We start from the raw sequence: 115,343 nt of genomic DNA on the forward strand, positions 1-115,343 counted from the left end.
GCTCACGACCACTGCCGCACATTCAGGTTCCACTGGATCGGGTGTTCCACTGGATCGGGTGAAAAGGGATGTGCGCTCTGGCGTGGCGAGGTCCAGGCGGCTCAAAGTGGAGTGCAAGGGGGGCCCGTTGACCTGTCGTCAACGGGCCCGGCTGGTCGGCCAGAAGGGGCCATAGGGGATCGAGTCCGGGACGGCCTGGGAAGTGCCGGACCGGACGGGAGGAGGGGGCTCACGATGACAACGCATCAGACCACGTATGACGCGATGACATCGCCTCAGGTACAGCCCCCTCCGCCGTTCTGTTCATGGCGTCTGATCCGTCTTTCAGGGCGTCAGATCAGCGCCGTGGTCGGCGCCCTGATCCTTCGTCTCGTATCCCGGCACCCCGGCGGCACGAGCCAGCTCGATGTCGAGGGCCTCGCGCCGGATGCGCTGATCCATGTAGAGAAGGGCGGTCACCCCGGCGCTGATCGGGAAGGTGATGGTCGAGCTGATCACCCCGCCGATCCCGATGACAACCAGGAAGGTCCAGCCGACGGAGACCGCCTCGCCGGACAGCCAGTCCATCGCGTTGTCCCCACCCATCACCATGGCGGCCATGCTGGTCGGGATCTCCACGATGGCGCCGACGATGAAGACCAGGACGAGTGCCAGGAGCTGGACGCCGAAGACCCGCCACCACGCACCGCGCACCAGCTTGGCGGAGCGGCGCAGGGCGGCGATGATCCCCTGCTTCTCCAGCATCAGCGCGGGGGCGGCAAGGCTGAAGCGGATCCACAGCCAGGTGGCTGCGCCGGCTCCCGCGAGCCCTCCGAGCGCGGCGAGGGACGCGCCCTCGTTCTCCGCACCTGCGAGGGTGAGCAGCACCCCTGGGGCGATGCCCGCGGCCATCACGCCCGCGGCGATCACGGGGATCAGGAAGAGCAGTCCGCACAGCTGAAGGAGACGGGGACGGGCACCGCCCCATGCCTCGCTGATGGACACCGACCGCCCCAGCACGGCCCGCGCGGTGACCACGGTGAGCAGGGCCGTGGTGACGATCGTGCCGAGCACGCCGATCAGCAGGGTGACCGCACTGCCCCCCATGGCGCTGCCGACCGCGCGCATCGCCTCACTCAGCGTCGCGTCCGGGTTCTCGAGCACATCCGTGCTGGCGGAGGTGTTGCGGAACCAGAGTCCGGTGGCGGCGGTGATCAGCCCCTGGGTGACGATCGAGACCGCGAGCGAGACGCCGAGCATCGTGCGCCAGTGGGCGCGCATGGTGGCGATCGAGCCGTCGAGGATTTCGCTGACGCCCAGCGGACGCAGCGGGATCACCCCGGGGCGCGGTGCGGGCGGCGGTGTCCGCCAGCCGCTGCTGCCCCAGCCTCCGCCCTGGGGCGGGGCACCCCAGCCTACGCCGCCCTGGGGCCGTGCGGCAGGGGGCGGGGGCGGGGGAGTGGAGGCGCCGCCGGTGGAGGTGGTCCAGCGTTCGGCGGGCGGCTGTCGCCGGGACCATCCGGCGCCCCAGACGGGCTGCTCGGGCACCGGTTGCTCCGGCACCGGCCGGTCGGAGGGTTCGTCCTGCTGCCGAGTGCCGTGCTCCGGCTCGTCGGAAGGGGACGATCCGGGCGGGATCCGGCCCGGAGAGTCGTTCATCGTCGCTCCGTAGGTTGTTCGTCGGCCGGTCGCGGATGCGGCGACGGGCGGTTGCCAGCCATCGTGCCACGGTGCGTCACACCGCGTACCGGCCGCTGTGACTGGCTCAGCACTTCAATAGTCGGTGCCGCACAGGGCAGACTGGGCGGATGGCTGATCAGCATCCGGTATCCCCGGAAGGCTCTGCTTCTCCTGCTGCTTTCGCACTGCGCTGGGAGGAACCCCCGGAGGGGCCCGTACTGGTGCTCCTCGACCAGACGAGGCTTCCCGCCGAGGAGGTGGACCTGCTCTGCGCCGATGTTCCGGCGCTGGTCGAGGCGATCCGGTCACTGGCCGTACGCGGCGCCCCACTGCTGGGGATCGCGGGGGCGTACGGGGTCGCGCTGGCTGCCGCGCGTGGCTTCGATGTGGACGAGGCCGCCGACTCCCTCGCCCATGCCCGCCCCACCGCGGTCAACCTCGGATACGGCGTCCGCCGGGCCGCGGCCGCCTATCACGCGGCGGTCCGAAGCGGTGCGGAGGCAGAGCGGGCGGCCGCGGCCGCCCTGGCGGAGGCCCGTGCGCTGCACCGGGAGGACGCCGAGGCCAGTGAGCGGATGGCAGAGCACGGCCAGGCCCTGCTGCATGAGCTGCTGCCCGCCGGAGGCTTCCGGATCCTTACCCACTGCAACACCGGCTCGCTGGTCTCCGGGGGCGAGGGGACCGCCCTGGGCGTGGTCAAGCTGGTGCACCGGTCCGGTCAGCTGCGGCGGCTGTGGGTCGATGAGACCCGGCCGCTGTTGCAGGGGGCGCGTTTGACGGCGTACGAGGCGGCCCGGGAGGGCATGGCGTACACGCTGCTCAGCGATAACGCGGCGGGTTCGCTGTTCTCGGCGGGCGAGGTGGACGCGGTGGTGATCGGCGCGGACCGGATCGCCGCGGACGGCTCGGTGGCCAACAAGGTGGGGAGCTATCCGCTGGCCGTCCTGGCCCGCTACCACCATGTGCCCTTTGTGGTGGTGGCCCCGACCACCACCGTCGATCTGGACACTCCTGACGGCGCCGCGATCGAGGTCGAGCAGCGCCCTGGATACGAGGTGACAGACATCACAATTCCACATGTTCCGGGTGCCGGGTCCGAGGCGGGCGCCGGAGTGCCGGTCGCACCTCTGGGTACACAGGCCCACAATCCGGCCTTCGACGTCACGCCACCGGAGTTGGTGACGGCGATTGTCACCGAGGACGGCGTCGTTTCCCCGGTCACCGGGGACGGCATCGTGGAGCTGTGCGCCAGGTCACGATCGGGTAATGGGATGATGTCGATATGAAGGGACGCGTCCTTGTCGTCGACGACGACACCGCACTGGCAGAGATGCTTGGCATCGTGCTGCGCGGCGAAGGCTTTGAACCGTCGTTCGTGTCGGACGGTGACAAGGCTCTAGCCGCCTTCCGCGAGGCCAAGCCTGACCTGGTGCTGCTCGATCTGATGCTGCCCGGCCGGGACGGTATCGAGGTGTGCCGGCTGATCCGGGCCGAGTCCGGGGTGCCGATCGTCATGCTCACGGCCAAGAGCGACACGGTCGATGTGGTGGTCGGGCTGGAGTCCGGCGCGGATGACTACATCGTCAAGCCGTTCAAGCCGAAGGAGCTGGTGGCCCGGATCCGGGCGCGGCTGCGGCGCTCCGAGGAACCGGCGCCCGAGCAGCTGGCCATCGGCGATCTGGTGATCGATGTGGCCGGTCACTCGGTGAAGCGCGACGGCCAGTCGATAGCGCTGACACCGCTGGAGTTCGATCTGCTGGTGGCCCTGGCCCGTAAGCCGTGGCAGGTGTTCACCCGTGAGGTGCTGCTGGAGCAGGTGTGGGGCTATCGGCACGCCGCCGATACCCGTCTGGTGAATGTGCATGTGCAGCGACTGCGGTCGAAGGTCGAGAAGGACCCGGAGCGGCCGGAGATCGTGGTGACCGTGCGCGGGGTCGGTTACAAGGCCGGACCCAGCTGAGATGTCGGGTGGTGGTACGGCTCCGCAGTCCGGTGGATCGGGGGGCGGGGTTCCGGAGGGCGCCCGTGCCGGGCGTCCCGACCCGGCGGGTGAGATACCGCTGCTCCAAAGGTTGTGGAGCGGCGGGCATCTGCTGCCCGACGGGGCCTCCGGAGGGCCGGCCCACCCGTTGATCCGGTTGTTCGGGCGGTGGGTGCACCGTCCGCTGCTGCCCGCTGCCCGGCTGTGGCGGCGGAACATCCAGCTGCGCGTGGTCGCCACCACCCTGCTGATGTCCCTGGGCGTAGTGATCCTGCTGGGCTTGGTGGTCATCGGCCAGGTGCGCAACGGTCTGCTGGACGCCAAGCGGCATGCCGCGCAGGGTCAGGCCGCCGGTGGGTTCGAGGTGGCCGAGCAGATGGCCGACCGCGGCACCGATGCCCGGGGCCAGGACGGCGCCGGGGCCTCCGGCCGGGGTGCCCAGGATTCCGGTGCCTGGCTGAACGCACTGGTGGAGCAGCTCGCCAGTGGTGGCAAGGGCGCGTACTCCGTGATGGCGCTCAGCTCGGACTCGGGCGAGACGCCGTATGTGGCCAGCCGCGGTCCGCGCGCCTCCGGCGATGTCAGGCCGGACAGCGTCCCCGCCGATCTGCGCAGGCAGGTGGACGAGGGGACGGCGCCGTACGAGCGGTACGGAAAGATCGTGCACGCCGGGTCGGGCGAGGCCGAGCCCGCAGTGATCATCGGCAAGCGGCTGGACGACAACCACGGCGACGCGTACCAGCTGTACTACCTCTTCCCGTTCAGCCAGGAGGAGAAGTCGCTCAGCCTGGTGAAGGGCACGCTGGCCACGGCCGGGGTGTTCGTGGTGGTGCTGCTCGGCGCCATCGCCTGGGTGGTGGTCCGGCAGGTGGTCACACCGGTGCGGATGGCCGCCGGGATCTCGGAGCGGCTCGCGGCCGGGCTGCTTCAGGAGCGGATGAAGGTCACCGGCGAGGACGACATCGCCCGCCTCGGCGAGTCGTTCAACAAGATGGCGCAAAACCTCCAGCTCAAGATCCAGCAGCTGGAGGAGCTGTCCCGGATGCAGCGCCGCTTTGTCTCGGATGTCTCCCATGAGCTGCGCACCCCGCTGACCACGGTGCGGATGGCGGCCGATGTGATCCATGAGGCGCGTGAGGACTTTGATCCGGCCACCGCGCGCTCGGCGGAGCTGCTGCGCGGCCAGCTGGACCGGTTCGAATCACTGCTCGCCGATCTGCTGGAGATCAGCCGGTTCGACGCGGGCGCGGCGGCCCTGGAGGCCGAGCCGATCGATCTGCGTGATGTGGTGCACCGGGTGGTCGACGGGGCCGAGCCGCTCGCCGAGGCCAAGGGCACCCGGATCGTGGTGCGGGGCGCCGAGGCGCCGGTGGTTGTCGAGGCGGACGCCCGCCGGGTCGAGCGGGTGCTGCGCAATCTTGTGGTCAACGCCGTGGAGCACGGCGAGGGCCGGGATGTGGTGGTGCGGCTCGCGACGGCGAGCGGCGCGGTGGCGGTCGCGGTGCGGGACTACGGCGTCGGGCTCAAGCCCGGCGAGGCGACCCGGGTGTTCAACCGCTTCTGGCGGGCCGACCCGGCCCGTGCCCGTACCACCGGCGGCACCGGTCTCGGGCTGTCGATCGCGGTGGAGGACGCCCGGCTGCACGGCGGCTGGCTCCAGGCGTGGGGCGAGCCGGGCGGCGGCTCCCAGTTCCGGCTGACGCTGCCGCGCACCACCAGCGACACCCTGCGGGGCTCCCCGATCCCGTTGGAGCCCGAGGACTCCCGGCGCAACCGTCGCACGGATGACCCCGCTCCGGCGCGCCCGGCGGCGGAACGGCTGGTGTCGGTGCCCGCCCAGCCGCGTTCCGGGCTTCCCGCCGGTGAGCTGCCGCTGCCGCCCGTCGACGCCCCGGCGCCGTCCGCCGACCCGACGGCGCTGCCGGGGAGCGGCGCACGGGTGGTGCGCGGTGCGCAGGAGGGGTCGCAGGGCTCGTCGGCCGTCCGGCCGACGACACAGAACGAAGGGGAGGGCCGCCCTCGTGGGCGCTGACCGTGCCGACCACCACCGCTACCGCCGCCGCTGGGGCCTGAGCACGGCCACCTTGATCTCCTGTGGCGCGCTGGTGCTGACCGGCTGCGCCTCCATGCCGGACAGCGGGGATGTGCGGAAGGTCGACTCCTCGCCGCGCACCGACGTCGATTCGCAGGTCCGGGTGTACGGGGTGAGCCCGGGCAAGGGCGAGCAGCCCGCCGAGCTGGTCTCCGGCTTCCTGGAGGCCACCACGAGCGACGAGGAGAACTTCGCCACGGCGAAGGAGTACCTCACCAGGGGCGCCGCCAAGAACTGGGACCCGTTCGAGCGCACCACGGTGCTGGAGCAGGCGCCGGACGTACGGGTGGAGACCGACCCGGGCGACCGGGACGGCAGCGGCAAGACGGTGGTGCTGTCGGGCAAGCGGATCGCCAGCGTGGACGCCACGCACGCCTACAAGCCCGACGAGGCGCGTTACGAAGAGCGCATCCATCTCACGCGGAGCGGGTCGGAGTGGCGGATCGACGCGCCGCCGCCGGGGCTGGTGCTCGGTGAGTCCGACTTCGAGCGCATCTACCGCTCGGTCAACAAGTACTACTTCGCCGAACTGGGTCCGGACGCCGAGGACTCGCGGGTGGGGGACCACGTCCTGGTGGCCGATCCGGTCTATCTGCGGCGGCGTATCGACCCGGTCACCTCGACGGTGAAGGCGCTGCTGGACGGTCCGACCGGCTGGCTGGACCCGGTGGTCAGCACCTCCTTCCCGGGCGGTACGGCCCTCGCGCGGCGTGGCGAGAAGCTGTCGCTGGACGATTCCAGCGGGCTGAGGGTCCGGCTGAACGACCGGGCGGCGCACATCAGCCGGAGCCGCTGTGTGCGGATGGCGGCGCAGACGCTCTTCACGGTCCAGAATCTGGGCGAGGGATCGTCCGAGGTCAGCGCGGTGAAGCTGGAGCGGGAGAACGGCTCGGAGCTGTGCTCGCTGTCGAGCGACGCGGCGCGCGCCTATGCGCCGGACCGGGTCAACGGTCAGCCCCGCCAGCAGCAGTACTTCGTGGATGCCGAGCACCGGATGGTGCGGCTGTCCGACGACGAGAACCGGCCACGGACGGTGGCGGGCCCGTTCGGCGCCGATGACGCGGGGCTCGGATCGGTGGCGGTCTCCCGCGACGAGCGGGACGCCGCGGGGGTCACGGTGGATGGCCGGTCGCTGTATGTGACGGAGCTGGCGTCCGGTGCCGAGCGCGGCCGGGCCCGGCTGCACAGCCAGGGCGGCAGCGCGGAGCACGGGCTGACGGCGCCGAGCTGGGATGGTCTGGGCGGACTGTGGGTGGCCGACCGGGATCCCGAGCGGCCGAGGCTGCTGCGGCTGCGCGGGGGCACCGGCCCGGCGGACGAGGTCCGGCTGTCGAAGCTGGGCGGTGGCCGGATCACGGCGCTGCGGGTGTCCGCGGACGGTACCCGGATCGCCATGCTGGTCAAGCACGCCGGTCACACCACGCTGCGGCTGGGCCGGATCGAGCGGCGGGGCAGCGCGGACCACCCGAAGCTGTCGGTGCAGGGGGTGCACACGGTGGCGCCCAAGCTGGAGAACGTCGACACGGTCTCCTGGGCGGGTGACAGCCGCCTGGTGGTCGCGGGCCGGGAGTCGGCGGGTGTCCAGCAGCTCCAGTACGTGGAGACGGACGGCTCCCCGGCGGACGTGCCGGACGTGCCGGGTCCGAACGGGGTGGAGGCGATCACGGCCTCCGAGGACCAGACCCGGCCGCTCATCGCCGAGACCAGGGAGAACGGCATCGTCCGGCTGTTGCCGAACACCGACTGGAAGACGGTCGACGCGGACGGTACGGCTCCGGTCTACCCGGGCTAGCCAGGTGGCGGCGCGGGCCGGGAGAGCGGAGCGGGCCGGGCCCCGGAGCGGGCCCCTCCCGGCCCCTGAGCGGTTGCCGGGAGGGCCGGTCGCGCGGCCTACGGGTATCCGCGGCTAGCCGAGTCCACCGGGCGGGGGGGCCGGTTGTCCACATCTGCGCGGTTGTCCACAGGGGGTGGCGCACCGGCCCGGCCGCCGGGACAGTGGACCCATGCGGGGCTGGTGGCAGGAGTTGACCGACCTGGTGCTGCCGGCGGACTGTGCGGGATGCGGTCGGCCGGGCGGCACTCTGTGTGACCGATGCGGGGGTGTGCTGCGGAGATCCGGGCCGCGGCGGGTGGAGCCGAGCCCGGTGCCGCCGGGGCTGCCGGTGGTCCATGCGGCCGCCGAGTACGCGGACGAGGTCCGGGCGGTGCTGCTGGCGCACAAGGAGCGGGGTGTGCTGAGGCTGGCGGGGCCGCTGGGCGAGGCGCTGGCGGGCGCGGTGCGGACGGTGTGCTCCCGGGCGGGGAGACCCCTTCCGGGCAGACCGGTGCGGGCCAGACCGGCCAGGGGCCCTGAGGGGCCGCTGCTGCTGGTGCCGGTGCCGTCGGCACGGCGTGCGGTGGGTGCCCGGGGCCATGATCCGGCGCGGCGGATCGCGCTCGCGGCGGCCGGTGCGCTGCGCGCGGAGGGGTGCGCGGTGCGGGTCCCCTCGGTGCTGCGGCAGCGGCGCAGGATACGCGATCAGTCGGGGCTGGGCGCGCGGCAGCGCCGGATGAATGTGTCGGGCGCGCTGGGAGTGGTCCCCGGCGGTGGGCGGCTGCTGTCCACGGGCCCGGCCGTGCTGGTGGACGACCTGATGACTACCGGTGCCTCGCTCGCGGAGGCGGCGCGGGCGGTGTCGGCGGCAGATGGCCTGGTCGTCGGAGCGGCGGTGCTGGCGGCACCCCCCGATTGCACCAACCGGAACTGAATACGAAGCCGCATCGTTGCAGGTGGTGAGGACGGTAAAGCACCTGATCGGAGGTACGTGCCGGTAGGGGGTGCCGACATCCGTCCGGGCGAGCTATGTTCGGTTGTGAGGAATGGCTAGTGCTATGACTCACAAATCCGCTTGGCGCGTTTTGCCTGCATTCTCGTGAGCCGTGCATCAAATGGGGTGGAGTTGTCCCCCGTGGGAAGGAGGAGTCGAAACCGCCAAGTCGGTGGCTCCGGAAGACGCCGGAGCCTAGTGCACAAGGGATGAAGCTCCGGCTGAGCCCGGAGCCACCCGGGAACGGAGTTCTGCGTGGACATCGTCGTCAAGGGCCGGAAAACAGAGGTGCCCGAGCGGTTCCGGAAGCACGTGGCCGAGAAGCTGAAGCTGGACAAGATCCAGAAGCTCGACGGCAAGGTGATCAGCCTCGACGTCGAGGTGTCCAAAGAGCACAATCCGCGGCAAGCCGACCGCTCGGACCGGGTGGAGATCACCCTCCGCTCCCGTGGTCCGGTGATCCGGGCAGAGGCCGCGGCAGCCGATCCGTACGCAGCGCTGGATCTGGCCGCCGGCAAGCTGGAGGCACGGATGCGCAAGCAGCACGACAAGCGCCACACCCGCCGTGGCAACGGTCGCATCCCGGCCAGCGACGTGGCTGTGACCGTCCCCAACGCGGCGCGTATCAACGGGCATGGCGAGATCGCCGCCCAGCGCACGGCCGTGGACACCGTCCCCACCACCCGGATGGGCCCCCTCGAGGTGCAGGGTGAAGGCCCGCTGGTGGTCCGGGAGAAGACCCACGCCGCCGCCCCGATGACGCTTGACCAGGCTCTCTACGAGATGGAGCTGGTCGGGCACGATTTCTATCTGTTCGTCGACTCCGACACCAACCAGCCCAGCGTCGTCTACCGGCGGCATGGCTATGACTACGGGGTGATTCACCTTCAGCCGGAGGCGTTCGTCGGCGAGGAGCCCGGCGGCGCAGGTGGTGCCCTCGGAGGCTGACCGGCCCGGGGCGGAAGACATAACCGGCGGGATCGCGCGGCAGGAGCCGCGCGATCCCGCGCGACCGACAGCGGATGCCGCCGCATGACCCACGGCGGCATGACCCACCGGCGCGGAATCGAGCACACAGGACCAGCGGAATTGAGTGCAACGGCCCAGTAGTTACGTACCCATGGCTGTGCACACGCCACGGATTCAGCCACAGACGCATACGGGGGTGGACGATGTGATGCCCCGGAGCGCCAATGCGCCCCCCGGGGCTCCTCCGTGCGACCACGGCGGGACCACTCCGCCGCCCGGGCATGAAATCATGGCCCCTCGAACGGCCAACCGGCGTAGCGAGAGGACTGGTTGATGCCGTACCGCACCGAGCACCACAGAGTGCAGACCGCAAGGGCCATGGCCTTCAGGGGGAGGAACGATGGCGGACAGCTTCGGGCCCGTCTCCGACGACGGCGCTGATCACGGCATCGCCTCGGACAGGGACGAGCCGCGCGGCGAGCCCCGCAAGGAGCCGATTCGGGTCCTCGTAGTGGACGACCATGCCCTTTTCCGGCGTGGCTTGGAGATTGTCCTGGCCCAGGAGGAGGACATCCAGGTCGTCGGGGAGGCCGGGGACGGTGCCGAGGCGGTGGACAAGGCGGCGGATCTGCTGCCCGACATCGTTCTGATGGATGTGCGGATGCCCAAGCGGGGCGGGATCGAGGCCTGTACCTCCATCAAGGAGGTGGCTCCCAGCGCCAAGATCATCATGCTGACGATCAGTGATGAGGAGGCCGACCTCTACGACGCGATCAAGGCGGGAGCCACGGGCTATCTGCTCAAGGAGATCTCCACCGACGAGGTCTCCACCGCGATCCGGGCGGTCGCCGACGGCCAGTCGCAGATCAGCCCGTCCATGGCGGCCAAGCTGCTGACCGAGTTCAAGTCGATGATCCAGCGCACCGATGAGCGGCGGCTGGTGCCCGCGCCCCGGCTCACCGACCGTGAGCTGGAGGTGCTCAAGCTGGTTGCCACCGGGATGAACAACCGGGACATCGCCAAGGAGTTGTTCATCAGCGAGAACACAGTGAAGAACCATGTCCGCAACATCCTGGAGAAGCTTCAGCTGCACTCCAGGATGGAGGCCGTGGTCTATGCGATGCGGGAGAAGATCCTCGAGATCCGGTGAGCCGGCCCGCCCTGGGGGAGCGCCCCGGGGGAGCCGGACCTCCCCGGGCGGGGCGGTCAGCCGACCGCCGCCGTGAGAGGCGCGGCCAGCTCCGGGCGATCGACACGCTCGATCCGCACCGCGTCGCAGCCCACCCATCCGGCCGCCTCCCGCAGCGCCTCCGCCATCGGGGCCACCGCCTTCGGCGACTCCAGCGACACCTGCCGGGCGACCAGCGTCCGGCCCTCGCGCGCCGGGTCCACCCGGCCCACCAGCCGTCCGCCCGACAGCAGCGGCATGGCGAAATAGCCGTGGATCCGCTTGGGCCTCGGCACATACGCCTCCAGCCGGTGGCTGAAGCCGAAGATCCGCTCGGTGCGTGCCCGGTCCCATATGAGCGAGTCGAAGGGCGACAGCACAGTGGTGCGGTGCCGCCCGCGCGGCGTGGTGGCCAGTGCCTCCGGATCGGCCCAGGCCGCCTTCTCCCAGCCCGCCACCTCCACCGGCACCAGACCGGAGTCCGCGATCACCGCGTCCACCTGCTCGCCCTTGAGCCGGTGGTAATCGGCGATGTCCGCGCGCGTCCCCACTCCCAGGGACTGCCCGGCCAGCCGGACCAGCCGCCGCAGACACTCCGCGTCGTCCAGCTCGTCATGGAGCAGGGCGTCCGGCACGGCGCGCTCGGCCAGGTCGTACACCCGCTTCCAGACGCGGCGCTCGACACACACCACCTCGCCGAACATCAGCGCCCGCTCCACCGCGACCTTGGCCGCCGACCAGTCCCACCACGGGCCGCCGTTCTTGGCGCCGCCCAGCTCCGTCGCGGTCAGCGGGCCCTCCGCCCGCAGCCGCTTCACCACCATCTCGTAGGTCCCGTCCGGCAGCTCGTGGTTCCAGTGCGGACGGGTGCGGTAGGCACGGCGCCGGAACGCGAAATGCGGCCATTCCTCGATCGGCAGCACACAGGCGGCGTGCGACCAGTACTCGAAGGCATGGGCGCCGGTCCAGTACGCCGACTCGACGGCCGGGCGGCCGACCGCGCCCAGCCGTGCATAGGGGATCAGCTCATGCGAGCGGGCCAGCACCGAGATCGTGTCCAGCTGCACCGCGCCCAGATGGCGCAGCACACCGCGCACCCCGGCGCGCCGGTCGGGTGCGCCCAGCAGCCCCTGGGCGCGCAGCGCGATCCGGCGCGCCTCGTCGGCGGACAGGGCGATCTCGGGCTTGCGGTCCGTTACGGACCCGGGCGCGGGAGTGGTCATGCGCGTCACCGTAGTGGGCCCCACTGACAACGCCCCGGCTTGTGCGCGGCCGCCGCCCCTACCCCTGGAGCAACCAGCCGGAGAAGCCAGCCGGAGCAACCAGCCGGAGGAGTCAGACCGCCGACGGCTCGTCCGCCAATCCGCCCGCCGAACCATCCGCCGAACCATCCGCCGAACCGTCCGCCGAGCCGCCCGACGGCTCGCCCGACGCCTGGGCCGGGAGATGGGGGAGATAAGGGGTGGTCGACGGCAGGCCCCAGTCCGAGGGCAGCAGCGCGCCCCGCCACGCGTCCCGCCGCGTCCCCCGCTGCACGATCCGCGCCCGGTCCGTCCCCTCCATCCGGAAGCCCGCCGCGAGCGCGACCGCCCGCGAGCCCTCGTTCCCTGCCTCGGCGCACCACTCCAGGCGCTCCACCCCCAGCGCGGTGAACGCCCACTCGATCACCGCCCGCGCGGCCTCGCCGGTGTAGCCGCGCCGCCGGTGCTCCCGCACCGTCCAGTAGCCGAGCTCGGCCTGGTGCTCCGGGCCGTGCAGCCGCTCAAGCCGGATCAGCCCCATAGCCCCCACCAGCACGGCGTCACCCTTGGTGAGCACCGCGAAGTCATACGCGATACCGCCCCGCCAGTTCTCCGGAGCGGTCCGCGCGGTGAAGTCCTCCGCGTGCCCGCGTTCGTATGGGGAGGGCACCGGGGTCCAGCGCTGGATGTCGGGGTCCTGACAAGCGGCGAAGACCGCGTCGGTGTCGGAGGCCCGGAAGGGGCGCAGCACAAGGCGTTCGGTGGTGAGGGTGACAGGCTCCATCCAGCCGAGTCTGCGTTCCTCCCGTCACTCACCGCGAGCGGTTTTGGGGAATCGGGGCACCTGGAGCACGTCTCGAGCGTTGAACCGATGGGTGACACCTGGTCCTCGTGGTGACGGACCTCCCGGCGTGGCGGGGTCTGTCTTACGATGGCCGTTGCGGCGGGGCCTGCGCCCCTTGACAATGCCGCGACAGCGCACCCGACCGCCAGGCCCGACCGGCAAGGAGCCAGCCTACGTGTCCGTTCTCAACAAGCTCATGCGTGCAGGCGAAGGAAAGATCCTGCGCAAGCTGCACCGCATCGCGGACCAGGTCAATTCCATCGAAGAGGACTTCCTGTCCCTCTCCGACGCCGAGCTGCGCGCCCTCACCGACGAGTACAAGCAGCGGTTCGAGGACGGCGAAAGCCTCGACGACCTGATGCCGGAGGCGTTCGCCACGGTGCGTGAGGCCGCGAAGCGGGTGCTCGGCCAGCGCCACTACGACGTCCAGCTGATGGGCGGCGCCGCCCTCCACCTCGGCTATGTCGCCGAGATGCGCACCGGTGAGGGCAAGACCCTGGTCGGCACCCTCCCGACGTATCTGAACGCGCTGTCCGGCAAGGGCGTCCACCTGATCACGGTCAATGACTACCTGGCCGAGCGTGACTCCGAGTGGATGGGCCGGGTGCACAAGTTCCTCGGTCTGTCGGTCGGCTGCATCCTCGCCAACATGACCCCGGCGCAGCGCCGCGAGCAGTACCACTGCGACATCACCTACGGCACCAACAACGAGTTCGGCTTCGACTACCTGCGCGACAACATGGCGTGGTCGCAGGACGAGCTGGTGCAGCGCGGGCACAACTTCGCGGTCGTCGACGAGGTCGACTCCATCCTGGTGGACGAGGCCCGTACGCCGCTGATCATCTCTGGTCCGGCCGACCAGGCCACGAAGTGGTACGGCGACTTCGCCAAGCTGGTCACCCGGCTGGCCAAGGGCGAGGCGGCCAACCCGCAGAAGGGCCAGGAGGAGACCGGCGACTACGAGGTCGACGAGAAGAAGCGCACCGTCGGCATCCACGAGTCGGGCGTCACCAAGGTCGAGGACTGGCTGGGGATCGACAACCTCTACGAGTCCGTCAACACCCCACTGGTCGGCTACCTCAACAACGCCATCAAGGCCAAGGAGCTCTTCAAGAAGGACAAGGACTACGTCGTCATGGACGGCGAAGTCATGATCGTTGACGAGCACACCGGCCGTATCCTCGCGGGCCGCCGCTACAACGAGGGCATGCACCAGGCGATCGAGGCGAAGGAAGGGGTGGACATCAAGGACGAGAACCAGACCCTCGCCACCATCACCCTCCAGAACTTCTTCCGCCTCTACGACAAGCTCTCCGGCATGACCGGTACGGCCATGACCGAGGCCGCCGAGTTCCACCAGATCTACAAGCTGGGCGTGGTGCCGATCCCGACCCACCGCGATGTGGCCCGGATCGACCAGTCCGACCTCATCTACCGCACCGAGGTGGCCAAGTTCGACGCGGTCGTCGACGACATCGTCGAGAAGCACGAGAAGGGCCAGCCGGTCCTGGTCGGCACCACCTCCGTGGAGAAGTCCGAGTACCTTTCGCAGCAGCTCGCCAAGCGCGGTGTGCCGCACGAGGTGCTCAACGCCAAGCAGCACGACCGGGAGGCGACGATCGTCGCCCAGGCCGGCCGCAAGGGCGCCGTCACCGTCGCGACCAACATGGCGGGCCGCGGTACCGACATCAAGCTGGGCGGCAACCCGGACGACCTCGCCGAGGCCGAGCTGCGCCAGCGCGGTCTGGACCCGGTGGAGCACTCCGAGGAGTGGGCCGCCGCGCTGCCCGCCGCCCTGGAGAAGGCCGAGGCCGCGGTCAAGGCGGAGTTCGAGGAGGTCAAGGAGCTCGGCGGGCTGTATGTGCTGGGCACCGAGCGCCATGAGTCGCGCCGGATCGACAACCAGCTCCGCGGCCGCTCCGGCCGTCAGGGCGACCCCGGCGAGTCCCGCTTCTACCTCTCGCTCGGCGACGATCTGATGCGGCTGTTCAAGGCGCAGATGGTCGAGCGCGTGATGGCGATGGCCAATGTGCCGGACGACGTCCCGATCGAGAACAAGATGGTCACCCGTGCCATCGCCTCCGCCCAGTCCCAGGTCGAGCAGCAGAACTTCGAGACCCGTAAGAACGTTCTGAAGTACGACGAGGTCCTGAACCGGCAGCGCGAGGTCATCTACGGCGAGCGCCGCCGGGTGCTGGAGGGCGAAGACCTCCAGGAGCAGGTCGGCCACTTCATGGACGACACGATCGACGCCTACATCCAGGCGGAGACCGTCGAGGGCTTCGCGGAGGAGTGGGACCTCGACCGGCTGTGGGGCGCGTTCAAGCAGCTCTACCCGGTGAAGGTGAGCGTCGAGGAGCTGGAGGACGACGCGGGCGACCGCGCGGGGATCACCGCCGAGTTCATCGCCGAGGCCATCAGGGACGACATCAACGAGCAGTACGCCGCCCGTGAGGAGCAGCTCGGCTCCGAGATCATGCGTGAGCTGGAGCGGCGGGTCGTGCTGTCGGTCCTGGACCGCAAGTGGCGCGAGCACCTCTACGAGATGGACTACCTCCAGGAGGGCATCGGGCTGCGCGCGATGGCCCAGAAGGACCCGCTGGTCGAGTACCAGCGCGAGGGCTTCGACATGTTCCAGGCCATGATGGACGGGATCAAGGAGGAGTCCGTCGGCTATCTGTTCAACCTGGAGGTCCAGGTCGAGCAGCAGGTCGAGGAGGTCCCGGTGGAGGGCGAGGCGGCGCAGGCCGAGCTCGTCAAGGACGTCCAGGACGCGGTCCCGGCGGGCGCGGCCTCGGGCGCCCCGGCGCGTCCCGAGATCCGCGCGAAGGGCCTGGAGGCCCCGCAGCGTCCGGACCGGCTGCACTTCTCCGCCCCGACGGTGGACGGTGAAGGCGGCATCGTGGAGGGCGACTTCACCAATGGCGAGACGCCCCCGCCGCCGCGCTCCGAAGCCGACGGCCTGACCCGCGCCGAGCGCCGCAAGGCCAACAAGGGGCGCCGCCGCAAGAAGTGACGCGCGTGCGGATGTCATAAACGGTCGGCGGGCCGGGGCGAGAAGCCCCGGCCCGCCGTCGTATGCGGGGGCGGGCGCGGTGGAGCGTACGGCGTCCCCCTGCCCCTGCTGGCCGGGGCGTGCCGCCCGGGGCATGCGTACGGACGATCGGCGCTGGGCCCGCGCCGGTCGGCCGTGAACGGCCGGATCAGGCGCGGCCGGACGGGCGTGGTCGGGGGCCGGAATCGGGCGCGCCGGACGAGCTCAGACGGGGGTGGCCGGGCCGGGGCCGACGGGGCTGGGGACGCCCGGGCCGAGGTCGATGGCGGCGCAGCGCCAGCGGGCGTCGGCGCCGAGCTCCAGCCGGAAGGCGAGTGCGCTGAGCCGGTCACCGGAGGCGATCCGGGCGAACGCCTCGATCACCCCGTGCCGGGGCCGGTACTCCCCGCAGCGCTGAACGAAGGGCGCCGTGGCGCGGGCGTCGGCGGGACGCAGCGGGGCCCGCGGGGCCAGCTCGACGAGCAGGTCGTAGGCGGCGGGGAGGGTGTGCCCGAGGAGGGTGTGGACGGGGCGCCGGCCGCTGAGGGTGAGCAGCAGCTGATTGGCGAACCAGTAGCGGGGCAGCCGTTCCCGCTCACGGCGTTGCGCGGCGGCGGCCGCGGTGCGGGAGACGACGGCGGAGGCGCGGGGGCGGCGAGAGTCCCGCCGCCCCGGCGGCCCGCTCCGCCCCGCACCGCCGCCAACCCGCCGTCGCAGGCTCTCCTCGCCGACTCCGGTCTCGCGCATTGCCTCACCGCCGCTGTGCCGGGCCCGGTGGATACCGGGCAGTAGCTTTCTCGTCGGGTGTCTACTACCGACGCGTTTCCCTGCCCCGCAACGCGATGCCGGGGCCCGCGCGGAGGCCCCGGAACATCACCTATCCGGGCGACGCCCCCCACCGCACCCGTGTGCCACGCGGGACCCGGCGCCACTCCCGCCCGCCCCGGGCCCCCGGCGCGGTACCCCCAAAGGGGTACGCCCGGGGCGGTGGGCAGAAGGCCCCGAGGGCCGCCGTACGGCCTCTGGCGCCCCGGCCTCGGCGAGGTGCTCACCCTGCCCCTGTCCTGGGTATGGGCTGCGGGGGCTGCGCTCGCCGGCGAACGCGGCTGGTGGATGTGGGGCATGCCCCGGCCTGGTGTGGGTGCGCGCGTAACGGGGCCGCGGGTGTGGTCCCACGCGGCGCGTCAGGGCTTGGGGCGTCCACCGTGCGGTGTGGGCCTGCGCGTGCGGCGGCGCGGGGGCGATCCCATCCGCCCGGCTGGGCGTGGGGCATCCCGTACGGCGGCGAGGGGCGGGCGTCCCCTGCCCGCCCCTCGCCCCCGCAGCACGCATGGTCGGGGTTTGGGGCGGTCCGGAGGGGTGGGGCGAACGTATGCTGGCTGGACTCGACCGGTCACTCACGAAAGCGGCAGCCATGCGCGTTTACGTCCCCCTGACCCTCTCCGGTCTCGCCGAGGCGTACAAGGCGGGGGAACTGGGGCCCGGGCCGGTCACCGCCTACGCCGTCACCCCCGCCCTGCGCGAGTGGTACGTCTCCGACGACATCGAGGAGCTGGAGTACGCCGCCCTCAGCCGCGCCGCGCAGGCGTCGCTGCGCGCGCTCGCCGTCGACCGGCAGGCGCCCCGGCGGCGGGTCGTGGTGGCCGTGGACGTGCCCGACGGGCAGGCGGTCGCGGACCCGGACCGCGGGCTCGACCAGTCCTCGCTCGGCGAGGTGCGGATCGCCACCGCCGTACCGCTGGCCAAGGTCGCCGCGGTGCACATGGACGCCGACGACGCCCAGGCGGACATCACCGCCGCCGCCGAGGCCCTCGGCGCCGCGGACCTCGGAGACGACGACGCGCAGTTCACCGTGGACGGCGCGGAGGACCACGAGCTGCTCTGGTACGCCCGGCAGGAAATTCCCCATCTCATCGGCTGACCTCGCCCGGTACGGTCGTGGGATGGGGAAGAAGCATGTGACCCACATCGTGTGGGACTGGAACGGCACGCTGTATCACGACATCGACGCCGTGATCCTGGCGACGAACGCCTCCTTCGCGGAGGTCGGTCTGCCGCCGATCACCCTCGAGCGCTACCGAGAGCTGTACTGCGTGCCCGTTCCCCGCTTCTACGAGCGGCTGATGGGACGCCTGCCCACCGACGACGAGTGGGAGGTCATGGACGAGGCGTTCCACCGGCACTACTGGGCGTTCTCCGAGACCGCGGGGCTCGCGCTCGGCGCCCGGCAGCTGCTCGCCGAATGGCAGGAGGCGGGACTCACCCAGTCGCTGTGCTCCCTGGCCCCGCATGACCGCCTGATGCCCCTGGTGCGCACCCACGGCATCGAGCGCCACTTCATCCGGGTCGACGGCCGGATCGGGCAGAGCAACACCGGCAAGGCCGAGCAGATGGTGCGCCATCTCACCGCGCTCGAGGGGGTGCCCGCGTACCGCGTCGTGGTGATCGGGGACGCCCTGGACGACGCCGTGGCGGCCCGGCACGCGGGCGCTCACGCCGTGCTCTACACCGGCGGCTCCCACAGCCGGACCAGCCTCCAGGCGGCCGGGGTGCCGGTCGTGGACACCCTCGCCGAGGCCGTACGGGAGGCCGAGCTCCTCGCCGACGGGTGAGTTCAGGGTCCCGGGGGAGTCCGGGTCCGGGTGAGCCCGGTGGGGCCCCGGCGGCCCCGGAGGGCTCCCCGTCAGATCGTCGGCGACTTCACCCGCAGCACCGACAGAAACTCCCGCATCCACGCCGAGTGGTCCGGCCAGGCGCGCGAGGAGACCAGCGTGCCGTCCACCACGACCTCCGTGTCCTGGAACTCCGCGCCCGCCGCCTGCATGTCCAGCTCCAGGGCCGGGTACGCGGTGACCCGGCGGCCGCTGAGGCCGCCGACGGCCGACGTCAGCAGCGGACCGTGGCAGATCTGGGCCACCGGCTTGTCGGCGTCGAAGAACGCCTTGCAGATCTTGCGCAGCTCGGCGTCGTTGCGCAGGTACTCCGGGGCCCGGCCGCCCGGGATCACCAGAGCGATGTAGTCGCCCGGGTCGACCTCGGAGAAGGCCAGGTCGGCGGGGAAGCTGTAGCCCGGCTTCTCGGTGTAGGTGTCGAAGCCCTCCTCGAAGTCATGGACCACGAACCGCAGCGTCTTGCGGGCCGGGGCCGCGATATGGACCTCGTACCCCTCCTCGCGCAGCCGCTGGTACGGATAGAGCACCTCCAGCGACTCGGCCGCGTCACCGGTCACCAGCAGGATCTTCGCGGCCATGCCGCCCACCTCCACGTTTGCAGGCATATCTCCGTCCACGTCACGGTGCCCGGGTGGGGCCCCTTTGCCAAGGGGGCACGCCATGGGGCCGTGCGCCCCCTGCGTCGCTGTCCAATCCGTCAAACTTCCTGGCCGGGATTTGTACACGAACGGCTCATGACGAGCCCCTGGGGAGGAGCGATAGCCTTACCACGTGATCAGCGCGATAGTCCGTGAGGGCGATGGGGCCCTCGCCGCGAGCCCGGGGCGCCACCGGGCGCGAGCCGCCGCTGACCCGTGCCGCGTGGGGTCTTGGTCACTTACGGCCGAGTACGCCCCGGCCATCCCGCGATCCGGCATACCGTCGTCTGAGACCGGATTCACCGCGTCGCGGCGTCACGCCACCGCCATCAATGTCACGCAAAGGCGCGCGACAGGAGCCAGAGGACATGCAGACCAAGCTGGACGAAGCCAAGGCCGAGCTGCTCACGCGGGCCGCCCGGGTAGCTGAGAACAGCCCTGCCGGGGGGCAAACACCGGTTCAGGGCCCGGGCCCGGAGATCCTGAACGACTACCTCCAGCACTACTACCTGCACACGCCCCCGGAGGACCTCGCCGACCGGGACCCGGTCGACGTCTTCGGCGCGGCGCTCTCCCACTACCGGCTCGCCGAGTCGCGGCCGCAGGGCACGGCGAATGTCCGGGTGCACACCCCGACCGTCGAGGAGCACGGCTGGACGTGCAGCCACTCCGTCGTCGAGGTGGTCACCGACGACATGCCGTTCCTGGTCGACTCGGTCACCAATGAGCTCACCCGCCAGGGCCGCGGCATCCATGTCGTGATCCACCCGCAGGTGATCGTGCGCCGTGACATCACCGGCAAGCTGATCGAGCTGCTGGATGCCTCGTTCGAGCGCAAGCTCGGCCGGGAGCTGCCGCACGACGCGGTGGTGGAGTCCTGGATCCATGTCGAGACCGACCGCGAGACCGACCGCGGCGATCTGAAGCAGATCACCGCCGATCTGCTGCGTGTCCTGTCCGACGTCCGCGAGGCGGTCGAGGACTGGGAGAAGATGCGCGAGTGCGCGCTCCGCCTCGCCGAGGGCCTGCCGGTGGAGCCCAAGGCCGATGAGGTGCGCGAGCAGGAGGTCGAGGAGGCCCGTGAGCTGCTGCGCTGGCTCTCGGACGACCACTTCACCTTCATCGGCTACCGCGAGTACGAGCTGACGCAGGCGCCCACCGAGGCCGGCGGCGTGGAGGACGTGCTGAGCGCGGTGCCCGGCACCGGTCTCGGCATTCTGCGCTCGGACCCGACCCACAAGGACACCGACGAGAGCGCCCACGCCGGACCCGCCCCGGTGTCCCCGTCGTTCAACCGGTTGCCCGCCGACGCCCGTGCCAAGGCCCGTGAGCACAAGCTGCTGGTGCTCACCAAGGCCAACAGCCGCGCCACCGTCCACCGCCCGTCCTACCTCGACTACATCGGCGTGAAGAAGTTCGACGCCGAGGGCAATGTGATCGGCGAGCGCCGCTTCCTGGGTCTGTTCTCGTCCGCCGCGTACACCGAGTCGGTGCGCCGGGTCCCGGTGATCCGCCGCAAGGTCGACGAGGTGCTGGCGGGCGCGGGCTTCGCGCCCCACAGCCACGACGGCCGGGATCTGCTCCAGATCCTGGAGACCTACCCGCGCGACGAGCTGTTCCAGACCCCGGTCGACCAGCTGCGCTCCATCGTGACCAGCGTGCTCTACCTCCAGGAGCGCCGCAGGCTGCGGCTGTTCCTGCGGCAGGACGAGTACGGGCGCTACTACTCCGCCCTGGTCTATCTGCCGCGCGACCGCTTCACCACCGATGTGCGGCTGCGGCTGACCGACATCCTGCTGGAGGAGCTCAGCGGGCGCCCGCCGGTCGACTTCACCGCGCTGCACACAGAATCGGTTCTCTCCCGGCTGCACTTCGTGGTCCGGGTGCAGCCCGGCACCGAGCTGCCCGACCTCACCGACGCCGATGTCGAGCGCATCGAGAACCGGCTGGTCGACGCCGCCCGTTCCTGGGCCGACGGCTTCTCCGAGGCCCTGGTCTCGGAGGTCGGCGAGGAGCGCGCCGCCGAGCTGCTGCGCCGCTACCAGCACGCCTTCCCCGAGGGCTACAAGGCCGATCACACCCCGCGCGGCGCGGTGGCCGACCTCCAGCATGTGGAGCGGCTGACCGCCGAGGACAGCAAGCAGGACTTCGCGCTCAGCCTGTACGAGCCGGTCGGCGCCGCCCACGCCGAGCGCCGCTTCAAGATCTACCGGGCGGGCGGCCAGGTCTCGCTGTCGGCCGTGCTGCCGGTGCTCAACACCCTCGGTGTCGAGGTGGTCGACGAGCGCCCGTACGAGCTGCGCTGCGCGGACCGGACCACCGCCTGGATCTACGACTTCGGGCTGCGGCTGCCGCTGCGTGAGGGCGAGACCCTGGCCGACGACGCCCGTGAGCGCTTCCAGAACGCGTTCGCCGCGGTGTGGACCGGCCAGGCCGAGAGCGACGACTTCAACCAGCTGGTGCTGGGCGCCGGGCTGGACTGGCGGCAGGCCATGGTGCTGCGCGCGTACGCCAAGTACCTGCGGCAGGCGGGTTCCACCTTCAGCCAGGCGTACATGGAGGACACTCTCCGTAACAACGTCCACACCACCCGGCTGCTGGTCTCCCTGTTCGAGGCCCGGATGTCGCCCGAGCGGCAGCGGGCGGGCCTGGAGCTGACCGACGCCCTGCTGGAGGAGCTGGACGCGGCGCTGGACCAGGTGGCCTCGCTCGACGAGGACCGCATCCTGCGCTCGTTCCTCACCCTCATCAAGGCCACCCTGCGCACCAATCACTTCCAGCGGAACGGGCAGGGCACGCCGCACGACTACCTGTCCATCAAGCTGGACCCGCAGGCGGTGCCGGATCTGCCCGCGCCCCGCCCGGCGTTCGAGATCTGGGTCTACTCCCCGCGGGTGGAGGGTGTGCACCTGCGCTTCGGCAAGGTCGCGCGTGGTGGCCTGCGCTGGTCCGACCGGCGTGAGGACTTCCGCACCGAGATCCTGGGCCTGGTCAAGGCGCAGATGGTGAAGAACACGGTCATCGTGCCGGTGGGCGCCAAGGGCGGCTTCGTCGGCAAGCGGCTGCCGGACCCCTCCGTGGACCGGGACGCCTGGATGGCCGAGGGCATCGCGTGCTACAAGACCTTCATCTCCGGTCTGCTGGACATCACCGACAACCTGGTCGCCGGTGAGGTCGAGCCGCCGAAGGACGTCGTCCGCCACGACGGGGAGGACACCTACCTGGTCGTCGCCGCCGACAAGGGCACCGCGACCTTCTCCGACATCGCCAACGAGGTGGCCCAGGCGTACGGCTTCTGGCTGGGCGACGCCTTCGCCTCCGGCGGTTCGGCCGGTTACGACCACAAGGGCATGGGCATCACGGCCCGCGGCGCCTGGGAGTCGGTCAAGCGCCACTTCCGGGAGCTGGGCCACGACACCCAGACCGAGGACTTCACGGTCGTCGGCGTCGGCGACATGTCCGGCGATGTGTTCGGCAACGGCATGCTGCTCAGCGAGCACATCCGGCTGATCGCCGCCTTCGACCACCGGCACATCTTCCTCGACCCGGACCCGGACGCGGCCATCTCCTACGCCGAGCGCCGCCGGCTGTTCGAGCTGCCGCGCTCGTCCTGGGAGGACTACAACTCCGAGCTGCTCTCCGCGGGCGGCGGGATCCACCCCCGGTCGGCGAAGGCCATCCCGATCACCCCGCAGGTGCGGGCCGCCCTGGGCATCGAGTCGCGGGTCGCCAAGATGACCCCGGCCGATCTGATGAAGACCATCCTCAAGGCGCCGGTCGACCTGCTGTGGAACGGCGGTATCGGCACCTACGTCAAGTCGTCCACCGAGAGCAACGCCGAGGTCGGCGACAAGGGCAATGACGCGATCCGGGTGGACGGCCAGGATCTGCGGGTGAAGGTCGTCGGCGAGGGCGGCAACCTGGGGCTGACCCAGCTGGGCCGGATCGAGTTCGCGTCGAACGGCGGCAAGATCAACACCGATGCCATCGACAACAGCGCCGGTGTGGACACCTCCGACCACGAGGTGAACATCAAGATCCTGCTCAACGCGCTGGTCACCGAGGGCGATCTGACCCTCAAGCAGCGCAACAAGATCCTCGCCGAGATGACCGACGAGGTCGGCGCGCTGGTGCTGCGCAACAACTACGCGCAGAACGTGGCCCTGGCCAACTCCGTCACCCAGGCCCCCAGCCTGCTCCACGCCCATCAGCGGCTGATGCGCCGGCTGACCCGGGAGGGCCGGCTGGACCGGGCGCTGGAGTTCCTGCCCAGCGACCGTCAGATCCGGGAGCGGCTGTCCGCCGGGCGCGGGCTGACCCAGCCCGAACTGGCCGTACTGCTGGCCTACATCAAGATCACGGTGGCCGAGGAGCTGATCACCACCGGGCTCCCCGACGACCCGTACCTCCAGCGGCTGCTGCACGCCTACTTCCCGCAGGCGCTGCGGCGGCAGTTCCCCGAGCACATCGACGGACATGCGCTGCGCCGGGAGATCATCACCACGGTGCTGGTCAACGACACCGTCAACACCGCCGGTTCCACCTTCCTGCACCGGATGCGGGAGGAGACCGGGGCCTCCACCGAAGAGGTGGTGCGCGCCCAGACCGCGGCCCGCGCCATCTTCGAACTGGGCGAGATCTGGGACGAGGTCGAGTCGCTGGACACGGTGGTCGCGGCCGAGATCCAGACCCGGATGCGGCTGCACTCCCGCCGTCTGGTGGAGCGCGGCACCCGCTGGCTGCTCAACAACCGCCCGCAGCCGCTGGAGCTGGCCGAGACCATCGAGTTCTTCGGTGAGCGGGTGGCCGAGGTCCGGGCCCAGCTGCCCAAGCTGCTGCGCGGTGCGGACATCGAGTGGTACCAGCGGATCCTGGACGAGCTGACCGCCGCCGGGGTCCCGGAGGACCTGGCCACCCGGGTGGCCGGTTTCTCCTCCGCGTTCCCGACGCTGGACATCGTGGCCATCGCGGACCGCACCGGCAAGGAGCCGCTGTCGGTCGCCGAGGTCTACTACGACCTGGCCGACCGGCTGCGGATCACCCAGCTGATGGACCGGATCATCGAACTGCCGCGCGCCGACCGGTGGCAGTCCATGGCCCGGGTCTCCATCCGCGAGGACCTCTACGCCGCCCAGGCCGCCCTGACCGCCGATGTGCTGTCGGTGGGCAACGGCGGCTCCTCGCCCGAGCAGCGGTTCAAGGCGTGGGAGCAGAAGAACACGGCGATCCTCCAGCGGGCGCGCACCACCCTCGATGAGATCCAGGCGTCGGAGACCTTCGACCTGGCCAATCTCTCGGTCGCGATGCGCACCATGCGGACGCTGCTGCGCACCCACAGCTGACCGCGGCCTCCTGAAGACGGCCGTGCGGCCGCCTGCACGGCTCTGACGGATCCGACGCCCCCGGCGGGTTTTATGCCCGCCGGGGGCGTTCTTCACCCGCCTGGCCGCCCCTCCATCGACTTATCGGGCATACCCGGACGTACCACCCTAGGGTGGGCAGTCAGTGAGCGCTTCGCGCCTCGACCGCCTTCGCGTCCCGAGGAGCCCCATGCCCCGCTTCAGCATCGTCATCGCCGCCTACCGTGTGCAGGGTTATCTCAGCGCCTGTCTGGACTCCGTGCTGACGCAGCCGTTCCGCGATATCGAGGTGGTCGCGGTCGACGACCGCTCACCGGACCACTGCGGGGCGATCATCGACGCGTACGCGGCGCGCGACAGCCGGGTCGTCCCGGTGCACCAGGAGGTCAACGCCGGGCCCGGCCCCGCCCGTAACGCCGGTGTCGACCGGGCCACCGGCGACTATCTGCTCTTCCTGGACGGTGATGACACCCTCGCCCCCGGGACCCTCCAGGGGCTCGCCGACCGGCTCGCCCTCAACGAGGATCCGGACATCCTGTACTTCAACCATGTACGCACCTACTGGTCGGAGCGCAGGGAACCCAGCCTCTTCGGTGAACTGCTGGCCTCGGCGGGCACCGATGTCTTTTCCGTGTCCCAACGCCCCGCGTTCCTGCGGATCTTCGCGATGTCGTCCAACCGCGTCTATCGCCGCGCCTTTTACACCCACCACGGCTTCGCGTTCAGCGAGGGCATTTACGAGGACGCGCTGCTCTCGTACAAGACGATGCTGATGGCGCAGCGAATAGCCTGCGTGGATCTGGTCGGCCTGGAGTACCGGCAGCGGCGGGTGGGCGCCAGTACGGGAAGCCCCGGCGAGAAGCACTTCATCATCTTCCGGCAGTACGCCCGGCTCTTCGCGTTCCTCGAGGACAAACCGCGGCTCGAGCCCTTGCGTCCCTTCCTCTTCGAACGGGCCGTCTCGCATTTCCTGTTCTGTCTGGACCGCGCCTCCCGGGTGGCGGCGGCGGACCGGCCCCGCTTCTTCGACCATGCCGCCGAGTGGTACCGCACCCACGTCCCCGAGGGATTCACCCCGCCGGTCGAGAACCAATGGCGCTTCGAGGCGCTGGCCCACGGCTCGTTCCTCCGCTACCGGAAACACGAACTGTCGATCCGGGCGGCGGCCGGGGCGCGCAAGCTGCGGCGGATCGCCCGGCCGCCGGTGGCCAGACGGGCCAAGCAGACGCTGTACCGCATGCACCGGCAGCGGCCCGTGGACCCCAACCTCGCGGTCTACTCCGCCTATTGGGGCCGCGGGGTGCTGTGCAATCCGGGGGCGATCTACCACAAGGCCCGGGAGCTGGCCCCGCATATCCGCGGGGTGTGGGTGGTGAAGAAGTCGGCGATCGAGTCGCTTCCGGAGGGCGTGGACTACGTCATCTCCGGCACCCGGGACTTCTACCGGACCGTGGCCCGCGCCACGTACCTCGTCAACAACGTCAATTTCGCCAATGACGTGGTGAAGCGGCCGGGCACGGTGCATCTCCAGACCTTCCATGGAACGCCGTTGAAGTGTATGGGGCTGGACCAGCAGCGCTATCCCGCCGCGGCGGCCGGAATGAGCTTCGGCAATCTCCTCAAGCGCATTGACCGCTGGGACTTCGCGCTCTCCTCCAACCAGCATTCCAGCGAGGTGTGGGAGCGGGTCTACCCCGCCTCGTACCAGCTGCTGGAATACGGATATCCGCGCAACGACGTGTTCGTCTCCGCGACCGATGACGATATCCGGCGGATCCGCGCCGAGTTGGAGATCCCCCCGGGTCACACCACCGTCCTCTACGCGCCCACGCTGCGCGACTACCAGAAGGGCTTCACACCCCGGCTGGACCTGGAGCGGCTGAGCCGCGCCCTGGGCCCGGAGACAACACTCCTGGTGCGGGTCCACTACTCGTACCGGCCGCACGACGGCCTGAGGCGGCTCCAGGAGGCGGGGCTGGTGATCGATGTGTCGGCCCACCCGTCGATCGAGGAACTCTGCCTGGCGGCCGACGCGCTGATCACCGACTACTCCTCGGTGATGTTCGACTACGCCGTTCTGGACCGTCCCATCGTGATCTACGCGGACGACTGGGACATCTACCGGTCCACCCGCGGTGTCTACTTCGATCTGCTCTCGGGGCGCCCCGGTGAGACTCCGGGGGCCGTCGCCCGTACCGAGCGGGAGCTGACCGAGGTCTTCCGTGAAGGGCGCTGGTGCGACGCGGACGCGACCGCGCTGCGCGCCGCCTTCCGGGCACGCTTCTGCCCGTTCGACGACGGCCACGCGGCCGAGCGGGTGGTACGGGCCCTGATGCTCGCCCCCGACGGAACGGAGTCCCCCCAGCCACCCGTGCTCCGCACCCCGGCGCCGGTGCGGGCGCCCGGCGGTGCGGTCACGGTACGGCGCGGCACGGGGGCCCTTCCGGACCACACCACACAGCCGATCCAGCTGTCCCCCGACGACGACTGATCGACCCGTTCCCGTACCCCTGTCCCCGTACGTCCGGAGCCCGCCATGTCCGCTGAGTCCTCCGTCCGCGTCAGCGTCATCATCCCCGCCTACAACGCCATGCCGGAGCTGACCCGGTGCGTCACCTCCGCGAGGGAGCAGACCATCGGGCTCGACCGCCTGGAGATCATCGCGGTGAACGACGGCTCGACCGACGGCACGGCCGAGGAACTGGACCGGCTCGCCGCGGACTGCCCCGCGCTCCGCGTCATCCACCAGGAGAACTCCGGTGGCGCGGGCGGGCCGCGCAACACCGGACTGGACCATGCGCGGGGCGACTTCGTCTTCTTCCTCGACTCCGACGACTACCTGGGGCCGGACGCGCTGCGCCGCATGGTCGCCATGGCCGACGAGAACGGCACCGACATCGTCCTCGGCAGGATTGCCTCCGTGGGCGGACGTGCCGTACCCAGGGCCGTCTTCCAGCACAACCAGCCCCGCACCGACATCTTCTCCTCCCACGCCTATCTGACCCTGGGCCCGTGGAAACTGTTCCGGCGCTCCCTCATCGAACGGCTGCATCTGCGCTTCCCGCCCTACCGCAACTGCGAGGACAAGCCGTTCACCGCCGCCGCCTACCTCAACGCCTCCGGTATCTCCGTGGTCGCCGACTACGACTGCTACTACGTGCGCTACCGCGAGAACCGCAGCAACCTCACCCTCATCGCGGGCGATCTCGTCCACCGGATGGACGGCATCCGGCTGTGCTTCGAGACCGTGGCCCGCTATCTCGAACCGGGCCCGCGCCGGGACCAGATCATGCGCCGCCATGTGGAGTGGGAGCTGTGCGGGCCGCTGCGGGGTCTGCTTCCCCGCGAGAACGAGAAGGACGCGCGCGAGCGCTTCTTCCCCGAGTTCCGGCACTGGGCGCGGACCTGGGTGACCGACACCATCGTCCAGCGGATCGACGCGCCCGACCGGCTGCTGATCCACCTGCTGCGCGCCGACCGCTTCGAGGACGTACTGACCGTGGCGCGGAACGCCAAGCGGGACGCCCGGTGCGGGCACCTGATCGACAAGGGCCGGGTCTACTGGCTGCACCCCTTCTTCCGGGACCACACCGCCGATGTGCCCGATGCGTGTTTCGACATCACCGACCGGCTGCCGGTCCGCCACCACCTGGAGACGGCGCGGTGGCACGGCGGAGTGCTGCGGCTGACCGGTCACGCGTACATCGAGGACGTCGACGCCCTCGAACCGGCCACCGAAGTCGTGCTGCGCAAGTACCAGTCCGAGCGGCCCGAGGTGCGCGTGCCCACCACCCCGTGCCGCGCCGCCCGACCGCTGCCCGGGGAGGGGCGTTACGAACAGTCGGGCTTCAGCGCCGAGTTCGACCCGGCCACCGTCGACGACGGGGCGCCGCTCGAGCGCGGCCTGTGGAACATCTATCTGGACGTACGCGCCCAGGGCGTCAGCCGTACGGTGCGGTTCGGCAACAGCCGCGAGGACGGGGAGACCACCCACCCTCCGCGTCGGGAGCTGACCACACCGGAGGGCGAACCCCTGGTCGTGGTCCCGTACTTCACCCCGTACGGCAATGTCTCGCTCGACGTCGGCCAGGTCGCCCACCCCCTTGACGCCCCCTGCCAGGTGACCCGGACCGCCTGGCACCCGGTCCGGAAGAGCACCCTGGTCGTCGGTGGCCGACTGGCCGACGACGTGGCGCGGGACGGCCGGAGGCTGCGGCTGCGCGCCGAGAACGGAGCGGGCGCGGTACGCGAGATACCGGTGCGCTACGGACCGGGCGGCTCCCGCGACTTCACCGCCCGGCTGCCGGTCGGAAGGCTGGGCGAAGGCCGCTGGACCCTGGCGCTGATCATGGAGAGCCCCGATGGCGAGGGGCCGTACCGCACCGCGATCGTGCCCCGCTTCGGCCGGCTGGCCGGGACCCGCTGGTTCCGCTTCGGCCGCCCGTACTACGCCAAACCGGTGGCCCAGGGCCCGGCCGCGGCACTCGGTCTGGAGGTGGCCCCGGTCAAGGTCGCGACGGGCGTACGGCGGCGTCTGCGGCGCGGCTGGGCCCGCCTCACCGGGTGACCACGCTCCGCGGTCAGTGCCGCGAGGTGCCGTCATGCGTCTGCGGCTGCGTCGTGGCTGGTCGCGCCCACGCGGCGGAGCCGCACATCGACACAGCCCCGTGCCCCCAGGGTCCGTCTACGAAGGGGGCGTCCGGCCGCGAGCGGCGTCTGGTGCAGGGGGCACCTCCCAGCGGTAGCTGGGGGAGGATCGCAAGGCGGAGGATCGTCCTCGTACTGGGCGTACTCGGGCGACTCCGACAACGCGGCCGGGGGCACCTCCCAGCGGTAGCTGGGGGCGCCGTGCCAGGCGTCGGGAGCAGGGCGGCCCCTGTGAAGACGGGCCCTAGCGTCGCAGGCGGTTGCGTACGGCCGCGATCAGCCGCACCGGGGCCACCCGCAGCTCCAGGGTCAGTTCGCCGCGCCCCGTCAGCGGCTTGGCGTAGTACGGGCGCCCCCGGCGCAGCCAGCGGGCGCCGGGCAGCCGGGCGGGTGGCGGCACGGGCGCCGCGGGCGGCGGGCCGTCGCCGCCGGAACCGAGGAGCGCCAGCGTCACCGTCCACCGGCCCCGGCTCAGCTCGCGCACCGGCAGCCGGGCGGTGAAGGCGCCCGCCGGGTGGCCCGCGGCGAACCGCACCGGGTGGTCGCACACCCGGCCGTCGGTGTGCTCGGCGCGCAGCCGCAGCACCCGGCCCCGGGGCGACGGGGTGCCGGGCGGCAGCAGCCGTCCGGCGACGACCAGCGTGCCCTTGTCGGACGGGTGCCACACGGCCTCGGTCACCTCGCACGGCGCTCCCCGCGGGGCCGGGCCGATGTCGAAGGAGAGATTGCGGTACGGGGCGGTGAAGTACGGCGTGACCCGGGCGCGCAGACCGGGGCCCGCGGCCACGACGCGGCGTGCGGTGCCGATGTCGAGCCCGTCGTCATGGCGGTGCCCGAACCGCACCGTGCGGCTGATGCCCTGGGCCCGGACATCGAGGAAGACATCCCAGACGCCGGGGCGCAGCGGTGCCCCGCCGTCGGCGGTGGCGATGTCGATGTCCGCCGCGAACTCCGGGCTCCCCGGGGCTCCGGCGGGGGTGACCGGCATCCGCAGCTCGTCCTTGGCGTCGCGCCGGCGCAGCACCAGGTCGGTGCGGTCCTCGGGGCCGGGGCGGAGGCCCTCGACGGCCGCCCGGCCGCGTACTCGCAGGGTGCTGCGGCCGTGCCAGCCCGCGCCGGTGAGGTGGTGATGGACCGGCAGCCGGTCGGTGACGTCGAAACACAGGTCGGGGACGTCCGCGGCGGGGTCGCGGAAGAAGGGGTGGAGCCAGTAGACGCGGCTCTTGTCGACGAGGTGTCCGCGGTGGCCGTCACCCTCGGCGTCGCGTACGACGGACATCAGATCCTCGAAGCGGTTGGCGCGCAGGAGGTGGATCATCAGCCGTTCGGGCGCGGTGAGGGTGTCGAAGAGCCCGTCCGAGCAGTGGTCGAGCGCCCATCGGCGCAGGACGGGGAAGAAGCGGTCACGGGCGTCGGCCTCGCTCTCCCGGGGCAGCGCGCGCACCGCGCCGCACAGTTCCGACCGGATATGGCGCCGCATGACCGTGTCGCGGCGGGGGCCGGGCCGGGTGTACCGGGCGGCGGTCGTGAACAGCAGCCCCATGGCGTCGAGTCGGTCGGCGAGCGCGGCGGTGGTGCGGGCGGGGTTCGGGCCGCTCTCGCGGGAGCCGAGGTGGTAGCAGTCGTAGTCGGCGACGACGGAGATGCCGGAGGCGTTGAGGTACGCGGCGGCGGTGAACGGCTGCTCGCCGGTGCGGCACGGCGGGAAGCGCAGCTGGAACCGTTCGATCAGGGAGCGGCGGAAGAGCTTGCAGGGTTCGAGCGTGGCGTAGGCGCGGGAGCTGTAGACATCGGTGCGCAGCTGGTTGTGGCGGAAGACCGCTCTGGGGACGGCGCGCCCGTCCGGGGAGACCATCCTGCCGAGGACCACGTCGGTGCCGTTCTGGTCGGCCGTGGCGACCATACGGCGCAGCGCGTCGGGTCCCAGGCGGTCGCCGGTCTCGAGGAAGAAGACATAGTCGCCGCGGGCGAGGTCAAGACCGGTGTTGCGGGGGCCGCCCGCGCCACCACCGCTCTTGTGGCGGACGGCTTTCAGCGCGGGGCAGTCCGCGGCGAGCCGGTCCAGTTCCTCGGCGGTGCCGTCGGTCGAGCCGTCGTCGACGGCGATGATTTCGAGGCGGCTGAGTCCGATGGTCTGGTCCCGCGCGGAGGTGACGGCCCGGGTGACCCTGGGCATGGCGTCACGGGCGGGGACGATCACGCTGACACGGGGGCGCGGGCCGGTACGGCGGTTACGCGACATGCTGGCTCCGGGAGTGGTCGCGCAGTTGGATGACCGCTTCGCCCCGGGTGGCGGCGGACGCCACCGCCTCGCCGAAGCGCTGGAAGGAGGGCGGGTAGGCCGGGCCGAGCAGAAACTCCCTCAGCTGGTGGCGGGCGGTGCGCAGCTCGTCGTGGGCGGGGTCGAAGAGCAGCCACAGCAGGTGGTCCGTTCCCGACCCGTCCGGGCCGAGCAGATAGGCGGCGCCGGCCGCGGTGAACTGCCGCCGGAACTCCGCCTCGCCGAGCCCGGCGGTGTCGGTGAGGGCGTACGGCTTGAGGCTGGCGATGAAGTCGGACACCACGCTGGAGATGTCACCGATCAGCAGATCGGCTTGGTCGAAACACTGGTAGAGAGTGGGCGCGGGACCCTCGACCACCTGGTGCAGCCAGGGCGGCGCGGCTGCCCAGTGGGCGCGGTGCCACTGCCGCCGCAGCTCCTCGGCCTCGGCCTGGACGGCCGGGTCGGGTTCGGCGCTGTCGCGGGTGAGCATCGCCTCGTCGGCGTCGGCCCGGTGCAGCCGGGCGTCCAGCGCGGCGATACGACGGGTCAGCCCGTCCCGTTCACGGGCCGCTTCCTCGCGGGCGGCGGTGACGTCCTCCGGTTCCTGGGCGAGCGGTCCGGCGGCGCGCTGTTCGTTGGCGGCGCCGATCAGGGCGACGACGCGCTCATGGGCGGCACGGGCGGCGGGGGAACGGCTGCCGGTGAACGGATGCGGTTTGTACAGCACGCGGACCGGGCGTTCGCTCTCCAGCAGACGCCGTACGAGGTGTTCGCCCGCCGTGGTGAGTGAGGTGTTCCCCGGTTCGTCGGTCCACCCCTCCCAGGTGGGGGCGTACAGCACGGTGGGGACGGGCGCCGGGGCGCGATCGATGCCGGCCACCCGGACGCCGTCCAGCTGCGGGCGGCCGACCTCGACGATATCGGCGTCCCGGACCCCGACGGCGGCCTCGGCATAGCGCCGCCGCCCCGCCTCGCCCGCCACCCACACCTGGTCGTAGACCTTGCTGTAGGGGTTGACGCTGGCGATCTTGTCGCTGTCGCCGTGGCCGAGGAAGACATGCTGCATGGTGGGAACACGCAGCAGGTGGATGTTCTCGCCGACATTGGCCGGGTAGAGCGCGACCCGCACACTGCTGAGGTCCAGGTTCATCAGATGCACCGCGCTGGGGACGCAGAGCACCGGCAGCGGGGTCGGCGCCAGCTCCTCGACCAGATGGCGTTCGCGCAGCAGGACCAGGGACGGCGTAGGCAGTGCGGCCACCGCCGCCAGCCACATGTTGACCTGGTACGCGGAGTCGCGGGAGCCGGAGAAGTGCAGGATGGTCTCCGGCCGGTGGCGGCTCAGCCAGTTGTCGACCTCGGCCAGCACCTGCGCGGCGCCGGGCATCCGGATGGCCTGGACGAGGTACGGGACGAGCGCGAGCACCGTCACCAGACAGCCTCCGGCCGCCAGCGTCAGCGCGGCCACCACCCAGCGGGCGTCATCGGTGACCAGCGAGACCGTCAGCCCCAGCAGGGTGACCAGCTCATAGGTCAGCATCCGCTGACCGGGCCATTCGGTGAGCCGCCGGGGCGGCCGGTCGCTGATCCGCAGCCGCCGCAGGTCGATGTTGCGGGTGACGACGGCGAGCCCGCGGCGGCGGCGGATGAGGGTACGTATCGCGGCGTGCAGGGCCTGGCCGCCCAGCAGGCACAGCACCAGCGTCATGGCCGCGGCCAGCCCGATCGGGCCGGTCAGACGCAGTCGGCCGAGCAGCAGGAGCAGCAGCACACAGCGCAGTTCGAAGCGCAGCGTCTCGCCGATGTGCAGCCGTCCCAGACGGGTCATCAGCCCAGGTTCGGTGCGGTGCAGCAGCAGATCGCAGCCGCAGCCGAGCAGCCCGGCCGCCGCGAAGAGCCCTCCGGACCCGGTGAGGGCGGCAGCCGCCGCCGTCACCATGCACCCGGCCAGCGCGACGAAGGCCACGAGGCCGCGGGGACTCTTGATACCGAGGCGGTTCATGACGCGTGCCCTTCACGGCGGATAAGTCGTACTGGTTGGAAACTGTAGGTGAAGGTACCTATTCGCGCCTTTTGTCATGAATCAGGGGAGTGCTGCTCGGTCAGCGCTCCCCCGTGGCCCCGGGGTCCGCCCCGGTCCTCGGTGTCACCTGGACGGCTCTTACGGCCAAGCGGCCTCGCTGACGTCCGGTGCAGCTCTTCCCGCGGAGCGCCTAGTCGGCGGAGACCGGCACCTCCGCACTGCGCCGGCGGCCCGGCACCGTGGAGCCGGAGTGGCAGGTCGTGGCACCCGGGCCGAGCGCCCGCCGGGCGAACGCAGCGGCGCCCGCCAGCCACCACCGGCCGGGGCGGCCGCCGGACAGCCCCGGCAGCAGCCCGGAGCGCTGGGCGCGCGGGCGGTAGGGCGCGTTCCAGCCGTAGGGGAAGGACGCCTTGTCGGGCGTGAGCAGATTGGTGGTCTCGTCACAGGCGAGGATCGCGATCAGCCACTGCCGTACGGCCCGGTGGAAGGCGGGGGTCAGCGGGCGCGGGGCCAGCAGCCAGTCGCGGCACTGGGCGCTCACCGCGGGCCGGTAGGTGGTCTCGTCATAGCGCTGCCAGGGGGCGTCCGGGGTGATCGGATGGAGCCCGTAGTCCATGGCGGTCAGCGGCGCCAGCGCGGTGCGCAGCGTGTCGTGGTCGGCGCTCGGCAGCAGCTCGCAGACGATCCACGGCCGGTGGCGGCGGACCGTGGACAGCGCGCCCTCCAGCACCGCCGCCTCGAAGGTCTCCACATCGACCTTGATCAGATGCGGGGTCAGACCGCGCTCCTCGGTGAACGCGTCGACCGTGGTGACCGGCACCGACACCGAGGCGCTGTGCTTGCGGTGCGCCGGGTTGAGCGAGTTGGACGACTCCGACTTCTGCGAGAAGTACAGCTCGGCGGTGCCCGGTTCACGGGAGAGCGCGGTCTGCTGCACCTCGAACCCCAGCTGGTTGCACTCCCGGATCCGGCGGCACAGCGCGGCGGTCTCCGGCGTCGGCTCGAAGGCGACGGTCCGCGGTCCGCCCTTCCCGTACACCGCGCTGATCAGGGCCGAGTACAGCCCGATATGGGCGCCGATGTCGTACACCGCGCCGCCGGGGGGCGCCTGCTGGGCCAGCGCCAGCAAGGTGGCCTGGGTGGTCGGCTCGTAGCCCGCGAGCCCGGCACGCCGCAACTGCCGCTGCACCGCCGTCTGTTTGCGGCTGAGCACGTTGAGTGCCCGCGGATAGGGGCCGCTGGTCCGAAGGACCTCCGGGTTCAGCGGGAGAGTGATGGCGAGGGGCATGGCTGCCGCGTCTCCTGTCGGGACGGAGCCCGCTCCAGCGGGCTGGGAACGGGGAAGTAGGCGTCGAGGAAGGGGTGGAGGACGGCCAGCTGGTCCGCGAGTTCGTGCTCGGAGGAGACCGTGTCGTTGAGGCAGAACGCCTGGCGGTGGCGTGACCGCAGCAGTCTGGCCAGCCGGGAGCGGATGGCGGGCTGGGACAGGTCGAAGTAGTCGTAACGCAGCGAGGAGGGCACCGCGCGGCCGGTCAGGAACGCGTAGTAGTGGTGGAGCGAGGACGGGACGGAGACGTCCGAGGCCGAGCGCACCCGGCTGGCCATGGTGGCCCGGACCTCCTCGGGGAACTCCCGCTCGATCTCGGCGAGCACACTGCGCCGCACCGCGTGCGGGGTGTGCTTCATCTTCTGCGTGACGGTCGCCCCGAACCGGCTCTCCAGCAGCACCCGGTTGTTCTTCCCCGCCGCCGACACCGGGACGTCGTCGGGGTCCGGGGGAGCCAGCGGGATCAGCGCGCGGGAGGGGAAGAACTTGGACACCCCGTTGGCCAGGAAGAAGTCCTGCGGGGTGACCGGGGAGCCGAGGAAGACGTCGTCGTTGAAGTAGAGGAAGTGCTCGGCCAGGCCGTGGATGTGGTGCAGCCGGGTCTCGATGGCATGGGAGTTGAACGTCGGCAGCGCGCCCGGGTCGTCGAAGATGTCCTGGTGGTCCACGACGGTGATGCCCGGATGGGAGAGCGCGAGCCAGTCCGGGACCTGGCGGTCCGTCACGATGTAGATATGGCGCACCCAGGGGGCGTAGAGGTAGAGCGAGCGCAGTGAGTAGCGCAGCTCGTCGCGGTTGGCGTAGCGGGCGGCGTTGGCGGCCTGCGCGTGGTAGCCCAGGCCCGCGGCGGCGGCGCGGCGCCGCTGCCACAGCGGGTCCGAGCCGTCGACCCAGGTGTAGACGACGTCGATGGGGAAGCGCACCTCGTCCGGGAGCCGGGTGAGGAACTCCGGCCGGGTGCGCACCAGCGGCCCGGACCGCCAGCCGTCGGCCGGGGCGAGCCGGGTGAACAGATGGCCGGACGCCCGGACCGGCTCCCCGACCAGCGGCACCGAGGCGGTGGTGCGGTTGAACCGCGGTGCGAGCAGCAGTGGCCTGCCATCCTGCTCGGACGGCTCCCAGAACTCGATGTCACAGCCGTGCGCGGGGCCCAGCACCAGCCGCTCCCCGGACCGTCCGGCCGCCCCGGCGTGGTAGCGGGTGAAGCGGACGACGGGGGCGTCCTTCAGCCGCCGCCAGGCGGCGGTGGAGGCGCCCAGCCGCGGCGGTGTCGCCGGGTGCTTGGGGCGCGCGGGCTGGGAGACGTAACCCGCCTCCCGGGCACACAGCGCGGTGAGCGCCGCGCTCACCTGGGCCCGCTGATCGGCCCGTACGCCCACCGCCGAGGCGAGGTTGCTGGGGCAGCGGACGACGAAGTGGTCCAGCTCGGCTCGGTCCAGGGCCTCGCACACCAGCCGCAGATTCTCGGCGCGGGCGAACAGCGGGGTGGGCGCGGGCGCCACGGTCGCCACCCGGGCGGCCCGCCGGTCGGTGATCAGGATCCGCCCGGGGGAGCCCAGCAGCCCCGACCGGCGCAGCCGCTGCCGGGCCCGGCGCAGCCGCAGCGCTCCGGAGACCGCCGACGCGCTGCCCAGGCCCCGCATGGCCGCGCGGCGCAGTCCGGCGCCGGTCATGGCGACGACCGCGCGGCGGACCGGCAGGGGGACCGCGCGCCGATAGCCGCGTACCAGGGGCGGCGGTTCGGCGAGCCAGGGGCGGGGACGGGCGGGCGGTGCGGTGAGGGGCATCGTGCGTCCTGGGTCGTGCGTCCTGGGGGTTAGTGGGGGCGGCTCCGGTGGGGCAGTGCGGCGGCCGTGCCGGACGCTCCCGCCGGGGAGACGTCCGCCGGTGCGGGCCCGGCCGGCGACGGGCAGGCCGGTGCGGGCGCTGCTGGTGCGGGGCCCGCGCAGGAGCGCCGGGCGGCCGGTGCGGGGCGGCGCTCGGCCAACGGCACCACGGACGGCAGGAGTTCGGCGGGCTGGCTCAGGAACACCCGGCGCACCACGCGTTCGGCCGCCCGGCCGTCGTCGTACGGGCAGAAGCGGGACCGGAAGGCGGCACGCAGCGCGGTGGCCCGCGCGTCGTACCAGGCGTCCGTGGCGAACAGGGAGATCAGCTCGGTCTCGGAGCGGGAGACCGGGCCGGGCGGATAGGCGGTGATGTCGAAGTAGGTGCCGCGGGCGGCGCGGTAGGCATCCCAGTCGTCGGCGTGGATGACGATCGGGCGGTCGAGGTTGGCGTAGTCGAACATGATCGACGAGTAGTCGGTGATCAGTGCGTCGGCGGCCAGGCACAGTTCCTCGACGCTGGTGTGCGCCGAGACGTCGATGACCCGTCCGGTGCCGCGCGGGCGGGGCCCCTGGCCGTAGAAGTAGTGCGGCCGGACCAGGAAGGTGAAGCCGGGGCCCAGCGCGCGGGCCACCCGCTCCAGGTCCAGCCGCGGTACGAAGCCACGCTGGTAGTCGCGGTGGGTGGGCGCGTACAGCACGGCGGTGCTGTCCGCCGGAATGCCCAGCCGCTCCCGCAGCCGGGCCACGTCATCGGCGGTGGCGCGCTGGAGGACATCGTTGCGCGGGGAGCCGTAGGCGAGCGTGGTGTAACCGGAGGGGTAGACGCGCTCCCAGGTCAGGGTGGTGTGGCGGTTGGCCGAGAGGCTGAAGTCCCAGCGGTCCACCCGCTCCAACAGTTTGCCGAAGTCCATGCCGCGCGCGGCGGCCGGACGGTCCAGCAGATCAAGACCCATGTGCTTGAGCGGGGTGCCGTGGTGGGTCTGGAGATGGATCTGCCCGGCTCGTTTGCGCATCCGGGGCGTGAAGTTGACGTTGTTGACCAGGAAGCGGGCCCGCGCCAGCGCCGTCCAGTACGCGGGCGAGCCGGGCTGGATCCGGCGCACCCCGGGCGGCAGGGTGTGCGCGTACTCGGGGGTGGTGATCCAGACCGTGCGCACCCCCGGAGCCAGCTCGCGCACCTTCGCCTCGATCGCCGCCGGGTTGCAGGCGTAGCCCCGGTGCCAGTACGCGGCGAACACCGCGAGCCGCGGGTCGATGGCCCGGCACCGCTGCACCCGGTAGTGCAGCCACAGCGCGGCGGTGCGCAGCCGTGCGTACGCCTCCGGGGCCAGCGCCACGGCGCGCTGCCGGATCTGGTCGGCGCCGCGCAGGAACTGGAACGCCCGCCGGGCGCCCAGCCGCAGCAGCAGACAGCGCCACCCGGCGCGGCCGGGCGGGGTGGTGGCGTCGCCGGGCCGGTAACGGCGGTGGTGAGCGCCCGCCCGCCGGAAGAACTCGGCGCGGGCCGCGGCCGGAAGCCGCCCCGGAGCGGTGAAGACCGCCGCCAGGTGCTCCACCATCCGCTGGAACAGCGCCGGACGCCAGTGGGCCAGTTCCGGCCGCCCGTCCAGGAACCGGAACACCCGGTCGTACTGATCGAACACATCGAGGTGGCGGCGGCTGGTGGTGCGCAGGATCCCACCGCGCCGCCGCTGCCGGTAGCGCACGCACACCCGGTCCAGTACGGCGATGGACTCCGCGGACAGCAGGACCGGGAAGGTCCAGGACGTGTCCTCGTAGAAGCCGGTCGGGAAGGCGAAGCACTCGGCGCGGACGAAGTCCCGGCGGTACGCCTTGTTCCACGCCACCATCAGCAGCCGCAGCAGTTCGGGCCGCTGGTTCAGCGTGAAGACCTGAGGGTCGCTCTGGCGCAGCAGCTCGGCGCGGACGTTCCGGGCGGCCCGGCCGGTCCAGTCCACCCGGGCGTAGTCGTAGACCAGCACCTGGGGATCGCCGGTGCGGGCCAGCCGGTCGGCGATGGCGCGCAGCGCGCCGGGGGCGAGGGTGTCATCGCCGTCGAGGAAGATCAGGTAGTCGCCGGTGGCCCGGCGGATCCCGGCGTTGCGGGCCCGGCCGAGACCGGCGTTCTCGGCGAGGTGCACCGGGCGCACCCGGGGGTCGCGGGCCGCGGCCTCGTCGATGATGGCGCCGCATGCGTCGGGGGAGCGGTCGTCGACCGCGATCAGCTCAAAGTCCGCGAAGTCCTGGTCCAGGACGGAGCGCAGACAGTCGTGCAGATAGGCCTGCACCTGGTATGCGGGCACGATGACGCTGAACCGGGGCACGGGGCATCCCATCGGTCGACGCGGTGCGAATGGTTCTCACACCATCATCTGAACGCCTATCGGATGAGGCGACGACATGGCGGGGCACCCCGAAAAGCCCCTCGTTCGGCCCACCGCCGCCGGTCGCCGCTCAGCGGTGGATCCGGGACGCCGGGACCGGCACATGTGCCGCGTACGGGTGTCCCACACCTACCGCAAGGGGTGCTGCCAGCGCAGTGCCGGGTTGTCGCCGATCCAGTAGGTGTGGGCCTCGGCGGTGATGTGGAGCCATACGGTGGTGATGTCGGGGCACCCAGCGTTCTGCCATGCGGTGAGCGCCCGCTCGATGTCGTCCCACAGAGCCACGGGGCCGCCCTGCCGGACGGTCCGGTCTTCGCTGTCAGAGGTGAATTCGGCGAAGGACTCGCGCTCTGGATCGAAGACGTACAGGAGCCGGGCGCCATCGCTCGTCGCGGCACGGACGAACTGCGCGCCGGGCGCCGTGAGCTGGGCGAGGAAGGCGGGCATCCACTCCTCCAGCATGGAGGGCGATACCTTCGTCTCCCGCTCGCTGTCGGCATAGGCCGTGCGTGCGGACAGGTCACCGGACACCGGTGCTGTGGCCTGGGAGCGTGCCTGCATGAAGGAGGAGCGGCCGATGATCCGGCCCTCGGCGGTGCCGTCCTCACCGACGGTGACCTTCGCGAGGCCGGTGCCGTAGGACCACGCACCCCCGACGGTGGCCAGGATGATCCCGCCGGGCTTGGTCTGCCTGATCCAGGTGTAGGGGATGCGGCGGACGGCGCAGTTGGCGATCACTCGGTCATACGGAGCACGATGCGGGTGTCCGAACAGCCCGTCCCCGGTCACGGTCCAGGTCGAGAACCCGGCTGTTTCCAGTGCGGCATCTGCACGGGCCGCCACGGCTGGGTCCGTTTCGATCGTCGTGACGTTGTCTTCGCCGAGGCGGTGGCACATCAGGGCGGAGGAGTAGCCGGTACCTGTGCCGATCTCCAGCACGCGGTGCCCGTCCTCCACGTCCAGGTGCTCGATCATGTCGACCACGGTGACCGGAGTGGTGGACGACGAAGTGGGCGAGCCCGCGACGAGACCAGTGGTCTGGTCGGCGGTCAGGTGTCCGTCGAGCTGCGTGGTCAGGGATTGGTCGCTGTAGGCGATCCGGGTCCACTCCGCCGGGTCGGTTCCTACTGCGGTGACCGGCTGCCATCGGCCGCCGTCCAAGGGCAGGAAGACTCCGGGGTTCAGGAAGAGCTCTCGGGGTACGGCCTCAACCGCAGCTCGCCACTGGGGTGTTCTGAGGATGCCAGCCTTCTCCAGCCGGTCGGCGAGGGCACGACGTTCGGGCGCGGTATCGGTCATCGGGCGTCTCCTCGTGTCAGCAGGTCGGCGAATGCGGCGGACATCTTCAGACCGGTGTGTTCCTCCAGCCACCCCCACTGGCCGTTTGGATTCAGCTCCAGCCACCAGTAGTTACCCGCTCGATCGATGGCGAGGTCAAAGCTGCCGGACACCAGCCCGAAGTGGTCCAGGTAGCTGAGGAGTGCCTTGTCCAGGTGTTCGGGCAGGTCCACCACGCTGTAGGAGAGGGCGGAGTAGTCCTTGCGCCCACCGTCGAGCGCGTAGAGGGCTCCTCCCAGCCCATAGCGGACCTGCGCAGCCGCGAACCGCGCATCGTCATCGCTCAGGTACTGGAAGGTGGGCCAGACCGGGCGGCGCCAGTACACCGCCCGTAATCGGTCAAGGTCGGTGGTTCTCGACGGGGTCCGGACCTGCCCGGCCACAGGGGCCGGGCAGGTACCGAACCGAGCCGAGACCGTCAGGCCCGCGCCGATGTCGGCGGGGTTGACCCTGACCACCGGAACACTTCGCCGGTTGAGTTCAGTGATCACCATGTCGGCTGTGACATCGTCTGCCTCGGTGGCCACCAATACCGGCCTTTTCTCGGTCACGGACATCAGTCCTGCGTGCTGTCCTGGTCGTGACCTTGGTCGTTCTGCGAGTCCGAATTCGTGGTCGTCGAGGTCTCCGTGCCCTTGCTGGTGCCATGCTTGCCCATCTCGACCACGTTGCCGGCACGGTCGCGGTAGACGCCGGTCTGTGTCTCGGGGTCGATAGCGACCGTGGCGTGCGGGCGGCGAACGGTGGTCGGGTATGGCGCGAGTCGGCCGACACCCCACGGGCGGGCCGGAGCGAGCTGCGTGTCTGGAGTGGTCACGAAAGCTCCTCGGAGTCGATTCGAGTGAACTGATGGTGGAGCCGTCGGTACGGATACAGGACGGCGGTCGCCATCGGCGATGAGCGAGGGGGATCCCAAATCAGTGAGTGCGCTCGGGCGGTGTGACAACCGTGCCGATGAAGGCGAGGCGTCAGCAACGAAGTTGCGAGCAATTGCGCAGGTTCACTCAAGGGCAGCGATCGCGGATTCGATCAACTGCCGCGCCCCGGAACCGTAGACCGCCATCCTGCCCAACTCCCGAAATGCCATGGCGTAGTCGGCAATCTCCCGGGGTTGCCTGACGTTGATCTCGGCCGTCAACGTCTCGACCACCACGTGCCGGTCGTCGAACAGGTAGAACGCCTCCAGCGGCCAGATGACGCGCGGCGCGACGAGGGGGATCACGCACAGCGAAACGCTGGCCAGCGGCATCACGGAAAGAAGGTGGGCGAGCTGGTCGGCCATTACCTCGGCGTCGCCGATCCGCGACCGCAACACCCACTCCTCCAGCAGCACCACGAAACGGTGATTGCCCTCGTACAGGAAGCGGCTTCGTGCTATCCGGGCGGCAACCGCGTCGGCAACGTCGTCGGGGGTCCCCTGGAAGTCGGTGATCCTTCGCATCAGCGCCGTGGCGTAGCCGGGGGTCTGGAAGAAGCCGGGGACACCATTGGAGGCGTACACCCGGCATACTGTGGCGTTCTCGTGCAGTGTGGAGAAGTCCTCTTGGACCTTGCGCATGCCGTTGCGGTGCAGACGGCGCCATTCCATGTACATGGAGTCGACCGCCCGCGCGGTGGCGATCAGGTCTTCCGTCTGGTCGTCGGCCCCGCAGGCGGCGCACCACGCGCGAATGTCCGCGTCGGCGGGTGCTGCCTCGCCCTTCTGGATCCGGGTCGTCTTCGCGGGATGCCAGCCGCATCGGGCGGAAAGCTCCTTTCCGGAGAGGCCGGCATCTTTGCGTAGGTGCGTCAGGCGTACGGCGAGTGCATCACGAGCGGCCTGAGCGCTGGAGGACGGGGATGAGGGCATGAGGCCGTACGAGCGAGATCAGACGGCGAACTTCTCGTGATCGACACCGCGCTCCCACACGGCTTCGAACGCCGAGGCACAGAGCTTTACCACGGTGGGATCTTCGCTGTACTCATGCCCAGCCCAGCCGCCGTCTCCGGTGAAGAAGTGGAAGAGGATCAGGCGGTCATCGATCAGCCAGAGGTCGTTGCCGGGCAGGGCGATCTCCGACGTCTGAGGGCGCGGGAGCCAACGAACCTGCTCCCCGACAGCGATGTTGACCGGTGTCAGGGCGTGCTCGTACCGGATGTAGTCGGTGACCGGCTCGGAGACGATCCGGGCGCGACGTATGACCACTCCCCGCCCCACAGCCTCACGTACCAGCGGCGTCCAGCCCTGCCAGAGTGCCGAGTCGGGGTCGAGATCGGCTTCGCCCGTCCGCAAGAATCGTTCGAAGGTCTCGGTCTCGTCACCGACGCTGTAGATGTCGCGCATCTCCAGGTGTACGGCGGTGTGCCGTGCGGACTTGAGCAGCTCAGCGAAGTCCGGCACGCCGTTCTGCGACATCGCACGCCTCCCTCAGAATCGGCACCATACGGGCCGGAATGCGAATTACGGTCTCGTGCCCCGGGATACCCACATCGTGGCCGGGCACCCACTCGGTCTTGCCGATCCGGGCCTTCAGCAGCGCGTCGGCTTCCTCGCCCTGAAGAATCAGATCGGCGTCGTCACTGACCCACACGGTCGGCGAGCCCCCACCAGTGGTCTCCGGGTCGATCCCTACGAAGACTAGATCCACGGTGCCCTCCCCTAACAAGCCGGTTGCGCGTTCTTGCGGGCGACGCTCCCCGGAGGCTTGATCTGCGCCAAGGGCGGGCGACGGTCTTCGCATCCCGTTGGCCTGATCAGGCGACGTGGCAGTCCATCGAACGAAGTACTCGATCTGCGCCGGGCGGCTTCGGGGATCGTCGGCAGCTCGCCGTGGGCGCCGAGTCCCCGCAGCGTTGGTTCGATGCGCTGATGTGGTCGCACGATCGTGACCCCCAGCGGATAGTGCGATCCGCTCAGCAGGCTGTGCGCAGGCCCTCACCGGAGGCGGTAGCCGTGGGCACGGCGTATGCGGCTCTGCAGTCGCGGCAACGGCCGCCGTTCGCGGAGCGGAAGGCCCGGTCGCAGCCGTCGCAGGTCCGCAAGGGGAGGGTGGGTGGTGCGCTGGGCGGGGCGACCGGGGCGGCGGGTACGGGGAGCGGAGGCTCGCTGAGGCGGTAGGCGAGGATGCGGGCCGGGCGGGTCAGCAGGCGGCCGGGGAGCCCTGCGGTGAGCGCACGGGTGATCTGCGCGGGTCCCACTCCGGCGGAGAGCCATTGGGCGACGGCGGGCGCGAGTTCGGCGACGTCCCGGCGGGACAGGACGAGCCGGGGGTCGGCGACGCGCAGTGAGGCCAGGATGGTGACGGCCCCCTCGTCGGCCTCGGCGAGTGAGGGAACGGGGTCGGACTCGGCAGTGGCTTCCGGACCGGACGCCTGCGGTGCCGTACGCGCGGCGGGTGCCTCCCGCACCGGGCTTGGACGGGGTGTGCGGGGACGCGGTGGGGCGGGTGCGCCACCGCCCGGTACGTCGTAGAAGTAGGTCCGGGTGCGGATGGTGCCCCCGGGGCCGCGTTCCCGCCGTCGCTCCAGGTAGCCGGTGGACTCCAACTCCCGTAAAGCGCGGGAGATCAGGATCTCGCCCTCGGTGAAGTGCTCGCACAGTGCGGCGATGCTCACGGGGGCGCCGTCGGGCAGGGAGAGGATGTAGGCCGCGACGCCGATCGTGACCGCGCTTCCGCGTCGCTGTGCGAGGGCGTTGGCGATCACGGTGAAGTCGGCGGTGAGGCGGGTACGGACGTGGATCACGCCGGAGGTCGGAGCTCCGGCGTCGGCGCGCGTGGGCGCGTTAGACTGCGGCTCAGCCATCGGGAAGCTGTTCTCTTCCTGATCGGTCAGGCCCTCGATCGGGATGCCAGTCCCGGCCGGGGGCCGTCGTCTGTTTGCGGTTGTGTTGCGGTGAACGTAACGACTGGTGTGCGTGGCCCGCAAGCCGGTCACTCGTACGGGTGACCGGAGGGAAGGGTGGGTGGGCGGGAGTTCTTTATCCCGGTTCTTAGGGGGAGTTCGTGGCCCGCCGGACCCCCGCTTACGAGGGTCCGGCGGGCCCGGAACTGCGACGCCGACCGGTTCCCGGCCGACTCAGGGACGGTGGTCGGTCTTCAACTCGCTGACGAATGCGGCCCAGGACGCTGCCGGGAAGACCAGCACCGGGCCGTGGGGGTTCTTGCTGTCACGGACGGGGACGACCCTGCCCATGTCGCCCACCTCGACGCAGTCGCCGCCTGCCTGATTGCTGTAGCTGCTGGTGCGCCAAACGGCGGCGGCCAGGTCCAGGCCCGCCGCCTCGACGCAGTTGCCACCCTCCTGATTGCTGTAGCTGCTCCTATGCCAGTACGTGCCGTTCAGATTGAGGCTCGCCATGCCGGATCAGAGGCCGGGGCCGGTCGTCAGGTCATCGACGAAGGCGGCCCAGGAGCGCACCGGGAAGACCAGTGTGGGACCGTCGGGCCGCTTGCTGTCACGGACGGGGACGACGCCGGGAATGCCGTCGGCCACCTCCACGCAGTCGCCGCCCTCCTGATTGCTGTAACTGCTCTTGCGCCAGGCGGCGCCGTTCAGATCGGGACGGGACACTCGCTCCACGGTGGTTGCCCTCCATCACGGATCGGATCATGTCCAGCGACATGAGCGGGGGCAGAGACGCCGCCCGCAGCCGATCGTAGGACAGCACGAAGCGCTTGACATCGCCTGGTTCTTCGATGAGTTGTCCGTAGTGGGCACCTTCGGTGTAGGCCACGTCCGTAGCGTCGGGCGTTGTGAGGACGGTCAGGGATCCGCCCATCACATCGTGCTCGCCTTGATCGAACGGCAGTACTTGCACGGTGATGTGGGGTTCCGCAGCTGCCTCCAGCAGCCTGGCCAACTGGTCCCGCATGACGGACCTGCCACCGACCGGACGCCTCAACACCGCCTCGTCCAGGACGACCCACAGGTTGGGGCGGTCGGGCGAAAGGAGCCGTTCTTGTCGTCTGAGCCGGGCGTCCACTCGGTCTTCCAACTGCTCCTCACTGGTGAGGGACAGACCAACGCTCAGTACGGCCCGTGCGTAGTCCTTCGTCTGCAACAGACCGGGCACCAGGTGCGCTGCGTGTACGGAAGAGCGATCGGACGGAAGTGGACAACACCGTGCTGAAGACGACCACCGTGCCGGACCCCGAGCCCGAACTCCGGGAACTCACCGAGCAGTTCCCCGCCACACCGCGCGGAGCGCGCCTCGCTCGACGGCTCGCCGTGCGGCGTATGGAGGAGTGGGGCTGCCCGCCCGCGTCGGACGCGTCCTGCACGGCAGCCCTGCTGGTGGGCGAGCTGGCCTCCAACGCCGTACGGCACGGCCGCTTACCGGGACGGGACTTCCGTCTCCGCCTCGCCTGCGAGACCTCGAGGCGGACGATCCGTATCGAGGTCTCGGACGCCCGCGAGGACCGCCTCCCGGCCATTCCGTCGACGCTGACGGCCGATGACGAGTCGGGCCGTGGCCTGCTCCTGGTGGACGTGCTGGCCACCCGCTGGGGCACGATGCCTCGTATCCCTGTCGGCAAGACGGTGTGGGCGGAATGCGGCGCGCCGTGATCCGAGAAGGGGCGGCCCGGCGCCCCTCTACAGGGGCGCCGGGCCGAGGAGAGCCGGGTGCCCGTTACTTCACCGCGCCCGCCATCACACCCGCCACGAACTGCCGCTGGAAGGCGAAGAACACCGCCAGCGGGATCACCATCGACACAAACGCACCCGGGCCGAGGATGTCGATGTTGTTGCCGAACTGCCGGACCTGCTGCTGGAGCGCCACCGTGATCGGCGGGTTGCCGCTGTCCGCGAAGATCAGCGCCACCAGCATGTCGTTCCACACCCACAGGAACTGGAAGATGCCCAGCGAGGCGATGGCCGGGCCGCCCAGCGGCATCACGACCCGCAGGAACAGCCGCAGCTCACCCGCGCCGTCCAGCCGCGCCGCCTCCAGCAGCTCGCGGGGGATCTCCGCGAAGAAGTTGCGCAGCAGGAAGATGGCGAACGGCAGACCGAAGGCGGTGTGGAAGAGCACCACACCCGTGGTGGTCTGGAAGATGCCCACCTCGCCGAAGAGCTTGGCCACCGGGACCAGGGCGACCTGCACCGGGACCACCAGCAGCCCGACCACCAGCAGGAACCACCAGTCGCGGCCGGGGAAGTCCATCCAGGCGAAGGCATAGCCCGCCAGCGCCCCGATCACCACCACCAGCAGCGTGGCCGGAAGGGTGATCGCCAGGGTGGTCCACAGCGAGTCGGTGATCTGCTGATTGCTCAGCAGCTTGTCGTAGCCGCTGAAGGTGAGCTGTCCGGGATCGGAGAAGACCTTCCACCATCCGGAGATGTCCACGTCCGCCGGATCCCGTAGGGAGGACAGCAGCAGCCCCGCGGTGGGCATCAGCCAGAACAGGCCGATCAGCACCAGGGCGACCCGCGCCACCCCGCCACCGGCCCGTGCCGCGATCCGCGCGACGAGGGACTGCTTCGCACTTACGACCGTGTCCGCGCTGGTCATCGGCGGCTCTCCCTTCGAATGCGGCGGATGTTGAGGAACATGACGGGGAGCACCAGCAGCAGCAGAAGCACCGCGATGGCGCTGCCGAGGCCCTGGTTGACATTCGTCCCGAAGGACGACTGGAACAGCTGGAGTGCCAGGACGTTGGCGTCGTCCTGCGAGGGGCCCGGGGCGATGATGTAGACCAGGTCGAAGATCTTCATCACGTTGATCATCAGCGTCACGACCACGACCGACAGCACCGGTGCCAGCAGGGGCACGGTGATCCGCCGGAACACCTGCCATTCGCTGGCGCCGTCCATCCGCGCGGCCTCCAGCAGCTCCCGCGGCACCCCGGCGAGACCCGCCGCGATCAGCACCATCGCGAAGCCCGCCCAGATCCAGACGTAGGAGCCGATGATGGCCGGGGTGACGAGGGACGGGCCCAGCCAGTCCACTCCGTTGTACGGCTCGGAGAAATTCCAGGCGGGCAGCCGCAATTGGGCCCCGTCGGCCGTGGCCGGAAGGGCGAACGTCCCGTCCGCCGCGGTGGTCGTCTTCGCCACCACCCTGCCGTCCTTGACCGCCTCGATCTTCAGGTCGGCCATCGCCTTCTCGCCCTTGTCGATGACGCCCCGCCCGCCCCGGCCGCCCCGGGTGAAGTCGAACCAGACCGTGCCGGTGACCTTCCCCGCCTCGGGCGCGGCCTTCTTGGCGGTCTGCGCCCCGCCGATGTCGTCCCGCTTGGCGGCCACCAGCGGGATCGAGGCCGGGGAGCCCGGCTTCGCGGTCGCCTCGGTGGTGTACGCCCCGCCCGAGGACTCGGTCAGCCCGGCGTCGGGGCGGGGGTGGGCCCCGGGGAACGGCGGCGACTCGGTGAAGGAGTCATGCACGCTCACCCACATGGCGTTGGCCACGCCCTTGTCCGGGTCCTGCTCGTAGACCAGCCGGAAGATGATGCCCGCCGCCAGCATCGAGATCGCCATCGGCATGAAGACGATCAGCTTGAAGGCGGTCGCCCAGCGGATCCGCTCGGTGAGCACGGCGAAGATCAGGCCGAGGGCGGTGGAGACGGTCGGGGCCAGGATCAGCCAGATGATGTTGTTCTTGATCGCCGTCTTGGTCGCGTCGTCGGAGAACATCTCCTGGTAGTTGTCCAGGCCGACGAAGCCGTTGCCGCTCGCGTCGAAGAAGCTGCGGTAGACGGAGTAGCAGATCGGATAGACAACCAGCGCGCCGAGCAGGGCCAGCGCGGGCAGCAGGAACACCGCGGCCAGCCACGGCCGGGTGCCCAGCACGCTCTTCTTCTTTTTCCGGTCGCGTGTCTCAGCCGGTGGTACGGACGGTGCCCGGCCAGGCGTGGCCGCGCCGCCCGCTGTCGCGGTCGACATGATGTGGATCTCCCGGTCGGGTCGTCAGTTCTGGTACGCCTTGGCTGCGTCGGCCTCCAGCCGGCGCTGGATGCCTGTGACGTTCCTCGGGTTCTTGAGGAAGTCCTGGAGCGCCTTCCACTCGCCCTGGGCCGGCTTTCCGCCGAAGGAGGCCGGAGCCTGGTCGGACATGTCGAACCGGAAGTCATTGCCCGCCGAGATCAGCGCCTTGGCGATGTCGCGCAGTGGCGCGTTGGGGTAAGCGCTGAGGTCGAGGGACTTGTTCGCCGAGATGAAACCCCCGGCACCGGCCCAGATATGGGCCGCGTCGGGCGAGGCGAGGAAGGTCAGCAGCGCCTGCGACGCCTTGCTCCGCTTCAGCGCCACGGCCGCGTCGCCGCCGGTGACCACCGGGGGCTTCGCACCCACCGCGGGGAAGGGGAACACCTTGGCGTCGCCGTCGAGCTCCGCCCCCGCGTCGGCCACATTGGCCGCGACGAAGTCGCCCTCGAAGACCATGCCCGCCTCCGGCTCCGCGGCGTTGGCGAAGGTCTTGGAGACCGAGTCCGGGAACGCGGTGTGCAGCGCGCCGTCCCTGCCACCCGCCAGCAGCCCCTTGGTGCCCCACAGCTCGGCCAGCGTGGTCAGCGCCTTGGTGACGGACGGGTCGGTCCACTTGATCTTGTGCTGCGCCAGCTGGTCGTACTTCTCCGGGCCCGCCTGGGAGAGATACACGTTCTCGAACCAGTCGGTGAGCGTCCAGCCGTCCTGGCCGCCGACGGAGATCGCGTCGGTGCCCGAGTCCGACACCAGCTGGGCCTGTGCGAGGAAGTCCTTCCAGGTCTTCGGCTCCTTCGCGCCCGCGTAGTCGAACGCCGAGGTGTTGTACCAGACCAGGGACTTGTTGCTGGCCTTGAAATACACCCCGTACTGCGTGCCCTTCCAGGCGCCCAGATCACGCCAGCCCTTCGCGAAGTTCTTCTTCAGCTGCGCCTCGGTGGCCGCGTCGACCGGCTTGGCCCAGCCCTTCTGCGCGAACTCGCGGAGCACTCCGACCTGTCCGACCATCGCCACGTCGGGCGGCGCGCCACCGGCGATCTTCGAGCCGACGAAGGCCGACATGTCGTCGCCGCTGGGCACGAAGGACACCGTGGCTCCGGTGCGCTTCTCGAACTCCTTCAGAACCTTGGTGAAATTCTCCTGCTCAGTACCTGTCCAGACCGCGGTCACCTGGAGCTTCTGACCCTTGAGGCTGGGCAGCTTCACGGTGACCGGCGGGGGACTGCCGCCTGCCGTGTCCCCGTCGTCGCCACCGCAGCCCGCGGCGGTGAGCATGAGCGCTCCCACCGACAGCAGGGCCACCGCGGCCCGTGTGGAACGCTTCGTACGAAGCGATGTGTGCATCCCCGTTTTCCCTCCGATGCCGACCGCCCCCGTGCGGCCGTGTCCCGTGCGTCAGTCCTACGCCCGGTAACCGAATGCCGCAATACCGCTTTCGGTGTCAACTTGCCGATCGTGACAGTGACGTGATGAAGAGTCAGATAACCAGTCGGGCGAGAACGGGTCAGGGGGGTCAGAGGGGAGGATGGGAAGATCGACTCGGAAAGCCGGGCAGGAACGGTCAGACGGAATCCTCGGACGTTAACGGTCAGATCAGCGCGGGTGCGGTGGAGGCGTCCGCCGACTGCGCGGCGCGCTGGAGCGCACTGGCCAGCAGCGCCAAGTCCGTTGGCCCGTTGCCCAGTTCGCGCAGCGGCCGCCGGGTCGGCGGATCGCCCATCCGCTCCCATTCGAGCGGCACCACGGTCGGCCGCTGGGTCGCGGTCCGCGGTATCCGCCCGGTCACCCGCCCGGCCTGGAACGGCGTCACGGCACCGTCCCCGGGGCCGAACAGACGGCCCCGGCCGGGGGTGCGCTCCCCCGGGGACGAGGGGGTGGTGGTAACGGTGGGTGTTGACGAGGCGGTGGTGCCGGGAGTGGCTCCGGATCCTTCCGGCGCGGTGGACGGGGCCGGTCCGGCGGTGTCCAAGGTGAGCGGCGGGGACTCCAGGGCGACCCGGAGCCCGGCCCGCTCGACCGCCGCCGTCTCCGCCGTACGCTCCGGGCGGCCCGACGCCGCCACCAGATGCACTCCGAGCCGCGCCCCGTCCCGTGCGACGGCCTCCAGCGCCCGGACCACCGACCCGGCGGCCGGCCGCCCGGGACTGCCGAGCGCGGGGGCGACCAGCGCGTCGTAGTCGTCGACGAGCACCACGAGCCGCGGCAGCGGGCGCGGTCCGGCGGTGTGCCGCTGACCGGGCAGGCCGTGCAGATTGAGCGTGTGCAGGGTGTCACCGGACGGCGGATCGACGTCCCCGGCCACCCGCGGCGCCACCACCCGTGGCCCCCGCGGGCCTCCGGTGGCGGACCTGCCGGGCTCCGTACGGTCGGACGTCTGCGCGCCGGTGGCCGGAGAGCCCGAGGACGACCGGTCGGGCGTCTGCGCGCCGGTGTGCGACCCGCCCGCGGTATGCGTACCGGTGGTGGGCCTGCCCGCCGTGGTACCACCCGTGGCCTGCGGGCCGATGGTCGGGCCGCTCGTGGCCGGACGGTCCGGTGCCGTGGGGCTGCCCGGCCGGTCGTCGGGCGCGTCGGGGCGGTCGCTGTGCCAGGTGGTGAAGTCCTGGGAGCCCAGCAGTTCGGCACGGCGCTTGAGTTCCGAGCTGAGCGCCTGTGCGAACTCCCGCATCCGCACCGGGTCGGAGGCCGCCAGATACGTCGAGACATGCGGCAGGTCCGTGCACACCCGCAGCCCCTCGCCGCCGCCCGCCGTGCCTCCGCCGGACCCGGACCCGGCCCCGCCGCCCGCGCCATCGACCAGGACCAGCTCCAGCCGGTCCGGCCGCTCGGCCGCCGCGAGCGAGGCGGCCAGCGACCGCAGCAGCTCCGTCTTGCCGGTGCCCGCCGCGCCGTCGACCGCCAGATGCGGTCCGTCGGCGGCCAGATCGACCGCCAGCGGGCCGTGCGGCCCGGCGCCGAGCACCGCTTGTGCCCGGCCGCCCGCCGGGACCTCGTCGGCCGCCGCGGCCCAACGCGCCAGCAACGACGCGGGCGTGGCGCGGGCGAGACCCAACTCGTCCAGCAGCCGGGACTTGTCCGGCAGCGGGGTGGTCGGCAGACGGCCGGGGCCGTCCGTACCGCCGTACGCGGAGGCGGACGGACGCAGAGGAGCGAGCGCCCGCGCGAACCGCTCGGCCCACGCCCCCGACACCGCGTCCACCGTCACGGTGCTGGGCGCCCCGGTCGAGCCCGCCGACCCGCTGGCGCCGAACGCGTCGGTGCCGATGGGGTGGTGGGGGTCGTCGCGGTGCACGATCTGTAGACCCGTGGCCACATCACCGCTCAGCAGCGCGGCCACTCCGCAGGCCCCGAAGACCGTGGACTGCGAGCGCGCGGCCTCGTAGCTCCGCCACAGCGGGGACGCGGGCGAGGCGACCGGGGCCTCGGACAGGCTCACCAGATGGACTCCGGCGGCCGGACCACCGGTGGCCAGACCCGCGAACGTCTCGTGGAGCGCGGCCGGTCCGGGGTCGCCGTCGACAAGCACCACCGTGTACGGCCCGGAGTGGCGGGCCGCGGCCGAGGCCACGGCGGCGGGGGGAGCGTCGGCCCACGACGGGCCGAGCGGTCCGTCCTCCAGCCGCCGCGCCAACTCGGCCGCGCGCGCCGACGCCTGCTCGGCGTCGTAGGCGAGCAGCAACCGGCAGTCCTGCCCGCGCAGCGGGCGCACCTGCGGCAGCCAGCCCAGCCATGACCACTCGGCGAGCCGCTCCCCGGCGGTGCGGGAGCGGTCCGTGCTGATCAGGACGAGCTCCAGGGTGGAGGGCGAGTGCAGTGCCGCGAGCTGCGCCACCAACGACCGGGCGAGCCCGGCCAGTCGGGCGCGCGGCCCCGCAAGCCCCAGCGAACCGGCCTGTCGCAGCGAGACGGTGACGGGGGCGGCGGGCAACAGCGTGCCGTCGGTCGCCAGTCGCTCGGCCGACCCGAGCCGCACGGTGAGCGCGTCCGGATGGTCCGGACCGCGCTCCCACAGCCGCGGTCCGGGGCCGAGCGCGGTCATCAGCACGGCGGCGGGATCCGGCCACCGCAGCTGCAACGCCTCCGCCTCGGCCGCCGCCCGCTCGGCCGCGCCCCGCGCGCCGCCGTCGTCACGCCCTTCGGCCCGCTCGCCCTTGCCCGCGGCGAACTGCCGTACCCAGGCCCCTATCCCGCGCCGCCGAGGCTGCGCCCCGGGTACGTCGAAGGTGTACGGGCGCGGATGCGCATGCGTTCCGTCCAGCCGCCCGCCGTCACGCCGTCCGGCGGGGCGCTGGGCGTCGGGGCGCCGGTCGCGCTCGGCGCGCGACCCGGAAGCGCCACCGCGCCCCGACGGGCCGCCGTGGTCACCGGGCCCCCAAGGGCCGTCTGCCGCCCGGCCGCTCTCCCGGTCCGGCCGGGCCCCCGGGTCCGCCTCGCGGCCGGAGCCGCCGTAGCTCCCGCTGTCGCCCCTCCGGCCGGGGCCCTCGGGCTCGCCCCCCGGGCCCCAGCCCGCTTCCGCCGCACGGGAGTGGTCTTCGTCACGTCGGGTGGGCGCCCCCGGCCCATCCGCGCGGTGGCGTACAGCACGCTCCCCGCCGCGTCCGCCCCGGTCACCTTCCGTGACCGGAACCCACCCCGCGCCGGGGTGGCGGGTGGGGGGTGTCCAGCTGCCCTCGGCGGAGTGGGTGGGGGGCGCGGGCGGGGCGCCGGTCCAGGGGCCCTCCGCATGGCTGACCGCACCGGTGTCCGGCCGGGGTGTGATCCGCAGATGGCCCTCGCCGTCCGGGTGGGCGGGGAGGCGGGGCGCGGCCGAGGAGTCCGCGCCGGGCGTCCGCAGCCGCAGCGCGGACTCGCCGATGCGCAGCAGCGCCCCCGGCGTCAGCGGCACCGGATGGGAGCCGACGGGGGCGCCGTCGGCCGCCGTGCCGTTGGTCGAGCCGAGGTCCGCGACGGTCACCCGGCCGTCCTCGGCGACCGTCACCGCGCAGTGCAGCCGGGAGACATCGGGGTCGTCGAGGGGGACGTCCGCGTCCGCGGAGCGTCCGACGCGGACCTGGCCGCCGTGGAGCAGATGGACCCCGCCCGCGTCGGGCCCGGCGACCACGTCCAGATGGACCGCGGCCTCGGCGACGGCCGCCTCGGGCAGCCCGGGGGAGCCCGCGTACGCCGGGGAGCGGTCGGGGTCGGCCGGGGCGTGCAGGGAGAGCACCGCGCCGTCGACCAGCGGCGGTTCGCCGAGCGCGCAGCGCTGCGGGTCCAGCCGCTCGGTCCCCGCGTACAGCACGACCGTCCCGCCGCCCGAGCCACCGCCGCCCGCGCCCGCGTCGCTCCCGGCCGCGGCCACCGCCGTGGCCAGACCGCCGGCCACCGAGGCGAGGGCCGTGCCGACCGGGGCGGTCACAAGCACGTCCACCGCGCACACCGGCGCGTGGGCGGGGGCTGGATGGCCGGAACGGCCCGGGTGGGCGCTGCGCGGCCCGAGGACGGTCAGCCGAATCTGCATCGCCGTCAACGGTCCCTTCTGTCCGGGGGGCCGGGCAGGGGTGCCGATCCCCACCTCCGCCCCCAGGCCCTTCGGCACGTACAGGTCCGTACGGGGTCGTACGGGTCACGGAGCGTGAGCTCCCCGCCGCTCGGCGCTTCCGTGCTGCGTGCATCCTTGCACCTGCCGCTGACACTTCGCCCGCCGCCCGGCATTACATGATCTTGATTGGTCGGCTGGTCGGCCGAAAGTGGTTGATTGCGATCGGATCAACTGTGGTTTGCGCCGGACCGTGGCTCGGTACGCACCCGGCCGCAACCAACTGCTCGGATCGCACGTCTTCCCCCCGAGTCGCGCGGTGAGCACAGAGCGGGAGACCGCTCCGGCTCCACTCGTGTGGTGATCAGTACGGAGGTCCGTCCGTCCCCATTACAGTGGGGCGGACGAGTACGACCCAGCAGTACAGCGACGCAAGCGATGAAGACCACGATCAGGGAGCGCATGACGTGCGGCCGGTAGGCAGCAAGTACCTGCTCGAGGAGCCGCTCGGACGCGGAGCCACGGGCACCGTCTGGCGAGCCAGCCAGCGGGAGACGGCGGGGGCCGAGGCCGCCGTGGCCGGGCAGCCCGGTGAGACCGTTGCGATCAAGGTCCTCAAGGAGGAGCTCGCGAACGACGCGGAGATCGTCATGCGCTTTCTCCGCGAGCGCTCCGTACTGCTCCGGCTCACCCACCCCAATATCGTGCGCACCCGTGACCTGGTGGTGGAGGGCGATCTGCTCGCCCTGGTCATGGATCTGATCGACGGCCCCGACCTCCACAACTACCTGCGCCGCAACGGCCCGTTCACCCCCGTCGCCGCGGCCCTCCTCACCGCCCAGATCGCCGACGCGCTCGCCGCCAGCCACGCCGACGGTGTGGTGCACCGCGACCTCAAGCCCGCCAACGTGCTGCTCGCGGGCACCGGTGAGGGCGAGGAAATGCACCCGATGCTGACCGACTTCGGCATCGCGCGGCTGGCCGACTCACCCGGTCTCACCCGCACCCAGGAGTTCGTCGGCACGCCGGCCTATGTGGCGCCGGAGTCCGCCGAGGGCCGTCCGCAGACGTCCGCGGTCGACATCTACGGCGCGGGCATCCTGCTGTACGAGCTGGTGACCGGCCGTCCGCCGTTCGCGGGCAACACGGCCCTGGAGGTGCTGCACCGGCATCTGAGCGAGGAGCCGCGCCGCCCCACCACCGTGCCCGAGCCGCTGTGGACGGTCATAGAGCGCTGTCTGCGCAAGAACCCCGACGAGCGCCCCAGCGCCGAGAACCTGGCCGGCGGCCTGCGCGTGGTCGCCTCGGGCATCGGGGTGCACGCCTCGCCCGCGCAGGCGGAGGCGGCGCTCGGCGTCGCCGCGCTGCTCGCGCCGGACCCGGCGCCCGCGCCGGTGCCGGACACCGCGCCCGCCGGCTCGGCCGACCCCACCCAGGCACTGCCGACCAACGCGCCCTCCTACGACCCGGCCGCGGCCACCAATGTGCTGCCCACCACCGGGCCGGACGCCGACCCCACCCAGGTGATGTCGCCCACCGGCTCCGGGCCCGGCGGCCCCGGGGACGCCGATCCGACGCGCGCGATGCCGCCCATGCCGCCCGGCAACCCCGGGGACGATCCGCACCCCTGGCAGAACCAGCTCCGCGCGGCCCGCGACCGCAATGAGCAGACGCAGGTCCAGCAGTACCTCGACCCGAACGACGACCCGCTGCGCCGCCGCCCCCAGCGCCGCCCGTCGCCGCAGCAGCCGCCGCAGCGCCCGCCGCAGCGTCAGCAGCGCCGCCCGCAGCCGGCGCCGTACCAGCAGCCGCAGCAGCCGCAGAACTACGCCCCGGCGCCGCACCACCCGCAGCAGCCGCAGCCGCAGCGCTACGCCCCGCCGCCGCAGCCGCCGCAGCCCGAACCGCGTCAGCCCCGGCAGCGCGGTTCCAACCCCAACCGGATGAAGATCCCGGGCCTGGGGTGCCTCAAGGGCTGCCTGTTCGTGATCGTGGTCCTGGTGGTGGGCTCCTGGCTGGTCTGGGAGTTGACCCCGCTCAAGGACTGGGTCGCCGAGGGCAAGAGCTACTGGGACGCCGTCTCCGGCTGGATCTCCGACGTCAAGCAGTGGATCTCCGACCTGGGCGGGCCGAGCTGACGGATCGACCGGCTGACGGACCGAGGTCGGCTGACGGACCGACCGGCTGACGGGACGTCCGGAACCGTCTCCGTTTCCGCTCCTCTACCGCCGACTTCGGAGATTTGTCGACATCCGAAGGGTGTTTTCCGCCGCAGAAGTGACAGTTGGCGTGGTCTGGCGCACCCAACGCGCCAGTAGCCGCGTAGCTTTGTCGCCAACGTGCCCCCTGTCGGAGGATTCGGAGCAGTCTTGTCACGGAAGATCGGCAGCCGGTACACCGCGCACCAGGTCCTGGGACGCGGCAGTGCCGGCACGGTGTGGCTGGGCGAAGGGCCCGAGGGCCCCGTCGCCATCAAGCTCCTGCGCGAGGATCTCGCCTCCGATCAGGAGCTGGTCGGCCGTTTCGTACAGGAGCGCACCGCGCTGCTCGGCCTCGACCACCCCCGGGTGGTCGGCGTGCGCGACCTGGTGGTCGACGGCAACGACCTGGCGCTCGTCATGGACCTGATCCGCGGTACGGATCTGCGCACCCGGCTGGACCGCGAGCGGCGGCTCCCCCCGGAGGCGGCGGTCGCCATCGCGGCGGACGTGGCCGACGCGCTGGCCGCGGCGCACGCCGCCGGGGTGGTGCACCGCGACGTCAAACCCGAGAACGTGCTGCTGGACATGCAGGGCCCACTGGGCCCCGGCGGCTCGCACCCCGCGCTGCTCACCGACTTCGGTATCGCGCGCCTGGTCGACGCCCCCAGCCGGATCCGCGAGCGGCAGCCCGCCCGTAGCCAGCAGCAGGGCCAGGGCCGCTCACCGAACCCGCACAGTGTCATCGGCACCCCGGACTATCTGGCCCCGGAGATCATCGAGGGGCTGCCGCCGCGCGCCAGCGTCGATGTGTACGCGCTGGCCACCGTGCTGTACGAGCTGCTGGCCGGGTTCACCCCGTTCGGCGGCGGCCACCCCGGCGCGATCCTGCGCCGCCATGTGACCGAGACCGTGGCGCCGCTGCCCGGAATCCCCGACGAGCTGTGGCAGCTGCTCCTCCAGTGCCTGGCCAAGGCGCCTGCCTCCCGGCTGCGCGCCTCCGAGCTGGCCACGAGGCTGCGCGAGGTGCTGCCGAGCCTGGCCGGATATCCCCCGCTGGATATCGACGAGCCCGATGAGCAGGCGGAGGAGGAGGGCGGGAGCGGCTACGAGGAGCCCGCCCGGACCCCGGCCGCCGGGCAGCCGCCGCGGCGGCGCGGCGCGGTGCCGCTGGTCCCCGGCGCCGTACCCGACTCCAGCCGGGAGACCCACACCAGCATGCGGGTGCCCAGCGCCGACGAGCTCGCGGGCGGCGCCCACGGCACCGCGCGCGCCCCTCGGATGCACGGCCAGCGCCGGGCGGGCTCGGCCCGTAACCGGCCCTCGGAGGCGGTGCGCCGCCGCCGGGTGAAGGCCGCGGTGGTCTCGGTGGCGGCGCTGATCGCGATCGCGGTGGGCGGATGGCTGGCCACCGGCGGCGACGACGGCGGCGATCCGCCCAAGGGCGGGGAGCACTCCAGCTCCCAGGACGCCGGGACTCCCTGACCGGGGTCGGTCAGTCTTCCGCAGCGGTTACGCTGGTGCCGTGGCAGTCGTCGATGTATCCGAAGAGCTGAAGTCCCTCTCCTCGACCATGGGGTCGATCGAGGCCGTCCTGGACCTCGAGAAGATGAGGGCCGACATCGCCGTGCTCGAGGAGCAGGCGGCGGCCCCGTCCCTGTGGGACGACCCGGAGAACGCGCAGAAGATCACCAGCAAGCTCTCCTATCTCCAGGGGCAGCTGCGCCGGACCGAGGAGCTGCGCGGCCGTATCGACGATCTCGAGGTGCTCTTCGAGCTCGCCGAGGCCGAGGGCGACGATGACGCCCGCGCCGAGGCCGAGACCGAGCTCGAGGCCGTGCGCAAGGCCGTCGACGAGATGGAGGTGCGCACCCTCCTGTCCGGCGAGTACGACGCCCGGGAGGCGGTCGTCAACATCCGCGCCGAGGCGGGCGGTGTCGACGCCGCCGACTTCGCCGAGCAGCTTCAGCGGATGTATCTGCGCTGGGCCGAGCGCCATGGCTACAAGACCGAGGTCTACGAAACCTCGTACGCGGAGGAGGCCGGCATCAAGTCGACCACCTTCGCCGTCCAGACCCCGTACGCCTACGGCACCCTCTCGGTCGAGCAGGGCACCCACCGGCTGGTGCGGATCTCGCCGTTCGACAACCAGGGCCGCCGCCAGACGTCGTTCGCGGGCGTCGAGGTGCTGCCGGTGGTCGAGCAGACCGACCACATCGAGATCGACGAGTCCGAGCTGCGGGTCGATGTCTACCGCTCCTCCGGCCCCGGCGGCCAGGGCGTCAACACCACCGACTCCGCCGTGCGGTTGACTCACATCCCGACCGGCATCGTGGTCTCCTGCCAGAACGAGCGCTCGCAGATCCAGAACAAGGCCACCGCGATGAACGTCCTCCAGGCGAAGCTGCTCGAGCGCCGCCGCCAGGAGGAGCAGGCCAAGATGGACGCGCTCAAGGGCGACGGCGGCAACTCCTGGGGCAACCAGATGCGTTCCTACGTCCTGCACCCGTACCAGATGGTCAAGGACCTGCGGACCGAGTTCGAGGTGGGCAATCCGCAGGCGGTGCTCGACGGCGAGCTGGACGGATTTCTCGAAGCGGGGATCCGCTGGCGGAAGCAGCAGGAGAAGTAGGACCGAGCGGTCCCCAAGTGACCGCGTCGGCGCCCTTTTTGGTCACAGTCCTGTACCCATGCATCACTCAAGGAAATGCATACGGGACATCTCGTACGGAAATGACCTTGACGGTGATTTCAGAACGGGGAAGGCTGACGCGCGGCATGCGTATGTCTTGGGGCGCGTGTGAACGGGGACCAGCGGACCGCCAGTTGTGGCGGGGACCGCGGACTATGACACCCCGGCGGCCGTGGCCCCGTGCATAGCTGCTCCATTGACGAGTACAGCTACTGGGGGTAGCAGGCAGATGACGAAGAAGACGCGGCTGCGGATTGCGCGCATAGCCGCCGGCGCGGTGATCGCCGCCGGTGCGTCGCTCACCGCCGCCGGCGCCGCATCGGCCGTGGGTGTGGACGTCGGCATCGGTGGCGTCGAAGCCTCGGTCAACGCCGATGACCAGGGTGTGGACGTCGGCGCGAGTGTCGGCAATCCCGACCCGACCGACGAGCCCACGGACGACCCGACCTCGATTCCGACGGACCCGCCGACCGATGAGCCGACGGACCCGCCCACGGACGAGCCCACTGACCCGCCCACGGACGATCCCACGGTCCCGCCCACGGGTGAGCCGACGGACCCGCCGACCGGTGAGCCGACGGACCCGCCCACGGGTGAGCCCACCGACCCGCCGACCGATGAGCCGACGGACCCGCCCACGGGTGAGCCCACCGACCCGCCGACCGATGAGCCGACCGACGAGCCCAGCTCGCCCGCCCCGGGCGGTGGCGGCGGCCACGACGGCGGCGACGACTCCAACACCTGCACGGTGGATCTCGACAGCACCAACTGCGACGACAACACGGACACCGACAACGTCGGTTCCAAGCCGGTCGAGCAGGGCAAGGCCAAGGAGCAGCTGGCCGAGACCGGTGCCGGTGAGACCACGTTCCTGCTGGTCGGCGCCGCGACGATGATCGCGGGCGGTATCGGCTTCCGCTTGATGCCGCGGCTGGTCAACCGCAACAACGTGGCCTGATCACAGACCGTAGACACAATCGGACCTGATACTCACGGTCCGTAAGCACGACGAGGGGCCCGGAGCGCTGCAGAGCTCCGGGCCCCTCGTCGTGCCGTGGTAGGTCTGGGTGTGCGGCCGGCGACCGAACGTCACGCCGCGGCGGTGGCCACCTCGTGGGCCAGCAGGGCCACCGCGATCAGCGCCACCAGCAGTGCTATCAGGGCGGCCGGCGTCAGCCCGCCGAAAAGGCCGTCCTGCTGCGCCAGGCGCTCCCTGCTTGCCCGGCAGACCGGGCAGCGGCCCTCGCTGACCGGGCTCGCGCAGTTGGCGCAGACGAGCCTGTCATACGTCATGCGCTTTCTCCTCCCGCACGGCGGTGCCGCAGTAGACACGGGCCCAACGCTCAGGGAAATCGGTTGGTTCCCCTTCCACTGTGCCAGCTTCCGCCCGGTTCGGCGCGCCCCGCACGATTCCGTGCCGTATCCGTACCGGTTCCGTGGCCACATCGGATGGCTCAGTGGTCAGTTTGTCAACCGTTTGCCCCCAATAGTGCCGTGAATAAACGCACCAAGGCGGATCGGCGCTGCGCGCTTGCACGCGGTTCGCGTATGGTCACGCTCACCGACGGGAGCCGCTCAGGCAGCTGCCCGTACCGCTACCCAGGTCGACCGTGGTGCTTCAGTGATCCGATTCGACAACGTATCCAAGACCTACCCCAAGCAGACCCGTCCCGCACTCCGGGATGTCTCGCTCGAGATCGAGAAGGGCGAGTTCGTCTTTCTGGTGGGCTCCTCGGGGTCGGGAAAGTCCACCTTTCTGCGGCTCCTCCTCCGAGAGGAGCGGGCCAGCCATGGTGCGGTCCATGTGCTGGGCAAGGATCTCGCGCGGCTGTCCAACTGGAAGGTGCCGCATATGCGCCGCCAGCTGGGGACGGTCTTCCAGGACTTCCGGCTGCTCCCCAACAAGACGGTCGGCGAGAACGTGGCCTTCGCGCTCGAGGTGATCGGCAAGCCCCGTGCCGCCATTCGCAAGACCGTGCCCGAGGTGCTCGACCTGGTGGGCCTGGGGGGCAAGGACGACCGGATGCCCGGTGAGCTCTCCGGCGGTGAGCAGCAGCGTGTGGCCATTGCGCGCGCGTTCGTCAACCGTCCGATGCTGCTGATCGCCGACGAGCCGACCGGCAACCTGGACCCGCAGACCTCCGTCGGGATCATGAAGCTGCTGGACCGGATCAACCGGACCGGCACCACCGTCGTGATGGCCACGCACGACCAGCAGATCGTGGACCAGATGCGTAAGCGCGTGATCGAACTTGAGAAGGGCCGTCTCGTCCGCGACCAGTCCCGCGGCGTCTACGGCTACCAGCACTGAAAGGACGCCATGCGCGCCCAGTTCGTCCTGTCGGAGATCGGCGTCGGTCTCCGCCGTAATCTCACGATGACCTTCGCGGTGATCGTCTCCGTCGCCCTCTCGCTCGCCCTGTTCGGCGGGTCCCTGCTCATGCGCGAGCAGGTGAGCACGATGAAGGGCTACTGGTACGACAAGGTCAACGTCTCGATCTTCCTCTGCAACAAGAACGACAAGGAGTCGTCCTCGGCCAACTGCGCCAAGGGGGCGGTCACGGAGGCCCAGAAGAAGGAGATCCGCTCCGAGCTCAAGCAGATGAACGTCGTGGAGTCGGTGCACTTCGAGACGAGTGAGGAGGCGTACAAGCACTACAAGGAGCAGTTCGGGGACTCGCCGCTCGCCGACTCGCTGACCCCGGATCAGATGCAGGAGTCCTTCCGGGTCAAGCTGAAGGACCCCGAGCGCTATGACGTGATCTCCACCGCCTTCGCCGCCCGACCAGGGGTGCAGGAGGTGCAGGACCAGAAGAAACTGGTCGACGACCTCTTCAACCTGCTCAACGGCATGAACTTCGCGGCGCTCGCGGTGATGACGCTGATGCTGGTCGTCGCGCTGATGCTGATCGTCAATACGGTCCGGGTGTCGGCGTTCAGCCGCCGCCGGGAGACCGGGATCATGCGACTGGTCGGCGCGTCCAGCTTCTATATCCAGATGCCGTTCATCATGGAGGCCGCCATCGCGGGGCTGCTGGGCGCGGGCTTCGCCTGCGTACTGCTGGTCAGCGGGCAGTACTTCCTGGTCAACAACTGGCTGGTGAACAAGATCGACGTGATCAACTTCATTGGCTGGGACGCGGTGCTCGCCAAGTTGCCGCTGGTGCTGGCGATTGGGCTGCTGATGCCCGCTCTCGCGGCGTTCTTCGCCCTCCGCAAGTACCTCAAGGTGTGACATTCGCCTAGGGCGCCGTAGCGGACAACCCGCCGTACGGCGCCCATGGGTGCCCTACACTCACCGGCATGTCGGGCCCGTGTTTGTTCGTCCAACCCCGCCGCATTCGCCGTGGGGCAGCCCTGACATTGATCTTCGTGAGCGTGCTGGCCACCGGCGCTGCTGTCGGCTCCTGGGACGCCGAGGCGGAGAACGGACATGGCCCAGCGGCGGACCGGATACCGGCGCAGGCGGTCGTCGGCTCCGTGGAGAGCGACGAGGTGAAGGCGGCCGCGGCCGCGGCCCAACAGGACGGCAAGTCCGGCTCCCAGGCCGCCCGTGAGGTGGTGAGCCGCAGCGGCGACCGGTGGGGCGCCGTCTACAGCGCCCGTGAGTACGAGGGATTCCGGCGCAACCTCGACGGTGTCTACGTGGGCACCGGGATCTCCGCCCGCCTCGGCCGCGAGGGCCGGATCGAGGTCGACCGGGTCCAGCCCGGCAGCCCCGCCCGCGAGGCCGGGATCCGCGCCGGCGACCGGCTGTTGACCATCGACGGCGTGCGGGTCACCGGGCGCCCCGTCACCGATGTGGTGGCCCGGCTGCGCGGCCGGGCGGACGCGCGGGCCGTGGGCACATCCGTGACTCTCGGACTGCGGCGCGACGGACACAGCCGGCAGGAGACCCTGCACCGGGCCAAGCTGGCCACCGAGCCGGTGACCGTGGACCGCATCGGCGGTCCGGACGCCGGCGCCGTACGGATCAAGGTCGACTCCTTCACCCGGGGCTCGGGCGAGCGGGTCCGGCGCGCGGTACGGCAGGTCCCGGCGGGCGAGGGCATCCTGCTCGACCTCCGCGGCAACTCCGGCGGGCTGGTCACCGAGGCGGTGACCGCCGCCTCCTCCTTCCTCGACGGTGGTCTGGTCGCCACCTATGACGTCCGCGGTGAGCAGCGCGTTCTCGACGCCCAACCGGGCGGGGACATCGACAGCCCGCTGGTGGTCCTGGTCGACGGCGGCACCATGAGCGCCGCCGAGCTGCTCACCGGCGCCCTCCAGGACCGTGGCCGCGCCGTGGTCGTCGGCTCCCGGACCTTCGGCAAGGGCTCGGTGCAGATGCCCAGCGAGCTGCCGGACGGCTCGGTCGCCGAGCTCACCGTCGGTCACTACCGCACTCCGGCCGGTCGCAATGTGGACGGGGAGGGCATCTCCCCGGACCTGGCGGTCAAGGGCGACGACGGACCGGGCGCCGAGGCCCGGGCGCGCACAGTATTGAGTGGCCTCGGGGGCGGGTCCTAGTGCGACAATGTCTTCGCTATGGCTAAAGAGACGGGTCGCAAGCTGATCGCGCAGAACAAGAAGGCGCGGCACGACTACCACATCCTGGACACGTACGAGTGCGGTCTGGTGCTCACCGGGACCGAGGTGAAGTCGCTGCGCCAGGGGCGAGCCTCGCTCGCGGACGGCTTCGCCCAGCTCGACGGTGGCGAGGCATGGCTGCACAACGTGCACATCCCCGAATACAGCCAGGGGACCTGGACCAACCACGCCGCGCGGCGCAGGCGGAAGCTGCTGCTGCACCGGGCGGAGATCGACAAGCTGATCGGCAAGACCCAGGAGACCGGGCACACCCTCGTTCCGCTGGCCCTGTACTTCAAGGACGGCCGGGCCAAGGTCGAGGTCGCCCTCGCCAAGGGCAAGAAGGACTACGACAAGCGCCAGACCCTCCGCGAGAAGCAGGACCGCCGCGAGGCGGACCGCGCGATCTCCGCCGCCCGCCGCCGCCAGCGGGCCTGACCTGACCTGGCCGGGAGCGGCGTCGCGTACGGTGCCCCGGCGGCGGGAATGATGTGGCCGCATAGCGCGTTGTTCACCTATGATGGCTGCACGCACACCCCCTCCGCGGGGTGGGTGTCACCTTGAAAACACCACATGGGGATGATCGGTTTCGACAGCGGCTGTCGAAGCAGGGGAAGCGAGCCGAGGAAGCGGCAATGATCTCGTAAACCATATGTCGCAACCAATAATCGCCAACACCAAGCGCGATTCCTTCGCCCTCGCTGCCTAAGTAGCGACTTGCGAAGTGTCAGCCCGGGGATGTTCCCGACCCGGATCCTGGCATCAGCTAGGGAACTAAACCGCTAAGCCCGGTCACGGGGCGTAGCGGGAAAACAAACAGTGACTGAGCCCGTCGGAGACTTGTCCGTGTGATCTCCGGGGCCGAGAAAAGCACAGCGGACTGCGCTCGGAGAAGCCCTGTTTCCGCACCGGTGGACGCGGGTTCGATTCCCGCCATCTCCACTCATCCCATGTACGACGAGGGCCCCGCCGAAAGGCGGGGCCCTCGTCGTTCTGATCAGCCCCGCCACCCCGCCCGCAGGGCGCGTTCTCCGGTGCTCGGCGCGGCCAGCGCCAGTCTGCGGTGGGTGCGGCGGAGCATCATGCGGGCCATGGCCGGGTGTATGTGCCTGACCACGCCGAAGTAGAGGCGCCCGCGCGTGTTGTGCGTCCGTACGACCGTGCTGAGCGTGACATGGCCGGACTCGACGAGGATGGACGCCCGGAAATCCAGATGTCCGGCGTCCTCGCCCAGCAGCACCTCGCCGTCCGCGCGGCCCTTGACGGGGAAGGAGGCGCCCCGCAGCACACCCCGCCATGCCTCCGGGTCCCGCGGCATCCCCGGGTGGAGCTCCATCCGCCAGGCGTCGGAGAAGTCGGTCCGCTCGAAGGCCGCGCGGGCCAGCCGGGCACCGGCCGGGACCGGTGCCGCGACGGGCTGGTCCCACAGCAGCCGGTGGAGCAGCCGGACATACGGCGACCAGAGGAGGGGAGCCCGGTGCGTCCCGGCCGCCACCCGCTCGATGTTGTCGAAGATCTCCTCGACCACGATGTCGTGCGCCCACCGGATGGCCAGCGCCCACACCAGTCGCTGCGCGCTGCGCTGCCGCTGTTCCAGTACATGGCGGACCCGGCACCGGCCGGGATCCAGCGGCTCCACGGTCAGTTCATGGAAGCCGCCCTCGTCCGACGGGAAGTCGAACCGGATCCGTCGGCCCGGCTCGTAGGCCGTGACCGTGTAGCGGACGAAGCCGTGGCCGCCCTCGGCGCCGACGCCGAGCGGGCGGTCGAAGCGCATCGGCGGCCAAGCCGGGGTCGGCCAGATCGGATCGTGCTCGGAGGAGAGTCGGTCGAGCAGGGCTCCGACCGCTTCCGCTGAAGCATCGATGGTGCGTTCGTGGATGTTGCGGACCGTACGCATGGGTACCGTGCACCTCCATACGCTGCCGTATGTTTTGCCGTACGGTACCGTATGGTCATGGTGGAGCGGCGAGCGAGGGCCCCCCGAAGCGGCGGCGCGAAGCGGCGATTGAGCGCGGGGGACTGGGCGGACGCGGCGCTCACCGCGATCGGCGAAGGCGGGCTCGCGGCCGTCGCCGTCGAACCGCTGGCCGCCCGGCTGGGAGCCACCAAAGGCAGCTTCTACTGGCACTTCCCCCATCGGGAGGCGCTGATCGAGGCCGCGCTCGCCCGCTGGGAGGAGACCTCCACCGAGGCGATCATCGCCAGGCTGGCGAGCGAACCGGATCCCGAGCGACGGCTGCGCAGGCTGTTCGCGGAGGCGACCGAGGCCGTCGCGAAGGACCCGCTCGAGGTCTCCCTGCTGGCCACCGCCGCCCATCCGCAGGTCGCCGCGGTGCTGGGGCGGGTGAGCGAGCGCAGGATCGGCTATCTGGCGCAGCTCTTCACCGAACTGGGCTTTCCGCCGGACGACGCGCGCCGCCGGGGCCTGCTGGCCTACGCCGGTTTCCTCGGGCATACCCAGCTGATCCACGCGGTGCCCCAGGCGCTTCCGGTCGACGAGGACTGGACCCGTCATCTGGAGTCGGTCATCGCCACGCTGCTGCGCCGGGACTGACCCGCGGCGCTGTGCGGCGTACTGTCGCCACGGTCCGCGGTGCGGGATCCTCCCATGGCATGAGGAGACCCGAGAGTCGTGTGAACCGCCGTACGCGCGCCTGGATCTGGTCCATTGTCATCGGGCTGGCCTGCACGCTCAGTTGGAGCTCCCCGGCCGGTGCGGACACCTCCCGCCCCGGACTCGGTGGGGCCATCGACACCATCCTCGACGACCCGTTGCTGAAGGGCGGCGCCGCCGGGGTGGTGGTCGCCGACGCCAAGAGCGGTGCCGTGCTCTACCGGCACCGGCCCGACGACCGGCTGATACCCGCCTCCAACACCAAGCTGCTCACCTCCGCCGCCGCCATGGGGGTGCTCGGCCGCGAACACCGCTTCCGCACCGATGTGCTGACCGACGGCACCCGCCACGGCCGGGTACTCCGCGGCGATCTCTATCTGCGCGGCAGCGGCGATCCGACGCTGCTCGCCGCCGACTACGAGCGGCTGGCCAGGTCGGTCGCGGACGCCGGGATCCGCCGGGTGACCGGGCGGCTGATCGCCGACGACACCCGGTTCGACGCCCAGCGGGTCGGCCGCTCCTGGGCCGCCGACGACGAGTCGTCGTACTACGCGGCCCAGATCTCGGCCTTGAGCGTGGCGCCGGACACCGACTACGACGCGGGCAGCGTCATCGTCGAGACCTCCCCGGGCGCCCGGCCCGGCGCCCGGCCGACGGTCACGCTCACCCCGAAGACCTCGTACGTACGCGTCGTGAACCGCGCCACCACCGGTGCCGCGGGCAGTGGCAGCACCCTCACCGTCGAGCGGGGCCACGGCTCCAACACCATCACCCTCAGCGGCAGCGTCCCCGCCGGGGCGGCGCCCGCCAAGGAGTGGGTCAGCGTCTGGGAGCCCACCGGCTATGCCGCCGCCGTCTTCGCCGACGCGCTGGAACGGCACGGCGTGCGTGTCGCCGGGGACACCCGGCTGGGCCGGGCCACCCCGGACGGCGCCCGGCCGCTCGCCACCCACCGCTCCATGCCGTTGAAGCGACTGCTGATCCCGTTCATGAAGCTGTCCAACAACATCCACGCCGAGGTGCTCACCAAGGCCATCGGCGACAAGACGGCGGGGCGCGGCACCTGGACCGCCGGTCTGGCCGGCGTCTCCGACTGGCTGAAGAAGCAGGGCGTGGACGTCGGCACACTGCGTCAGGTGGACGGTTCGGGGCTGTCCCGGATGGACAACGTGGCGGCCGGGCACTTCAGCGAACTGCTGCTCGCGGTACGGCACCAGTCCTGGTACGCCGACTGGTACGCCTCGCTGCCGGTGGCCTGCGACCCCGACCGCCTCGTGGGCGGCACCCTGCGCTCACGGATGTGCGGCACCCCGGCCGCGGGCAACGCGCGCGGCAAGACCGGCACCCTGACCGGTGCCTCCGCGCTCTCCGGATACGTCACCGACGCGGACGGCAGGGAACTGGTCTACAGCGTGGTGCTCAACAACTTCCTCGCGCCGTCGGTGAAGAGCCTGGAGGACGCGATCGTGGTCACGCTGGCGAAGTCCGGCAAGGACGGCGCGTCGGCGACCCGCCCCCGCGCCGTCCGATCGGGCGTGCCCCAGAGCCTGGAATGCGCCTGGGTCAAGCCGCGCCCCTGCTGAGGCGCGCTCGGCGCGCCGAGTACCGGGACGCCGCCGGGCGTCGCTGCCGCCGCCCGGCGGCGCCTCGCTGAAGTCCGGTGCGGTTCGGGTGCGCCCCGAAGGGGCGCGGGGCTGTGCCGATGTGCGGCTCCGCCGCGGCTGTGTCGATGTGCGGCTCCGCCGCGTGGGCGACCAGCCACGACGCAGCCGCGGACGAATGACGGCACCTCGCGGCACTTCCCGCGGAGCGCTGAGCCGGGCCGAGCCGGGCGGCCGCGGTCCCGCAGGTGCCGCGTCCGGGGCCGGGGCCCCGGACGCGGGCTGCGCCCGCTTCCTCAGCGGAGCGAGAACGTGCTGAGGCGCAGCCCCTTGCCGAGGATCAGGTGGACATCGCGGCGGCCCGCGGCGGCGGTCAGGCGGGCGGTCACCGTGCGGTAGGTGTAGCGGGAGCCCGTGCTCGGGACGCGGGCCGTGGCGGCGAGCGGGCCGGTCGGGGAGCCGAGGCGGACCTCCACCGTGGACGCGCCCGGGGTCTCCTTCGCCGCCCGTACGGTGAAGACCGACGCGCCGCCGCCCAGGTCCGCGTCGCGGAAGACGAGGCGGCCGCCGTGCGGGCCCGAGGCGACCGCGTCACCGCGCACCTTGGCGGCGTCGACCAGCCGGGTGCCCGTGTAGTCGTCGAAGTCCGCCGCCCGGGTGCGCCGTGACAGATCGCGGGCCGGGATCGTCTCGCCCCGTACCGTCCACGTCGTGCGGGTGCGGATATCGGCCGAGGAGGCGCCCACCATCAGGTCGTGGACACCGCTCTCCACGACCCACCGGCCCCGGGTGACATCCCAGTGCGCCAGATCGGCGGTGCGCAGCGGCAGCCGGACCGTCTTCGTCCCGCCGGGCTCCAGCGACACCCGCCGGAACGCCCGCAGCCGCAGCCGCGGCTGCTTGTCCCGGGAGACCCGCTGGTGGGTGTAGAGCTGGACGACCTCGTCGCCCGCCCGGGACCCGGTGTTGGTGACCGGGACCTCGACCCCGCCCGGGACCCGCTTCACCTGGCCGTAGCGGAAGTCGGTGTACGACAGGCCGTGGCCGAAGGGGTAGAGCGGACGGCCGCGGAAGTACTGGTAGGTGCGGTCGGAGCGGATGATGTCGTAGTCGAGGATGCCCGGCAGGTCCCGCTGCGAGCGGTACCAGGTCTGGGTGAGCCGACCGGCCGGGTTCACCCCGCCGAAGAGGACGTCGGCGAGGCCATGGCCGGTCTCCTGGCCCGCGTGGGTGGTCCACAGCAGCGCCGGGGCGTGCGCCTTCTCCCAGTTGAGGGTGGTGGGGTAGCTGTTCTCGACCACCACGACGGTGCGCGGGTTGGCCCGCTTGACCGCCCTGACCATCCTCTCCTGCTGCCGGGCGAGCCCCATGTCGGTGCGGTCGTGGTCCTCCTTGCCGTTGATGAGCGGCATCGAACCGACGACCACGACCGCGGCGTCCGCGCCGCGCGCCGCCTCGGCCGCCTCCCGCGCCCCGTCGCGCCGGACCTCCCGCGTGTAGCGGGTGGCGTTCTCGGCGGTGACGAGGGCGAGGGTGCCGTCCTCGCGCGCCGCGAGGTACTTCTTGTCGCCGAACCAGCTCTCCTGTGCGTCATAGCCCGCGTAGCGCAGCAGATACCTGCCGTCGGGCTGCCGCTCCAGCCGGAACTGCTGCTGGACGAACCAGCCGTTGGGCTCGGTCTGGTCGTTGACGAAGGTGCCGCCTTCGTGCAGTCCGACGTACCGGTCGTTGGCCACGGCCCGCAGGGCCACCACCCCGCCGCCCCAGTCGAAGACGTCGAACTGCTCGGCCGCCCCGGACGGGGTGGCACTCTCCTTGAGCGGGGCCCCGGCGGCGCCGCCGCCCGCGGTGATGTAGCGGCCGTTCGCCGCGTTCCGCAGCGCGATGCGGTCCACGCCCTCGCGGCTGGTGACGGTGCCGGAACCGGACTTCGCCAGCCGCTCGGCGATGCCCTTCTTCGGTGTGACCTTGTAGGGCGGGGTGCCGGAGTACCAGTCGGTGTAGAGGGTGTCGGCCAGCGGACCGACGACCGCGACCCGCCGGGTCCGCGCCGGATCCAGCGGCAGGGTCCTGTTGTGGTTCTTCAGCAGCACCATCGCCTTGGCCGCCGTCTCCCGCGCCAGCGCGCGGTGGGCCGGGCTGTTGATGACCGACGGGCCGATGTCGCCGTAGGGACCGCCGCCGGGGTCGAACTCGCCCAGCCGGATACGGAGGGAGAGGACGTGGCGGACGGCGCGGTCCACCTCCGCGACGGTGATCAGCCCCTGGTCCAGCGCGCTGCGGAGCGCGGCCCGGGTGGGGCCGGGGTCGGTGTTGTCGTTGGTGAAGCTGTCGATGCCCGCCTTCAGGGCGGCGGCATCCGCCTCGGCGGGGGTGGCGTAGTAGTTCTGCACCCCGGGCAGCAGATTGCCCGGCGCCTGGGCGTCGGTGACATGGAACAGATCGCGTTGGGTCCAGCGGCGCACGGTGTGGTTCAGATCCGGATTGACCGTGTTGGGGCGGCCGTTGACCAGGTTGTACGCCGACATCACTCCGGTCGCGGCATCGGCGGCGATCGCGGGCCGGAACGCCTCCTCGTCGTACTCGTGCTTGACGCGGGGGCGGAGGTCGGAGGAGGTGGTGGTGCGGTTCACCTCGTTGTTGTTGGCGAGGTAGTGCTTGAGAGTGGGCGCGGTCTTGAGGTGGCCGGGGTCGTCGCCCTCCAGCCCCTTGCCGTACGCGGTGGAGATGGCGCCGGTCAGGAACGGGTCCTCGGAGTAGCCCTCCTCATTGCGGCCCCAGCGTGGATCGCGCAGCAGATTGACCACCGGTGCCCAGACATTGAGTCCCCAGCCCGGCGGACGCTCCCGCTGGAAGCCGCGGGTCTCGTCGCCCACGGCAGAGCCGACCCGCCGCATCAGCGCGGGGTCCCAGGCCGAGGCGAGCCCGATGGCCTGCGGGAAGACGGTGGCCTCGCCCAGCCAGGCCACCCCGTGCAGGGCCTCGGTGCCGGTCTTGAACGACCGGATGCCGAGGCGGGGGATGGCGGGCTGGTACTGGTGCAGCAGGGAGATCTTCTCGTCCAGGGTGAGCCGGTCCAGCAGATCGTCCACGCGCTCGCGCAGCGGCAGCCGCGGATCGCGGAACGGAAGGCCGGTCTGCGCCCCGGCCGGGGTCGGGCCTGCGGGTGGTAAGCCGGTCAACAGGGCGGCGGCCAGGGCGGATGCGGCGAGTGCGCGGAGGGCCGCGCGGCGGCGGTGTGGCCGGGCGGCGGTGCCTGTCACGAACACGTACGTCCCCTCGGGTAGCGGCGGTTCGACGTCCGGGCGCGAAAACCGCACCGTAGCGCCGCCCACCACCCACCCGCGCTCCCCACACCCGCGCGTTGCCCCCATCGGCCCAGCGGTGGGGCCTCCCGGCCGGGGATGAGGGGGCGCCCCGGGCCCCGGGCGGACACCGTCGCCGGGGCAACGGCCCGTCAGACCACCACTCCGGCCCGGCGTCGGGTGGCGCGTCGGCCCGCGAGGGCCGCGGTCAGGGCCAGGGTGGCGGCTGTGGCGGGGGTGGCGTAGGCGGAGACGGTGCCCAGGTGGTCGGCGGCCCAGCCGCCTGCCGCCGCGCCCGCGGAGATGCCGATGAGCAGGCCGGTGTAGACCGTGGTCATCCCCTCGTTGAGACGGGCGGCCGGGACCAGTCGGTGGACCAGGGACATCCCGGTGATCATCGTGGGCGCCGTGGCCATGCCCGCCAGGAAGAGCAGCGGGGCCAGGGCCACCAGGCTGTCCGCCGCCAGCAGCGGAAGGACGGCCACGGCCATGGCGGCCACGCCCGCCACCAAGCGGGCGGACAGCGAACCCCGCAGCGGAAGCGCCCCGAAGACCAGCCCCGCCACGCACGATCCGGCCGCCTGGAGGGCGAGGACGGCGCCGCTTACGGAGGCGCCGCCGAGGGACCGTACGGTGGCGACCGTCGCGACCTCCATGGAGCCGAACACCGCGCCCGTCGCCAGGAAGGTGAGCAGCAGGGCCCGCACCCCCGGGGTGCGCGTCAGCGGGACGGCGCGCTCCCCGGCGGCGGGCCGCGGGTGCGGCGGCGGCTCGGTGCGGCGCTGGGCGGCGAACAGCAGGGTGCCGGTCACCAGCAGCACCGCCGCCGTGAGCAGCCCGGCCTCCGGGAAGACCGCCGTGCACAGCACCATGGCCAGTGCCGGGCCCGCCATGAAGCACACCTCGTCCACGACCTGCTCGAACGAGGCGGCCGTGTGCCGGGCGGCCGCGTTGTCGTGGTGCAGCGCGGCCCAGCGGGCGCGGGTCATCGAACCGAGGCTGGGGACACCGGAGGAGCCCGCCGCGCACAGGAACAGCGCCCAGGCCGGGGCGTCGTGGTGGACGCACAGCACCATCGCGGTGGCGCCCAGCGCGAACACCACCACGGCGGGCACCGCGACCCTCGCCTGTCCGTACCGGTCCACCAGTCGCCCGAGCAGCGGTCCGGTCAGCGCCGTGACCGCCACCCCGGTCGCCGAGACGGCGCCCGCCAGCGCGTAGGAGTCCCGCGCCATGGCGATCATGAGCACATGGGCGACGCCGAGCATCGCCCCCGGCAGCCGTCCGACCAACGCCGCCAGCGTGAAGGCCAGGGCACCGGGGGCGGCGAAGAGCCGTCCGTACGGGGCGAGGAACGCCGGGGCGCGGGCCGGGCGACGACGACGGGCCCGGCGCCGGGGCGGCGGCGGAACACGGCGGACGACGGGCCGGGAGGCAAGGAAAAGGATCACCCCTTTACGGTCCCGGCCGCCCCTGTGCCCCGTCCAACACCTGATCGGGCCCCATTGACGCATATGGGTTGTCAATATGGAGGAGTGAACCGGGACATCGAACCGCGGCTGCTGCGGGCCTTCGCCGCCGTCGCCGACGAGCTGCACTTCACGCGTGCCGCCGCCCGCCTCTACGTGGCACAGCAGGCGCTGAGCCGCGACATCCGGCGGCTGGAACGGGAGCTCGGCGCGGAGCTGTTCGTCCGTACCACCCGTCAGGTCGCGCTGACCGCGGAGGGCGAGCGGCTGCTGCCGTACGCGCGGCGGGTGCTGGCGGCGCAGGACGAGCTGGCCGCCGCCGTGGGCGGCGGAACCGGCCGTCCGCTGCTGGTGGACGTGGGCGCCCCGGTCAGCACCGGCAGCCGGGTGCTGGACGAGGCGCGGCGGCGGCTCACCGCCGACACCGAACTGGTGGCCCGCTACCACAGCGGGCTGACCGGCGCCGCCGTCGAACTGCTCGACGGGCGCCTGGACGTCTCCTTCGGCCGCGCCCGGGGGCTGGACCCGGCCGTGCTGGCCGGTCTTGAGCACCGCCCGGTGCGCTACGAACGGATCGCCGTCGTGCTGCGCGAGGACCATCCGCTCGCCCACCGGGAGCGGATCCCGCTGGCCGCGCTCGCGGGGGAGACCCTCTACGCCGCGGCGGGCAACGCCGCCACCGCCGAGTGGACGGATCTGGCCGGGCAGTTGTTCGCGGGGCGGGGGATCGCGATGGCCGAACCGTTCCCGGAGATCGAGGGCGACGCGGAGTTCATCCGGGTGGTGACCAAACGGCGCTGGTCGGTGCTGGCGAGCGAGGTGTTCATCGACCTGCCCGGTACGGTGCTGCGCCCGCTCATCGACCCGGTGCCGCTCTCACCGGTCTCCATCGTCTGGCGCAAGGGCCTGCGCCACCCCGGCCTGACCGCCCTGCTCACCGCCGCCCATGACCTCGGCGCCCGCCACCGCTGGCTGGACCACCCCCGTAACGCCTGGCTCCCGCGCCCGGAGGCAGGCTCGGCTCTCAGAGATCCGCGTACGGCGGAACAACACGGGTGATGATGATGAACCGCAGACGTGGCACGGCGAGGAAGTAGAGCCATCCGTCGCCGCCGATGCCGAGGCGCCGCAGCCCGCCCGGCACGCCTGCCTGGGGCCCCTTGCCGATGTCGGTGACATCGACGCCCAGGGCCGCGAGTTCGGTCAACTCGTTCGCGATGCGCTCGACTTCGGTGATCAGGTGGCCGGGCAGTCCGGCGACGACATGAGCCTCGTCGGGGTCGTACTCCCAGCGCCACGCGTCGCTCACGCGTCTCCTCGCTTCACCCCGGCCTCGGCGAACGCGGCATCCAGGATCCGGCCGATCTCGGTGGCGGCCTCGCGGACCTGGACGATGTCGTCCGAGCTCGCCACGAGCGTCTCGAGGGTGCGCAGTCGCTCGGCGCGTGCAGGGTGTCGGGCGATCGCCACATAGACCGACCACTGCCGGGTGAACCGGCGCAGCGGCGCCGCGCTCACTTCCGCGCGCGCCTCACGCAGGGCTTCCGCGCGCTCGGCGTCGAAGGCGGCCAGCGATGACGGCGCGATGCGCGCCACTGCCGCGCGCAGCGCTTCCGGGGTGTCGGCCGGTTGTCCGGGCAGGGGGTCGTACGGCTGATCCGGCTGTGTGCTCATACGGTCCTCCGGAGGGGCGGCCGGGGCGGGTGGTGCACAGGCACGCTACCGGGTGCGGCCCCGCGCCGCGTATGGGACGGCGTAGGTGCCACCGCCCCGGGCGACCCCGGAACGCTTCCGCCCGCGCGCCCTCACCGCCTCGCGCCCCGCCGGGTGAGAGCAAGGTTTCGCCGGTGTCACCTGCCGCCACAGGTCGGTAATGCGCCGTCCCTAGCGTCGGGCAGTGACACCGAGCACCGTGGAGGCGCCGCGATGACTGCCCCGACCACCACCGCACGCAAGGGGGGCCGCTGGATCGAGCAGTGGGACCCGGAGGACGAGACCTTCTGGCGGGAGACCGGCCGCCGGACCGCCACCCGCAATCTGGTCTTCTCCATCCTCTCCGAGCACATCGGCTTCTCTCTGTGGAGCCTGTGGTCGGTGATGGTCCTGTTCATGGGCCCCGAGTACGGCGTGGACCCGGCCGGGAAGTTCTTCCTGGTCGCGATACCGACCCTGGTCGGCGGAGTGCTGAGGGTGCCGTACACCTTCGCGGTGGCCCGCTTCGGCGGGCGCAACTGGACGGTGGTGAGCGCCGCGCTGCTGCTCGTCCCGGCCGTCGCCGCCGCCGTGGTGATGGAGCCCGGCACCTCGTACACCACGTTCATGGTGGTCGCGGCGCTCACCGGGGTGGGCGGCGGGAACTTCGCCTCCTCCATGACCAACATCAACTCCTTCTACCCGCTGCGCAAGAAGGGCTGGGCGCTCGGCCTCAACGCCGGGGGCGGCAACATCGGCGTGCCCGTGATCCAGCTCGTCGGCCTGCTGGTCATCGGTACGGCCGGAGCCGCCCATCCGCGGATCGTGCTCGCCGTCTACATCCCGCTCGTCGTGGTGGCGGCGGTGCTCGCGGCGCTGTTCATGGACAACCTGGCGCCGGTGCGCAATGACACCGGGGCGGTCCGGGAGGCGGCCCGCGACCCGCACACCTGGATCATGGCGCTGCTCTACGTCGGCAGCTTCGGCTCGTTCATCGGCTACAGCTTCGCCTTCGGTCTGGTGCTCCAGAACCAGTTCGACCGCACCCCGCTCCAGGCCGCCTCGCTCACCTTCATCGGCCCGCTGCTCGGCTCGCTCATCCGCCCGATCGGCGGGCGGCTCGCCGACACCTACGGCGGGGCGCGGATCACGCTGGTGAACTTCGCCGCCATGGCCGCCGCGACCCTCGTGGTCGTCTACGCCTCCGCCCAGCGCTCCCTGGGGATCTTCCTCACCGGGTTCATCGCCCTGTTCGTCCTCAGCGGTCTGGGCAACGGCTCCACCTACAAGATGATCCCGGGCATCTTCCAGGCGAAGGCCGTCGCCCGGGGTCTGACGGGGGAGCGGGCCGCGGCCTACGGGCGGCGGCTGTCCGGCGCGGCGATGGGGCTGATCGGGGCGGTCGGCGCGATCGGCGGGCTGGGGATCAACCTCGCCTTCCGGGAGGCGTTCCTGACCGGCCACTCCGGCACCCCCGCCTTCGTCTCCTTCCTCGCCTTCTACGCCCTGTGCTCCGCGGTCACCTGGGCCGTATACCTGCGCGGCACCCGCGCGGCGGCGCCGTCCGCCGCGGCCGGGGACGGGGCTGGCACCGCCGGGGACGGTGCGCAGCCGGCCGGGACGCATGATCCGCAGGGTCGGCGGCAACCCGCCTACGCGGATATCTGAGCCGCGGGCCCACGGCTGACGGCCCCATGGGTCCGTGGCCCGCGCGGGGGAAGTGCGGCCGGTGGGAAGCCACCGGTCGTACACCCCGTTACACCTGGGTAACCTCCGCGAACCGCGACCGTCATGGGACGGCGGCAGGATGCGGAGTCCGGAGGCGCGCATACGACAGTGAATCGGGACGAGAGCCATGCACCGAGACCAGACCACCGCGGCGGGCGGCACCCCCGTCCGTCGTCCTCCGGCCCCCGGGGGGACCGCCGGGGACGCCCCCGTGGGCCCGCTGGCCGGGTTCACCGTCGGTGTCACCGCGGCCCGCCGGGCGGACGAGCTCGGGGCCCTGCTGCGGCGCCGCGGCGCCGAGGTGATGCACGCGCCCGCGCTGCGCATCGTCCCGCTCGCCGACGACTCCGAGCTGCTCGCGGCCACCAAGCACCTGCTCGACCACGCCCCCGACGTGGTCGTGGCGACCACCGCCATCGGCTTCCGCGGCTGGGTCGAGGCGGCCGACGGCTGGGGTCTTGGGGAGGCCCTGCTCGACCGGCTGCGCGGCGTCCGGCTGCTGGCCCGCGGGCCCAAGGTGCGCGGCGCGATCCGCGCCGCCGGGCTCACCGAGGAGTGGTCACCGGCCTCGGAGTCGATGGCCGAGGTACTGGACCGGCTGCTGGAGGAGGGCGTCGACGGCCGCCGGATCGCCGTCCAGCTGCACGGCGAACCGCTGCCCGGCTTCGTGGAGTCGCTGCGCGCCGGGGGAGCGGAGGTGGTCGGGGTGCCGGTCTACCGCTGGATGCCGCCGGAGGACATCGGCCCCGTGGACCGGCTGCTGGACGCCACCGTCGCCCGTGCCCTGGACGCCGTCACCTTCACCAGCGCCCCCGCCGCCGCGAGCCTGCTGGACCGGGCCGAACAGCGGGGGATGCGCGAGGAGTTGCTCGACGCGCTGCGCCACGATGTGCTGCCCGCGTGCGTCGGCCCGGTGACCGCGCTGCCGCTGGAGGCCCACGCCATTCCCACCAGTCAGCCCGAACGGTTCCGGCTCGGACCGCTCGTCCAGCTGCTGTGCCATGAACTCCCCGGCCGGGTACGGCCGTTGCCGGTGGCCGGGCGGCGGCTGGAGATCCGTGGCCATGCCGCGGTCGTCGACGGCGAGTTGCGCACCGTGCCGCCCGCGGGCATGGCCCTGCTGCGCACCCTGGCACGCCGCCCCGGCTGGGTGGTCTCCCGTGCCGAGCTGCTGCGCGCGCTGCCGGGCTCCGGGCGCGACGAGCACGCGGTGGAGACGGCGATGGCCCGGCTGCGAACGGCGCTGGGCGCCCCGAAGCTCATCCAGACCGTGGTCAAACGCGGCTACCGGCTGGCACTGGACCCCGCCGCCGACACCAAGTACACCGACGGCCCCGGAGCCGACAAGCACTGAGCCGGCTGCCCGGGGGTGTCCACCGGCCCCGTCGCGCCGGGCAGTTGCGCCGGTGCGAGGGCGGGACCCCGCACCCCGCGGCCCGTAACTCGACCGTCCGGCCCCGGACATGACGCAGGCCCCGGATGGGGGGACCGGGGCCTGCGGGGCGGAGATGGGGAGGGAGCCCTTCCTGGCGACCGGCACCCGCCCGGTGCCGGCTTCTCGGACTCCAGTACGTGCCGCACCCCCGGAAGCGTTCAGTCCGGAATTGCGGCGAACATCACAGGAATCCCGGTGAACGCTGTGCCATTCCCGTCCGTACCCCCCTCGACCCGACGGCTTGCGTACGCAAAGATGCCCTCGTGACCGAGAGGACGACACCGGACGACGCGCTGATGCGCGCGCTCTACGCGGAGCATGCGGGCCCGCTTCTCGCCTTCGTCCTGCGCCTGGTGGCCGGCGACCGGCACCGCGCCGAGGACGTGGTCCAGGAGACGCTGCTGCGGGCCTGGCGCAACGCCGATCAACTCCAGCGCGCGGGAGGGTCGGTACGCCCCTGGCTGGTGACCGTGGCCCGCCGCATCGTCATCGACGGCCACCGCCAGCGCCGCGCGCGCCCCCGTGAAGTCGACGCCTCGCCCCTCGAGGTCATGCCCGCCGCGGACGACATCGACCGCGCCCTGCGTCAGATGACCCTCTCCGACGCCCTCGCCGATCTCACCGATGCGCACAGACAGGCGCTCGTGGAGACATACTTCAAGGGACGGACGGTGAGTGAGGCGGCCGAGGTGCTGCGCGTACCGCCAGGGACGGTGCGGTCCCGGGTCTTCTACGCGCTGCGCTCCCTGAAGCTCTCGCTCGAGGAACGGGGGGTGACGGCATGATGCCGGCAGCTGACGACCAGCAGCACACCGCCGTCGGCGCCTACGCGCTCGGCGTGCTCGACCCCGCGGACGCGGCCCGCTTCGAGGAGCACCTCATCGGCTGCGACCGGTGCGCCGCCGAACTCGACGAGCTGATGGGCATTCCGCCGCTGCTGGCCGAGTTCGCCACCGCCCCCGACGGCCGGCCGCTGCCGGATCCGGCCGGGCTCACCGCCCGCCCCGGGCCGGAACTGCTCGACCGGCTGCTGGGCGATGTCACCGCCAGTCGCAAGGCGTCCGGCAGACGGCGGCTCTTCCTCGTCGCCGCGGCCGCCGTCCTCATCGTCGGCGGCCCGCTCGCGGGTGCGGCCCTCACCTCCTCCTCCGGGGACGACGGCGGCGGGAAGCCGGTGGTGGCCGCCGAGCAGATCTACGAGCAGGGACAGAAGAAGTTCACCGCGGTCGACCCCGTCACCAAGGTGGACGCCTCCGTCTCCCTCGAACAGAAGGGCTGGGGCACCGGCATCGCCCTCAAGCTGGGCAATGTGAAGGGGCCGCGCGCCTGTGAGCTGGTCGCCGTCGGCAAGGACGGCCACGAGGAGACCGTGACCACCTGGGCCGTGCCCACCTCGGGCTATGGCGTCAAGGACGGCGACGGCTCGCGCTGGAGCAAGGAGCCGCTGTACGCCCAGGGCGGCGCCGCCATGAACCAGGAGGACATCGCCCGATTCGAGATCCGCACCCTCGACGGGCAGCGGCTGGCCAAGGTCGAGCTCTAGACCGTCCGCGGGTCACCGTCCACAGGTCACCGCCGATCTTGGCGGTGACCTGCCCGACCTGCGCGCGAGACCCTCGACGTGGCGCAAAAGGGGTGTACGGTTGACGGCTGCCCTAGGGAGACAGAAGGGGGCTTGGGTGGCCGCGCAGAACGCCACGCATGACAGCCGCACGGCTCCGTCGCCGGACGGCGGGGACGGGATCCGGGACCGCGAGATCCGGACCGAGCAGGCACATCTGGACCGGGTGTACCGGCGCCTCGAGGAGAAGATCCACGAGGCGGAGTTCCTCATGGACGACGCCGCCAAGCGCGGCCAGGTCGGTACGCCCGGCGCGCTCGCCGAGCGGGACGCCCAGGTGTTCCGCGCCGGGGTCCACCTCAACCGGCTGAACAGCGAATTCGAGGACTTCCTCTTCGGCCGGATCGATCTGCTGCTCGGCAAGGACGGCGAACGCGGCCCGGACGGCGCCTACACCTCCGTGGAACCCGCGGACGACGCCATCCGCTCCGGGGAGGACGGCGACCGCGCCGAGATCGCCGAAACCCTGCACATCGGCCGTATCGGCGTCCTGGACGCCGACTACACCCCGCTGGTGATCGACTGGCGGGCGCCCGCCGCGGCGCCGTTCTACCGCTCCACCCCGGTCGCCCCCGGCCGGGTGGTCCGCCGCCGGGTCATCCGCAGCAAGGGCCGCCGGGTGCTCGGCGTCGAGGACGACCTGCTGCGCCCGGAGCTGTCGGCGACCCTCGACGGCGGCGCGCTGCCGGTGGTCGGGGACGGGGCGCTGATGGCCGCGCTCGGCCAGGCCCGCGGCCACACCATGCGCGACATCGTCGCCTCCATCCAGGCCGAACAGGATCTGGTGATCCGGGCCCCCGCCGCCTCCGTCACCGAGGTCGAGGGCGGCCCCGGCACCGGCAAGACCGCCGTCGCGCTGCACCGCGCCGCGTATCTGCTCTACCAGGACCGGCGGCGGTACGCGGGCGGCATCCTGGTCGTCAGCCCCACCCCGCTGCTGGTCGCCTACACCGAGGGCGTGCTGCCCTCGCTGGGCGAGGAGGGGCAGGTCGCCATCCGCGCGGTGGGCTCCCTGGTGGACGGCGCCGAGGCCACCACCTACGACGATCCCGCCGTGGCCCGGATCAAGGGCTCCTCGCGGATGCACAAGGTGCTGCGCAAGGCGGCCCGCGGCGCCCTGGAGCTGCCCCGCGGCGGCAGACCCGGCGCGGGCCCCGGGGAGAGACCCGGCGGCCCGCCCGAGCGGCTGCGGGTGGTCGCCTTCGGCGCCCGCGTGGAGCTGGAGGCCGACGAGCTGTGCCGGATCCGCCACCATGCGCTGGGCGGCACCGCCCCCGTCAATCTGCTGCGCCCCCGCGCCCGCCGGCTGCTGCTGGACGCGCTGTGGGCCCGCTCCGGCGCCCAGCGGCGCTACACCGACCCCGAGCTGGCCGCCGAGGCCCGGGAGGGGTTCGACGAGGACATCTCCTCCGAGGACGCCTTCCAGGAGTTCCTGGAAGGCTGGTGGCCCGAGTTGAGCCCGCGTTCGGTGCTCGCCGCGATGGCCGACGAGAAGCGGCTCGGACGCTGGTCCCGGCGGGTGCTCAATCCGCGTGAGACCCGGCTGGTGGCCCGTTCCCTCACCCGGCTGGGCGGCGACGGACAGGGCCCGCTGTCCGTCCACGACGTGGCGCTGCTGGACGAGCTCCAGACGGTGCTGGGCGCACCCGCCCGGCCCGCCGCGCCCCGCGAGGCCGATCCGCTGGACCAGCTCACCGGCCTCGAGGAGCTGACCACCCACGCCGACCGGACCGGCCGGCGCCGTGGCCGCGCCGACCGCCTGGAGCGCGAGCGCGCCGACTACGCCCACGTCATCGTGGACGAGGCACAGGATCTGACGCCCATGCAGTGGCGGATGGTGGGGCGGCGCGGCCGTCACGCCACCTGGACGGTGGTCGGCGACCCCGCGCAGAGCTCCTGGTCCGACCCGGACGAGGCCGGGGCCGCGCGCGACGAGGCGCTGGGCACCCGGCCGCGCCGCCGCTTCACCCTGACCGTCAACTACCGCAATCCGGCGGAGATCGCGGAGCTGGCCGCCAGGGTCCTGGCGCTCGCCATGCCCGGTACCCCGTCCCCCGAAGCGGTCCGCTCCACCGGGGTCGCACCACGGTTCGCCCCGGGGGAGAACGGCGACCTCGGCACGGCGGTGCGCGCGGAGGCGGTCCGGCTGCTGGGGGAGGTGGACGGCACGGTCGGCGTGGTTGTCGCCATGAACCGGCGTAAGCAGGCGCGCGGATGGCTGGACGGACTCGGCGGCCGGGTGATGGCGCTGGGCAGTCTGGAGGCCAAGGGGCTCGAGTACGACGCTACGGTCGTGGTCTCCCCGGCCGAGATCGCCGATGAGTCCCCGGCCGGGCTACGGGTGCTGTACGTGGCGCTGACCCGTGCCACCCAACGGCTGACGGTGGTGTCGGGGGAGCGCGACGAGCCGGACGCCCACGGCATCCCGGATCTGCTCCGGGACTGACGGAACCGGCTCGTCGGGACTGACGGAACCAGCTCGTCCGGAGCCCCGGAAATCAACCCCTCAGCGGGGAATCGCTTCCGGGGACGGTTTGTTAGCCTTGCTGTGGCACCGGCTCGATCCAAGCCCCCGGGCCCAACCTTCGTCGCTTCGAGCGACCACTTGCCGCGAGGCGAGCATGGCGGGTCGGTGCCACCCTTCGCATCGGAAGAGGTCTGTGTCCCGGGTGTCCTAGCCCAGGACGCGGACCTCTTCGGCTTGCGGGCCCTTGCGGCCCTGGACGATCTGGAACTCCACCCGCTGGTCGTCGGTGAGGCTGCGGTAGCCGCTGCCGTCGATCGAGCTGTAGTGGACGAAGACATCCGGCCCGCCGCCCTCCTGGGCGATGAATCCGTAGCCCTTCTCGGCGTTGAACCACTTGACGGTGCCCTGAGCCATGCCGGCGCTCCTCGTTGTCCCTCGACGCTGTGCGCGGCAGAGCCTAGGGCGGCCGGGTCGGCGGACGGTCCGCCTCGCGGGGGGTTCGCGCGAAGGAGTGGGGCTTTCCACTCCGCTGACCCCACTCTCGTATGTCAGAACAATATGTCCGAAAGTCGGGCCGGGTTACCTGGTACCGGAAGGTAGGTGTAACCATCTGAAGCACGCGGCCGCTACCCCGTGGCCGGAGCAAGGGAAAGCAGAGGAAGTCGGCCATGGCAACGGCGCCCAGCGTCTCGTACTCGATGACGGTCCGGCTGGAGGTGCCCGCGAGCGGTACCGCGGTCAGCCAGCTGACCACGGCCGTGGAGTCCTCCGGTGGCTCCGTCACCGGCCTCGACGTGACCGCCTCCGGTCACGAGAAGCTCCGTATTGACGTCACCATCGCCGCGACCTCCACCGCCCATGCCGACGAGATCGTCGAGAAGCTGCGGGGCATCGACGGGGTCACCCTCGGCAAGGTCTCCGACCGTACGTTCCTGATGCACCTCGGCGGCAAGATCGAGATGTCGTCGAAACACCCGATCCGCAACCGTGACGACCTCTCCATGGTCTACACGCCCGGTGTCGCCCGGGTCTGCCAGGCGATCGCCGACAACCCCGAGGACGCCCGGCGGCTGACCATCAAGCGCAACAGCGTCGCGGTCGTCACCGACGGCTCCGCGGTGCTGGGCCTGGGCAACATCGGCCCCAAGGCAGCGCTGCCGGTCATGGAGGGCAAGGCGGCCCTGTTCAAGCGGTTCGCGGGCATCGACGCCTGGCCGATCTGCCTGGACACCCAGGACACCGACGAGATCGTCGCGATTGCCAAGGCCATCGCGCCGGGCTTCGCCGGGATCAACCTGGAGGACATCTCCGCCCCCCGCTGCTTCGAGATCGAGGCCCGGCTGCGCGAGGCCCTGGACATCCCGGTCTTCCACGACGACCAGCACGGCACCGCGATCGTGGTGCTGGCGGCCCTGACCAACGCGCTGCGGGTGGTCGACAAGAAGATCGGCGATGTGCGGGTGGTGATGTCCGGCGCGGGCGCCGCGGGCACCGCCATTCTCCGGCTGCTGATCGCCGCGGGCGTCCGGCACGCGGTCGTCGCCGACATCCACGGCGTGGTGCACGCCGGGCGCCAGGACCTGGTCTCCGCCGATCCGGAGTCCCCGCTGCGCTGGATCGCCGACAACACCAACCCGGAGGGCGTCACCGGCACCCTGCGCGACGCGGTGCGGGAGGCCGATGTCTTCATCGGGGTCTCCGCCCCGAACGTGCTGTCCGGCCAGGACGTGGCAGCCATGGCCGATGACGCGATCGTGTTCGCGCTGGCCAACCCCGACCCGGAGGTGGACCCGGCGATCGCCCGCCAGACCGCCGCCGTGGTCGCCACCGGCCGGTCCGACTTCCCCAACCAGATCAACAACGTGCTGGTCTTCCCGGGTGTCTTCCGTGGGCTCCTGGACGCCCAGTCCCGTACGGTGAACACCGAGATGATGCTGGCGGCGGCCCGCGCGCTGGCGGATGTGGTCCACGATGACGAGCTCAACGCGAACTACATCATCCCGAGCGTCTTCAACGACAAGGTGGCGGGCGCGGTCGCCGGAGCGGTGCGGGACGCGGCCAGGGCTGTGACCGGCACCACGGCGGTCTAGGCCGGGCACGGCGCGTCGCGCGCTGTGGGGTCCACGGAGCAGCCATAGGGTGGCGGGCAGAAAAACGACCGCCCTGGCGCTTTTCGTGTGACTCTCCGGGGTTCCGGATTGGCTTTCCCGCCACAGGTGGGGGCAGGATGCGTTCCGGGCGCGAGGGTCTGAACAGCAGACCCGGGTCCGGGGACTGTCCGAGGGCCCTGGCAGCATCGGCTTCGATCTCACGCCTCATTGGCAAGATGAACACGGGAGTACAACATGAACCGCAGTGAGCTGGTGGCCGCTCTGTCCGAGCGCGCCGAGGTGACCCGCAAGGATGCCGACGCCGTTCTGGCCGCCCTCGCAGAGGTGACCGGCGAGATTGTCGCCAAGGGCGACGAGAAGGTCACCATCCCCGGCTTCCTGACCTTCGAGCGCACCCACCGTGCCGCTCGTACCGCCCGCAACCCGCAGACCGGTGAGCCGATCGAGATCCCGGCCGGCTACAGCGTGAAGGTCTCCGCGGGCTCCAAGCTCAAGGAAGCCGCCAAGGGCAAGTAAGCGCCTGTACGAAGGGGCGGCCACCCATGTGGGGTGGCCGCCCTTTCGCGTTGTTCCCGGGCCGCTGAGCCGCCTTCTGGCGCCGTTCTCGCCCCGTTCACGCCGCGCGCCGGGCCGCTGGAGCGGCCCGGCGCGGGCTCAGGGGCTGGTCAACGGGTGAAATGCCCGGAGTGTTCTGCTGTGGTCAGGCCGTGTCGCCGCCGCCGGGCAGCTCGACCTTGGCGCCCAGCTCCACCAGCTTCGCCATGAAGTTCTCGTAGCCGCGGTTGATCAGGTCGATGCCGTGCACCCGCGAGGTGCCCTGGGCGGCCAGTGCCGCGATCAGGTAGGAGAAGCCGCCGCGCAGGTCGGGGATGACCAGATCGGAGCCCTGGAGCTTGGTGGGGCCGGAGACAACCGCCGAATGGAGGAAGTTCCGCTGGCCGAAGCGGCAGGCGGAGCCGCCCAGGCACTCCCGGTAGAGCTGGATGTGTGCGCCCATCTGGTTGAGCGCGGAGGTGAAGCCCAGCCGGGACTCGTACACCGTCTCGTGCACGATGGACAGGCCGGACGCCTGGGTCAGGGCCACCACCAGCGGCTGCTGCCAGTCGGTCTGGAAACCGGGGTGGACGTCGGTCTCCAGCGCGATGGCGTTGAGCTTGCCACCGGGGTGCCAGAACCGTATGCCCTCGTCACCGATGTCGAACGCGCCGCCGACCTTGCGGAAGGTGTTGAGGAAGGTCATCATCTCGCGCTGGCGGGCGCCGCGGACGTAGATGCTGCCTTCGGTCGCCAGCGCCGCGCTCGCCCAGGAGGCGGCCTCCAGGCGGTCCGGCAGGGCGCGGTGGTTGTAGCCGCCCAGTTTGTCGACACCGGTGATCCGGATGGTCCGGTCGGTGTCCATGGAGATGATGGCGCCCATCTTCTGGAGGACGCAGATGAGGTCTTCGATCTCCGGTTCGACGGCGGCGTTGGAGAGTTCCGTCACACCCTCGGCGAGCACCGCGGTCAGCAGCACCTGCTCGGTGGAGCCCACCGACGGGTACGGCAGACGGATCTTGGTGCCGCGCAGCCGGTGCGGTGCCTCCAGGTACTGGCCGTCCGCCCGCTTCTCGATGGTCGCGCCGAACTGGCGGAGCACATCGAAGTGGAAGTCGATCGGGCGGCCGCCGATGTCGCAGCCGCCGAGGCCGGGGATGAAGGCGTGGCCGAGGCGGTGCAGCAGCGGGCCGCAGAAGAGGATCGGGATGCGCGAGGAACCCGCGTGCGCGTCGATGTCGGCGACGTTGGCGCTCTCCACATGCGTGGGGTCCATCACCAGCTCACCGGACTCCTCGCCGGGGCGCACGGTGACCCCGTGCAGCTGGAGCAGACCGCGGACCACCCGGACATCACGGATGTCGGGGACGTTGCGCAGCCGGCTCGGCGCACTGCCGAGGAGGGCGGCGACCATGGCCTTCGGCACGAGGTTCTTCGCGCCGCGGACACGGATCTCGCCTTCGAGCGGAGTGCCGCCATGGACGAGCAGGACATCGTTCGAGCGGGTCATCTGGTCTCGCGTTCCTGTGACGGACAAGGGCCAAAGGGCAAGAGTAATGGCCGCGGAGACCCCCTCCGTAAGCCTTGTGCACCGCTCGTGACGTCATGAATCGGACAGAACACGTTCCGTTTGCGCCCGGGAGCCGACAGTCACGTGCGCCGCTCCTGCTGTCGTACGCCCCGACCTGCTCTCATACGGGAGTCGGATTCCACTCCCCGTCCGGCGCGGATTTGCGGGATCATGTGGCCATGACCGAGGTGTCCTCGCTCACAGGACGGCTGCTTGTCGCGACACCGGCGCTGGCTGACCCGAACTTCGACCGCGCGGTGGTGCTGCTTCTCGACCACGACGAGGAGGGCTCCCTCGGGGTGGTGCTGAACCGCCCCACCCCGGTGGGGGTCGGTGACATCCTCGAGTCCTGGGCCTCGCTGGCCGGCGAGCCGGGTGTGGTCTTCCAGGGCGGTCCGGTGTCGCTGGACTCCGCGCTGGGCGTGGCCGTGGTCCCGGGCGAGAGCGGCCGGGAGTCGGCGCGCACCGAGGACGGGCCACTCGGATGGCGCAGAGTCCACGGGGCGATCGGGCTGGTCGATCTGGAGGCGCCGCCGGAGTTGCTGGCGGCGGCCGTGGGCAGTCTGCGGATCTTCGCGGGGTACGCGGGCTGGGGGCCGGGCCAGCTGGAGGACGAGCTGTCCGAGGGCGCCTGGTACGTGGTGGAGTCCGAGCCGGGCGACGTCTCTTCACCGGCTCCGGAGCGGCTGTGGCGGGCGGTGCTGCGGCGCCAGCGCAGCGAGCTGGCGATGGTCGCCACCTATCCGGACGACCCTTCTCTGAACTAGGGACGACACCAGTCTCCGAACCAGGGACCACACCAGAGACGACCGTCCTTCGAACCGGACCGGTGAACTGGGCGCGGCCCGGGGCGATCCTGGGCGGGTCACCGGCGGAAACGTGGCCGGTCGCACATCCGCCGCACCGGACGGGCATGAGTACCCTAGGGCTGTATGAGCACTCTTGAGCCCGAGCGCGGGGCAGGCACGGGGACCCTCGTTGAGCCGACACCGCAGGTGTCGCATGGTGACGGCGACCACGAGCGCTATGCCCACTATGTACAGAAAGACAAGATCATGGAGAGCGCGCTCTCCGGATCTCCGGTGGTCGCACTCTGCGGCAAGGTGTGGGTCCCGGGCCGGGACCCCAAAAAGTACCCGGTGTGCCCGATGTGCAAGGAGATCTTCGAGGGCATGGGCTCCGGCGGCGACGACAAGGGCAAGGACGGCGGCAAGGGCGGCGGCCAGAAGTAGCCACCCGGCGCACTGACCGGCGCCACCCCCCCGCTCCACAGCCTCGCGCGCGGCACGTCCGGCCCGCGTCCCCATCACGGGGACGCGGGCCGGACGTGCCGCGCTCTGCTGTCTGCTGTGCGAGGCGAGGTGCCGACGTGTGGTGGTTGACGCGTTCCCGGCCGTGCGGCGGTGCGCGCCCACTAGTGTCGCCCCCATGAGCGGGCGTGCGGAGAACGGATCGGCGTCGCGGGCGGTCTGTCTGGTGTTCGGGGCGCGGGAGGTCGACGAGCCCGACGCGGAAGCCGCGGGCGTCTACTGCCAGTTCGAGAAGGACTGGGACGCCCAGCTGGAGCGGTGCCGGCGGCTGGCCGAGGAACGCGGCTACGCGCCCGCGGGCAGCTGTGTGGTGTCGGCGTCGCAGCCGGCCCTGTCGCGTCTTCTGGAGTGGGCGGACGATCCGGGATGCGAGGTCGTCCTCGTCGCGAGCGCCCGTGTACTGGCGCGGATCGAGAGCTCCTGGCCGGACTGGAGCGAGCTGATGGATCGTCTGAAAGTCGCCGGTGCACGGGTGGAGGCGGTCCCGTATCCCGAACCAACCTACCCCGGCGAGGAGTTGCCGAAGCGGTAACGGCAAACTTGCTGTGTCACGGAGTGGTTGAGACCTCTTGTCGCGGACACCCAACGTTCCTTAGCCTCACGCATATTGTGCTGAGCGAAACGCGCGTTGCGTTATGTGCAACGCCCTGCTGCTAAGGGTGTCCATGAAGCTGTCCAAGCCCCCCATGCTCTCCCGACGTATCACCGCGCCCGCGGCTGCGCTGGTCCTCGCGGGGTTGACCGCCACCGCGTGTGCGCCGTCCACATCCGACAACAGCTCCAAGAAGGACGAGAAGACCGGCACCTTGCGGGTATGGCTCTTCCGCGAGGTCAACAACAAGCCGAAAGAGGAAGTGGTCGGCGACGCCGTCGATGAGTTCAAAAAGGACCATGAGGGCGTAAAGGTCGATGTCAGCTACATTCCCGTCAACACCCGGGCACAGAAGATCAAGGCAGCCTTCAACGATCCCAAGAGCGCCCCGGATCTGATCGAGTACGGCAACACCGACACCGCCGGTTATGTGAAGGACGGCGGACTGCTGGACATCAGCAAGGAGTTCGGCGCCTGGGACGAGTCCATGAACACCGACCCGACCACGGAGTACTCGGTCACCATCGGCGGCAGGGTGTACGGTGCGCCGCTCTTTGTCGGCGTGCGGGCGCTCTATTACCGCAAGGATGTCTTCAAGGAGCTCGGCCTCAAGCCGCCGACCACCCAGCAGGAGTTGATTTCCACCGCCAAGAAGATCCGCGCCAAGCGTCCGAATATGTACGGTCTCGCGGTGGGTGGCGCCTCCACCTACGCCGCGATGCCCTTTATTTGGGCCAATGGCGGCGATATCGCGACGGAAAAGGGCAAGTTCGGCTCCAACGAGTACGACGCGGCCATCGACAGCGCCGGGGCCAAAAAGGGCATCGCGGCGTACACCTCGCTCTTCGACAACGACAACTGCCCGGCCGCCAAATGCGCCCAGTGGGGCGGCAACGACACCGTCCAGGCGTTCGCCTCGGGCAAGGCGGCCATGGCGATCGCCGGTGACTTCAACCACCAGGCCATCGAGGCGGGCAAGGCCAAGGGCAAGTACGCGGTGATCCCGCTGCCGGGTGTGAAGAAGGGACAGGTGGCCCCCGCATTCGCAGGTGGGAACAATCTGGGCATCCTCAAGAGCACCCGCCACCGCACCCTCTCGGTGGAGCTGCTGAAGACCCTCGCCGGGAAGAAGACGCAGGAGAAGCTGTTCAACGCGATGGGCTTCCTGCCCACCTTCACGGACGTCCGGGGCGCGGTCGCGCAGAAGGCGCCGTTCATCAAGCCGTTCGTCAAGACCCTCTCGGACAGCGCCAAGTTCGTCCCCGCCAGCCCCGGCTGGGCCTCGATCGACTCCCAGCTGGTGCTGCCCACCATGTTCCAGGAGGTCATCAGCGGCCGTAAGAACGTCGACGACGCGGCCTCCGACGCGGCGAAGAAGATGGACGAGGCATTCGCACAATGAGTCCCGGCACCACCACCAAGCACAGCAGGCCGCGGGCGGCGGCACCGGCCCACCGTCGCGGCGGGCCGGGCGAGGGGGCCCTCAAGGGAGCCAGGCGGCGGGGGGCCTGGACTCCCTGGCTCTACCTCGCCCCGGCCCTGGTCGTCCTGGGCGGACTGCTCGTCTACCCCATCTACCAGCTCGGGCTGATCTCCTTCCTGGAGTACACCCAGGCGCAGGTGAGCGGCGGTGAGCCGACCACCTTCCAGGGTCTGGCCAACTACTCACAGCTCTTCGGCGACAGCCAGTTCTGGGAGGTCACGACCACCACCCTGGTCTTCGCCGCGGTCTGCGTGATCTCCACCCTCACGGTCGGCTGCGCGCTGGCGGTGCTGCTGACCCGCGTACGGGCCCTGCCGCGGCTGGCGCTGATGCTGGCCGCGCTGGGCGCCTGGGCCACCCCGGGCATCACCGGCTCCACCGTCTGGGTCTTCCTCTTCGACCCCGACTACGGCCCGGTCAACAAGGCCCTGGTGTGGCTCGGGCTCTCCGGGTTCGAGGACTTCTCCTGGACCTACGACCGCTACAGCGCCTTCGCGCTGGTGCTGTTCGAAGTGGTCTGGTGCTCGTTCCCGTTCGTCATGGTCACCGTCTACGCGGGCATCAAGGCCATCCCGGGAGAGGTGCTGGAGGCCGCCTCCCTCGACGGCGCCTCCCACTGGCGGACCTGGCGCTCGGTCATGGCGCCCATGCTCCGGCCGATCCTGATCGTCGTCACCATCCAGTCGATCATCTGGGACTTCAAGATCTTCACCCAGATCTATGTGATGACCGACGGCGGCGGGATCGCCGGCCAGAACCTCACGCTCAATGTGTACGCGTACCAGAAGGCGTTCGCGTCCTCGCAGTACAGCCTGGGCTCGGCGATCGGCGTGGTGATGCTGCTGATCCTGCTGGTGATCACCCTGGTCTATCTGCGGTTGCTGCGACGTCAGGGAGAAGAACTGTGAGCCGTTCCCGTATCTCTCTGCGCGTCCGCCGCCCCTGGCGGCTGCTGGCCGAGGCCACGGCCCTGCTGGTGGCCGCCGTGGTCGCCTTCCCGCTCTACTGGATGGTGCTCTCCGCCTTCAAACCCGAGGGCGAGATCCAGTCCACCGAGCCCCGCCCCTGGACCACCTCGCCCTCGCTGGACTCCTTCCGGCGCGTCTTCGAGCAGCAGGACTTCGGGCGTTACTTCCTCAACAGCCTGTTCGTGGCCGCCGTGGTGGTGGTCGCCTCCGCGCTGATCGCCTTTCTCGCGGCGACCGCGGTCACCCGCTTCCGCTTCCGGTTCCGCACCACGCTGCTGATCATGTTCCTGGTCGCCCAGATGGTGCCGATCGAGGCGCTGACCATCCCCATGTTCTTCCTGATGCGCGACCTGGGGGAGTCGGTGCCGGGTATCGGGCTCAACACCCTGGGCTCGCTGATCGTCCCGCATATCGCCTTCTCGCTGCCGTTCGCGATCTGGATGCTGCGCGGCTTCGTCAAGGCCGTGCCCGAGTCGCTGGAGGAGGCGGCCCATCTCGACGGCGCCAGCCGCTCCCGCTTCCTGTGGCAGATCCTCTTCCCCCTGGTCTTCCCCGGACTTGTCGCGACGAGCGTCTTCTCCTTCATCTCCGCCTGGAACGACTTCCTCTTCGCCAAGTCCTTCATCATCAGCGCGACCGAGAACTCCACGCTCCCGATGGCGCTGCTGGTCTTCTTCAAGGACGAGGGCAACGACTGGGGAGGGATCATGGCCGGGTCCACCGTCATGACCATCCCCGTGCTGGTCTTCTTCGTACTCGTACAGCGCCGACTGGTCTCCGGGCTGGGCGGCGCGGTGAAGGATTGAGGACGCGAACCCCATGCCCGGACCCGCCGATTGCGCTCCCCGCCCTGCTCCCGGCCCGGCCCACGCGCTGATCCCGGCCCCGCTGAAGACCTGGGCCACTTCGTCCGGCGGTGAGGGGCCCGTTCTCGATGAGCACACCCGGATCGAGGCCCGCCCCGGCACCGAACGCGTGGCCCGCTGGCTGCGCGCCACGGTCGGGGCGGCCACCGGGCTGCCCCTGGAACCGCACACCCCCGACGGCGACGGCGGGCGCGTCCTGCTGCGCCTGGACCCCGGACTGGAGCGCACGCTCGGCCCCGAGGGCCATCGGGTCGTGGTCGACGACCGGGGAGCCGTCGTCGAGGGCGGCAGCGAGACCGGTGTCTTCTGGGGCGCCCAGACCTTCCGTCAGCTCCTCGGCCCGGACGCCTTCCGCCGGGCCCCTGTCGACCCCGCCCGGCGCCGGTGGCGGCTGCCCGCCCTCGGCGTCGAGGACGCACCCCGCTTCGGCTGGCGCGGTCTGATGCTCGACGTGGCGCGGCACTTCATGCCCAAGGACGGTGTCCTCGCCTATATCGACCTGCTCGCCGCGCACAAGCTCAATGTGCTCCATCTGCATCTCACCGACGACCAGGGCTGGCGGCTGGAGATCCGTCGCTACCCCAGGCTCACCGAGGTCGGCGGCTGGCGTCCGCGCACCAAATTGGGCCACCGCGCCTCACCGCTGTGGGATCCGCGCCCGCACGGCGGCCACTACACCCAGGACGACATCCGCGAGATCGTGGCCTACGCCGCCGAGCGGCACATCACCGTCGTACCCGAGATCGACATCCCCGGGCACTCGGGCGCCGCCATCGCCGCCTATCCGGAGCTGGGCAACTCCGATGTCGTCGACACCTCCTCGCTCGGCGTGCTCACCACCTGGCGTACCAATCCGAACGTACTCTCCCCCACCGACAGCACGCTCCGCTTCTACGAGAACGTGCTGGAGGAGGTGCTCGAACTGTTCCCCGGCACCTTCGTCCACCTCGGCGGCGACGAGTGCCCCAAGGACCAGTGGAAGGCGTCTCCGGCCGCCCAGGCGCGCATCCGTGACCTCGGTCTGGCGGACGAGGACGAGCTCCAGAGCTGGTTCATCCGGCACTTCGGGCTCTGGCTCCGGGAGCGCGGCCGCCGGCTGATCGGCTGGGACGAGATCCTCGAGGGCGGCGGCGCGGCGGACGGCGCCGGGCGCGGCCGTGGCCTCGCGCCCGGGGCCGCGGTGGCCTCCTGGCGCGGTTACGCGGGCGGTATCGCCGCGGCCCGCGCCGGTCACGACGTGGTCATGTGCCCCGAACAACAGGTCTACTTCGACCACCGGCAGGCGGCGGGCGACGACGAGCCGGTGCCCATCGGCTATGTCCGCACCCTGGAAGACGTCTACCGCTTCGATCCAGTTCCCCCGCAGCTCGACGAGGCCGAAGCGGACCGGGTGCTGGGCGCCCAGGCCAATGTCTGGACCGAGGTGATGGAGGACCGCCGCCGCGTCGACTACCAGACCTTTCCCCGGCTCGCCGCCTTCGCCGAGGTCGCCTGGTCCACCCTTCCGCCGCCGCCCGAGCGGGACTTCACGGAGTTCCAGGGGCGCATGGAGGCGCACTACGCGCGCCTGGACGCGCTGGGCGTGAGCTACCGGCCGCCTGCCGGTCCGCACCCCTGGCAGCGGCGCCCCGGCATCCTCGGACGTCCGCTCGACGGATCGCCCCCGATCGTGTGAGCCGCCCGTAAGCGGTGCACCCCGGCGCCCCGCCCCTGTCACCGTGGGACCCCGCGCAAGCCCAAGTCGTACAAGGGTCCCTGAAACGTGGCAATCCACACCGGTCGGAGACGTCGCCATAAACCCGTACCATCCCCCAGGTCAGGGACGGATCCATGGATCTCGGACCCCCGTGACGGCGGACTCGGAAGATGTGCCAGAGTTGCCACGTCCGGGCTGTCAGCACGTACCGTACGGCGCAACAGCCGGGACACCGGGGAAGGGGCAGCTGGGTTGACCACGCACGCACCGCAGGCGGCGCACACGGTGACGTTGCCGGGCTCGCTCGATGAGGCCGTGGCGGCGCTGACCGCCATGCCTGCCGCCGTGCCCGTCGCGGGCGGTACCGATCTGATGGCCGCGGTCAACTCCGGCCTGCTGCGGCCCGCCGCACTCGTCGGCCTCGGCCGGATCAGCGAGATCCGCGGCTGGCGCTATCTGGACGGACACGCCCTGCTCGGCGCCGGGCTCACCCACGCCCGTATGGGCCGCCCCGACTTCGCCGCGCTGATCCCGGCGCTGGCCGCGGCCGCGCGGGCCGCCGGACCACCGCAGATCCGCAACGCGGGCACCCTCGGCGGCAACATCGTCAGCGCCGCCCCCACCGGCGACGCGCTGCCCGTGCTGGCCGCCCTGGAGGCCACCGTCATCATCGCCGGGCCCGAGGGCTCCCGCCGGGAGACCCCGGTCAGCCATCTGCTGGCCGGAGTCGACATGCTGGGCCCCGGCGAACTCGTCGGATTCGTCCGGGTTCCGCTGCTGCACGCCCCGCAGACCTTCCTCAAGGCCACCGGCCGCACCGGCCCCGGCCGGGCCACCGCCTCGGTCGCGGTCGTGCTCGACCCGGCCCGGCGCGGAGTGCGCTGCGCGGTCGGAGCGGTCGCGCCGATGCCGCTGCGCCCGCTGGAGGCCGAGCGCTGGGTCGCCTCGCTGATCGACTGGGACGGCGAACGCGGCTCTCTCGACCCGCAGGTCAGCACGGCCTTCGGCGAGTACGTCGCCGCCGCGTGCATCCCCGACCCGGCACCGGCGGAGGATGGCGGCGAGCCGGTCACCCTGCCGCCCGCCGCGCTCCACCTGAGGCGTACGGTGGCAGCTCTGGCCCGCCGAGCACTGGGGAGGGCACTCGCGTGAGTGACGAACAGCAGCCGCACCGACCGGAACCGGGCAGCGGTTGGCAGCCGATGCCGCACGGCTCCGACTGGGACGCCGACTCGACGGCCTTTGTGCAGCTGCCGCCCGACTTCGCCTTCCCGGACCCGGCCGACCCCTCCGGCAGCTGGGACCCGCTCGCCGCGCCCGGCACGGGCTACACCCCGCCGCCGATGACCGGCGGACCGGGCGGCCACGATGGTCAGGGCGGTCACGGCGCGCCGTCGCAGGGCGGCCAGTGGCAGCCCGCGCACGGTCAGCCGGGCCAGGGCCGGCCCGCCCACGACCCGGCGGCGCACGCCCCGGGCGCCCATGCTCCGGGCGCTCATGACCCCGGCGCGACCGGGCAGTGGACTGTGCCCGCGGACGTCCGTGCCGACACCGACGGCTCCGGCTACGGCTACGGGGGCCACCCCGATCCGTACGGCGCGCAGCACCCGAACCAGTGGCCCACGCCCGCCCAGGACCCCCAGGCCCCGCAGACCGGTCACTGGCCGGTGCGGGGCGCGGAGCCGGTGGACGACTGGCCGGTACAGGCCGAGCCGGTGGACGACTGGCCGGTGCCCGCCTCCTCCGACGACGGCACCGGCGCGCCGGTGCACACCAGCCAGTGGACGATTCCGGTCGCGGGCGACGAGGTGGACGAGACCGGCGAGTACCGGGTCGACGACCACCCCGGCCCCGCCGCCCCGCCGTACGGCGGCGGCGCCCAGGGCGGCCCCCGCGACCATCAGACGACAGCCGAGTGGCGGATGCCGTTCGCCGACGCCGCGCCCGAACAGCCGCGGCCGGACCATCAGCAGGCACAGCGGCAGGGTCATCAGCAGCCGGGGCAGACCGGCCAGTGGTCGATCCCGGCCACCGCCGAGGGCTCCGAGGAGTCCGGCGAGTACGTGGTCGAGGGCCGTACCGCGCCCGCGCCGCGCCCGGCCCCCGCCCGCCGTCCGCTGCGGATGCCCGGCACCGACGACCGCGCGGCGCCGGGAGCCCCCGGGACGGACCCGGGGACCGCTCCGGGCACGGACCGGACCTGGCACGGCTCCGCCGGGGACTCGGGCGAGTTCCCGGCCGAGGGCGCGCACACCGGGCTGCGTACGCCGCCCCACGGCAGCCCCGTCCCGGGAGGGCCCGCGGCCCCCGGCGGGCGGCCGCCCGCCGACGAGCCGGGCGCGGGCCGACCCGCTCCGGCGCCCGGTGACTCCGGCGAGTACCCGATGGAGCCCCAGCACGGGGGCCGCCGGACGCCGCCGCACGGCAGCCTGGCACCCGGCCTTCCGCAACCTCCCGGCCGACAGGGTGAGTTCGCCGGGGACACCCACGCCGGGGAGACCCATGCCGGGGACAGCCATGGGCGGGACGCCCTCGGCCACACCCCGCACCCGGCCCCCGAGCACGGCCCCGGCACGCCCGCCGGTGACGAGACCCCGCAGCACCACGACCCCGAAGCCGACGGTCGTGAACAGACCGCGGCCGAGGACGAGTTCACCGAGGTCCCAGAGGTTCCAGAGGCCCCAGAGGCGCTTGAGACGGCCGCCCCCGCCGAGGGCCCGGCCGACGCCCCGTCCGACCCCGCGGCCGAGGCCGCGGAGCAGGACGCCCCGGCGGCGGAGGCGGCCGAGGCAACCGACGCCGACGGGGATCCACACCACATCGAGCATCCGGCGGCCTCGTACGTCCTGCACGTCAACGGCGCGGACCGCCCCGTCACCGACTCCTGGATCGGTGAGTCACTGCTCTACGTGCTGCGCGAGCGGCTCGGTCTCGCCGGGGCCAAGGACGGCTGCTCGCAGGGCGAGTGCGGCGCCTGCTCGGTCCAGGTCGACGGCCGCCTGGTCGCCTCCTGCCTGGTGCCCGCCGCCACCGCCGCGGGTTCCGAGGTCCGCACCGTCGAGGGCCTGTCCGTGGACGGCCGGCCCTCCGACGTACAGCGCGCCCTGGTCGAATGCGGCGCGGTGCAGTGCGGGTTCTGCGTACCCGGCCTCGCGATGACCGTGCACGACCTGCTGGAGGGCAACCACGCCCCCACCGAGCAGGAGACCCGCCAGGCCATCTGCGGCAACCTCTGCCGCTGCTCCGGCTACCGCCCGGTCGTCGACGCCGTCCGCGAGGTCGTCGCCGCCCGCGAGGCGACCGAGGACGCCGAGGACGGGGACGCCGAGGACGGGGCCGCCGCCCACCAGGAGGGGGCCCGCATTCCGCACCAGGCGGGCCCGGCCGGCGCGCACGGGTTCAGCGGCAACGGGAGTGTGAACGGAACGGGGAGCGAAAGGGCATCATGACCGGAATCGCGGACGGCGCCGGAGCCGTCACCGCCACCCCCGCCACCGGTACCCCCGTCTCGCCCCCGCCGCCCACCATGGGCCTGGGCGTCTCCCTGCCCGTCGCCGACGCGGTGGCCAAGACCTCGGGCACCTTCCCGTACGCGGCCGACCTGTGGGCCGAGGGGCTGCTGTGGGCCGCCGTGCTGCGCTCCCCGCATCCGCACGCCCGCATCGTCTCCGTCGACACCGCCCAGGCCGCCCGGATGCCCGGTGTCCACGCGGTGGTCACCCATGACGACGTGCCCGGTGACGCCGCCCACGGGCGCCGGATCGCCGACCGCCCCGTCTTCGCCAAGGACGTGGTCCGCCACCACGGCGAGCCGATCGCCGCCGTCGCCGCCGACCACCCCGACACCGCCCGGCTCGCCGCGGCCGCCATCGCCGTCGAGTACGAGGTGCTGGACCCGGTCACCGACCCCGAGCAGGCGTTCGCCGCCGAACCGCTGCACCCCGACGGCAATCTCGTCCGCCACATCCCGCTGAGCTTCGGCGACCCCGAGGTCGTCGGCGAGGTCATCGTCGAGGGTCTGTACCGCATCGGCCGCCAGGACCCCGCCCCCATCGGCGCCGAGGCGGGCCTCGCCGTACCGCGCCCCGACGGCGGGGTGGAGATCTACACCGCCTCCACCGACCCGCACGCCGACCGCGACCTCGCCGCCGCCTGCTTCGGCCTGGAGCCCGAGCGCGTCAAGGTCGTCGTCACCGGTGTGCCCGGCGCGATGGGCGAGCGCGAGGACCCCGGGATGCAGCTCCCGCTCGGGCTGCTCGCGCTGCGCACCGGCCACCCCGTCAAACTGGCCGCCACCCGCGAGGAGTCCTTCCTCGGCCACCCCCACCGCCACCCCACCCTGCTGCGCTACCGCCACCACGCGGACGCCCAGGGCAAGCTGGTGAAGATCGAGGCCCAGATCCTGCTGGACGCGGGCGCGTACGCGGACTCCTCCGCCGACTCGCTCGCCGCCGCCGTCTCCTTCGCCTGCGGCCCCTACGTCGTCCCGCACGCCTTCATCGAGGGCTGGGCCGTCCGCACCAACAACCCGCCCTCCGGACATGTCCGCGGCGAGGGCGCCATGCAGGTGTGCGCCGCGTACGAGGGCCAGATGGACAAGCTGGCCGCCAAACTCGGTATCGACCCCGCCGAGATCCGGCTGCGCAACGCCCTGGCCACCGGCGATCTGCTGCCCACCGGACAGACCGTCACCTGCCCGGCCCCGGTCGCCGAACTGCTGCAAGCTGTACGGGACGCCCCGCTGCCGCCGCTCCCCAAGGACGACCCCGAGGAGGAGTGGCTGCTGCCCGGCGGCCCGGAGGGTGCGGGCGACCCGGCCGCGGTGCGCCGCGGTGTCGGCTACGCGCTCGGCATGGTCCATATGCTCGGCGCCGAGGGCACCGACGAGGTGTCCACCGCCACCGTCAAGGTCACCGGACCCGTCGCCACCGTCATCTGCGCGGCCGTCGAGACCGGCCAGGGCTTCACCACCCTGGCCCGCCAGATCGTGCAGGACGTCCTCGGTATCGAGGAGGTCCACGTCGCCCCCGTCGACACCGACCAGCCCCCCGCCGGTCCCGCCTCGCGCGGCCGCCACACCTGGGTCTCCGGCGGAGCCGTCGAGCGTGCCGCCAAGATGGTCCGCACCCAGCTGCTCCAGCCGCTGGCCCACACGTTCGGTATGTCCACCGAGCTGCTGACCATCGCCGACGGCAAGATCACCTCCTACGACGGCGTGCTCAGCACCACCGTCGAGGAGGCCCTGGAGGGCAAGGAGCTCTGGGCCACCGCCCAGTGCCGCCCCCACCCCACCGAACCTCTCGACGAGACCGGCCAGGGTGACGCCTTCGTCGGCCTCGCCTTCTGCGCGGTGCGCTGCGTCGTGGACGTGGACATCGAGATCGGCGCCGTCCGCGTCGTCGACATGACGGTCGCTCAAGACGTCGGCCGTGTGCTCAACCCCCGCCAGTTGCGCGCCCGGATCGAGTCCGGCATCACCTTCGGGCTCGGCACGGCCCTCACCGAGAACCTCCGTACCTCCCGCGGTGTCGTCCGCCACCCGGACCTCACCGGCTACGCCCTGCCGACCGCCCTGGACGCCCCCGACATCCGCATCGTCAAACTGGTCGAAGAACGCGATGTGGTGGCTCCCTTCGGCGCCAAGCCCGCCAGCGCGATCCCCATCGTCACCTCCCCGGCCGCCGTGGCCGCCGCCGTCCGCGCCGCCACCGGCCGCCCGGTCAACCGCCTCCCGATCCGGCCGCAGTCCGCGGTGGTCAACCGGGGCTGACGGCCCGGCACTCCGCGACGCCCGCGACCCGGCAGGGTCGCGGGCGTGAACGTTTCCGATCGCCAAGTGTCCATCCGCGGCGCGGGAATGTGCGAGATGCGTAACAAAGGGATCCCTTCTCCCCTCGTTTCCGTCTTCCTGGGTGCGATAGCGGCACAGGAGACAATGGGAACGAGGCGGGCAATGGGACGGCACCGGATACTGGGGACGAACGGCCGCATGCTGGTGGCGGCCGTCGGTGTGGCGGGAATGACCGCCGTGGCCGCGGTGTGGACCGCCCAGGCCGGATCCACCGACTCGGAGCCGAGTGCGTCCCCGAAGCCGAAGCCGATCGTGGGTCAGACCTCCAAGCCGGATCCCAAACTGCCCGACCCCGTGGTCAACATGGACATCGCGCACGCCTCCGACAAGGGCTCCAAGGGCGTCAACATCACCATCGACGACGGTCCGGACCCGACCTGGACCCCGCAGGTCCTCCAGGTGCTCAAGTCCAACGGCGTCAAGGCCACCTTCTGCATGGTCGGTCCGCAGGCCCAGGCCCACCCGGACCTGGTCAAGGCGGTGGTCGCGGACGGACATCGGCTGTGTGACCACTCCATGTCCCACGACACGACGATGGCCACCAAGTCACGGGCCTACCAGTCCAAGGAGATCCTCGACGCCCGGCGAATGATCATCAAGGCGTCCGGGGGCGTCAAGCCGCTCTACTACCGTGCCCCGGGCGGTGCGTTCACCCCGTACAGCCGTCAGCTCGCCGCTTCGCAGGGCATGCGTCCGCTGGGCTGGAACGTGGACTCCAAGGACTTCAAGCAGCCGGGTGCCGCCGCCATGGTCAACACCGTCAAGAACCAGATCTCCGACGGCCCGACCGTGCTCTTCCACGACGCGGGCGGCGACCGCGGCCAGACGGTCGAGGCGCTGGGCCAGGTTCTGCCGTGGCTGAAGCAGCAGGGCTACAGCTTCGGTTTCCCGGTGCGCTGACCGGTCGCTCCCGCGGCCCGCGGCCCGCGGTCACCGGCCCGGGATCACCGCCGTTGTCGTACCCACGCGCTACGTTGCCGCCATGGCTGAATTCGTACTCGTGGCAGGGGCTTGGCTCGGCGCGTGGGCATGGGACGACGTGGTGCCGGAGCTGCGCGCCGCCGGGCACGGCGCGCATCCGCTGACGCTGTCCGGCCTCGCCGAGAGGCGGGGCGTCCCGGCCGGACAGCAGACCCATGTCCGGGACATCGTCGACGAGATCGAGCGCCGCGAGCTGCGAGACGTCGTCCTCGTCGGCCACAGCTACTCGGGCATCCCGGTCGGCCAGGCCGCCGAGCGGATCGGCGACCGGCTGGCCCGTATGGTCTTCGTCGACGCCAACGTCCCGGTGGACGGTGAGTCGTTCGTGATGAGCTGGCCCGAGGGCCGGTCGATCGTCGAGGCGTCCTGCGCCGCCCATGACGGCTTCTGGGCCCCGCTCACCGCCCCCGACTACGCGGGCCAGGGCCTCACCGACGAACAGATCAACCGCATCGTCACCGGCGCCACCCCGCACCCCGGCGCCACCCTCACCGAGCCCGCCGCCCTCGCCCGCCCCCTCGGCGGCCTCCCCGCCACGTACATCAAGTGCCTGCTGGACGGCGCCGAACCGGCCCCCGACGCCGCCCGTCTCCTCACCAGCGACCGCTGGCGGCTGGTCGAGATGAACACCGGCCACTGGCCCATGTTCTCCCAGCCCCACGAGCTGTCCCGTATCCTCCTCGACGCGGCGGCGGTCTGATCCGGGGGAGCCCTTTTATGGCGATGTTCGTGCACCTGACGTCGGCGGCGAACACACCGCGGATCCGACGGTCCGGGATCCGCGCGGACGCTCACGGACAGGGCGGTGCGCGCGGGGTGTACTGCTTCCCGGTGCTGCCGTCGTACACCCTCACCCACCAATGGCTGCGCGAACTGGCCCGGTTCGGCAGAGGAGGCCGGTTGGTGGCCGTCCATGTGCGGCTGGATGACACCCAGCCCGTCCTGGTCGGCCACTACCGGGACCGGGCGCGGGGCGCCCAGTCCACCGTGCCCGTCGCCGAGGCGGTGCGGCGGATCGTGGCGCTGGACGACCCGCGCGGCTGGGAGGTGTTCGTCCCCCGGGCGATCCGGCCGCGCGAGGTCCACCGCATCCGCGCCGTGCCCCAAGTGGTCGGCTGGCGGTACCACCCGGACGCGCACGGCGTCCGCCCCTGCACCTGCTTCGGATGCCGGGTGCGCGGCGGATACGGCCAGCGGCGCCTGCGCGAACGGCTGCCGCATCCGCTGGACGGCCCGGCGCCACCGCCCAGGGTGCTGCTCGCGCGTGTCACCGCGGCGGGCACCCCCGGGGACCCCGCCGCACTGCGGCAGGCACTGCACTGGTTCGGCATGCGCAGGCGCGGCCCGTTCGCCCAACTGACCCACCTCGCCGCCCATCCCGACCCCACGGTCCGGGAGGACCTGGTGTGGGCGGTCGCCCGCTGGACCACCCCCGGCGTCGCCGAACTGCTGGACGGCCTCGCCGACGACCCACACCCGGACGTCCGGGAGGCGGTGGAGGCGGTACGCGAGTAGCGGTGGCTACCGCAACGGGGCGGCGTACGCCGACGGGATGTCGGTGTACGCCGCCCTCGGGTGGGACGCGTTGCGGGAGCCGGCCCGCGTTGTCATGACGGTTATTTCTGGTCGTGGTTGAACTTCGAGGTCGACCAGAAGTAGCCGAGCACCGCGAGGCCCACGCACCAGCCGACGGCGAGCCAGCCGTTGTGGCCGATCTCGGTGCCGAGCAGCAGGCCGCGCAGGGTCTCGATGGCGGGCGTGAACGGCTGGTATTCGGCGACCGGCTGGATCCAGCCCGGCAGCGAGTGGAGGGGGACGAAGGCGCTGGAGAGGAGCGGCAGCAGGATCAGGGGCATGGCGTTGTTGCTGGCGGCCTCGGCGTTCGGGCTGACCAGGCCCATGCCGACCGCGATCCAGGTGAGCGCCGTGGCGAAGATGAACGCCGCCGCGAGCGCTACGTCGTCGATGACGAGATCATGTACCAGTCCATGATGGCCAGCGTCCGCTCCACCGCCCAGGTCGCCGAGACCGCACGGCAGGGCATCGGCATCCTCGGACCCGGAACCCAGGCCGCCGCCCGGCTTGAGAACATGGCCCGCTTCCTCGACTTCGTCTCCGAGAGCACCGCCCGCGCCGCGGAGCAGGCCCGCGAAGTCCTCCACACGAAACCCGAAGCGACCAACACCCCGGGTTGACCCTGACCCTGCGTCAGGGTTGGAGCCTTGCTGCATGACGAACAACAGCACTTCCCCGGCTCGGCTCGCGCCGCCGATCGGAGGGTTCGAGGAGATCGACGGCCGCCGCGTCTTCGTGCATCGGTCGGGCAGCGGCGGACCGGCCGTGGTGTTCCTGCCGGGCGCCAGTGCGGTCGGTCTGGACTATTTCGGTGTCCAGCAAGAGGTTTCCCAGTTCACCACCGCCGTGGTGTACGACCGCGGCGGCACGGGCTACAGCGATCCCCTCCCGCTGCCGCGCACCGCCGCCGCGGTGGCCACGGAACTGCACGAGCTGCTGCGCGCCCAGCACATCCCCGCCCCCTACGTGCTGGCGGCGCACTCGCTCGGCGGTGCCTACGCGCATCGCTTCGCGCAGCTGTACCCACAGGACGTGGCCGGGCTGGTCTGGCTGGACGGGCTCCATCGCGACTGGGACGACTTCATGCCCCCCGCGGCGGGTCTGGCCGCGACCGAGCGGACGGCACCTGATCTGGAGCAGCTCGAACAGATGCGTCCGGCCCTGCGCGAGATGGGCGTCGAGTTGTTCGCTGACTACCCGGAGCATGTGCGGCAGCCGCTGATCGATGCCAAGGTGAGTGACGCATGGATCCGCGTTGGCATCGCCGAGCGCAGCACGTTGGTCGAACTCGCCACCGAACTGCGGGCCGGGCCGAACATCCCTGACGTCCCGGTCGTCGCTCTCAGCGTGTTGGGCAGCGACCCCACCCAGCAGGGGCTGACGTTGCAGGAGATGCATGACGGCAGGACGAGAATGGACGCGGCCCTGGTGAGCGCGGTCTCGCACGGGGAACAACGCTTCCTCACCGACACCTTCCACCACCGGCTCTGCTTCGACCGTCCCGATGCCGTGGTCCAGGCGATCCGCGACGTCATCGACTGGGCGGCTCGCCCCTAGACTCGGCGCTACTACGCCCGACGATCAGAGGTGAACGGTGCTGACGATCAGCCAACTCGCGGCGACCGCCGGGGTGACCGTGCGCACCGTTCGCCACTACCACCACGTCGGCCTGTTGCCCGAGCCCGAACGCGATTCCTCCGGCTACCGCCGTTACCGCGCGCAAGCGGCGGTGGATCTCATCCGGATCCGGACCCTCGCCGATGCCGGTGTTCCGCTGGCCCGTATCGACGCGCTGCTGCATGCAGAGCCGACCGCATTCGCCTCGGCCATCACCGACATCGACGCCGCATTGCAGCGCAAGATCGACGAGCTCACCGAGTACCGCCGCCGGATCACCGAACTGGCCTCCGGTGAAGGGCTTGTCCTGCCCCCCGAGGTGGTCGCCATCCTGAACCGGATGCGCAGTCTCGGGGTCAGCGAACTGAGGGTACGACTCGAGCGCGACGCGTGGATCCTGATGCAGGCACTGGACCCCGTCTCCATGCCGCAGCGCATACGGGACAAGAACGCCGGCTTCGACGACCCCGAGACGATGCGCCTCTATCTCGCCTGTGATGCATCAGTCGACTGGGAACCGGACGATCCACGCCTGGATCCGCTCATCGACGACCTGGACGCATGGGAGATCAAGCACGAACGGGACAGCAGCGGGCCAGGGAACCTGAAGCTGGTCTTCTCCCGGATCGTCGAGGCGTCACCGGCATGGCAACGCATCCTCGAAGAGCTCGCCCACCGCGCCAAGCAGCGCCGAACCGCCGGGCAGGACAGTGAAGCCGACACCCTGGTCACGTCCGACGGCTGACGCACGCCTACTGGGGCACGGTCAGCTCGGCCCAGACCGTTTTGCCGACCAGGCCCGGGATGACGCCCCAGCGTTCGGACAACTCCTCGACGAGCAGCAGCCCGTGGCCGGATTCGCCCGGCGACTCCTCCTCCGGCTTGCGGCGCACGGCGGGCAGCCGGTCCGTGCAGGGGTCGCGCACCTCGATACGGAGGGTGTCGCCCGCGACCTTGAGCGTCAGTCGAACGTTCCGTCCAGGGACGCGGCCGTGGAGCGCGGCGTTCGCGGTCAGTTCGGCGATGATCAGCGCGGCGTTCTCGACCGGCAGGCCCCAGGTGACGAGCCGTTCGGAGGCCATTAACCGACCGAGCCGGGCGCCCTTGCGGGTGGCGGAGAGCAGCACGGTGAAGTGCGAAACGGAGGTGTCGGTTCGAGTGATTTGTTGGCTCACGTCACTCAGAGTGGCCGTCTGTGCCTAGGCTGAAAAGTAGCCACGGGGATACGGGCGGTGACTGTCCGTCCGTTGCCCGGCCATGTCCGGATGACGTTGGGAGTGGGCCGGTATGGAGGACGAGGAGAGCGCGGCTGTACTGCGGGCGGTCGGCCGTCAGATCAAGCTCTGGCGGGAGGCGGCCGGGCTGAAACAGGCCGAACTGGGGGCCGCGATCGGTTACGGAGAGGAACAGGTCTCGGCCGTCGAACGGGCGCGGCGGATCCCCAGCCCCGGGTTCCTGGACAAGGCGGATGAGGTCCTGGGGGCGAGCGGCAAGATCGCCGCGATGAAGAAGGATGTCGCGGAGGCACGGTATCCGAAGAAGGTTCGCGATCTGGCGAAGCTGGAAGACGAAGCCGTCGAGTTGGGGGTGTACGGCTGCCACAACCTGCATGGGCTGCTTCAGACGGAGGAGTACGCCCGTGCGCTGTACGAGATGCGACGACCGTCCTTAACGGAAGACGAGATTGAGCGCTACGTAGCGGCGCGACTGGCCAGGCAGGAGATCTTTGGGCGGAGTCCCGCACCCCTGCTGACCTTTGTCCAGGAAGAGGTGACACTGACCCGCCCGCTCGGGGGCAGAGTGGTGCTGCGCCGCCAGCTCGAGCACATCCTGGAATTGGGCAAGTTGCGGCACGTTGCGATCCAGGTGATGCCGACGAACCGCGAGGACCATGCCGGGATGGGTGGGGAGCTCCAGCTCCTGAAACTCAAGGAAGGCACAACGTTGGGCCACTGGGAAGCCCAGTTGTCCAACCGTCTGATCTCCGAACCCAAGGAGGTCCAGATCCTTGATATGCGCTATGGCATGATCCGATCGCAGGCCCTCACACCGTGTGAGTCTCTGGCCTTCATCGAGAAACTGCGGGGAGAGACATGAGCCTCAAGCCCGACGAGTGGATCAAGAGCAGCTACAGCAGCAATGACGGTCCTGCGTGTGTCGAGGTCGCGTGGATCAAGAGCAGTTACAGCAGCAACGAAGGTCCCGACTGCGTTGAGGTAGCAGCCGATCCTTGCGGCACCATCCACATCCGCGACTCCAAGATCCCCGAGGGTCCTCGGCTCGCCGTCACCCCGGCCGCCTGGACCACCTTCCTCGGCTACGCCTCACACCGCTGAGCCAACGCGATGCCCCGGCAGCCAGGAGCGGCTGCCGGGGCATCGGTGTACGCGTGGAGCGGGAGGGTTCAGGCCGAGGTCGGACCCATCAGCGCGGGCTCGCGCTCGCCCTCGCGGGCAGCGAACGGGCACTGCCAGTCCGCGGGCTTCGGGCGGCCGGAGTAGCGGCGGGCCTCGGAGAGCTGCTCGTACTCGAGCAGGTTGGGGTTTATGTCGCCCTGGAGCTGGATGTCCTGCTTGCGGATCTTCTCCGCGAGCCGGTCCCACATGTTGGCGCCCTTGATGCGGTCGAATTGCTCATGCGAGTTGAAGGCCAGCATCGGGAAGGGAGGACGGCGGCCCCAGCGGCGGTGGGTCTCGTGGAGGCCGATGACGAAGAAGGGATGACCGGCGACGCTGTAGGCGAACTCCTGAGCTTGCGGATCGGACGAATACCCCTCGGCCCAGCGATAGGACTGGGCGTCCTGTTCATGGAGCAGCTGGAGCTGTTCCCACAGCAGCTCCTCGAACCGGAGCTCGTCCACCCCGCGAGGCCGCTCGAAGGTCGCGATGAAACTCGTGAACGACTTGGCGCTCCAGTCCGCCGAGTCCACGAAATCCGCGAGATCGAGTGCCATCAGCCGGGCCGAATCCTCGGATCCCATCAGGTCGTAGTGACGATGGGTGATGCCACCCTTGCGCCAAGCGGACCGTCCCGCCAGGCAGGCGAACCGGTCCCCCAGGATGAACCGCTCCACCTCGTCACGTGCGTCCAACGTCATGGCCAGCCTTCCTTCCAACTACGTGCCTCCTCGCTGGGAGCTCATCTCCTTCTCCACATCAGAAAGCGCCCACCCTGCCGCACCTGCGTATCTGCGTATCGAGAGCAGGAGAACGAGATGGGTCGCCTGGCTGAATTGTGACCGGCGACGGCCCATCGGCGAAATCCGTTTGCGGGACGGATGCCTGTGTGCGGATGTGATGTACGTCGTTCAGCAAAGCGTGACGACATCGGTGCGTTCGGTGACGGTTCGGGATCGCCGTACCGGGTGGGGCGCGTTCACCGTGCCACCAGCTGCACGATCGCCACCGTGCCCACCGTCACGATGAGTGCGCGCAGCACGGTCGGGCTGAACCGGCGGCCGACCGCGGCTCCTATCTGGCCGCCCAGGGCGGAGCCGATCGCGATCAGGGCGACGGCCGTCCAGTCGAAGTGAGCGACGAAGAGGAAGAAGATCGCGGCGACCGTGTTGACGACGGCCACGTAGACGTTCTTGGCGGCGTTGAGGCGTTGCAGGGGTTCGTCGAGCAGCATGCCCATCAGGGACATATAGATGATCCCCTGGGCGGCGGCGAAGTAGCCGCCGTAGACGCTGGCCAGCGTCAGGCCCGCGAACAGCAACGGGCCACCGTCCCGGTGGTCGGGGCCGCCCGCCACCTCCCGCCGCTCGCGTACGGCCCGGCTGAGCCGCGGCTGGAGGATGACCAGGACCAGCGCCAGGCCCACCAGCACCGGAACGATCATTTCGAAGGCCCTACTGGGCAGGGTGAGCAGCAGGGTGGCGCCGGTGAGGCCGCCGATGAGGGCGGCCGAGCAGAGCTTGAGGATGCGCCGGGCCTGGCCGGTGAGCTCCTTGCGGTAGCCGATGGCGCCGCTGATGGAGCCGGGGACCAGGCCCAGTGCGTTGGAGACGGTGGCGGTGACCGGCGGCAGACCGGTGGCCAGCAGAACGGGGAAGGTGATCAGCGTCCCGGAGCCGACGACGGTGTTGATGGCGCCCGCACCGGTGCCCGCCGCGAACACGGCGGCCATTTCCCACGGGGTCACGCCGACTCTTTCCTCGTGCAACGGATGCTCATGAGCCACGACGGTAGATCACGATCCGTTCGGTGACCAGCGAAGTGTTCAACGGCCCGGGGACGCCCCCGACGGGCGGCCCCGGGCCGCCGTGCCCTCAGCTCCGGGCCCGGTCCAGCGCCGCGGCCAGCACCGGGCCGATCCGGGCGAGCGACTCCTCCCGCATCATCCGGTAGTGGTGGTCCGGGACACCGTGCACCTGAAGGCTGCCGCCGACATGCGCCCGCCAGGCGCCGGGGACGTGCAGTGGATCGCGGCGGTAGCCCGGGATCTCGTCCTCGGCGATGAAGAGCAGCATGTCGCCGTCGAACCGGTCGGGGGTGAACTTGCGCATCAGCTCCTGATCGTTGAGGAGGATGTCCAGCAGCGGGAAGCTGTGCTCGCCCGCCAGCAGCCGTTCCGGCAGCCCGGTCTCGCGGCTGAGGTCCGCCACGAGATCGTCGGCGGTCCCGGCCTCCTCGGAGTGGGCCGCCAGCCAGCCGGGGGCGAAGATGTCACCGCCGCCGATATCGTCCAACAGCACTCCGAGCCACTGCCGCTTGCTCAGCTCCGGGGTGTTCGGGAGCGCCTGGGCGTTGTCGGGGTAGGCGTCCACCACGGCCAGGACGCCCACCTCCTCGCCTTCGTTCCGCAGCCGGGTCGCCATGGCATGGGCGATCAGACCGCCGAAGGACCAGCCGAAGAGGTGGTACGGGCCGCTCGGCCGCACCCGGCGGATCTGCCGCAGATAGTCGTCCGCCATCTCCTCCACACTGGCCGGGAGGACGTCCGGCTCGGTCAGCCCGCGTGCCTGGACGGCGTAGACCGGCTGGTCGGGGGCGAGATGGCGGAGCAGCCCGGTGTACGACCAGCCGAGGCCGCCGCCGGGGTGGACACAGAACAGCGGCGGGCGCTGCCCCTCGCCGCGCAGCGGCAGCAGGATGTCCAGCGGCGGGCGCTCGGGCGTGCCGTCGACCCCGGCCGTGGGCGCGGACGCCATCCGCTCCACCAGCCGTGCGACGGTCGGCGCCTCGAACAGATCGCGCATCGACAGCTTGTCGCCGAGCACCGGGCGGGCCTGGGCGACCAGTTTCGAGGCGAGCAGCGAATGGCCGCCCAGCAGGAAGAAGTCGTCGTCGATGGTGACACCGGGGACGCCGAGGGTCGCGCCGAAGAGCGCGCAGAGCGTCTCCTCGGCCGGGGTGCGGGGTGCCCGGCCGGACGCGGTCGCCTCGAAGGACGGCGCGGGCAGGGCGGTGCGGTCCAGCTTGCCGTTGGCGTCCACCGGGAGCGCGTCCAGCACGGTGAACGCGGCGGGCACCAGGTGCTCGGGCAGGGTACGGGCCAGGGCCTCGCGGGCGGCGGCGGGGTCGGGCCCGTGCACGGAGCCGGGCGTCATAACGGAGCCGGGCGTCATGGGCGTCATATACGCGATCAGCCGCTGCTCGCCGTCTGCGTCGGTGTGCAGCGCGGCGGCGGCGTCCGCGACGTCCGGCAGGGTCCGCAGCGCGGCCTCGACCTCGCCCAGCTCGATCCGGAACCCGCGCAACTGGACCTGGCCGTCGGCGCGGCCGAGGTACTCCAGGGTGCCGTCGGGGAGGCGGCGGGCCAGATCGCCGGTGCGGTACATCCGGGCGCCGGGGTCGCCGAACAGTGGGCCGAAGGGGTCGGGGACGAACCGCTCGTCGGTCAGCTCGGGTTGGTTGAGATAGCCGAGGGCGAGCTGCGCCCCGGCCGCGTAGAGCTCACCGGTCGCCCCGGCCGGGCACGGCTTGAGGGCGGTGTCGAGGACGTAGAGCCGGGTGTTGTGGACCGGGGTGCCGATCGGCACCGGTCCGTCCGCGCCCGGCCGGACCAGATGGTGCGCGACCTGGATGGTGGTCTCGGTGGGGCCGTAGAGGTTGTGCAGCGGCACCCCGGGCAGCAGCGTGTGGAAGAGCTCGGCCGTCTCGCGCGGCAGCGCCTCACCGCCGCTGGACGCCCGGCGCAGGGTGCTCGCGCAGGAGGCGGCGGCGTCGGGATCGGCCAGCAGCGCCCGGAGCATCGACGGCACGAACTGGAGCGTGGTGACCGCCTCTTCGCGGACGGTGCGCGCGAGACAGGCCGGGTCCTTGTGGCCACCGGGCCTGGCGAGCACCACGGTGGCACCGCTGATCAGCGGCAGGAAGAACTCGCAGACGGAGGCGTCGAATCCGGCCGGGGTCTTCTGGAGCATCCGGTCGTCCGAGGTGAGGCCGTACAGATCGCGCATCCACTCCAGGGCGTTGACGACGGCCCGGTGCGGGACCACCACGCCCTTGGGGCGGCCGGTGGAGCCCGAGGTGTGGATGATGTACGCGGGGTCCTCGGGGGTGGGGGCCACCGGGGGAGCGGCCTCGTCCGTGCCGATGTCCGTGGCGCTGTCCGCGCCGCTCTCCTCGGACGCGTCCAGCAGCAGCCGTGGCACCCCGGCCGCCGGGGGCAGTGCCGCGGCGCTGTCGGAGCGGGTGACGATGAGCGCGGGCGCGGTGTCGTCGAGCAGATACGCCAGCCGCTGCGCCGGATAGTCCGGATCGAGCGGCACATAGGCGGCCCCGGACTTCAGCACCGCCAGCAGGGCGACGACCAGGTCGGGGGAGCGGGGCAGCCCGACGGCGACCGTGCGGCCCGGTCCGGCGCCGTGGGCGCGGAGTTGGCGGGTCAGCCGGTCGGCGGCGGTGTCCAGCTCCGCGTAGCTCAGCCGGGTGCCCTCGAAGACCACGGCCGGCGCTCCGGGAGTGCGTGCGGCCTGGGCGGCGATCAGCTCGGGGAGGGTGGCGGTGGAAGCCGGGCGGGCCGTGGCGTTCGGCTCGACGACCATCCGGTGGAGCTCCTCGGCGGAGAGGAGGTCGAGGCCGCCGACCGTGCGGTCCTTGTCCGCGGCGGCGGAGGGATCGGCAAGGGAGCGCAGCAGCCGCAGATAGCGCTCACGGTGGCCGAACAGATCGTCCTCGGTGTAGAGGTTGGAGTTCGCGTTGAGGTCGATCCGGATACCGGTGCCGACGGAACGGTCGTAGCCCATGATCGAGAGGTCTTCGACGGTGCCGTTGGAGAGGTTGTGGCCCACGACCCGGTGACCGGCGAAGTCGAAGTCGTAGTCATAGGTCATGATGTTGACGTGCGGGCCGAGGAATCCATTGCCGCCGTCCGGCATCCGCAGGTCCCGGGCCAGATCGATACGCCGGTAGCGCTGGTGCCGCAGGGCCTGCCGTACTTCCCGGGAGACCTGGCGCACCAGCTCCCGTATTCGCATATCGGAGCGCACCCGGATGCGCAGCGGCACCACATTGGCGAACATGCCCGGAATGGAACGTGCGGTGGCATCGGTGCGGGCGGAGACCGGCAGCGTCAGAATGATGTCGGATTCGCCGGTCATACGGTGCAGATACACCGCGGTGGCGGTGATGATCATCGCAGACCAGTGGGTCGCGTACGTGCGGGCGGCGGCGCGCAGTTCGACCGCCTCCGCTTCACTGAGGTAGGCGGTCTGCCGCAGCACGGTGGACAGTTCATTGCCGGGGCGGCCGGAAAGCCGGGCCGGTCGCGGGGAATCCCCGAAGTGGTCCATCCAGTAGGCGCGGTCCTTGGCGAAATCCTCCGACGCCCGGTATTCCGCGTCCTGGTCGAGCATCGCCCGCAGTGAGCCGAAGACGGTTCCCGCGGCGGCCGGTTCGGTGCCTTTCACCAGGGCCGTGTAGATCTCGGCGGTGCGGCGGGCGAGCAGTGCGGCGGAGCCCGCGTCCGAGACGATGTGATGGGTTCCCTGGTACCACAGGAAGCATTCCGGCCCCAGTTTCAGCAGGGCGAAGGAGAACGCGGGGTGGTCGCCGAGCCGGAGCCGGGTGGCCAGGTCGTGCTTCATCCACCGCTCGGCCGCCGCACGCGGGTCGGGCTCCCCGCTGACGTCGGGTTTCGCCAACTCCCAGTCGGTCACCGGATCCAGCGTCTGCCAGGGCAGTCCGTCGTCCTCACCGACGCGCACGTTGTAGGGCTCGGCCTCGGCGACAGCCCGGCGCAGTGCCCTCTCGAATATCTCCGGGTCTATCGGGCCCTGTATCTCCAGGTACTCGCCGACCCGGAACGTTGTACTCTCCGGCGGCTCCAGCTGCTCGATGAACCAGATCTCGCTCTGGCCGGTCGACAACGGCAGACGGGCGGCCGGTACGGCGGGCTGCACATTTCCCCCACGTGAAAACAGAATTCGTCGAGACTCGAAACAAAGGTGCCTGGCAGTCGGGGCGTTGTCCGCCGTGCGACCGCAGGCACCACTGTGACCCTATGAGACGAACATGCCGGGGACGGGGCACCAAGGCGGGATGGCCAGGGGAGTTGACTTGATCTTAACGGTGCGCCCGAACGTATTCGCACGTGGTGAGACGGCCCGGGGGCCGTTCAGTGGTGAGGATGTGAAAGCGGGAAGCGCGAAGATGAACAGAACGGAAAGAAGGTGGAGGTCGTGACCGGAAGCGAACTGGCCCCGGCGTCAACAGCCTTCGACGACTCCGCCACCGCCCCAACCCATTTTCTGCCAGTGGTCGAACCATGCGAGATAGTACCGCTCGACATAAAAGAAGACTGCGTGTTCGTTGTTCTGGTCGCATCGGACTGAGATCGGAACACGCTGGTAGTAGACGATGCCGTCGTCAGGTTTCTTGAAGTTCAAATCCAGAATCAACGGGCCTTCGGCGCCCGGAAATCCCTCAATGGTGTGATCGTCGTGCGAGGTAATGAGGTAGTCCATCGCAATCCAGATGAATGGGGCGTGCGTCGACGGGTCCTCACCCTTGGTGGCTGAGATCCTGAAGTTTGTGAGCGTGACGCAAAGATCGGCCGGGTTGGCCGCATCGGCAAACACGGCCTTCTTGATCGTTCTTGTCTTCGATGTGAGGTTCACCTCACGATCTACGGGCTTGACGATCAAACCCCAACGGTAAAGGAGGGTGCCCGGCACGGTGTATTGATCCACCGTAACCTCGGGCCACGGGTCTTCCTTCACCACGAACTCGGCGGCGCGAAGGGTCGAAAGTTCCTGGATGGTGCCGGTCGCTCGGTGATTGGTGTAGGTCACGGTCGGCCTCTTCCACGGCGGTGGTTTCACTGTCGCTTCAGAGTCTCGATGCTGGAATCGGATTCGGCTCGCCGGGCAGGTCCAATCGGAGTCGTGGGCCTGGCGGACGAACAACGGGGCGGCACTCCCTCTGGGGTGCCGCCCCTTCGTTGCCCGTTCAAGGCAGTGGAGGCCGTGACCGGATTCGAACCGGCGTAACTCGCTTTGCAGGCGAGCCCCTCAACCACTCGGGCACACGGCCGATGTTGTGCTCGTGCTTCGACGATAGGGACGGGGGTCGGGAGGCTCAATGATTCGGCCACGGCTGCCATGCGACTGACACACCGCGTTCACAGTGGGCGCCCCGGCCCGCCCGGTGGCTCTACGGGGCCTCACGGCCGCCCGGGGCGGCCCGCGAGGAAGTCCTCGACCAGCGGGCGGAACAGGTCCGGCTCGTCCACCCACGGGTAGTGGCCCACACCGTGCAGCGGCTGCGCCCGTCCGTCGGGGAACGACTCCGCGACCAGCTCCCCGGCCCGTACGCCGGTCACCGCGTCCCGGTCGCCGGTCACCGCCAGCACCGGGCAGGGCACTTCGCGCAGCCGGGCCAGCACCGCGCGGCGGCCCGCCTCGTCGACGCCTTGCCAGAAGCCCGCGCGCGGCACCGGGCCGAGCTGCTCGCCCTCGGCCGCCGCATGGGCCCGCTGGGGCTCGTCCCAGCGGCCGTACGCCATGGGGGCGGCCTGGAGCAGCAGTCGGCGCACCTCACCGAAGTCGGTGGTGTCCGGCAGCAGCTGCACCGCGACATACGCCTCCTGCCACCATGGCTCGTCCGCGCGTGACTCGAAGATCTCCCGGGCGTCTTCGGGCAGTTGGCCCTGGAGCCGGGCGCCCGGACAGACCAGCACCAGATGGGTGAGGTGCTCGGGATGTGCGGCCGCGTACGCCTGTGCCGTGGCCGCCGCCGCGTCGTGCGCCAGCAGCGGGAAGCGGTTCAGCCCCAGATGGCGGCGGAGCGCCTCCAGGTCCTCGGCGAGACCGGGGAAGGAGTAGCCGCTGGGATCGGTGGCCGGAGGGGAGTCCCCGGTGCCGCGGCTGTCGGGGATGATCAGCGTGTGGTGGGCGTCAAGGCCGCCGAGGTCGCCGAGGTAGGCGGCGTTCCGCCCCGGCCCGCCGGCCAGACAGATGAGCGGCGGGCGCGCGGAGCCGTCCCGGGCCTCCAGCACGCGATAGGCCAGCTCGGTGTTGTCGTACGACGTGTAGTGCGGCATGAGGTCAGCTTGCCCGAAGAGCCCCGACTCAGCCCGAAGACACCGGTGCGTGTGACACCCGTCATCGGCCGTCGGGGGTGCGGGCACCGGCCGTCGGGGGTGATCCGTGACTCCAAAGCACCGATGGGGGTGGTCCTCCCGCTACCCAAATTCCGCTTATGTTGTGCGGCTATGATGCGAGGGTGTTCGATTCCCGGCACATCAAGACGTTCCACGAGGTGGTCAGCGCCGGTTCCTATTCGGCCGCCGCCCGTGCCCTCGGCTATACCCAGCCCGCCATCACTCAGCAGATGAAGGCCCTCGAACGGGCCGTCGGCAGCCCGCTGTTCATCCGGGTCGGCCGGGGGATGCGGCTCACCGAGGCGGGGGAGACCCTGGCCCGGCACGCGGACACCATCCTGTCCAGCATCTCCACCGCCCAGCAGCAGATGAACGCCATCACCCGGCTGCGCTCGGGCCGGGTGCGGGTGTGCGCCTTCCCCAGCGCCAACGCCACCCTCATCCCCGAGGCCATGGCCCGGCTCGCCGCCACCCACCCGGGGGTACGGGTGGAGCTGCTGGAGGGCGAGCCGCCGGAATCGCTGGGGCGGGTGGTGCGCGGAGAATGCGACATTACGCTCGCCTTCACCTATCCCGGGCTGCACGAGGAGGTTCCCGCCGAGCTGGTCGAGATCCCGCTGCTGGAGGACCAGCTGACGGTGCTGCTGCCGTCCGGGCATCCGCTGGCCCGGCGGCGCGCGGTCAAGCTGGCCGATCTGAGCGAGGAGCGCTGGATCGCCGGATGTCTGCGCTGCCGCGCCAACTTCCTGCACGAATGCGCCGAGCAGGGCTTCGCCCCGGACATCGCCTTCACCACCGACGACAACCTGGTGGTGCAGAGCATGGTCGCGGCGGGGCTGGGGGTCGCGATGATGCCGGGTCTGGTGCTGTCCTTCCTGTGCCACCAGAAGGTCACCGGGCGCGCCCTGGACCCCGCCTCGCGCCGCCATGTCTCGGCGTATCTGCTGCGCGAGCATCTGGAGATCCCGGCGACCGCGCGGGTGCTGGAGGAGCTGAAGGCGGTGGCGGGCAACCGGGTCGGCTGCTGACCTCATCCCAAGGACCCCGTATCCCAAGGACCCCGTCCCAAGTCGCCCGCCCCGACAACCCAAGGCGCCCGCCCCAGCCAGCCGTCCATAAGCAGAATTTAGGGGGCGGCCAAGAAATCGTCGTTGGACGTGATGGAGTGCGCGGCAGCACGCTGCGGTTATGACCACTACGCCGACCGAACCCACCGTCTCCCGCGTCACGGCGCGCCTCGGCGCGTTCGTCGACGGCGTACGCGAGGCCGTAGGACGCGGACTGCCGCCCGATGTGACCGCCTATCTCGTGGGCGAACGGCTCGCGCCCTTCCTCGGCGCGGCCGATCTGCTCACCCCCGAGCAGCGGGAGGGCGACCCCGACTGCTACCGCCAGCACATCCTGCACGCCGAGCCGGACGGCAGCTTCTCGATCGTCGCCCTGGTCTGGCTGCCCGGTCAGCGCACCTCCATCCACGACCACGTGTCCTGGTGTGTGACCGGCGTCCACGAGGGTGAGGAGCACGAGCGCCGCTACCGGCTGGTGCCGGACGGGCTGAGCTCACGGCTGGTCGCGGAGAAGGACGTGGTCAATCCGCAGGGGTCGGTATGCGGGTTCGCGCCGCCGGGAGATATCCACAGGGTGTGGAACGCCTGCGAGGGCACGGCGATCTCGATCCATGTCTACGGCGCGGACATCGCGCGGCTGGGCAGCAGCGTACGGCGGGTGTACGAGCTGCCGACGGAGGACGAGCTGTGAGCGCGCGCCGCTCCGCCCGTCCGTTCCACGGCGCGGTGACGGCGTGGCGCTGACGGGGGCGCGGGCCGCCGGGCGGGGGGCGAACGCCGGGTCCGCCGCCAAGTCGTCAGCCGCGTCCAGCAGGTCGTCCGCCGGGTCCTCCGCCGCGTCCGCCGCGCCGGGCCGTCGGCTGCCCGCCCCCACGTACGGCCTCGGCCTCGCGGCGGCCGGGGTCGCGGTCGCCTGGTGCGTCCACTGGCTGGTACCCGCCGTTCCCCTGCTCACCGCGGCCGTGGTGCTGGGCATCACGGCCGCCCATCTGCCCGGTGTACGGGGCCTGGTGTGCGGAGCGTGCCGTCCCGGGCTCTCCTTCGCCGGGAAGCGGCTGATGCGGCTGGGCATCGTGCTGCTGGGCCTCGGGCTTGGCCTCGGCGATGTGCTCGGCCTCGGCTGGGCCACGGTGGCGATGGTGTTCGGCGTGGTCGCGGCCACGTTCTTCGGCACCTGGTGGCTCGGCCGCCGGATGGGGCTGCGCGGGGACCAGCCGCTGCTGATCGCCACCGGCTATTCCATCTGCGGCGCGTCCGCGATCGGCGCGGTCAGCGAGGTCTCGGAGAGCGACGAGCGCGATGTGGCCACCTCGGTGGCGCTGGTGACGCTGTGCGGCACCCTCGCCATCGCCGTACTGCCGCTGCTCCAGCAGCCGTTAGGGCTGACCGACGCGGAGTTCGGCCGGTGGGCGGGCGCGAGCGTGCATGACGTGGGCCAGGTCGTGGCTACCGCGCAGACCGCCGGGCATGCCGCGCTCACCGAA

The 115,343-nt window shown here is 71.3% G+C and carries 89 protein-coding genes, 1 tRNA gene, 1 other RNA gene and 3 pseudogenes (1 of these 94 running past the window's edge); 54 read left to right on the forward strand and 40 right to left on the reverse strand.

Annotated features, from left to right (window positions below):
- Positions 1-324: 324 nt before the first annotated feature.
- Positions 325-1,638, reverse strand: coding sequence for a DUF7847 domain-containing protein (locus JK363_RS23165; RefSeq protein WP_201876943.1), 1,314 nt, complete (start codon positions 1,636-1,638; stop codon positions 325-327).
- 149 nt (positions 1,639-1,787) lie between these two features.
- Here JK363_RS23165 and mtnA point away from each other — a divergent pair, with 149 nt between their 5' ends.
- The 7 genes from mtnA to JK363_RS23200 all read left to right on the forward strand — a co-directional run bounded on the left by mtnA (position 1,788) and on the right by JK363_RS23200 (position 10,658).
- A complete protein-coding gene (gene mtnA / locus JK363_RS23170) occupies positions 1,788-2,945 on the forward strand; it encodes an S-methyl-5-thioribose-1-phosphate isomerase (RefSeq protein WP_201876944.1) in 1,158 nt (385 codons plus the stop codon).
- Positions 2,942-3,619: a two-component system response regulator MtrA gene (gene mtrA / locus JK363_RS23175; RefSeq protein ID WP_030250475.1), complete on the forward strand. Its 678-nt coding sequence runs from the start codon at positions 2,942-2,944 to the stop codon at positions 3,617-3,619. The genes mtnA and mtrA overlap by 4 nt, the downstream gene beginning before the upstream one ends.
- A 1-nt stretch (position 3,620) precedes the next feature.
- Complete coding sequence (gene mtrB / locus JK363_RS23180; RefSeq protein WP_236076047.1) at positions 3,621-5,672, forward strand: MtrAB system histidine kinase MtrB; 2,052 nt, start codon at positions 3,621-3,623, stop codon at positions 5,670-5,672.
- Positions 5,662-7,524, forward strand: a complete 1,863-nt coding sequence (locus JK363_RS23185; protein ID WP_201876945.1) for an LpqB family beta-propeller domain-containing protein — start codon at positions 5,662-5,664, stop codon at positions 7,522-7,524. The genes mtrB and JK363_RS23185 overlap by 11 nt, the downstream gene beginning before the upstream one ends.
- A 211-nt stretch (positions 7,525-7,735) precedes the next feature.
- Positions 7,736-8,479 (forward strand): ComF family protein, encoded by a 744-nt coding sequence (locus JK363_RS23190; RefSeq protein ID WP_201876946.1) that lies wholly within the window; start codon positions 7,736-7,738, stop codon positions 8,477-8,479.
- Positions 8,480-8,794: 315 nt separating this feature from the next.
- Positions 8,795-9,487 (forward strand): ribosome hibernation-promoting factor, HPF/YfiA family, encoded by a 693-nt coding sequence (gene hpf, locus JK363_RS23195; RefSeq protein ID WP_201876948.1) that lies wholly within the window; start codon positions 8,795-8,797, stop codon positions 9,485-9,487.
- Between the two features lie 421 nt (positions 9,488-9,908).
- Entirely contained in the window at positions 9,909-10,658 is a 750-nt protein-coding gene (locus JK363_RS23200; RefSeq protein ID WP_201876950.1) for a response regulator, read from the forward strand.
- A gap of 56 nt (positions 10,659-10,714) precedes the next feature.
- Here the strand turns inward: JK363_RS23200 and JK363_RS23205 are convergent, their stop codons facing one another.
- Both JK363_RS23205 and JK363_RS23210 read right to left on the reverse strand, forming a co-directional pair.
- A complete protein-coding gene (locus JK363_RS23205; RefSeq protein ID WP_201876952.1) occupies positions 10,715-11,899 on the reverse strand; it encodes a winged helix-turn-helix domain-containing protein in 1,185 nt (394 codons plus the stop codon).
- A gap of 112 nt (positions 11,900-12,011) precedes the next feature.
- Complete coding sequence (locus JK363_RS23210) at positions 12,012-12,701, reverse strand: GNAT family N-acetyltransferase (RefSeq protein ID WP_201876953.1); 690 nt, start codon at positions 12,699-12,701, stop codon at positions 12,012-12,014.
- Positions 12,702-12,936: 235 nt separating this feature from the next.
- On the opposite strand from JK363_RS23210, the gene secA reads away from it, so the two are divergent.
- Complete coding sequence (gene secA / locus JK363_RS23215) at positions 12,937-15,777, forward strand: preprotein translocase subunit SecA (protein WP_201876954.1); 2,841 nt, start codon at positions 12,937-12,939, stop codon at positions 15,775-15,777.
- A 243-nt stretch (positions 15,778-16,020) separates the two neighbouring features.
- On the opposite strand, the gene JK363_RS23220 is transcribed toward secA, so the two are convergent.
- Positions 16,021-16,542 carry an Rv3235 family protein gene (locus tag JK363_RS23220; protein ID WP_201876955.1) on the reverse strand — a complete coding sequence of 174 codons (522 nt, stop codon included), beginning with the start codon at positions 16,540-16,542 and terminating at the stop codon, positions 16,021-16,023.
- 667 nt (positions 16,543-17,209) lie between these two features.
- Here JK363_RS23220 and JK363_RS23225 point away from each other — a divergent pair.
- Entirely contained in the window at positions 17,210-17,716 is a 507-nt protein-coding gene (locus tag JK363_RS23225; RefSeq protein ID WP_201876956.1) for a DUF6912 family protein, read from the forward strand.
- A gap of 22 nt (positions 17,717-17,738) precedes the next feature.
- Entirely contained in the window at positions 17,739-18,407 is a 669-nt protein-coding gene (locus JK363_RS23230; RefSeq protein ID WP_201876957.1) for an HAD family hydrolase, read from the forward strand.
- Positions 18,408-18,478: 71 nt separating this feature from the next.
- Here JK363_RS23230 and JK363_RS23235 read toward each other — a convergent pair whose 3' ends face one another.
- Positions 18,479-19,045 carry a DJ-1/PfpI family protein gene (locus JK363_RS23235; RefSeq protein WP_201876958.1) on the reverse strand — a complete coding sequence of 189 codons (567 nt, stop codon included), beginning with the start codon at positions 19,043-19,045 and terminating at the stop codon, positions 18,479-18,481.
- A 428-nt stretch (positions 19,046-19,473) separates the two neighbouring features.
- Here JK363_RS23235 and JK363_RS23240 point away from each other — a divergent pair, with 428 nt between their 5' ends.
- From JK363_RS23240 to JK363_RS23250, 3 genes are all read left to right on the forward strand, one after another.
- A complete protein-coding gene (locus tag JK363_RS23240; protein ID WP_201876959.1) occupies positions 19,474-24,447 on the forward strand; it encodes an NAD-glutamate dehydrogenase in 4,974 nt (1,657 codons plus the stop codon).
- A gap of 208 nt (positions 24,448-24,655) precedes the next feature.
- The gene (locus tag JK363_RS23245; protein ID WP_201876960.1) at positions 24,656-26,956 is read left to right on the forward strand and encodes a bifunctional glycosyltransferase/CDP-glycerol:glycerophosphate glycerophosphotransferase; all 2,301 of its coding nucleotides are present in this window, start codon (positions 24,656-24,658) and stop codon (positions 26,954-26,956) included.
- Positions 26,957-27,001: 45 nt separating this feature from the next.
- A complete protein-coding gene (locus JK363_RS23250; protein ID WP_201876961.1) occupies positions 27,002-29,032 on the forward strand; it encodes a glycosyltransferase family 2 protein in 2,031 nt (676 codons plus the stop codon).
- A gap of 324 nt (positions 29,033-29,356) precedes the next feature.
- Here the strand turns inward: JK363_RS23250 and JK363_RS23255 are convergent, their stop codons facing one another.
- The 15 genes and pseudogenes from JK363_RS23255 to JK363_RS42660 form a co-directional block, all read right to left on the reverse strand.
- Positions 29,357-31,354, reverse strand: a complete 1,998-nt coding sequence (locus JK363_RS23255; RefSeq protein ID WP_201876962.1) for a glycosyltransferase — start codon at positions 31,352-31,354, stop codon at positions 29,357-29,359.
- Positions 31,344-33,377, reverse strand: coding sequence for a hypothetical protein (locus JK363_RS23260; protein WP_201876963.1), 2,034 nt, complete (start codon positions 33,375-33,377; stop codon positions 31,344-31,346). Before JK363_RS23260 ends, JK363_RS23255 begins: the two co-directional genes overlap by 11 nt.
- 211 nt (positions 33,378-33,588) lie before the next feature.
- Complete coding sequence (locus JK363_RS23265) at positions 33,589-34,686, reverse strand: FkbM family methyltransferase (protein ID WP_201876965.1); 1,098 nt, start codon at positions 34,684-34,686, stop codon at positions 33,589-33,591.
- Positions 34,659-36,512 (reverse strand): stealth family protein, encoded by a 1,854-nt coding sequence (locus tag JK363_RS23270; protein WP_201876967.1) that lies wholly within the window; start codon positions 36,510-36,512, stop codon positions 34,659-34,661. The genes JK363_RS23265 and JK363_RS23270 overlap by 28 nt, the downstream gene beginning before the upstream one ends.
- A 29-nt stretch (positions 36,513-36,541) precedes the next feature.
- Positions 36,542-38,878 carry a bifunctional glycosyltransferase/CDP-glycerol:glycerophosphate glycerophosphotransferase gene (locus tag JK363_RS23275; protein WP_201876969.1) on the reverse strand — a complete coding sequence of 779 codons (2,337 nt, stop codon included), beginning with the start codon at positions 38,876-38,878 and terminating at the stop codon, positions 36,542-36,544.
- Between the two features lie 189 nt (positions 38,879-39,067).
- Positions 39,068-40,237, reverse strand: coding sequence for an ATP-grasp peptide maturase system methyltransferase (gene tgmC / locus JK363_RS23280; RefSeq protein WP_201876971.1), 1,170 nt, complete (start codon positions 40,235-40,237; stop codon positions 39,068-39,070).
- On the reverse strand, positions 40,234-40,833 hold the full coding sequence (locus JK363_RS23285) for an MvdC/MvdD family ATP grasp protein (protein WP_201876973.1): 600 nt from the start codon (positions 40,831-40,833) through the stop codon (positions 40,234-40,236). Before JK363_RS23285 ends, tgmC begins: the two co-directional genes overlap by 4 nt.
- Positions 40,833-41,093, reverse strand: coding sequence for a putative ATP-grasp-modified RiPP (tgmA, locus tag JK363_RS42655; RefSeq protein WP_201876975.1), 261 nt, complete (start codon positions 41,091-41,093; stop codon positions 40,833-40,835). The genes JK363_RS23285 and tgmA overlap by 1 nt, the downstream gene beginning before the upstream one ends.
- Before the next feature lie 183 nt (positions 41,094-41,276).
- Positions 41,277-42,125, reverse strand: a complete 849-nt coding sequence (locus JK363_RS23295; RefSeq protein WP_201876977.1) for a helix-turn-helix domain-containing protein — start codon at positions 42,123-42,125, stop codon at positions 41,277-41,279.
- Between the two features lie 18 nt (positions 42,126-42,143).
- Positions 42,144-42,671: a DUF6879 family protein gene (locus tag JK363_RS23300; RefSeq protein WP_201876979.1), complete on the reverse strand. Its 528-nt coding sequence runs from the start codon at positions 42,669-42,671 to the stop codon at positions 42,144-42,146.
- On the reverse strand, positions 42,640-42,903 hold the full coding sequence (locus JK363_RS23305; protein ID WP_201876981.1) for a hypothetical protein: 264 nt from the start codon (positions 42,901-42,903) through the stop codon (positions 42,640-42,642). The genes JK363_RS23300 and JK363_RS23305 overlap by 32 nt, the downstream gene beginning before the upstream one ends.
- 265 nt (positions 42,904-43,168) lie before the next feature.
- Positions 43,169-44,059, reverse strand: coding sequence for a hypothetical protein (locus JK363_RS23310; protein WP_201876982.1), 891 nt, complete (start codon positions 44,057-44,059; stop codon positions 43,169-43,171).
- A 273-nt stretch (positions 44,060-44,332) separates the two neighbouring features.
- Positions 44,333-44,614, reverse strand: a complete 282-nt coding sequence (locus tag JK363_RS23315; RefSeq protein ID WP_201876983.1) for a DUF397 domain-containing protein — start codon at positions 44,612-44,614, stop codon at positions 44,333-44,335.
- Between the two features lie 6 nt (positions 44,615-44,620).
- Positions 44,621-44,836, reverse strand: coding sequence for a DUF397 domain-containing protein (locus tag JK363_RS23320; protein ID WP_201876984.1), 216 nt, complete (start codon positions 44,834-44,836; stop codon positions 44,621-44,623).
- Positions 44,837-44,918: 82 nt separating this feature from the next.
- Positions 44,919-45,329, reverse strand: a pseudogene (locus JK363_RS42660) (DUF5753 domain-containing protein); the annotation flags it as partial.
- A 50-nt stretch (positions 45,330-45,379) separates the two neighbouring features.
- Between JK363_RS42660 and JK363_RS23325 the strand changes: the two are divergent.
- Positions 45,380-45,823 (forward strand): ATP-binding protein, encoded by a 444-nt coding sequence (locus JK363_RS23325; protein WP_372444830.1) that lies wholly within the window; start codon positions 45,380-45,382, stop codon positions 45,821-45,823.
- Between the two features lie 64 nt (positions 45,824-45,887).
- Here the strand turns inward: JK363_RS23325 and JK363_RS23330 are convergent, their stop codons facing one another.
- From JK363_RS23330 to JK363_RS23345, 4 genes are all read right to left on the reverse strand, one after another.
- Entirely contained in the window at positions 45,888-46,769 is an 882-nt protein-coding gene (locus tag JK363_RS23330) for a carbohydrate ABC transporter permease (protein WP_201876986.1), read from the reverse strand.
- Positions 46,766-48,139 (reverse strand): carbohydrate ABC transporter permease, encoded by a 1,374-nt coding sequence (locus JK363_RS23335; protein ID WP_201876987.1) that lies wholly within the window; start codon positions 48,137-48,139, stop codon positions 46,766-46,768. Before JK363_RS23335 ends, JK363_RS23330 begins: the two co-directional genes overlap by 4 nt.
- A gap of 24 nt (positions 48,140-48,163) precedes the next feature.
- Positions 48,164-49,522 carry an ABC transporter substrate-binding protein gene (locus JK363_RS23340; RefSeq protein ID WP_201876989.1) on the reverse strand — a complete coding sequence of 453 codons (1,359 nt, stop codon included), beginning with the start codon at positions 49,520-49,522 and terminating at the stop codon, positions 48,164-48,166.
- Positions 49,523-49,766: 244 nt separating this feature from the next.
- Complete coding sequence (locus JK363_RS23345; RefSeq protein WP_201876991.1) at positions 49,767-53,678, reverse strand: FHA domain-containing protein; 3,912 nt, start codon at positions 53,676-53,678, stop codon at positions 49,767-49,769.
- 485 nt (positions 53,679-54,163) lie between these two features.
- Between JK363_RS23345 and JK363_RS23350 the strand changes: the two genes are divergently transcribed.
- From JK363_RS23350 to JK363_RS23365, 4 genes are all read left to right on the forward strand, one after another.
- A complete protein-coding gene (locus tag JK363_RS23350; RefSeq protein WP_201876993.1) occupies positions 54,164-55,834 on the forward strand; it encodes a serine/threonine-protein kinase in 1,671 nt (556 codons plus the stop codon).
- A 231-nt stretch (positions 55,835-56,065) separates the two neighbouring features.
- Positions 56,066-57,379 carry a serine/threonine-protein kinase gene (locus JK363_RS23355; protein WP_201876995.1) on the forward strand — a complete coding sequence of 438 codons (1,314 nt, stop codon included), beginning with the start codon at positions 56,066-56,068 and terminating at the stop codon, positions 57,377-57,379.
- 40 nt (positions 57,380-57,419) lie between these two features.
- A complete protein-coding gene (gene prfB / locus JK363_RS23360) occupies positions 57,420-58,526 on the forward strand; it encodes a peptide chain release factor 2 (RefSeq protein WP_201876996.1) in 1,107 nt (368 codons plus the stop codon).
- Between the two features lie 289 nt (positions 58,527-58,815).
- Positions 58,816-59,544, forward strand: coding sequence for an LPXTG cell wall anchor domain-containing protein (locus JK363_RS23365; RefSeq protein ID WP_201876997.1), 729 nt, complete (start codon positions 58,816-58,818; stop codon positions 59,542-59,544).
- Positions 59,545-59,675: 131 nt separating this feature from the next.
- Here the strand turns inward: JK363_RS23365 and JK363_RS23370 are convergent, their stop codons facing one another.
- Complete coding sequence (locus tag JK363_RS23370) at positions 59,676-59,879, reverse strand: hypothetical protein (RefSeq protein WP_201876998.1); 204 nt, start codon at positions 59,877-59,879, stop codon at positions 59,676-59,678.
- Between the two features lie 328 nt (positions 59,880-60,207).
- On the opposite strand from JK363_RS23370, the gene ftsE reads away from it, so the two are divergent.
- The 5 genes from ftsE (at position 60,208) to ssrA (ending at position 64,100) form a co-directional block, all read left to right on the forward strand.
- Positions 60,208-60,897 (forward strand): cell division ATP-binding protein FtsE, encoded by a 690-nt coding sequence (gene ftsE, locus JK363_RS23375; RefSeq protein ID WP_176182652.1) that lies wholly within the window; start codon positions 60,208-60,210, stop codon positions 60,895-60,897.
- Positions 60,898-60,906: 9 nt separating this feature from the next.
- Positions 60,907-61,821 carry a permease-like cell division protein FtsX gene (ftsX, locus tag JK363_RS23380; protein WP_201876999.1) on the forward strand — a complete coding sequence of 305 codons (915 nt, stop codon included), beginning with the start codon at positions 60,907-60,909 and terminating at the stop codon, positions 61,819-61,821.
- 68 nt (positions 61,822-61,889) lie between these two features.
- Positions 61,890-63,095, forward strand: coding sequence for a S41 family peptidase (locus tag JK363_RS23385; protein ID WP_201877000.1), 1,206 nt, complete (start codon positions 61,890-61,892; stop codon positions 63,093-63,095).
- A gap of 18 nt (positions 63,096-63,113) precedes the next feature.
- Positions 63,114-63,593 carry an SsrA-binding protein SmpB gene (gene smpB, locus JK363_RS23390; protein ID WP_201877003.1) on the forward strand — a complete coding sequence of 160 codons (480 nt, stop codon included), beginning with the start codon at positions 63,114-63,116 and terminating at the stop codon, positions 63,591-63,593.
- A 137-nt stretch (positions 63,594-63,730) separates the two neighbouring features.
- Positions 63,731-64,100: a transfer-messenger RNA gene (gene ssrA / locus JK363_RS23395) on the forward strand.
- A 52-nt stretch (positions 64,101-64,152) separates the two neighbouring features.
- Here ssrA and JK363_RS23400 read toward each other — a convergent pair.
- A complete protein-coding gene (locus JK363_RS23400; protein WP_201877005.1) occupies positions 64,153-65,055 on the reverse strand; it encodes a DUF2867 domain-containing protein in 903 nt (300 codons plus the stop codon).
- A gap of 51 nt (positions 65,056-65,106) precedes the next feature.
- Between JK363_RS23400 and JK363_RS23405 the strand changes: the two genes are divergently transcribed.
- Together JK363_RS23405 and dacB are read left to right on the forward strand one after the other, a co-directional pair.
- Positions 65,107-65,712 (forward strand): TetR/AcrR family transcriptional regulator, encoded by a 606-nt coding sequence (locus JK363_RS23405; protein ID WP_201877007.1) that lies wholly within the window; start codon positions 65,107-65,109, stop codon positions 65,710-65,712.
- Positions 65,713-65,771: 59 nt separating this feature from the next.
- On the forward strand, positions 65,772-67,355 hold the full coding sequence (gene dacB / locus JK363_RS23410) for a D-alanyl-D-alanine carboxypeptidase/D-alanyl-D-alanine endopeptidase (RefSeq protein WP_201877008.1): 1,584 nt from the start codon (positions 65,772-65,774) through the stop codon (positions 67,353-67,355).
- Positions 67,356-67,669: 314 nt separating this feature from the next.
- Here dacB and JK363_RS23415 read toward each other — a convergent pair whose 3' ends face one another.
- Both JK363_RS23415 and JK363_RS23420 read right to left on the reverse strand, forming a co-directional pair.
- Complete coding sequence (locus JK363_RS23415; RefSeq protein WP_443726305.1) at positions 67,670-70,642, reverse strand: glycoside hydrolase family 3 C-terminal domain-containing protein; 2,973 nt, start codon at positions 70,640-70,642, stop codon at positions 67,670-67,672.
- 188 nt (positions 70,643-70,830) lie between these two features.
- Positions 70,831-72,129 (reverse strand): MFS transporter, encoded by a 1,299-nt coding sequence (locus JK363_RS23420; RefSeq protein ID WP_307821840.1) that lies wholly within the window; start codon positions 72,127-72,129, stop codon positions 70,831-70,833.
- A gap of 63 nt (positions 72,130-72,192) precedes the next feature.
- Between JK363_RS23420 and JK363_RS23425 the strand changes: the two genes are divergently transcribed.
- Positions 72,193-73,206, forward strand: coding sequence for a LysR family transcriptional regulator (locus JK363_RS23425; RefSeq protein WP_201877012.1), 1,014 nt, complete (start codon positions 72,193-72,195; stop codon positions 73,204-73,206).
- Here the strand turns inward: JK363_RS23425 and JK363_RS23430 are convergent.
- Both JK363_RS23430 and JK363_RS23435 read right to left on the reverse strand, forming a co-directional pair.
- Positions 73,172-73,456: a hypothetical protein gene (locus JK363_RS23430; protein ID WP_201877013.1), complete on the reverse strand. Its 285-nt coding sequence runs from the start codon at positions 73,454-73,456 to the stop codon at positions 73,172-73,174. The two genes, JK363_RS23425 and JK363_RS23430, sit on opposite strands and share 35 nt — an antisense overlap.
- Positions 73,453-73,821, reverse strand: a complete 369-nt coding sequence (locus JK363_RS23435) for a DUF6247 family protein (protein ID WP_201877014.1) — start codon at positions 73,819-73,821, stop codon at positions 73,453-73,455. Before JK363_RS23435 ends, JK363_RS23430 begins: the two co-directional genes overlap by 4 nt.
- A gap of 252 nt (positions 73,822-74,073) precedes the next feature.
- Between JK363_RS23435 and JK363_RS23440 the strand changes: the two genes are divergently transcribed.
- The 5 genes from JK363_RS23440 to JK363_RS23460 all read left to right on the forward strand — a co-directional run bounded on the left by JK363_RS23440 (position 74,074) and on the right by JK363_RS23460 (position 81,069).
- Entirely contained in the window at positions 74,074-75,507 is a 1,434-nt protein-coding gene (locus JK363_RS23440; RefSeq protein WP_201877015.1) for a nitrate/nitrite transporter, read from the forward strand.
- Positions 75,508-75,694: 187 nt separating this feature from the next.
- A complete protein-coding gene (locus JK363_RS23445) occupies positions 75,695-76,921 on the forward strand; it encodes a uroporphyrinogen-III synthase (RefSeq protein ID WP_236076048.1) in 1,227 nt (408 codons plus the stop codon).
- A gap of 377 nt (positions 76,922-77,298) precedes the next feature.
- Positions 77,299-77,787 (forward strand): sigma-70 family RNA polymerase sigma factor, encoded by a 489-nt coding sequence (locus tag JK363_RS23450; protein WP_215911223.1) that lies wholly within the window; start codon positions 77,299-77,301, stop codon positions 77,785-77,787.
- Positions 77,784-78,545, forward strand: coding sequence for an anti-sigma factor family protein (locus tag JK363_RS23455; RefSeq protein ID WP_201877018.1), 762 nt, complete (start codon positions 77,784-77,786; stop codon positions 78,543-78,545). The genes JK363_RS23450 and JK363_RS23455 overlap by 4 nt, the downstream gene beginning before the upstream one ends.
- A gap of 136 nt (positions 78,546-78,681) precedes the next feature.
- A complete protein-coding gene (locus JK363_RS23460) occupies positions 78,682-81,069 on the forward strand; it encodes a HelD family protein (protein ID WP_201877019.1) in 2,388 nt (795 codons plus the stop codon).
- Positions 81,070-81,297: 228 nt separating this feature from the next.
- On the opposite strand, the gene JK363_RS23465 is transcribed toward JK363_RS23460, so the two are convergent.
- Positions 81,298-81,504, reverse strand: a complete 207-nt coding sequence (locus JK363_RS23465) for a cold-shock protein (RefSeq protein ID WP_201877020.1) — start codon at positions 81,502-81,504, stop codon at positions 81,298-81,300.
- 254 nt (positions 81,505-81,758) lie between these two features.
- On the opposite strand from JK363_RS23465, the gene JK363_RS23470 reads away from it, so the two are divergent.
- Positions 81,759-83,180: an NAD-dependent malic enzyme gene (locus tag JK363_RS23470; RefSeq protein ID WP_201877021.1), complete on the forward strand. Its 1,422-nt coding sequence runs from the start codon at positions 81,759-81,761 to the stop codon at positions 83,178-83,180.
- A gap of 255 nt (positions 83,181-83,435) precedes the next feature.
- Entirely contained in the window at positions 83,436-83,717 is a 282-nt protein-coding gene (locus tag JK363_RS23475; RefSeq protein WP_014179130.1) for an HU family DNA-binding protein, read from the forward strand.
- Between the two features lie 184 nt (positions 83,718-83,901).
- On the opposite strand, the gene murA is transcribed toward JK363_RS23475, so the two are convergent.
- Positions 83,902-85,245 carry a UDP-N-acetylglucosamine 1-carboxyvinyltransferase gene (gene murA, locus JK363_RS23480; protein WP_201877022.1) on the reverse strand — a complete coding sequence of 448 codons (1,344 nt, stop codon included), beginning with the start codon at positions 85,243-85,245 and terminating at the stop codon, positions 83,902-83,904.
- A 239-nt stretch (positions 85,246-85,484) separates the two neighbouring features.
- Between murA and JK363_RS23485 the strand changes: the two genes are divergently transcribed.
- From JK363_RS23485 to JK363_RS23545, 13 genes are all read left to right on the forward strand, one after another.
- A complete protein-coding gene (locus tag JK363_RS23485; protein ID WP_201877024.1) occupies positions 85,485-86,072 on the forward strand; it encodes a YqgE/AlgH family protein in 588 nt (195 codons plus the stop codon).
- A 165-nt stretch (positions 86,073-86,237) separates the two neighbouring features.
- Positions 86,238-86,537, forward strand: a complete 300-nt coding sequence (locus JK363_RS23490; RefSeq protein WP_201877026.1) for a DUF3039 domain-containing protein — start codon at positions 86,238-86,240, stop codon at positions 86,535-86,537.
- Between the two features lie 196 nt (positions 86,538-86,733).
- Positions 86,734-87,147 carry a recombinase family protein gene (locus JK363_RS23495; RefSeq protein ID WP_201877028.1) on the forward strand — a complete coding sequence of 138 codons (414 nt, stop codon included), beginning with the start codon at positions 86,734-86,736 and terminating at the stop codon, positions 87,145-87,147.
- A 133-nt stretch (positions 87,148-87,280) separates the two neighbouring features.
- Positions 87,281-88,609: an extracellular solute-binding protein gene (locus JK363_RS23500; protein ID WP_236076049.1), complete on the forward strand. Its 1,329-nt coding sequence runs from the start codon at positions 87,281-87,283 to the stop codon at positions 88,607-88,609.
- Positions 88,606-89,598, forward strand: coding sequence for a carbohydrate ABC transporter permease (locus tag JK363_RS23505; protein WP_201877030.1), 993 nt, complete (start codon positions 88,606-88,608; stop codon positions 89,596-89,598). The genes JK363_RS23500 and JK363_RS23505 overlap by 4 nt, the downstream gene beginning before the upstream one ends.
- On the forward strand, positions 89,595-90,464 hold the full coding sequence (locus JK363_RS23510; RefSeq protein ID WP_201877032.1) for a carbohydrate ABC transporter permease: 870 nt from the start codon (positions 89,595-89,597) through the stop codon (positions 90,462-90,464). The genes JK363_RS23505 and JK363_RS23510 overlap by 4 nt, the downstream gene beginning before the upstream one ends.
- Before the next feature lie 13 nt (positions 90,465-90,477).
- On the forward strand, positions 90,478-92,199 hold the full coding sequence (locus JK363_RS23515) for a beta-N-acetylhexosaminidase (protein WP_201877034.1): 1,722 nt from the start codon (positions 90,478-90,480) through the stop codon (positions 92,197-92,199).
- Positions 92,200-92,472: 273 nt separating this feature from the next.
- Entirely contained in the window at positions 92,473-93,372 is a 900-nt protein-coding gene (locus JK363_RS23520; protein ID WP_201877035.1) for an FAD binding domain-containing protein, read from the forward strand.
- Positions 93,369-95,669: a 2Fe-2S iron-sulfur cluster-binding protein gene (locus tag JK363_RS23525; RefSeq protein ID WP_307821842.1), complete on the forward strand. Its 2,301-nt coding sequence runs from the start codon at positions 93,369-93,371 to the stop codon at positions 95,667-95,669. The genes JK363_RS23520 and JK363_RS23525 overlap by 4 nt, the downstream gene beginning before the upstream one ends.
- Positions 95,666-97,990 carry a xanthine dehydrogenase family protein molybdopterin-binding subunit gene (locus JK363_RS23530; protein WP_201877036.1) on the forward strand — a complete coding sequence of 775 codons (2,325 nt, stop codon included), beginning with the start codon at positions 95,666-95,668 and terminating at the stop codon, positions 97,988-97,990. The genes JK363_RS23525 and JK363_RS23530 overlap by 4 nt, the downstream gene beginning before the upstream one ends.
- A gap of 183 nt (positions 97,991-98,173) precedes the next feature.
- The gene (locus JK363_RS23535) at positions 98,174-98,971 is read left to right on the forward strand and encodes a polysaccharide deacetylase family protein (protein ID WP_201877037.1); all 798 of its coding nucleotides are present in this window, start codon (positions 98,174-98,176) and stop codon (positions 98,969-98,971) included.
- Positions 98,972-99,053: 82 nt separating this feature from the next.
- On the forward strand, positions 99,054-99,752 hold the full coding sequence (locus JK363_RS23540; RefSeq protein ID WP_201877038.1) for an alpha/beta fold hydrolase: 699 nt from the start codon (positions 99,054-99,056) through the stop codon (positions 99,750-99,752).
- Positions 99,753-99,769: 17 nt separating this feature from the next.
- The gene (locus tag JK363_RS23545; protein WP_201877039.1) at positions 99,770-100,567 is read left to right on the forward strand and encodes a HEAT repeat domain-containing protein; all 798 of its coding nucleotides are present in this window, start codon (positions 99,770-99,772) and stop codon (positions 100,565-100,567) included.
- Between the two features lie 101 nt (positions 100,568-100,668).
- Here the strand turns inward: JK363_RS23545 and JK363_RS23550 are convergent.
- Positions 100,669-100,989: pseudogene (locus tag JK363_RS23550) on the reverse strand (ABC transporter permease); the annotation flags it as partial.
- Between JK363_RS23550 and JK363_RS42665 the strand changes: the two are divergent.
- From JK363_RS42665 to JK363_RS23560, 3 genes and pseudogenes are all read left to right on the forward strand, one after another.
- Positions 100,975-101,247, forward strand: a pseudogene (locus JK363_RS42665) (MarR family transcriptional regulator); the annotation flags it as partial. The pseudogenes JK363_RS23550 and JK363_RS42665 sit on opposite strands and share 15 nt — an antisense overlap.
- A 34-nt stretch (positions 101,248-101,281) precedes the next feature.
- Positions 101,282-102,184: an alpha/beta fold hydrolase gene (locus JK363_RS23555; RefSeq protein WP_201877041.1), complete on the forward strand. Its 903-nt coding sequence runs from the start codon at positions 101,282-101,284 to the stop codon at positions 102,182-102,184.
- Between the two features lie 37 nt (positions 102,185-102,221).
- The gene (locus JK363_RS23560) at positions 102,222-102,989 is read left to right on the forward strand and encodes a MerR family transcriptional regulator (RefSeq protein ID WP_201877043.1); all 768 of its coding nucleotides are present in this window, start codon (positions 102,222-102,224) and stop codon (positions 102,987-102,989) included.
- 7 nt (positions 102,990-102,996) lie between these two features.
- Here the strand turns inward: JK363_RS23560 and JK363_RS23565 are convergent, their stop codons facing one another.
- Positions 102,997-103,419 carry an ATP-binding protein gene (locus JK363_RS23565; protein ID WP_201877045.1) on the reverse strand — a complete coding sequence of 141 codons (423 nt, stop codon included), beginning with the start codon at positions 103,417-103,419 and terminating at the stop codon, positions 102,997-102,999.
- 112 nt (positions 103,420-103,531) lie between these two features.
- On the opposite strand from JK363_RS23565, the gene JK363_RS23570 reads away from it, so the two are divergent.
- On the forward strand, positions 103,532-104,341 hold the full coding sequence (locus JK363_RS23570; RefSeq protein ID WP_201877047.1) for a helix-turn-helix domain-containing protein: 810 nt from the start codon (positions 103,532-103,534) through the stop codon (positions 104,339-104,341).
- Positions 104,338-104,580, forward strand: coding sequence for a DUF397 domain-containing protein (locus tag JK363_RS23575; protein ID WP_201877048.1), 243 nt, complete (start codon positions 104,338-104,340; stop codon positions 104,578-104,580). Before JK363_RS23570 ends, JK363_RS23575 begins: the two co-directional genes overlap by 4 nt.
- 68 nt (positions 104,581-104,648) lie before the next feature.
- On the opposite strand, the gene gntA is transcribed toward JK363_RS23575, so the two are convergent.
- The 6 genes from gntA to JK363_RS23605 form a co-directional block, all read right to left on the reverse strand.
- Complete coding sequence (gene gntA / locus JK363_RS23580; protein ID WP_201877049.1) at positions 104,649-105,341, reverse strand: guanitoxin biosynthesis heme-dependent pre-guanitoxin N-hydroxylase GntA; 693 nt, start codon at positions 105,339-105,341, stop codon at positions 104,649-104,651.
- Positions 105,342-105,619: 278 nt separating this feature from the next.
- Entirely contained in the window at positions 105,620-106,387 is a 768-nt protein-coding gene (locus JK363_RS23585; RefSeq protein WP_201877051.1) for a sulfite exporter TauE/SafE family protein, read from the reverse strand.
- 127 nt (positions 106,388-106,514) lie between these two features.
- Complete coding sequence (locus tag JK363_RS23590; RefSeq protein WP_201877052.1) at positions 106,515-110,591, reverse strand: non-ribosomal peptide synthetase; 4,077 nt, start codon at positions 110,589-110,591, stop codon at positions 106,515-106,517.
- 306 nt (positions 110,592-110,897) lie between these two features.
- On the reverse strand, positions 110,898-111,482 hold the full coding sequence (locus tag JK363_RS23595; protein ID WP_201877053.1) for a hypothetical protein: 585 nt from the start codon (positions 111,480-111,482) through the stop codon (positions 110,898-110,900).
- Positions 111,483-111,648: 166 nt separating this feature from the next.
- Positions 111,649-111,723: transfer RNA gene (locus JK363_RS23600), tRNA-Cys, on the reverse strand.
- A 130-nt stretch (positions 111,724-111,853) separates the two neighbouring features.
- The gene (locus JK363_RS23605; RefSeq protein WP_201877054.1) at positions 111,854-112,732 is read right to left on the reverse strand and encodes an alpha/beta fold hydrolase; all 879 of its coding nucleotides are present in this window, start codon (positions 112,730-112,732) and stop codon (positions 111,854-111,856) included.
- Between the two features lie 182 nt (positions 112,733-112,914).
- On the opposite strand from JK363_RS23605, the gene JK363_RS23610 reads away from it, so the two are divergent.
- The 3 genes from JK363_RS23610 to JK363_RS23620 form a co-directional block, all read left to right on the forward strand.
- On the forward strand, positions 112,915-113,820 hold the full coding sequence (locus tag JK363_RS23610) for a LysR family transcriptional regulator (protein ID WP_201877055.1): 906 nt from the start codon (positions 112,915-112,917) through the stop codon (positions 113,818-113,820).
- Between the two features lie 160 nt (positions 113,821-113,980).
- Positions 113,981-114,550, forward strand: coding sequence for a cysteine dioxygenase family protein (locus tag JK363_RS23615; protein ID WP_201877056.1), 570 nt, complete (start codon positions 113,981-113,983; stop codon positions 114,548-114,550).
- A 169-nt stretch (positions 114,551-114,719) separates the two neighbouring features.
- Positions 114,720-115,343 carry the 5' portion of a YeiH family protein gene (locus tag JK363_RS23620; RefSeq protein WP_201877200.1) on the forward strand. The gene runs 432 nt beyond the window's last position, so 624 of the gene's 1,056 nt are visible here — the first part of the coding sequence; its start codon is at positions 114,720-114,722; its stop codon lies off the right edge, out of view.

The organism is Streptomyces coffeae (genome assembly GCF_016741875.1).
GTDB classification, from domain to species: Bacteria; Actinomycetota; Actinomycetes; order Streptomycetales; family Streptomycetaceae; genus Streptomyces; species Streptomyces coffeae.

Excerpts from the sequence above, each read along its gene's own strand:
- JK363_RS23165 (WP_201876943.1), bottom strand. The coding sequence starts at position 1,638 with ATGAACGACTCTCCGGGCCGGATCCCGCCCGGATCGTCCCCTTCCGAC.
- mtnA (WP_201876944.1), top strand. The coding sequence starts at position 1,788 with ATGGCTGATCAGCATCCGGTATCCCCGGAAGGCTCTGCTTCTCCTGCT.
- mtrA (WP_030250475.1), top strand. The coding sequence starts at position 2,942 with ATGAAGGGACGCGTCCTTGTCGTCGACGACGACACCGCACTGGCAGAG.
- mtrB (WP_236076047.1), top strand. The coding sequence starts at position 3,621 with ATGTCGGGTGGTGGTACGGCTCCGCAGTCCGGTGGATCGGGGGGCGGG.
- JK363_RS23190 (WP_201876946.1), top strand. The coding sequence starts at position 7,736 with ATGCGGGGCTGGTGGCAGGAGTTGACCGACCTGGTGCTGCCGGCGGAC.
- JK363_RS23200 (WP_201876950.1), top strand. The coding sequence starts at position 9,909 with ATGGCGGACAGCTTCGGGCCCGTCTCCGACGACGGCGCTGATCACGGC.
- JK363_RS23205 (WP_201876952.1), bottom strand. The coding sequence starts at position 11,899 with ATGACCACTCCCGCGCCCGGGTCCGTAACGGACCGCAAGCCCGAGATC.
- JK363_RS23210 (WP_201876953.1), bottom strand. The coding sequence starts at position 12,701 with ATGGAGCCTGTCACCCTCACCACCGAACGCCTTGTGCTGCGCCCCTTC.
- JK363_RS23220 (WP_201876955.1), bottom strand. The coding sequence starts at position 16,542 with ATGCGCGAGACCGGAGTCGGCGAGGAGAGCCTGCGACGGCGGGTTGGC.
- JK363_RS23225 (WP_201876956.1), top strand. The coding sequence starts at position 17,210 with ATGCGCGTTTACGTCCCCCTGACCCTCTCCGGTCTCGCCGAGGCGTAC.
- JK363_RS23230 (WP_201876957.1), top strand. The coding sequence starts at position 17,739 with ATGGGGAAGAAGCATGTGACCCACATCGTGTGGGACTGGAACGGCACG.
- JK363_RS23235 (WP_201876958.1), bottom strand. The coding sequence starts at position 19,045 with ATGGCCGCGAAGATCCTGCTGGTGACCGGTGACGCGGCCGAGTCGCTG.
- JK363_RS23240 (WP_201876959.1), top strand. The coding sequence starts at position 19,474 with ATGCAGACCAAGCTGGACGAAGCCAAGGCCGAGCTGCTCACGCGGGCC.
- JK363_RS23245 (WP_201876960.1), top strand. The coding sequence starts at position 24,656 with ATGCCCCGCTTCAGCATCGTCATCGCCGCCTACCGTGTGCAGGGTTAT.
- JK363_RS23250 (WP_201876961.1), top strand. The coding sequence starts at position 27,002 with ATGTCCGCTGAGTCCTCCGTCCGCGTCAGCGTCATCATCCCCGCCTAC.
- JK363_RS23255 (WP_201876962.1), bottom strand. The coding sequence starts at position 31,354 with ATGTCGCGTAACCGCCGTACCGGCCCGCGCCCCCGTGTCAGCGTGATC.
- JK363_RS23260 (WP_201876963.1), bottom strand. The coding sequence starts at position 33,377 with ATGAACCGCCTCGGTATCAAGAGTCCCCGCGGCCTCGTGGCCTTCGTC.
- JK363_RS23265 (WP_201876965.1), bottom strand. The coding sequence starts at position 34,686 with ATGCCCCTCGCCATCACTCTCCCGCTGAACCCGGAGGTCCTTCGGACC.
- JK363_RS23270 (WP_201876967.1), bottom strand. The coding sequence starts at position 36,512 with ATGCCCCTCACCGCACCGCCCGCCCGTCCCCGCCCCTGGCTCGCCGAA.
- tgmC (WP_201876971.1), bottom strand. The coding sequence starts at position 40,237 with ATGACCGATACCGCGCCCGAACGTCGTGCCCTCGCCGACCGGCTGGAG.
- JK363_RS23285 (WP_201876973.1), bottom strand. The coding sequence starts at position 40,833 with ATGTCCGTGACCGAGAAAAGGCCGGTATTGGTGGCCACCGAGGCAGAC.
- JK363_RS23295 (WP_201876977.1), bottom strand. The coding sequence starts at position 42,125 with ATGCCCTCATCCCCGTCCTCCAGCGCTCAGGCCGCTCGTGATGCACTC.
- JK363_RS23300 (WP_201876979.1), bottom strand. The coding sequence starts at position 42,671 with ATGTCGCAGAACGGCGTGCCGGACTTCGCTGAGCTGCTCAAGTCCGCA.
- JK363_RS23310 (WP_201876982.1), bottom strand. The coding sequence starts at position 44,059 with ATGGCTGAGCCGCAGTCTAACGCGCCCACGCGCGCCGACGCCGGAGCT.
- JK363_RS23315 (WP_201876983.1), bottom strand. The coding sequence starts at position 44,614 with ATGGCGAGCCTCAATCTGAACGGCACGTACTGGCATAGGAGCAGCTAC.
- JK363_RS23330 (WP_201876986.1), bottom strand. The coding sequence starts at position 46,769 with ATGACCAGCGCGGACACGGTCGTAAGTGCGAAGCAGTCCCTCGTCGCG.
- JK363_RS23335 (WP_201876987.1), bottom strand. The coding sequence starts at position 48,139 with ATGTCGACCGCGACAGCGGGCGGCGCGGCCACGCCTGGCCGGGCACCG.
- JK363_RS23340 (WP_201876989.1), bottom strand. The coding sequence starts at position 49,522 with ATGCACACATCGCTTCGTACGAAGCGTTCCACACGGGCCGCGGTGGCC.
- JK363_RS23345 (WP_201876991.1), bottom strand. The coding sequence starts at position 53,678 with ATGCAGATTCGGCTGACCGTCCTCGGGCCGCGCAGCGCCCACCCGGGC.
- JK363_RS23365 (WP_201876997.1), top strand. The coding sequence starts at position 58,816 with ATGACGAAGAAGACGCGGCTGCGGATTGCGCGCATAGCCGCCGGCGCG.
- JK363_RS23370 (WP_201876998.1), bottom strand. The coding sequence starts at position 59,879 with ATGACGTATGACAGGCTCGTCTGCGCCAACTGCGCGAGCCCGGTCAGC.
- ftsX (WP_201876999.1), top strand. The coding sequence starts at position 60,907 with ATGCGCGCCCAGTTCGTCCTGTCGGAGATCGGCGTCGGTCTCCGCCGT.
- JK363_RS23385 (WP_201877000.1), top strand. The coding sequence starts at position 61,890 with ATGTCGGGCCCGTGTTTGTTCGTCCAACCCCGCCGCATTCGCCGTGGG.
- smpB (WP_201877003.1), top strand. The coding sequence starts at position 63,114 with ATGGCTAAAGAGACGGGTCGCAAGCTGATCGCGCAGAACAAGAAGGCG.
- JK363_RS23400 (WP_201877005.1), bottom strand. The coding sequence starts at position 65,055 with ATGCGTACGGTCCGCAACATCCACGAACGCACCATCGATGCTTCAGCG.
- JK363_RS23405 (WP_201877007.1), top strand. The coding sequence starts at position 65,107 with ATGGTCATGGTGGAGCGGCGAGCGAGGGCCCCCCGAAGCGGCGGCGCG.
- dacB (WP_201877008.1), top strand. The coding sequence starts at position 65,772 with ATGAGGAGACCCGAGAGTCGTGTGAACCGCCGTACGCGCGCCTGGATC.
- JK363_RS23425 (WP_201877012.1), top strand. The coding sequence starts at position 72,193 with ATGGGTTGTCAATATGGAGGAGTGAACCGGGACATCGAACCGCGGCTG.
- JK363_RS23435 (WP_201877014.1), bottom strand. The coding sequence starts at position 73,821 with ATGAGCACACAGCCGGATCAGCCGTACGACCCCCTGCCCGGACAACCG.
- JK363_RS23440 (WP_201877015.1), top strand. The coding sequence starts at position 74,074 with ATGACTGCCCCGACCACCACCGCACGCAAGGGGGGCCGCTGGATCGAG.
- JK363_RS23445 (WP_236076048.1), top strand. The coding sequence starts at position 75,695 with ATGCACCGAGACCAGACCACCGCGGCGGGCGGCACCCCCGTCCGTCGT.
- JK363_RS23450 (WP_215911223.1), top strand. The coding sequence starts at position 77,299 with ATGCGCGCGCTCTACGCGGAGCATGCGGGCCCGCTTCTCGCCTTCGTC.
- JK363_RS23455 (WP_201877018.1), top strand. The coding sequence starts at position 77,784 with ATGATGCCGGCAGCTGACGACCAGCAGCACACCGCCGTCGGCGCCTAC.
- JK363_RS23465 (WP_201877020.1), bottom strand. The coding sequence starts at position 81,504 with ATGGCTCAGGGCACCGTCAAGTGGTTCAACGCCGAGAAGGGCTACGGA.
- JK363_RS23470 (WP_201877021.1), top strand. The coding sequence starts at position 81,759 with ATGGCAACGGCGCCCAGCGTCTCGTACTCGATGACGGTCCGGCTGGAG.
- JK363_RS23475 (WP_014179130.1), top strand. The coding sequence starts at position 83,436 with ATGAACCGCAGTGAGCTGGTGGCCGCTCTGTCCGAGCGCGCCGAGGTG.
- murA (WP_201877022.1), bottom strand. The coding sequence starts at position 85,245 with ATGACCCGCTCGAACGATGTCCTGCTCGTCCATGGCGGCACTCCGCTC.
- JK363_RS23485 (WP_201877024.1), top strand. The coding sequence starts at position 85,485 with ATGACCGAGGTGTCCTCGCTCACAGGACGGCTGCTTGTCGCGACACCG.
- JK363_RS23490 (WP_201877026.1), top strand. The coding sequence starts at position 86,238 with ATGAGCACTCTTGAGCCCGAGCGCGGGGCAGGCACGGGGACCCTCGTT.
- JK363_RS23495 (WP_201877028.1), top strand. The coding sequence starts at position 86,734 with ATGAGCGGGCGTGCGGAGAACGGATCGGCGTCGCGGGCGGTCTGTCTG.
- JK363_RS23500 (WP_236076049.1), top strand. The coding sequence starts at position 87,281 with ATGAAGCTGTCCAAGCCCCCCATGCTCTCCCGACGTATCACCGCGCCC.
- JK363_RS23505 (WP_201877030.1), top strand. The coding sequence starts at position 88,606 with ATGAGTCCCGGCACCACCACCAAGCACAGCAGGCCGCGGGCGGCGGCA.
- JK363_RS23515 (WP_201877034.1), top strand. The coding sequence starts at position 90,478 with ATGCCCGGACCCGCCGATTGCGCTCCCCGCCCTGCTCCCGGCCCGGCC.
- JK363_RS23530 (WP_201877036.1), top strand. The coding sequence starts at position 95,666 with ATGACCGGAATCGCGGACGGCGCCGGAGCCGTCACCGCCACCCCCGCC.
- JK363_RS23535 (WP_201877037.1), top strand. The coding sequence starts at position 98,174 with ATGGGACGGCACCGGATACTGGGGACGAACGGCCGCATGCTGGTGGCG.
- JK363_RS23540 (WP_201877038.1), top strand. The coding sequence starts at position 99,054 with ATGGCTGAATTCGTACTCGTGGCAGGGGCTTGGCTCGGCGCGTGGGCA.
- JK363_RS23545 (WP_201877039.1), top strand. The coding sequence starts at position 99,770 with ATGGCGATGTTCGTGCACCTGACGTCGGCGGCGAACACACCGCGGATC.
- JK363_RS23555 (WP_201877041.1), top strand. The coding sequence starts at position 101,282 with ATGACGAACAACAGCACTTCCCCGGCTCGGCTCGCGCCGCCGATCGGA.
- JK363_RS23570 (WP_201877047.1), top strand. The coding sequence starts at position 103,532 with ATGGAGGACGAGGAGAGCGCGGCTGTACTGCGGGCGGTCGGCCGTCAG.
- JK363_RS23575 (WP_201877048.1), top strand. The coding sequence starts at position 104,338 with ATGAGCCTCAAGCCCGACGAGTGGATCAAGAGCAGCTACAGCAGCAAT.
- gntA (WP_201877049.1), bottom strand. The coding sequence starts at position 105,341 with ATGACGTTGGACGCACGTGACGAGGTGGAGCGGTTCATCCTGGGGGAC.
- JK363_RS23605 (WP_201877054.1), bottom strand. The coding sequence starts at position 112,732 with ATGCCGCACTACACGTCGTACGACAACACCGAGCTGGCCTATCGCGTG.
- JK363_RS23615 (WP_201877056.1), top strand. The coding sequence starts at position 113,981 with ATGACCACTACGCCGACCGAACCCACCGTCTCCCGCGTCACGGCGCGC.